This window comes from Nitrospirota bacterium, from assembly GCA_013388455.1.
In the GTDB taxonomy this organism is placed as follows: domain Bacteria; phylum Nitrospirota; class Thermodesulfovibrionia; order Thermodesulfovibrionales; family SM23-35; genus JACAFF01.
Genome location: JACAFF010000030.1, coordinates 1 through 82,675 on the forward strand (window position 1 = coordinate 1; position 82,675 = coordinate 82,675).

The 82,675-nt window shown below is 36.7% G+C and carries 80 protein-coding genes; 33 read left to right on the forward strand and 47 right to left on the reverse strand.

Going from position 1 to position 82,675, the window contains the following annotated elements:
* The 6 genes from HXY53_07125 to HXY53_07150 all read right to left on the reverse strand — a co-directional run.
* A partial coding sequence (locus tag HXY53_07125) for a hypothetical protein (GenBank protein ID NWF76319.1) occupies window positions 1-242 on the reverse strand: 242 nt, incomplete at its 3' end.
* Window positions 236-451 (reverse strand): hypothetical protein, encoded by a 216-nt coding sequence (locus HXY53_07130; GenBank protein ID NWF76320.1) that lies wholly within the window; start codon window positions 449-451, stop codon window positions 236-238. The genes HXY53_07130 and HXY53_07125, both read right to left, overlap by 7 nt.
* Complete coding sequence (locus HXY53_07135; protein ID NWF76321.1) at window positions 448-711, reverse strand: type II toxin-antitoxin system RelE/ParE family toxin; 264 nt, start codon at window positions 709-711, stop codon at window positions 448-450. The genes HXY53_07130 and HXY53_07135 overlap by 4 nt, the downstream gene beginning before the upstream one ends.
* Window positions 712-715: 4 nt before the next feature.
* Complete coding sequence (locus tag HXY53_07140; GenBank protein ID NWF76322.1) at window positions 716-913, reverse strand: hypothetical protein; 198 nt, start codon at window positions 911-913, stop codon at window positions 716-718.
* Window positions 914-1,215: 302 nt separating this feature from the next.
* Entirely contained in the window at window positions 1,216-4,971 is a 3,756-nt protein-coding gene (locus HXY53_07145) for an Eco57I restriction-modification methylase domain-containing protein (GenBank protein ID NWF76323.1), read from the reverse strand.
* Window positions 4,972-5,030: 59 nt separating this feature from the next.
* On the reverse strand, window positions 5,031-5,423 hold the full coding sequence (locus HXY53_07150; protein ID NWF76324.1) for a hypothetical protein: 393 nt from the start codon (window positions 5,421-5,423) through the stop codon (window positions 5,031-5,033).
* Window positions 5,424-5,863: 440 nt separating this feature from the next.
* Between HXY53_07150 and HXY53_07155 the strand changes: the two genes are divergently transcribed.
* From HXY53_07155 to HXY53_07180, 6 genes are all read left to right on the forward strand, one after another.
* Window positions 5,864-6,034, forward strand: coding sequence for a hypothetical protein (locus HXY53_07155; protein ID NWF76325.1), 171 nt, complete (start codon window positions 5,864-5,866; stop codon window positions 6,032-6,034).
* Window positions 6,035-6,055: 21 nt separating this feature from the next.
* Complete coding sequence (locus HXY53_07160) at window positions 6,056-6,382, forward strand: hypothetical protein (GenBank protein ID NWF76326.1); 327 nt, start codon at window positions 6,056-6,058, stop codon at window positions 6,380-6,382.
* A gap of 16 nt (window positions 6,383-6,398) precedes the next feature.
* Window positions 6,399-7,205, forward strand: coding sequence for a glutamate racemase (locus HXY53_07165; protein ID NWF76327.1), 807 nt, complete (start codon window positions 6,399-6,401; stop codon window positions 7,203-7,205).
* Between the two features lie 69 nt (window positions 7,206-7,274).
* Entirely contained in the window at window positions 7,275-8,006 is a 732-nt protein-coding gene (gene rph, locus HXY53_07170; protein NWF76328.1) for a ribonuclease PH, read from the forward strand.
* 102 nt (window positions 8,007-8,108) lie between these two features.
* Window positions 8,109-9,917, forward strand: coding sequence for an ATP-dependent metallopeptidase FtsH/Yme1/Tma family protein (locus HXY53_07175; protein ID NWF76329.1), 1,809 nt, complete (start codon window positions 8,109-8,111; stop codon window positions 9,915-9,917).
* A gap of 153 nt (window positions 9,918-10,070) precedes the next feature.
* Entirely contained in the window at window positions 10,071-11,018 is a 948-nt protein-coding gene (locus tag HXY53_07180) for an FAD-dependent oxidoreductase (protein NWF76330.1), read from the forward strand.
* On the opposite strand, the gene HXY53_07185 is transcribed toward HXY53_07180, so the two are convergent.
* Genes HXY53_07185 through yajC form a run of 6 tightly spaced genes read right to left on the reverse strand, consistent with a single transcriptional unit; the run spans window position 11,019 to window position 18,589 of the window.
* A complete protein-coding gene (locus HXY53_07185; GenBank protein NWF76331.1) occupies window positions 11,019-11,753 on the reverse strand; it encodes a DUF72 domain-containing protein in 735 nt (244 codons plus the stop codon).
* 29 nt (window positions 11,754-11,782) lie between these two features.
* Window positions 11,783-13,915, reverse strand: coding sequence for a bifunctional (p)ppGpp synthetase/guanosine-3',5'-bis(diphosphate) 3'-pyrophosphohydrolase (locus tag HXY53_07190; protein NWF76332.1), 2,133 nt, complete (start codon window positions 13,913-13,915; stop codon window positions 11,783-11,785).
* Window positions 13,916-13,941: 26 nt separating this feature from the next.
* On the reverse strand, window positions 13,942-15,663 hold the full coding sequence (gene recJ, locus HXY53_07195; protein NWF76333.1) for a single-stranded-DNA-specific exonuclease RecJ: 1,722 nt from the start codon (window positions 15,661-15,663) through the stop codon (window positions 13,942-13,944).
* Between the two features lie 38 nt (window positions 15,664-15,701).
* On the reverse strand, window positions 15,702-16,613 hold the full coding sequence (secF, locus tag HXY53_07200; GenBank protein NWF76334.1) for a protein translocase subunit SecF: 912 nt from the start codon (window positions 16,611-16,613) through the stop codon (window positions 15,702-15,704).
* Window positions 16,610-18,232: a protein translocase subunit SecD gene (secD, locus tag HXY53_07205; protein NWF76335.1), complete on the reverse strand. Its 1,623-nt coding sequence runs from the start codon at window positions 18,230-18,232 to the stop codon at window positions 16,610-16,612. Before secD ends, secF begins: the two co-directional genes overlap by 4 nt.
* Before the next feature lie 12 nt (window positions 18,233-18,244).
* Entirely contained in the window at window positions 18,245-18,589 is a 345-nt protein-coding gene (gene yajC, locus HXY53_07210; GenBank protein ID NWF76336.1) for a preprotein translocase subunit YajC, read from the reverse strand.
* Between the two features lie 207 nt (window positions 18,590-18,796).
* Between yajC and HXY53_07215 the strand changes: the two genes are divergently transcribed.
* The 3 genes from HXY53_07215 to HXY53_07225 are packed head-to-tail and all read left to right on the forward strand — an operon-like array spanning window position 18,797 to window position 23,086.
* Window positions 18,797-20,140 (forward strand): hypothetical protein, encoded by a 1,344-nt coding sequence (locus tag HXY53_07215; protein NWF76337.1) that lies wholly within the window; start codon window positions 18,797-18,799, stop codon window positions 20,138-20,140.
* Window positions 20,137-22,110, forward strand: coding sequence for an ATP-dependent helicase (locus HXY53_07220; protein NWF76338.1), 1,974 nt, complete (start codon window positions 20,137-20,139; stop codon window positions 22,108-22,110). Before HXY53_07215 ends, HXY53_07220 begins: the two co-directional genes overlap by 4 nt.
* A complete protein-coding gene (locus HXY53_07225; protein NWF76339.1) occupies window positions 22,097-23,086 on the forward strand; it encodes a hypothetical protein in 990 nt (329 codons plus the stop codon). The genes HXY53_07220 and HXY53_07225 overlap by 14 nt, the downstream gene beginning before the upstream one ends.
* On the opposite strand, the gene HXY53_07230 is transcribed toward HXY53_07225, so the two are convergent.
* From HXY53_07230 to HXY53_07270, 9 genes are all read right to left on the reverse strand, one after another.
* Window positions 23,032-23,937, reverse strand: a complete 906-nt coding sequence (locus tag HXY53_07230) for a phosphatase PAP2 family protein (protein NWF76340.1) — start codon at window positions 23,935-23,937, stop codon at window positions 23,032-23,034. The two genes, HXY53_07225 and HXY53_07230, sit on opposite strands and share 55 nt — an antisense overlap.
* The gene (locus HXY53_07235; protein ID NWF76341.1) at window positions 23,937-24,464 is read right to left on the reverse strand and encodes an NYN domain-containing protein; all 528 of its coding nucleotides are present in this window, start codon (window positions 24,462-24,464) and stop codon (window positions 23,937-23,939) included. The genes HXY53_07230 and HXY53_07235 overlap by 1 nt, the downstream gene beginning before the upstream one ends.
* Window positions 24,443-25,369 (reverse strand): TraB/GumN family protein, encoded by a 927-nt coding sequence (locus tag HXY53_07240; GenBank protein ID NWF76342.1) that lies wholly within the window; start codon window positions 25,367-25,369, stop codon window positions 24,443-24,445. The genes HXY53_07235 and HXY53_07240 overlap by 22 nt, the downstream gene beginning before the upstream one ends.
* A gap of 49 nt (window positions 25,370-25,418) precedes the next feature.
* Window positions 25,419-26,417, reverse strand: coding sequence for a signal peptidase I (locus tag HXY53_07245; protein ID NWF76343.1), 999 nt, complete (start codon window positions 26,415-26,417; stop codon window positions 25,419-25,421).
* Window positions 26,405-27,247: a hypothetical protein gene (locus tag HXY53_07250; GenBank protein ID NWF76344.1), complete on the reverse strand. Its 843-nt coding sequence runs from the start codon at window positions 27,245-27,247 to the stop codon at window positions 26,405-26,407. The genes HXY53_07245 and HXY53_07250 overlap by 13 nt, the downstream gene beginning before the upstream one ends.
* 47 nt (window positions 27,248-27,294) lie before the next feature.
* Complete coding sequence (locus tag HXY53_07255) at window positions 27,295-27,477, reverse strand: hypothetical protein (protein ID NWF76345.1); 183 nt, start codon at window positions 27,475-27,477, stop codon at window positions 27,295-27,297.
* A gap of 17 nt (window positions 27,478-27,494) precedes the next feature.
* Window positions 27,495-28,583: a radical SAM protein gene (locus tag HXY53_07260; GenBank protein NWF76346.1), complete on the reverse strand. Its 1,089-nt coding sequence runs from the start codon at window positions 28,581-28,583 to the stop codon at window positions 27,495-27,497.
* Window positions 28,584-28,585: 2 nt separating this feature from the next.
* On the reverse strand, window positions 28,586-28,894 hold the full coding sequence (locus HXY53_07265; GenBank protein ID NWF76347.1) for a PqqD family protein: 309 nt from the start codon (window positions 28,892-28,894) through the stop codon (window positions 28,586-28,588).
* 62 nt (window positions 28,895-28,956) lie between these two features.
* Window positions 28,957-30,219, reverse strand: a complete 1,263-nt coding sequence (locus HXY53_07270; GenBank protein ID NWF76348.1) for a M48 family metallopeptidase — start codon at window positions 30,217-30,219, stop codon at window positions 28,957-28,959.
* A 105-nt stretch (window positions 30,220-30,324) separates the two neighbouring features.
* Here HXY53_07270 and HXY53_07275 point away from each other — a divergent pair, with 105 nt between their 5' ends.
* Window positions 30,325-31,632, forward strand: a complete 1,308-nt coding sequence (locus HXY53_07275) for a nucleoside transporter (GenBank protein ID NWF76349.1) — start codon at window positions 30,325-30,327, stop codon at window positions 31,630-31,632.
* A 4-nt stretch (window positions 31,633-31,636) separates the two neighbouring features.
* Here the strand turns inward: HXY53_07275 and HXY53_07280 are convergent, their stop codons facing one another.
* On the reverse strand, window positions 31,637-32,419 hold the full coding sequence (locus HXY53_07280) for a hypothetical protein (GenBank protein ID NWF76350.1): 783 nt from the start codon (window positions 32,417-32,419) through the stop codon (window positions 31,637-31,639).
* A 238-nt stretch (window positions 32,420-32,657) separates the two neighbouring features.
* Between HXY53_07280 and HXY53_07285 the strand changes: the two genes are divergently transcribed.
* The 4 genes from HXY53_07285 to hemC are packed head-to-tail and all read left to right on the forward strand — an operon-like array spanning window position 32,658 to window position 35,929.
* The gene (locus HXY53_07285) at window positions 32,658-32,834 is read left to right on the forward strand and encodes a hypothetical protein (protein ID NWF76351.1); all 177 of its coding nucleotides are present in this window, start codon (window positions 32,658-32,660) and stop codon (window positions 32,832-32,834) included.
* Window positions 32,834-33,649, forward strand: coding sequence for a c-type cytochrome biogenesis protein CcsB (gene ccsB / locus HXY53_07290; protein ID NWF76352.1), 816 nt, complete (start codon window positions 32,834-32,836; stop codon window positions 33,647-33,649). The genes HXY53_07285 and ccsB overlap by 1 nt, the downstream gene beginning before the upstream one ends.
* On the forward strand, window positions 33,646-34,923 hold the full coding sequence (locus HXY53_07295; protein ID NWF76353.1) for a glutamyl-tRNA reductase: 1,278 nt from the start codon (window positions 33,646-33,648) through the stop codon (window positions 34,921-34,923). The genes ccsB and HXY53_07295 overlap by 4 nt, the downstream gene beginning before the upstream one ends.
* Window positions 34,910-35,929, forward strand: a complete 1,020-nt coding sequence (gene hemC / locus HXY53_07300; protein ID NWF76354.1) for a hydroxymethylbilane synthase — start codon at window positions 34,910-34,912, stop codon at window positions 35,927-35,929. Before HXY53_07295 ends, hemC begins: the two co-directional genes overlap by 14 nt.
* A 24-nt stretch (window positions 35,930-35,953) precedes the next feature.
* Here the strand turns inward: hemC and HXY53_07305 are convergent, their stop codons facing one another.
* The 5 genes from HXY53_07305 to rpsB all read right to left on the reverse strand — a co-directional run bounded on the left by HXY53_07305 (window position 35,954) and on the right by rpsB (window position 39,366).
* On the reverse strand, window positions 35,954-36,562 hold the full coding sequence (locus HXY53_07305; GenBank protein ID NWF76355.1) for a TraR/DksA family transcriptional regulator: 609 nt from the start codon (window positions 36,560-36,562) through the stop codon (window positions 35,954-35,956).
* 156 nt (window positions 36,563-36,718) lie between these two features.
* Window positions 36,719-37,276 carry a ribosome recycling factor gene (frr, locus tag HXY53_07310; protein NWF76356.1) on the reverse strand — a complete coding sequence of 186 codons (558 nt, stop codon included), beginning with the start codon at window positions 37,274-37,276 and terminating at the stop codon, window positions 36,719-36,721.
* Window positions 37,245-37,997 (reverse strand): UMP kinase, encoded by a 753-nt coding sequence (locus HXY53_07315; protein NWF76357.1) that lies wholly within the window; start codon window positions 37,995-37,997, stop codon window positions 37,245-37,247. The genes frr and HXY53_07315 overlap by 32 nt, the downstream gene beginning before the upstream one ends.
* An 8-nt stretch (window positions 37,998-38,005) precedes the next feature.
* Window positions 38,006-38,608 carry a translation elongation factor Ts gene (gene tsf, locus HXY53_07320; GenBank protein NWF76358.1) on the reverse strand — a complete coding sequence of 201 codons (603 nt, stop codon included), beginning with the start codon at window positions 38,606-38,608 and terminating at the stop codon, window positions 38,006-38,008.
* Complete coding sequence (gene rpsB / locus HXY53_07325; protein ID NWF76359.1) at window positions 38,605-39,366, reverse strand: 30S ribosomal protein S2; 762 nt, start codon at window positions 39,364-39,366, stop codon at window positions 38,605-38,607. Before rpsB ends, tsf begins: the two co-directional genes overlap by 4 nt.
* 304 nt (window positions 39,367-39,670) lie before the next feature.
* Between rpsB and HXY53_07330 the strand changes: the two genes are divergently transcribed.
* The 13 genes from HXY53_07330 (at window position 39,671) to HXY53_07390 (ending at window position 55,336) form a co-directional block, all read left to right on the forward strand.
* Window positions 39,671-40,273, forward strand: a complete 603-nt coding sequence (locus tag HXY53_07330) for an XTP/dITP diphosphatase (GenBank protein ID NWF76360.1) — start codon at window positions 39,671-39,673, stop codon at window positions 40,271-40,273.
* 218 nt (window positions 40,274-40,491) lie between these two features.
* Window positions 40,492-41,139: an adenylate kinase gene (locus HXY53_07335; protein NWF76361.1), complete on the forward strand. Its 648-nt coding sequence runs from the start codon at window positions 40,492-40,494 to the stop codon at window positions 41,137-41,139.
* 35 nt (window positions 41,140-41,174) lie between these two features.
* Entirely contained in the window at window positions 41,175-42,449 is a 1,275-nt protein-coding gene (gene sat / locus HXY53_07340; GenBank protein ID NWF76362.1) for a sulfate adenylyltransferase, read from the forward strand.
* A gap of 11 nt (window positions 42,450-42,460) precedes the next feature.
* The gene (locus HXY53_07345; protein NWF76363.1) at window positions 42,461-42,763 is read left to right on the forward strand and encodes a hypothetical protein; all 303 of its coding nucleotides are present in this window, start codon (window positions 42,461-42,463) and stop codon (window positions 42,761-42,763) included.
* Window positions 42,764-42,849: 86 nt separating this feature from the next.
* Entirely contained in the window at window positions 42,850-43,269 is a 420-nt protein-coding gene (aprB, locus tag HXY53_07350; protein NWF76364.1) for an adenylyl-sulfate reductase subunit beta, read from the forward strand.
* Window positions 43,270-43,289: 20 nt separating this feature from the next.
* The gene (locus HXY53_07355; GenBank protein ID NWF76365.1) at window positions 43,290-45,293 is read left to right on the forward strand and encodes an adenylyl-sulfate reductase subunit alpha; all 2,004 of its coding nucleotides are present in this window, start codon (window positions 43,290-43,292) and stop codon (window positions 45,291-45,293) included.
* 171 nt (window positions 45,294-45,464) lie between these two features.
* Window positions 45,465-46,724, forward strand: coding sequence for a CoB--CoM heterodisulfide reductase iron-sulfur subunit A family protein (locus HXY53_07360; protein ID NWF76366.1), 1,260 nt, complete (start codon window positions 45,465-45,467; stop codon window positions 46,722-46,724).
* A 3-nt stretch (window positions 46,725-46,727) separates the two neighbouring features.
* Window positions 46,728-48,962, forward strand: a complete 2,235-nt coding sequence (locus HXY53_07365) for an FAD-dependent oxidoreductase (GenBank protein ID NWF76367.1) — start codon at window positions 46,728-46,730, stop codon at window positions 48,960-48,962.
* A 20-nt stretch (window positions 48,963-48,982) separates the two neighbouring features.
* Window positions 48,983-50,158 carry a quinone-interacting membrane-bound oxidoreductase complex subunit QmoC gene (qmoC, locus tag HXY53_07370; protein ID NWF76368.1) on the forward strand — a complete coding sequence of 392 codons (1,176 nt, stop codon included), beginning with the start codon at window positions 48,983-48,985 and terminating at the stop codon, window positions 50,156-50,158.
* Between the two features lie 132 nt (window positions 50,159-50,290).
* The gene (locus tag HXY53_07375) at window positions 50,291-52,336 is read left to right on the forward strand and encodes a sodium-translocating pyrophosphatase (protein NWF76369.1); all 2,046 of its coding nucleotides are present in this window, start codon (window positions 50,291-50,293) and stop codon (window positions 52,334-52,336) included.
* A 222-nt stretch (window positions 52,337-52,558) separates the two neighbouring features.
* Window positions 52,559-53,239, forward strand: a complete 681-nt coding sequence (locus HXY53_07380; GenBank protein ID NWF76370.1) for a hypothetical protein — start codon at window positions 52,559-52,561, stop codon at window positions 53,237-53,239.
* Between the two features lie 7 nt (window positions 53,240-53,246).
* On the forward strand, window positions 53,247-54,026 hold the full coding sequence (locus HXY53_07385; protein ID NWF76371.1) for a YkgJ family cysteine cluster protein: 780 nt from the start codon (window positions 53,247-53,249) through the stop codon (window positions 54,024-54,026).
* Window positions 54,027-54,043: 17 nt separating this feature from the next.
* On the forward strand, window positions 54,044-55,336 hold the full coding sequence (locus HXY53_07390) for an IMP cyclohydrolase (protein ID NWF76372.1): 1,293 nt from the start codon (window positions 54,044-54,046) through the stop codon (window positions 55,334-55,336).
* Here the strand turns inward: HXY53_07390 and HXY53_07395 are convergent.
* Window positions 55,333-56,979, reverse strand: coding sequence for a hypothetical protein (locus HXY53_07395; GenBank protein NWF76373.1), 1,647 nt, complete (start codon window positions 56,977-56,979; stop codon window positions 55,333-55,335). The two genes, HXY53_07390 and HXY53_07395, sit on opposite strands and share 4 nt — an antisense overlap.
* Window positions 56,980-56,991: 12 nt before the next feature.
* Complete coding sequence (locus HXY53_07400; protein ID NWF76374.1) at window positions 56,992-57,702, reverse strand: ABC transporter ATP-binding protein; 711 nt, start codon at window positions 57,700-57,702, stop codon at window positions 56,992-56,994.
* A gap of 206 nt (window positions 57,703-57,908) precedes the next feature.
* On the opposite strand from HXY53_07400, the gene HXY53_07405 reads away from it, so the two are divergent.
* On the forward strand, window positions 57,909-58,706 hold the full coding sequence (locus HXY53_07405; protein NWF76375.1) for a nitroreductase family protein: 798 nt from the start codon (window positions 57,909-57,911) through the stop codon (window positions 58,704-58,706).
* 43 nt (window positions 58,707-58,749) lie between these two features.
* Entirely contained in the window at window positions 58,750-59,328 is a 579-nt protein-coding gene (locus tag HXY53_07410) for a response regulator (protein ID NWF76376.1), read from the forward strand.
* Here HXY53_07410 and HXY53_07415 read toward each other — a convergent pair.
* From HXY53_07415 to HXY53_07470, 12 genes are read right to left on the reverse strand one after another with little or no spacing between them, the layout of a single operon-like run.
* Entirely contained in the window at window positions 59,323-59,691 is a 369-nt protein-coding gene (locus HXY53_07415) for a response regulator (GenBank protein ID NWF76377.1), read from the reverse strand. The genes HXY53_07410 and HXY53_07415 overlap by 6 nt on opposite strands.
* A 20-nt stretch (window positions 59,692-59,711) precedes the next feature.
* Window positions 59,712-60,533 carry a GAF domain-containing protein gene (locus HXY53_07420; GenBank protein NWF76378.1) on the reverse strand — a complete coding sequence of 274 codons (822 nt, stop codon included), beginning with the start codon at window positions 60,531-60,533 and terminating at the stop codon, window positions 59,712-59,714.
* A 14-nt stretch (window positions 60,534-60,547) separates the two neighbouring features.
* Complete coding sequence (locus HXY53_07425) at window positions 60,548-61,597, reverse strand: chemotaxis response regulator protein-glutamate methylesterase (GenBank protein ID NWF76379.1); 1,050 nt, start codon at window positions 61,595-61,597, stop codon at window positions 60,548-60,550.
* On the reverse strand, window positions 61,590-62,459 hold the full coding sequence (locus HXY53_07430) for a protein-glutamate O-methyltransferase CheR (protein ID NWF76380.1): 870 nt from the start codon (window positions 62,457-62,459) through the stop codon (window positions 61,590-61,592). The genes HXY53_07425 and HXY53_07430 overlap by 8 nt, the downstream gene beginning before the upstream one ends.
* A gap of 23 nt (window positions 62,460-62,482) precedes the next feature.
* Entirely contained in the window at window positions 62,483-64,468 is a 1,986-nt protein-coding gene (locus tag HXY53_07435; GenBank protein NWF76381.1) for a HEAT repeat domain-containing protein, read from the reverse strand.
* The gene (locus tag HXY53_07440; GenBank protein ID NWF76382.1) at window positions 64,443-64,931 is read right to left on the reverse strand and encodes a purine-binding chemotaxis protein CheW; all 489 of its coding nucleotides are present in this window, start codon (window positions 64,929-64,931) and stop codon (window positions 64,443-64,445) included. The genes HXY53_07435 and HXY53_07440 overlap by 26 nt, the downstream gene beginning before the upstream one ends.
* 32 nt (window positions 64,932-64,963) lie before the next feature.
* Window positions 64,964-67,441 (reverse strand): phosphate/phosphite/phosphonate ABC transporter substrate-binding protein, encoded by a 2,478-nt coding sequence (gene phnD, locus HXY53_07445; GenBank protein ID NWF76383.1) that lies wholly within the window; start codon window positions 67,439-67,441, stop codon window positions 64,964-64,966.
* A gap of 34 nt (window positions 67,442-67,475) precedes the next feature.
* The gene (locus tag HXY53_07450; GenBank protein NWF76384.1) at window positions 67,476-68,153 is read right to left on the reverse strand and encodes a purine-binding chemotaxis protein CheW; all 678 of its coding nucleotides are present in this window, start codon (window positions 68,151-68,153) and stop codon (window positions 67,476-67,478) included.
* Window positions 68,134-68,952, reverse strand: coding sequence for a Flp pilus assembly complex ATPase component TadA (gene tadA, locus HXY53_07455; protein ID NWF76385.1), 819 nt, complete (start codon window positions 68,950-68,952; stop codon window positions 68,134-68,136). Before tadA ends, HXY53_07450 begins: the two co-directional genes overlap by 20 nt.
* Window positions 68,945-70,906 (reverse strand): chemotaxis protein CheA, encoded by a 1,962-nt coding sequence (locus HXY53_07460; protein ID NWF76386.1) that lies wholly within the window; start codon window positions 70,904-70,906, stop codon window positions 68,945-68,947. The genes tadA and HXY53_07460 overlap by 8 nt, the downstream gene beginning before the upstream one ends.
* Window positions 70,893-71,288 (reverse strand): response regulator, encoded by a 396-nt coding sequence (locus HXY53_07465; GenBank protein NWF76387.1) that lies wholly within the window; start codon window positions 71,286-71,288, stop codon window positions 70,893-70,895. Before HXY53_07465 ends, HXY53_07460 begins: the two co-directional genes overlap by 14 nt.
* Window positions 71,289-71,327: 39 nt before the next feature.
* A complete protein-coding gene (locus HXY53_07470) occupies window positions 71,328-72,446 on the reverse strand; it encodes a DUF4388 domain-containing protein (protein NWF76388.1) in 1,119 nt (372 codons plus the stop codon).
* Window positions 72,447-72,733: 287 nt separating this feature from the next.
* On the opposite strand from HXY53_07470, the gene HXY53_07475 reads away from it, so the two are divergent.
* Complete coding sequence (locus tag HXY53_07475; protein ID NWF76389.1) at window positions 72,734-72,949, forward strand: hypothetical protein; 216 nt, start codon at window positions 72,734-72,736, stop codon at window positions 72,947-72,949.
* Between the two features lie 237 nt (window positions 72,950-73,186).
* Window positions 73,187-73,798 carry an imidazole glycerol phosphate synthase subunit HisH gene (hisH, locus tag HXY53_07480; protein NWF76390.1) on the forward strand — a complete coding sequence of 204 codons (612 nt, stop codon included), beginning with the start codon at window positions 73,187-73,189 and terminating at the stop codon, window positions 73,796-73,798.
* A gap of 2 nt (window positions 73,799-73,800) precedes the next feature.
* Here hisH and HXY53_07485 read toward each other — a convergent pair whose 3' ends face one another.
* Genes HXY53_07485 through HXY53_07495 form a run of 3 tightly spaced genes read right to left on the reverse strand, consistent with a single transcriptional unit; the run spans window position 73,801 to window position 77,421 of the window.
* Window positions 73,801-75,831 carry a diguanylate cyclase gene (locus HXY53_07485; GenBank protein ID NWF76391.1) on the reverse strand — a complete coding sequence of 677 codons (2,031 nt, stop codon included), beginning with the start codon at window positions 75,829-75,831 and terminating at the stop codon, window positions 73,801-73,803.
* Entirely contained in the window at window positions 75,785-76,261 is a 477-nt protein-coding gene (gene folK, locus HXY53_07490) for a 2-amino-4-hydroxy-6-hydroxymethyldihydropteridine diphosphokinase (protein NWF76392.1), read from the reverse strand. The genes HXY53_07485 and folK overlap by 47 nt, the downstream gene beginning before the upstream one ends.
* 11 nt (window positions 76,262-76,272) lie before the next feature.
* Complete coding sequence (locus HXY53_07495) at window positions 76,273-77,421, reverse strand: LL-diaminopimelate aminotransferase (GenBank protein NWF76393.1); 1,149 nt, start codon at window positions 77,419-77,421, stop codon at window positions 76,273-76,275.
* Window positions 77,422-77,659: 238 nt separating this feature from the next.
* On the opposite strand from HXY53_07495, the gene HXY53_07500 reads away from it, so the two are divergent.
* The gene (locus tag HXY53_07500) at window positions 77,660-78,727 is read left to right on the forward strand and encodes a cyclic nucleotide-binding domain-containing protein (protein NWF76394.1); all 1,068 of its coding nucleotides are present in this window, start codon (window positions 77,660-77,662) and stop codon (window positions 78,725-78,727) included.
* Between the two features lie 32 nt (window positions 78,728-78,759).
* Here the strand turns inward: HXY53_07500 and HXY53_07505 are convergent, their stop codons facing one another.
* From HXY53_07505 to HXY53_07515, 3 genes are all read right to left on the reverse strand, one after another.
* Complete coding sequence (locus HXY53_07505; protein ID NWF76395.1) at window positions 78,760-79,176, reverse strand: hypothetical protein; 417 nt, start codon at window positions 79,174-79,176, stop codon at window positions 78,760-78,762.
* A 288-nt stretch (window positions 79,177-79,464) separates the two neighbouring features.
* On the reverse strand, window positions 79,465-80,841 hold the full coding sequence (locus tag HXY53_07510; protein NWF76396.1) for a sigma-54-dependent Fis family transcriptional regulator: 1,377 nt from the start codon (window positions 80,839-80,841) through the stop codon (window positions 79,465-79,467).
* A gap of 161 nt (window positions 80,842-81,002) precedes the next feature.
* Window positions 81,003-82,439: a HAMP domain-containing protein gene (locus HXY53_07515; protein NWF76397.1), complete on the reverse strand. Its 1,437-nt coding sequence runs from the start codon at window positions 82,437-82,439 to the stop codon at window positions 81,003-81,005.
* 81 nt (window positions 82,440-82,520) lie between these two features.
* Between HXY53_07515 and HXY53_07520 the strand changes: the two genes are divergently transcribed.
* Window positions 82,521-82,675 (forward strand): IS481 family transposase (locus tag HXY53_07520; GenBank protein NWF76398.1); only part of this gene is annotated, 155 nt, incomplete at its 3' end.

Consider the following 82,675-nt stretch of genomic DNA (forward strand, 5'->3'; position numbering starts at 1 on the left):
ATCAGATCCTGATTCTTTAAGGTTTTAATCTCAGAGTATGGCATGATTGTAGAAAGCTCTAAGAACTGCACCTTGTTGTTTTTGTATCCGAGGGCAAGCATGATTTCACGATACAATGCCTCATCCGGTTCGGCAATTTCTAGGAGATTTGCCATTCTGATTTTCTTGCGTGTAAGACATTTCTCACCCCAAGAATTTAGGTCTACAACTCTAAATTGGTTAACTTCTTGTTGTTTCAGCATAGCCATGGGATTAACCTCCTTGCCTTCACAATGCGGTTCTTGACAGGTTCACATACAGCCCAATAGACTTCGTTTCTTTCGTCTTCTGTCACTGTCAAGCCAAGGATGCCAAAGACAATATCGTCAAGGGCTTTGCGGTCTGGAAACGGATTAGGCTTCTGCTCACGGATGGGATAGTTGGGTTGATGCCGTAAAAGTTTGAGAGTCATATTTTATAGACTTCACTGCGACGCCTAACGGCGTATATAGTAATAATATGGGAAGCATGTTCAATAGAGTAAATAACCCTCCAATCGCCAACTCTGAGTTTATACTTGTCTTTAAACTTTCCTCTAAGTGGGGCTGGATTAATATTTTCTATATTTTGAGAAAGCCAGTCTATTTTGTTTGCGATATTTTGGGCGATGGTTTTATCAAGACGTGATATGTCTTCTTCTGCCTGAGTTGTAAACTCAACTTTATAACTCATGACATCAGATCAATCCGAGCTTCTTTTTTACTTCTTCAAAAGGTATCCTCTCTTTTGACGCAGATGAAGCTTCAAGGTGCTGAACAAAATCCTCTCTTAACTCAAGTCCATAATCAGGATCGAAAAGTTCCCTGAACTTCTCGTCAATTATTTTGCTTATCAATTCCTTAAGCTCATCTATGCTTAAATCAGCCACTTTCATGGCAGCACCTCCTTTAATTTCTGTTAGTTCGTTAAAAAAATTATAACATTTTTCTCTCACACACTCCTTGCCTTCTCAAGGCGGTTCTTGACCAGCTCGCAGACTGCCCAGTAGACCTCGTTCCGCTCGTCTTCTGTCAGACCGAGGATGTCAAAAAAAATTCCCCTCTATATTATTCAAAACATCCTCATCAGAAAATCTTAAGACAGTTATTCCCAATTCATTTAAAAACTATGCGTGTAGCCGTCTATTTCAATTACCAGCATTAACACACCCACAACCCTCTTGATAGAGGGGAGATTTCACACACTCCTTGCCTTCTCAAGCCTGTTCTTCACCAGCTCACATACAGCCCAATACACCTCATTCCTTTCATCTTCTGTCAGGCCGAGGATGTCGAAGACGATGTCGTCAAGGGCTTTGCGGTCAGGTAGAGGATTGGGCTTCTGCTCACGGATGGGAAGGGAGGGATTGATGCCGAGTTCTTCATATATGTTTAATGTTTCTCGCGTAAGCAATTTTTCTGATACTTTTGATAACATTTCTCTCTGCATTGGACTGATAGCAATTGGTGATATAATTGGTATGTTATCAAAATTGTATACCGCAACAAATAAAGCACCTTCACCCAATCCATAGGTACCATATATTTCGATAAACATTGCTATAAAAGTAGTATTTAAAAGCATTGAGATTAGTTCAGCATTGCCTCTTGCAAAAATTCCATACATCACTTTATCGAGTAAAAACCGTTTAGGGTTGAAGAAAAAATCGAATTTATCGTTAAATGTTGAACGAACAATAATTGGTGCGTTATTCTCTCCCAAATCCCACCATCTCTGCCGTCCTCTGCATGTTGGTCTTTTATGAAATCCCTGTTTCTCTCCCCATTCAATATACTTCAGGGCATTTGTGCCTTTTAGTCCCTTTTTGTCTTTATGGCACATAAAGACTTTATACTTTAAATCTTTCGGATTTATGAGAATCGTTTTGCACTCCCTTGGACTTTTTATTACAGGTTTTAGAAATTCTTCTTCAATTTCTCCTTCCCAGCCTGCTTCATTACGAACCTTTAACACCCCCTTTTGTCCCTCCTTAATAAGGGGGGAAGTAAGAGGGGTGAGATAGAAAAACTCGTTCGCTCCTGTTTTTATTCCAAACCTCACCTCTGCAATATCCCCGAGCCTGACAAGTTTTCCTTTGCCTTTTTCAAGGATTGTAAAAAAGATATCTGGTGCACGTAGATATTTTCCGCCCCATTTGTTGCCAGAATATGGAAGATGCATTGGGTCTTTCTCTATAAGCCTTTTTTCTTCTTCCTCATGAATTTCGATCCCTTCTAAAAGAAGTTCCTCCATGTCTTTAGGGGATATTCGATAATCATCAGTTACAGTTCGTTCATTTGTCTGTTCAATTTCGAGAATTGTCTCAGGTTTGACAACCTCTTCAAAAGGCTTCTTAAAGGCAATGAATTTCAGGGGAGATTGCTTTCTTTCAAATCCCCCCTTGCCCTCCTTTTTTAAAGGGGAGATGGGGTGATTAATGACATCATTAGTAGAAGGTCTTTTTATGAGAACTATGACTGTATTAACATCTGCCTCAAATGAACGCTTTGCAATGTTGTCAATAACATACATAGGCTCCATTCTCTTTAAAAGAAACTCCTGTAGCCCTACACCATAGCCAACATCAAGCCATGAGTTAGAATTAATGAAGCAGAAAGTGCCCTTCGGCTTTAAAAGAGCAAGTCCATGGTAGTAGAAATAAACATAAAGGTCGCTTTTTTTATCAATCTTCAAGGTGTCACCCCATAACAGCTTCGCAGAGTTTACAAGCTTGTCTTTATATTCTCTCTTTCTTTCACGCCATTCATCAGCATCAAAATCTTCTTCCCTTTCAAGAGGGAATGCTATCTGCTCCTGTCTTACATAGGGCGGATTCCCGAGCACTATATCAAAACCACCTTTCTCTGCAAAGACCTCTGCAAAATCAATCTCCCAGAGGAAGTAGTCTTTCTTTTTACCTGCACCCATCAAGATTTCTTGAAGCCTCTTCTTTTCCACTTCCAGCTTTTCAATATCTGCCTCTAATTCCTTCGTTTTCTTTCTGCTTGCCTCCTCTCTTTCCTCTTTTGTCTTTAGCAGGCCCATCTGTTCTTTAGGTCTGGATTCCAGTTCATTCTTTCTTGCTTTTACCCTCTTATCAATTTTTTTAATATCATCTGACAGAATGTCCTTTAGCAACGCATGCTCCATTTCCTCAATCTCTTTTTCCCATTCATGCCTTGAGTCATTAAAGTATGCAGTCTTTTTTCCTTTTATTTCTTCAATCCTGTGCCTTAAGGTTTCAGGAATATGCCCATATTCACCTCTGAGAAACAACTGTTTCCCTGCAACTTCTTCCACAAGGCTATCTCCCTGCCTCATTTTAAAGGTGAAACTGGGAAGCAATGCCTTGCTATAAATATCAAAATATTTTTCTTCTGTTTCAATTATCAGAGATAGCCAGAGCCTGAGCTCTCCCACCATAACAGCCCAATCTTTTACATCTACTCCATAAAGGTTTTCAGAAATGATTTGCTTTTTCAATCCAAAGAGATTTATTTCCTCTAATTTCTTCCTTTCAGCCATCTGATATAAATACTTATATAACTCCACAAGGACATTCATCATACCCACAAGGAAAGATGCCGAGCCTACAGCAGGGTCAACAATCCTCACTTTATGGAGGGCTATCATTACTTTTCTTATGTCATCGCTGGAAAAACCTTCATGGATTCCCGCCTTCGCGGGAATGACAGAAGGTGGGGCGGGAATGACAGAGGAAGGGAGGATTGTCTGTGGCTCAAAGACCAGAGGGATAAGTTCTACTTTTGATAAACCAGTTTCTTCTGTAAGATATTCAATGAGAGATAGCTTGCACATAAAATCTATCTCTACTCTTGGAGTGTAGAATATCCCTGCTTTACCTCTTTCCTCTTCTGAGATAAGGGATTCATAAACCTTACCGAGCATTTCGGGGTCAACTGCAACCTCGACTTCTAAAGTGGTGTCTTCTCGAATAGTAAAGTTGAATCTCTCAAGAAAACCCTTTTTTGAATCAAAAGGGTCTAAATCAAAAAGATGTTGAAATATCTCGTCTGGTAACTGAAATCCAATCTTATCAAGCCTGTTTTCTATAAACAACCCACCATTTAAGAAGGGCATTATCACAAAAGACTCTTTTATATCTTTTGGCAGATAAGGATCTTTATGGATGTCTGCATGTTTGTTAGGTCCCTGAAATGCGTTGAAAAACAGTTTGCTGAGCCACTGAGAGTAGAAGTTACTCCCTTTGGTTTTATATCCCTTATATCTTTCCCATAGATTCTTTATATACCTTTTATCCTGGACATAATCCTTCCATTTAAGCCAGCCTTTTTTCTGAACAAAATATAGGAACATAATCCGTGAAAGTAACTGCTGGGCAAAGGAATGCACCTCCTGAGGTGTTGCCTTCTCTTGGTAAGAAAGAATATCTTTTATGCTCTCGAGGGCAAACTTATATGCATTGAAAAATTCCTTTGTGACTCGTTCAACATTGAAAGCATTTTTATGTTTTTCATAGATAATATCTGGAGTTTGTTCATGTGGTGTTATCCTGATGTTTTCAATAACTTCCTGGTCTGTATGGTATATATGTTCTCTATCAACTACCAATGTTTTGAGCTTTAATTTAGGCTTACCCACACCCAAGGCAATACGTTCAGGATTGATAAATACTATTTCTTCCCAGTCCTTGGTAAAAATGAAGAGAGTATTTATCTGAGGGAATCTGCTATTAAATGATTCGATTATATTTCGATAATTTGTGCGGGTTAAGGCAGGAATTTTTGCAAGGTAGATTTGAAACCTCTTTTCATAATCAGAAAGGAGATATAATTCTCCGAGGATTTTCTTAACGCTGTCAGGGAAACCAAAATCAGGAATGTACAGAGGTTCAGCCTTTACTTTGTATCCAAGACCATTCAGGAATGTTATGAGATGACTGACTGAGTCTATATCTTTTAATCCGGTCATGTCCTAAATAGCTGTCCCATTAAAATTATGTAATACCCTATCAAACGGATTATATCATATCAATCTATACTTGACCTTGCAATCGTTTTGCCAAGACCCACATCATCAGCAAGAAGAATCCTATGCTTATAACTGTTAAGAGTCTTATAAACGGCTTCAACCTGATAAGGCTCTAAGTTTGTTCTCGTAAACGAGAGTGAGAGGAGATGGTCATAAGCATAGGCAAGAGACAGATGGGGTGCCTCATAATTGAGATCAAAAAGAATAGGTGGATCAAAATTATTATTCTGGATTTTTTCTATTTTAGTAGGCGGGCAAACAAAATCTTTTGATGGTCCTTCTTCAAAGGCGACTTTAACAATAGTGGAACTGCCCCTATAATCAAGACGTATAATTTCACCTACTTTATCTCCAACTTTGACTTTATCGCATATTTTAAAGAGACTTTCCATATAAGGCTTTTTTATTTTAAAACGAGACTGCTCTATTTTCCAGCAATATATATCAGGTTTGGGGTTAATTAGGAATTATTCAAATTTGTTGTTACCCCATATTTAATCTTCGTTTTAAATAGCCTTTAAGTTCTTTATAATAATTTTCATGCTGACCTATCATAATTAATTCAAAGTCCGATTTAGTCATTCTGTATAAAAGAAGATACTGAAGACTTGATAACTTTTTGACTTTGTTTTCAAAAGTTCTCGATTGAAAGATTCTCATTGTTTATCCGAATATTTTTTTATTATATCCATAATTTCTTTAACTCGATAGGTATCGAAAAATAAATTTTTTCACAACATCTGCATTATTCAATTGGAGGAATTGTATAATGTTTAAAATATTAATTGAAAAGTTAAGACATATATGCGACATTAAGGGATGATGGTTCATTATGCACAGTGTATATCCTTTTGAGATAAAGTCATGGCAGAGTGATAATGGTTCAGAGAATCTTGTGGATAGAACTATACAAGAAGAATTTATTGATAATAATTTAGATGTAATTCATGATAAGATAATTTTCAATCGCATATTTAGGAGAAGAACCTTAATTATTAAATAACAAATATAGGAGAAAATTATTATGAGTAAAATGCCTGCATTCAAATTGATTTTTCTTTGGTTGTTAATAATGGTTTTACTAGGAGCTTACGATACCGCGTCATCTCAATCAACTCAGAATCAGTCGATACTGACTGGGCTCCTGGCGGAGAAGTCTACAATCGATGGTGCAACATTGTTAGAGACACGTTGCTCGCTCTGCCATAGTGCAGACAGGGCTAAGCAAGCCAAAAAAACACGCGAACAGTGGGATAAGACAGTGACTCGTATGATTAGCAAAGGAGCACAGTTAACTGAGGCTGAGAAAACATTGCTGTTAGATTATTTGGCTAAGACTTATGGGCAATAAGGAATATAGGTTGAATATAAAGGAAAAGGCCATAGGGGTTTTCGACTCTGGAATAGGTGGGCTAACGGTTCTAAAAGAGATCATTAATGAATTACCTCATGAAAACACAATTTATCTTGGAGATACAGCAAGAGTTCCTTATGGAATAAGATCACCTGAAACAGTCACAAGATATTCATTCGAAAACACAAAATTTCTCTTCTCAAAGGATGTCAAATTACTTGTGATTGCCTGTAATACTGCCTCGTCTATAAGTCTCGATGCTATTCAAAAAAATACATCCATTCCTGTAATTGGTGTAATTGAGCCAGGGGCAAAAACTGCTGTTAAAACAACAAAAAATAAAAAGATAGGGGTTATAGGAACCGAGGCAACTATCCGAAGTCAGGCATACACTAAGGCCATCAAACATCTCGATAGTACTATAGATGTTTTCAATCTCGCATGTCCGCTTTTTGTCCCTCTGGCAGAGGAGGGATGGACAGAGGGGAAAATTGCTCTTTTGATTGCCCAAAAATACCTTGGTGGCTTAAAAGACAAAGGGATAGATACCCTTGTCCTTGGGTGCACACATTATCCCTTGCTGAAGAATGTCATAGCAGATGTGATGGGTAAGGGTGTAACACTGATAGATTCTGCTATCGAAACATCACATGAGGTACATAATATCCTTGAAAGACTAAATTTAAAAAAAGAACCTCAAAACGCTGCCATAAGAGAGTTTTATGTGACTGATTCACCAGAGAAGTTCTTAAAATTAGGAGAGCAGTTCCTCGGGCAAACTATAGAGCATATTCAGAAAGTTGAAGTTAGTTCCTATTAACCTAAAAATGCATTATTCACGTTAATATAAAAATTACGGTATTACTTTAAAAATAAATATGGAGGTTGCATGAGAGTAGATGGGAGAAAGAATAACGAGATACGGAAAGTAAAGATTACACGAAATTTTATAAGCACAGCAGAAGGTTCAGTGCTTATTTCAATGGGAAATACAAGGGTAATCTGTACAGCTTCTATTGAAGAAAAGGTGCCAATTTTTTTAAAGGATCAGAAGAAAGGATGGATAACAGCCGAGTATTCAATGCTTCCGAGGGCTACAAAAACAAGAACGCTTAGAGAATCTACCTCAGGTAGAATCAGTGGCAGGACTCACGAGATACAGAGACTTATTGGAAGGGCGCTCAGGTCAGTAGTTGATCTTTCATCCATGGGCGAGAGAACCATATGGATAGACTGTGATGTTCTCGAGGCAGATGGTGGGACAAGAACAGCAGCAATAACAGGTTCTTATATCTGCCTGATAGACGCTATACAATATGCTCTCAGGAATGGTCTCATAGACAAATCACCTGTTAAAGATTATCTTGCTGCTGTAAGTGCCGGCATTGTAAAAGGAGAGCCCATCCTCGACCTATGTTATGAAGAAGACTCTATTGCAGAAGTAGATATGAATATAGTAATGACTGGAAGTGGAGAATTTGTTGAGATACAGGGGACTGCTGAAGGCAGGCCATTTTCAAAAAACATGCTCGACAGTTTAATTAAACTTGCCAGAGAAGGAATTCATAACCTTATTGATATTCAAAAACATTTGGTTGAAAAAGACCTTCTTAGTTTCTGAAAAATTCACAATATGCTAAAATAAGTTAAGTGAAATTCCATATGACGCATAATGTCAATGGGGAGGTTATTTTATTCTTTAACTATCATAAGGAGTTATTAATTGAACGCATATAGAAGTTTATTTGTATGGTTATTCATAGGAGTTCTGATAATACTCCTGTTCAATATAATAAGCTATCCGAAAAAAACTCAAGATGAGATGATATTTTCTGAATTCCTGAGCAAACTTGAGGCAGGACAGATTGCAGAAGTAACAATAAAAGGTTCTCTAATTAATGGTCAGATGAAGGATGGTAAGAAATTCAGGACTTTTGCTATAAATGACCCAGATTTTGTAAAAACATTAAGGGCACAAAACGTAAAGATAACTGTCAAACCTGAAGAACAAAACCCCTGGTACTGGAATCTGTTCTTTTCATGGGGTCCGATAATTTTTCTTGTTGTTATATGGATATTTTTCATGCGACAGATGCAGACAGGCGGTAATAAGGCATTATCTTTTGGAAAAGCAAGAGCAAAACTGGTTTCTGAAAAATCAGTTAAGATAACATTTGCTGATGTTGCAGGAATAGAAGAGGCAAAATTAGAGGTTCAGGAGATTATAGATTTTCTAAAAGATCCTAATAAGTTCCAAAAACTTGGTGGAAAGATACCCAAGGGAGTTCTGCTTGTGGGGGCACCAGGCACAGGCAAAACACTTCTTGCAAGGGCAATTGCAGGAGAAGCTGGGGTCCCGTTCTTTTCGATATCAGGTTCTGATTTTGTAGAAATGTTTGTAGGAGTTGGAGCTTCTCGAGTCAGAGACCTTTTTGATCAGGCTAAGAAAAATGCACCCTGTATTATTTTCATTGATGAGATAGATGCTGTTGGACGGCATAGAGGTGCGGGTTTAGGAGGAGGACATGATGAGCGCGAGCAGACACTCAACCAGCTTCTTGTTGAGATGGATGGCTTTGAGTCCAATCAGGGAGTAATTATCATTGCAGCAACAAACAGACCGGATGTGCTCGACCCTGCTCTTCTCAGGCCTGGAAGATTTGACAGACAGGTTGTTGTGCCACAGCCTGATGTTAAGGGAAGGTTTGAGATACTAAAAGTGCACACGAGAAATATACCTATTGATGAAAATGTAAACCTCGAAGAAATAGCAAGAGGCACTCCTGGGTTTTCTGGCGCTGACCTCCAGAATCTTGTTAATGAGGCTGCATTACTTGCTGCAAGGAAGGCAAAGCTGAAAGTGGAGAAGTCTGATTTTGAATCTGCTAAAGATAAGGTTCTTATGGGTGTTGAAAGAAAGAGCATGATCATTAGTGATACAGAAAAGAAAAATACTGCTTATCATGAGGCAGGGCATGCTCTGGTTGCAAAGCTCACTCCAGGAACAGATCCGTTACATAAAGTGAGCATTATTCCAAGAGGCAGGGCTCTTGGGGTAACTCAGCAGCTTCCAATTGATGATAAATACACGTATTCAAAAGATTATCTCCTAAATGCCCTTACTGTGCTTCTTGGAGGTAGAGCTGCTGAGGAGATAGCCTTAAACCATATGACAACAGGTGCAGGGAATGACCTCGAGCGGGCAACTGAATTAGCCAGGAAAATGGTTACCGAATGGGGGATGTCAGAGAAACTTGGACCGCTTACATTCGGCAAAAAAGAAGAGCAGATATTTTTAGGAAGAGAAATTGCAAGACATAAAGATTATAGTGAAAAAACAGCTATTGATATAGATGAAGAGACAAAGAAAATCGTAATTTATGCTTACAAAAGGGCAAAAAACCTTCTTTCTGAAAATAAAGACCTGCTTGATGCTCTGGCACAGGCGCTTCTCGAACAAGAGACAATGGATGCTGCTGAGATAGACGCACTAATCAAAGAAGTTGAATCCAGGAGAACCATAAAGGTTTAAGGATCAAAATTGATACTATAAAATATTAAGATTAATCATTTTAACAACAATTAGAATAATGCGGATGTTGTAAGAAAATTTTAAAGAAATTTCGAGCAATGTCTGCATTATTTGGGGTAGAGGCAAGATTTTGATTAAATAAGGAGGTCTTGGATGCAGGGATCTGATCATATTTACGATGTTGTCATTATTGGTGGAGGTCCAGCAGGACTCACAGCAGGACAATATGCATCAAGGGCTCAATTAAAAACGGTTATACTTGACAAATCACCGACTGCAGGGGCTTTAGCATATTCCAGCAGGATCGAAAATTATCCAGGGCTTACTCACCCGATAGCCGGGAAGGAACTTCTTGATATCATGAGAATACAGGCAATAAATTTTGGTGCTGAATACATAGAGACACAGGTAGTAGGAGTTAACTTTGCAGATGAAATAAAAGAAGTGATTACCATGAATAATGTATATATGTCTAAGACCGTTATTATTGCTACCGGCTCAATGGGGAGAAAGCCAAGCATAGAAGGTGAGGGAGAATTCCTCGGCAGAGGAGTTAGCTATTGTGCTATCTGTGATGCAGCTTTTTACAGAGGATTAAAAGTATGTGTCATTGGTAATTCAGAAGAAGCTGTTAAAGAGGCGAAAGTTCTTACGAGATTTGCGGAAACTGTATATCTTATCTCTCCTTCACAGCAGATACACGGTGAGGATAAATCATTGTCAGAGATACCAAATTTAAAAGTAATGCTGGGTTATACAGTAACCTCGATTGAAGGAAAGGAACTCGTTGAGAGAATAAAAATGTTTGATCCTAACAAAAATGAGGTTGATCTGGAATTGGCAGGTGTGTTTGTTTATCTCCACGGAAACAAACCTATAGTGGATTTTCTATTCGGAGCTATCGAGACCAAAGAGGATGGCTGTATACCAGTAAGTCCCATGATGGAGACCTCGACCCCAGGAGTTTTTGCTGCAGGGGATGTTACCTGTACTGAAATCAGGCAAGTCGTTGTTGCAGCATCACAGGGGTGTCTTGCTGCACTGTCGGCAGAGAAATATATTTCTAAGAGAAAAAGATATAAAATGGACTGGGCAAAATAGCTATCTTTTTTTGTTTAAGAGACTGATGAGTTCCAGAGCATTTTTAGGTGCATAGCCGAATTCATCATTATTAAAATAAATAAAAACATCTTTTTTATTTTTTAATTGTGACCTTATAAATCGAGCATCCTGCTTTAATGCTTCTAAACTATAAGAACCTGAATATGTTCCGTTCATGCCGTGTCTTCTGATATATATAAAATTGGATGATAAAGGTAATTTTTTCAGAAATTCTGGATGATCAGCCATGCAGAAAGCAGCATTTCCTTTATCAAGAATAGAGGCGACTTTTTTGTTTATCCATGTCTTATTTCTGAATTCAAATACGTTTCTTATCTTATATGGCTTTAATATTTCAAGAAATTCTTTTAACCGTTCAAGATCTGCGTTGAAGTTTGGGGGGAGTTGCCATAAAACAGCACCGATTTTTTCCTTTAACAGAGATGCTCTTGAAAAAAAAGCCTCTAAAGGTTCAGCACAATCCTTCAATTTTTTCACATGGGTGATAAATCTGCTGCCCTTGAGTGAAAATATAAATTTTTCTGGAGTTGAAAAATACCATTTAGCAAAGGCTTCACGCTCTGGCAGATGGTAAAAGGTAACATTCAGTTCAACAGTCGATAGATGTTTACTGTAATAATCAAGCCAGTGATTTTTAGAGAGGCCCTCCGGATAAAAAATTCCCCTCCAGTGTTCATACATAAAACCACTACAGCCTATTTTTAGATCAGTCACTTATATATTATAGCATACTATCAGACATACTATCTGCTTACTTTCAAAACTCCTTCGATCTGGACAATCTTTTGAATAAGTGTTAGAAGTTGGTTCTTATCTTTAACATCAAGTATGAAAATAATGTGCGCTTTTTTATCTTCTGTTGAACTTGCTTCGAGATGGCTTATATTTACATCAACAGAAGATATGACTGCACTGAGGTTTGCTAACATACCTGGCTTGTCAACAGTTTCAACAATTAATCGTGCTGATGATGTTGCATTCCCATCAGCTTTCCAATCAACCTCTACCAGTCTCGCATCGTCGAGAGCAAGTCTGTCAAGATTTGCACAGTCTTTTCTGTGAATTGTTACCCCTCTGCCTCTTGTTACAAATCCTATAAGTTTGTCTCCTGCCACAGGGTAACAGCATTTCGCTGTATGATACAGAACATTATCAACACCCTTTATTGTTATGCCTTTTTGTTCCTTTGGAATTTTTGTGACTTTTGTGACAAGAGGCTCCTCTGGAGGTTTTTCGGGTATTAGTTTATTGACAACCTGATGAGCAGATAATTTCCCATAACCAATAAAGGCGTAAAGATCTTCTATCGACTGGATATTGAAAAAATTTAAAATTTTCTGCATCTCTTCAGACTTTACAATAGAAAGGCTGAGATCATGCCTTCTGACTTCATTTTCGAAAAGCTTACTGCCCAACTCTATGCTCTGCTTCCGGTCCTCAGCCTTAATCCATTGTTTTATCTTGCTTTTAGCGCGTTGTGTTACAACAAATTTCAACCAATCTCGACTTGGATTTTGTGTTGGAGAGGTAATAATCTCAACAGTATCACCACTTCTAAGGGTATACTTCAAAGGAACAATTCTGTCATTTACTTTGGCTCCTACGCATCTATTACCAACTTCAGTATGAATACTGTATGCAAAATCTACAGGACTGGAACCTATTGGCATCTCTTTTATTTCTCCCTTTGGAGTGAATACATATATGACCTCAGGTTCAACTTCGCCTTTCACTGCTTCAAGGAAGTCACTTGCATCTACAAGGTCTCTCTGAGCCTGTATAATATCCCTGAGCCAGGATATATATTTATCACTTTTTTCATCAATCCTGCCCTTTTCCTTGTATCTCCAATGAGATGCTATACCATGTTCTGCTACCATATGCATTTCCATTGTCCTTATCTGAAATTCAACTCTTTCACCTTTTGGCCCGAAAACAGTTGTATGAAGAGATTGATACATATTTGATTTAGGGACGCCAATATAGTCTTTAAATCTTCCAGGTATAGGGGTCCATAAAGAATGAATAAGGCCGAGTATTGCATAGCAGTTTGCTTTGGTATCTGTAATGATTCTCAATCCGAGCACGTCGTGAACCTGCTCAAAGGTTATTTCCTGTTTTAGCATTTTTTGATAGATGCCGTAATAATGTTTTATTCTCCATGATACAGTGCCAGGTATCCCTTCTTCCTTAAGCTTTTTTACAATGAGCTCCGAAACCTCTTTCAGATATTGTTCCTGTTCCTCTTTTCTTTTTGCGACCTTTTTAACGAGGTCATTGTAAAGTTCGGGTACCAGATGCTTGAAACTGAGGTCTTCGAATTCTGTCTTCAACCAGCCGATACCAAGTCTATTTGCAAGGGGAGCATATATTTCAAGAGTCTCTGATGCAATCCTCTGTTGCTTATTTTCTGGAAGATGCTTAAGTGTTTGCATATTATGCAATCTATCAGCGAACTTTATCAGTATAACCCTTATATCTTCTGACATTGCGAGGAGCATCTTTCTGAAGTTTTCAGCCTGTTCTTTTTCTCTTGTTGCGAATTCAATCTTGGAAAGTTTCGTTAGTGATTGAACGAGAAAAGCAATCTCTTTTCCGAAAAGATCTTTTATATCTTTCACTGTTGTATCAGTATCTTCGATGGTATCATGAAGGAGACCTGCTGCAATGGTTGCAACATCCATCTTCATATCAGCAAGTATTGAAGCAACTGAAAGAGGATGCTCTATATAAGGTGAACCCTCTATTCGCCTCTGGCTACAGTGAGCTTCACTTGAAAAAAAATATGCGCGCTTTAAAATCTCGATATCTGCGTCAGGATTGTAGGAAGTGACTTTTTTGATAAGGTTGTCAATAGTTATGGGTTTATCTTCCATAACATATTATACAATTTTATATTTAATTACTGGCTTGGTCTGATAGCCTTTAAATGTAATTGAAGGCTCCTGTTTCCCTCCCACTCGTTAATATGAGGTGTGAATACAGCATCAACAATATTGGAACCTGTCAACTGCTCACAGTATGAACCCATATCGAAACCTATTGCATCAAGAGACTGATTTTTCTGTTTAAGTTTCATTTTTAGGTGATTATTCCCGACTATTCTGGGGTATATTATCTCGAGTCTTTTCGAGCCGAGTAATGGCTCAGAATTTCCAGTACCGAATGGCTCGAGCATTGTTAATTCTTTCATTAATTGCGAACTGATATCAGAAAGATTTACATCCGCGTCTATTTCGAGAAGCGGGATAAGGTCTTTTTCTGTAAGGATTTCTTTTGCAATTTTATTAATATGTTCTTCAAAATCTGGAATTTTTTCAGCCTTTATTTCAAGACCAGCAGCTTGTTTGTGTCCACCAAATGCTGTAAGATAATCATTGCATCTGGTGAGAGCTTTGTGAATATCAAAAGAGGGTATGCTCCTTGCTGAACCTCTGGCATAAGAACCTTCAATAGAAAAAAGAATAGCAGGCCGAAAAAAAGCCTCTGTAATTTTTGACGCAACGATTCCTATAACCCCTCTATGCCATCCTTCTGAAGACAGAACGATAACTGGATTTATCCCTTTTTTGTTTAGTAAGTGCATTGCTTCTGTATAAATGGCTTCTTCAATCTGCTGCCTTTCTTTATTAAGCTTTTCGAGCCATAGAGCTATATTCATTGCCTCTTCATCAGAATCAGTCAGAAAAAGCTTTATTGCATCATTCGCATCAGATATTCTTCCGCATGCGTTAATTCTTGGAATCAAGGTGAACAAAAGAAGGCTAGCTTTTAAATCTCTCTTATCAATCCCTGAGACCTGTTTCAGTGCATGTAATCCCGGGGTGCCATTTTCTATAAGCTTTAATCCTTCTTTTACAATGACTCTGTTTTCCCCGGTAAGTGGGACGACATCAGCAATTGTGCCGAGTGCTGCAAGAGCTAAAAAATCATAAATACTGAAAGATGAATTTTTAATATTTGCAAAAGCCTGGGCGAGCTTAAATGCGATGCCTGCACCTGAGAGATTGAAGACGGGAGATTGAGAATTTGAGATTTTGGGATTGATAATAGTTAACGCATCTGGAAGTAAAAAGTCATCATTCGTTATCTTATCATCTTTATTCTGGCTTCTGAATGGTTCATGATGGTCTGTTATAATTACATCGATGCCTTCTTCCCTGCATAAGGATACTGTTTCCACTGAAGTGATTCCGCAATCAACAGTGATTATCAAAGATGCCCCTACTTGATTGGCATATTGTATTGAATATGGTTTAAAGCCGTAGCCATTAATCATCCTATGAGGAATTATGTAATGAGTATTTATACCAAGAGCTTTGAGTAATTTAAGAACAATCGCTGTTGCGGTTATTCCATCAGCATCATAATCACCATGAACAAGGACTGTCTCATTCTGGTCAGCAGCTTTTAAAATCCTGGTAACTGCTGTTTCCATGCCATTGATAGTAAAGGGATCAGAAAGTTGTGCAAGATTGGGATTTAGAAAAGAGATTATCTGCTCCGGAGTTTTTATTGATCTGTTTATTAAGATTTGTGCAAGGACAGGAGATACAGAAGATGACCTCGAGAGATACTTTATATATTCTGGGTTTGTTCTATTTACAAACCATTGCCTGTGCATTTAATCCTTAATCGTAAAACGTGGTTTTACGCTTTAAGCTATTTTTTAGCAAAAGGCCTTTTTCCTCCCCATAGCAGGACAATCGGACTAGAAATGAAAATTGAAGAATATGTCCCTACCATAATACCAATAATAATAGCGAGGGCAAAATCATGTATAACTTCTCCTCCAAAGATGAAAAGGGCAAATGCAGTGAATAAGGTTGTCAGGCTCGTAATAATAGTTCTTGAAAGTACTTCATTAATACTCTGGTTTATAACAACGTTTACAGGGTCCCGATACCTGATTTTTAAATTCTCCCTGATCCTATCAAATACAACAACTGTATCAGTAAGAGAATAACCTGCAATAGCAAGAAGTGCTGAAACAATAACAAGATTTATTTCACGATTTAGGATGAAGAAGAAAGCAAGTACTGCAAATACATCGTGAAGTGTGGCAATCGTAGCTCCAATCCCGAATCTGAACTGAAACCTCCAAGCAATATAAATTAAAAGACCGATGGCTGCAGCCAAGATAGCCCAGAGGGCATCTTTCCTGAGCCTTTTCCCAACTTTAGGCCCTATCTCTGTTGTGGATTCAACAAAAATTTTTTGATCTGAATAACGCTGAGAAAGTATTGAGACTATTTTTTCAGAAGAACTGCCGAGGGTTTTCTCTTCCTTCTTGACTCTTATAAGAATTTTCTTTTCAACTGGCATATCCTGAAGGTCAAAGTCCTTAAGTCCACCTTCTTCAAGTGATTTCCTCACATCGTTTAAAAGAAAGGGTTTTTCAAACTTTATCTGTACAGCAGTGCCACCTGTAAAATCTATTCCCAGATTAGCCCTGCCTCTTGCAATCTGAACAATTGCAACAATTCCTATTAGAAAAATTATTCCAGAAAGTATAAAGGCATAGTATTTTTTGCCCATGAAATCAATATTTGTTTTCTTTATAAGTTCTATCATATGCTCAGAGTCCTAAACTTTACCTTGCTGATTATAATATCAAAAATAGTTTTTGTTCCCACGAGTGCTGTAAAAAGATTTATGGCAACGCCGAGACTTAAAGTAACAGCAAAACCCTTTATAGGGCCTGTGCCAAACTGGAACAATACTGCTGCTGTTATTAATGTAGTTACATGAGAATCGAATATAGTCCAGAATGCCTTATGGTAGCCGGAATCAACTGCAGATGCAGGAGTTTTACCTGCACGTAGTTCCTCTCTCATCCTTTCGAACATCAATACATTTGAGTCAACTGCCATACCAATAGCCAGAATTATACCTGCAATACCTGGAAGAGTAAGGGTGGCATTAAGTGAAGCCATAGCTCCGAGAAGAAGAATTATATTGAGAACTAATGCAAAGTCAGCAATGAGACCGGACAATCTGTAATAAAAGATCATGAAGACTACAACTGCTATTGTGCCAATAATTCCTGCTATTTTGCCTGCATTTATCGAATCTCTTCCGAGTGAAGGACCGACAGTAACATTTTGAAGCATATTCAGAGGAGCAGGAAGAGCTCCAGCCCTCAAGACTATACTGAGGTCTTTAGCTTCATCTATTGTAAAGCTACCTGTTATCTGTGCATTACCTCCAGGAATTCTTTCCTGGATAACTGGAGCAGAGTAAACAGTATTATCAAGAATAATTGCAAGCCTTTTTTTCACATTCGCAGCCGTTATCTCTTCGAAAAGTTTTGCACCTGCATTATTGAATGAAATTGAAACATATGGTTCATTGAACCGCGAGTCAATATTAACTTTAGCATCACTGAGTAAATCCCCTGTTAGGACAGCTTGCTTTTTAAGGAGGATTGGTATCTTCCTTATTTCCCCTGTTTCTCTATTTATCCTTTTCTCAAAAAGTATCTCATCACCTTCAGGAATTTTTCCGGCAAATTGCTGTAAAAATAATTCCTCTTCGCCAGGTATGATTGATTGAGGAAGTTCGGCTGCTATAGGAGATTCGTCGTCAACAATCTTGAATTCGAGTTGGGCAGTTTTACCAATTAGATCAATGGCACGTTTTGGATCTTTGATGCCAGGTAGTTGAATGACAATTTCGTTTTCGCTCTGTCTCATGATAGTTGGTTCTGCTACTCCGAATTGATCAATCCTATTGCGGATTGTCTCAAGAGCCTGATCAGCAGCATTATCCTTTATCCTTTTTACCTCTTTATCTGATATTTTGTAAACAAGGGTTCCCCCTTCCCCGATAAATGTTAGAGCAGGATAGTTCTCTTCAATCGTTTTCCTTATCTCAGGGGTTGACGGATTTATTTTGATTGTTAATCCGCTTACAGTTACATCCGCAGAAAGTTTTTTCTTTGTAAAAAGGTCTTTAAGTCCTGAAGCATATCTTTCAGTAGTTATCTCAACAGCCTTATCGCCCTCAACTTCAAATACAAGATGAAGCCCACCCTGAAGGTCAAGCCCGAGGATAATACCTTTATGTGGCATATTATTCTTCCACCATTCTGGCATGTATTTAAACAAAGGTGTATTAGGAAGGAAAAAGATGAAAGCAAGGATAATAGTTATGATTATGAGTATCAATCGCCACAGAATCTTTTTTTTCATTCATCCTCCACTTCAATCTTCATCTGAAGCTGCCCTTAAGGATGCAACATATGGTTTGCCAATTTTGATCCTGGTGTTTTCAGCAATTTTGATTGTAATGGTGTTTGTTCCAACTGACTCAATAACACCATAAATGCCACCAGATGTGATAATTTTATCTCCCTTTTTGAGATTATCTATCATACTCTTATGTTCCTTTGCCCTTTTCTGCTGGGGTCTTATAAGAAGAAAATAGAAAATGACAAATATGAGAATAAGCGGGATAAGGCTTGCAAAAAGTCCTCCGGTACCCCCCTGTCCACCTCCTTGGGGAGTTGGTCCCATTGCATATGCTATATCAATGAAGTTGAATGACATTTCCTCACCTCCAAAAAATTTTAACTGATAATATACCTTCTTTATGCTTTTTTTATCAATATGAACTCATAGCCCTAAATATGCCAGCAGAATTTAATAAAAATAAATCCTACCTGAGTAAGGATAAAGTTTTTGGCCTGACTCATTATGTCTTAGTAAAATTGATCCCAAAGAACAGTCCAATTTAAGTTAGAATAAAGATTAATTATGGCTAAAATATTCTTTTCAGGTATCGGTGGTAGCGGTATGTCTGCAATAGCCAGTTTTATGGCAGATAAAGATAATATTATCGTTGGTTCTGACCGTTCATTTGACCTTAATCCTGATAATCGTATCTACAAAATTCTAAGAGAAAAGGGAATAACTATTGTTCCGCAGGATGGCTCTGGAATCGATAGGTCTTTTGATTTTGCTGTTTTCAGTACTGCAGTGGAAGATAATCAACCAGAGGCGGTCAAAGCAAAACAACTGAATATTAAAATAAAAACCCGGCCGCAGTATCTTAATGAAATTACGTTGGAGTACAAGACGATTGCAGTTGCAGGCACTAGCGGCAAGTCAACAACAGCAGGATTACTCGCATTTTTGATGAATCGTCTCGGAATGAATCCGAATTTCATCGGAGGAGGTAGAGTAAAACAATTCAAGACATCCGTTAGCTTAGGAAATTATCTATCCGGGAATTCAGATACTTTAGTAATAGAAGCTTGTGAATCAGATGGATCAATTGTTTATTATCACCCCTTGCATTCAATTATCTCCAACCTGAGTCTTGACCATAATTTTGTCGAAAAGACTGCGGTGATGTTCGAGACACTTGGAAGTCAAACAGAGGAGATTTTAGTTATTGGTGGTGATGACGAAAATTTGTGCAGATGCCGATTCGATAAACCTGTAAGGTTTTCGATTGAAACTGACTCAGAATATCAAGCAAAGGGGATAGAATACTATCCATTTAGCACGAACTTTAACTTACACGGTGTTCCTTTTAAAGTTTCCCTGCCAGGCAGATACAACCTGTATAATGCTTTGGCTTGTATATCATTACTTTCAGAGATGGGAGTTTCACTAAGACAAATATCAGAAATACTTTCTGATTTTTCAGGCATCGACCGCCGTTTTGATATTTGTTTGAATGACGAAAGACATATGGTAATAGATGATTATGCACATAATCCCCATAAGATTGCTTGCCTCATGGAGTCTCTGAAAAGGATAAATAAAGATATTTGTTATATCTTTCAGCCTCATGGATATGGACCTACACGATTGATGAAAGAGGAATACATTAAAGTGTTCAAAGAAAACCTTCGCGACAGAGACAAACTAATACTCCTTCCTATTTACTATGCAGGAGGCACATCAATAAAAGATATATCGAGTGAAGACTTATGCATAGAAATAAAGAAAGCAGGAAAATTAGTAGAGGTTATAAATGAAAGAGATTCAATATTCAGGAGATTAAGTGAATGGAATAATTATGTAGTCTTCGGAGCGCGTGATGAAACACTTGCTGATTTTGCGAGGGAAATTGCGATGAGGTTGAAATGAAAAAATATTATCTGCACAGAGAAGTCTCAAATTTCAAGATAAATTACGAAAAAGAGCTTAATCAGGAGCAGTTTTCTGTTGTAATGCACCCTAATAATCCCATGCTTGTACTTGCAGGTGCAGGGACAGGAAAAACAAGAACAGTTACCTATCGAGTTGCACGTCTTATTGAAACAGGCCTCAAGCCTGAACATATTTTACTTCTTACATTTACCAATAAGGCAGCGAAGGAGATGATGCGTAGAGTTGAAAATTTAGGAAGGAATATCCATGGACTCTGGGGAGGCACATTTCATCATATAGGCAATATGATTTTAAGACGGCATTGCAGTTTAATAGGATATAAACAAGGTTTTTCAATCCTTGATAGAGAGGATGCTAAAGACCTTTTTGATATATGCCTTTCAGAAATTGGCAAGATAAAGACTATGATTCCAAAAGGCTCTGTTCTTTGTGAAATATCAAGTCTTATGAGAAACAAAGAAAAAAATCTTGAAGAGATCATTCTTTTCAGATTCCCGCATTTTGCGAATGTTATTGATGAAATACATGAATTAATCGATCTTTATGAAAAAAAGAAGCATTCTCTCAATCTGATGGACTTTGATGACCTTCTAACAAATTGGAAGAGATTATTGCTTGAATACGAGAATATAAAAGAATATTATTCATCAAAATTTGTACATATACTTGTTGATGAATACCAGGATACAAATAAACTTCAGGCAGAGATTGTTGATTTACTGTCTATTACAAACAGGAATATTATGGCAGTGGGAGATGATGCACAGTCAATATATTCATTCAGAGGAGCAGACTTCGAAAATATCCTCAAGTTTTCAGAACGATACCCTGATGTCACTATCTTCAATCTAACAATTAACTATAGATCAACACCGGAAATTCTCGATCTCGCTAATAAGAGTATCAAGCATAATGTAAGACAATTCAGTAAGGAACTCTATTCAGTAAAAAAAGAAGGTAATCTGCCAAATCTTGTTCCTCTGAGGGATGTTTTTCAGCAGGCAGATTTTGTAGCGCAGAAGATAATTGACATGAACGTTGAAGGAATGCCTCTGAATGAGATTGCAGTTCTCTATCGTTCACATTATCAGTCTATGGAACTCCAGATGGAGCTTCAAAGAAGGGGTATACCTTTTGAGGTGAGATCAGGACTGAAATTTTTCGAGCAGGCACATATAAAGGATATCCTTTCATTTCTCAGGGTGGTAGTTAATCCATATGATGAACTGAGCTGGAAAAGGATACTGAAGTTAATCCCCGGGATAGGAAAGATAACTGCAACAAAACTATGGAATTCAATATTTCAATCTGAAGTCCCTCTTGATAAACTCTGTGATATGAGAGAACTTATTCCAAAAAAATCCCTGAACGGATTTTATCTCTTTATAGAGATGTTGAAAAAATTAAAGGGTGATAATAATACACATATGCCCCTCAAGCCATCTGAGGCAATCGATTATATACTCACAAACGGATATGAAGACTATTTGTACAGTCATTATCCTAATGCAGAGGAACGAATTGAAGATATTGAGCAAATGACAAGATTTGCAGTAAAATACCCCTCTCTTGAGACTTTTATAAGTGAAATGAGTCTCCAGAGTGTATCTGGAGGAGAAGTAGAGGAAGGGGATGAAGACAAGGAGTGTGTTATACTCTCTACTGTGCACCAGGCAAAGGGTCTTGAATGGGATACTGTTTTTTTGATTGGACTGAACGATGGAAAGTTCCCGTCAGTAAAATCTCTGAAAACAGAATTTGAAGAAGAAAGAAGACTTTTTTATGTTGCGGTTACCAGGGCAAAAAAGGCTCTATATCTTTGTTATCCATTATCTTCTGAAGAATGTCATGGGCTTGGATTTTTGAGACCTTCACGATTTATTAAAGAATTGCCCGTGGATGTCTATGAAGAACTGATTGTTGAAGACACAAATGAGATATATTGATGCTATTAAGGGTGGTTTCGGAATAATAAACAGGAACTGGCAACTTGTACTGATGCATGTTGTTATGGTTATCCTGAGTAGCATCGGTTTCATTATAATTGTGGGGATACCTCTCGCTATTGCTTTTATTGTATTCGGTATAGATTTTACGGAATTTGCTTCCCTTGAAGATATTCTCAGGGCATTGAAATATCCTTCTGAAATTATTTCAAAATACTTCAGTTTATTCCTCATAGTTGTAATAAGTTTCTTTTTATATCTGCTTACTGTCGCAATACTTGGAATCTTTATCTTTGCTGGATCAATTGGGATAATCTGCCTCTCTCTAACAGATCCTACCATGAAGTTCAGTATGAAATTGTTTTTTGAAAAGGCAAAAGGCATTTTTTTAAGATTACTCGGATTTACAACTTTGATCGGCATAATATTTATAATTACAGCTTTTTCACTCGGTATCTTAGGTGGTGGGATAGCATCACTTGTATCTTTTGCCCAGAGTCAGGATTCAACTCTTGCACTTTTTCTTGGTACATTTTTTTCTCTGATTTTAATAGTTATAGTGATCATTATTATTCTTGGAATTCTCTCAATAACACTTTATGGAATTGCTTCACTTGGTTTTAATGAGACCGGTCCATTTGCTTCTGTCAAAGAGGCTTTTCACTATTTAATCGAAAATCCGAGTGCATTCTGGCTCTATACAATACTTTTTATAGGATATTTTATTGCCAGCTTTTTACTTATACTTCTCAGTTACCCTTTTACAATTCTACCGGTCATCGGGGCCATCCTTTCCTTTCCGTATCAACTTATATCTTATGCTTTCGAAACATATCTGGGGCTTACAATAATTGCAACAATTTTGATTTATTACTATGAAACCAGGATTCAGATAAAGTCATCTCGTGGGATAACTGAAACTCAAGAAGGTGCTGATAACTTTGCCAGTCGTTCTGATTTTGTCCATAGGTCATAAAGAAACTCACCTGGCATTATAGTAATTACAGTCAGGCCAATGCCAGCAAATATATCCACTACATAATGATACCTACAATATACGGTAGAAAATATAAGTAAAGAGACAAAAGGGATTAACAACCAGAATAATCTTCTTGAAAACTTAAAGGCGAGGTATGCAACTAAGAGGGCTATACCTGTATGCCCACTTGGAAAAGCATCTCTTTTTATTCCCTCGAGACGGTTTAATAGATTCTGGATTGGTTCTGCAACAATGAACCCCTCAAGTTCATAGTTCTGAAGATGGTCTATCGTGAATCTAGGGCCGAGTGCAGGGAAAAGAATGTAACCAAGATATGAGAGATAAAAACATAAGAGAATCAAAAACAACGATTTTTCAAATGCTTCTTTTTGTTTATTCTTCAGGAGAACTATCCCCAGGCTTATCGGCATAAAATAATAAGTTGAATATGCTATCTGGAGAATGTCTGTCAGAACAGGATGCATAATATTTTCGAGTATAACAGTTGGGTGTGCATTGAATATAAGATAATCAAGATAAATCAGAAATGGATCAATATCATCAGGATTTACATAATGTACGACCCATTCAAGACTGTCAAAGATTGAAAGGACACAGACGACAGGAAAAATTATGTTATAAAAGAGTTGCGGAAATTTCCATTTGTCTTTTATCTTAATGAGAAAAATCTGGGCAAAGATAAGAGATGAATAGAGGCTGATCAGAAATGGTGCTCTTGGTAAATTTTTATAGTAAATTAGACACAGGATGATAAGGAATAACAGGAATATGATTGTTAGAACATCTGCAGGACGATTTTTTATAAATATATCCGTTAGTCTCCTCATTAAAGCTTGCTTAGTGCCTTGCTGATAGCCCTATCTTTTTTCGAAAGTCTTTTTGGATTACCCTTCCTTGAAATTTCAGGCCAATCTTCTTTATCTTCATCTTCTTCGGGATTAGAAAAAGATTTTCTTTGAAGAATATTCAGAAAATCTTCTGCACGCAGAGGAATAGAACCTGATGACCATGCATGATGCGCGATATCCCTGTCTGATGTTATGACGATCCACTGCCGTCTTTCTGAAGAAATAATTCTTTTTATAACAGAATCAGCAGTGTCTCCAATCCTTGAATAGATAACCTTTATACCACCAATAATGGATTTCATTTCCTGTCCTTGTCCTGTCTTCCATCCATCAAAAACAATTGTAATATCATGCCCTTTTCTCTTCTTGTATTCTATGAGGGAATCTATGAATATTTCCCGCTGTTTTTTTAGGTCTTTATGGAAAATTCCAATTACATTGTAACCATCTATGATTATATGCGAAATGGTATAACCTCCACGATTTATAACTGCAGTAAAGGGTATCCTTTTTCTCTGAGCATCTCGATAATTCCTTTTTTACCTATGAGATGCCCGGCACCAACTACAACAAAATGAATTTCATTGGTTCTTAAAAATTCTTCTATTTTAGATGTGATGTTGCGGTTTCTTTCATAGATTAGTTTTTCATATATAGAAGACATTTTTCTGTCTTGCCACAGGGCTTTTGTAATAATAGTCTCTGTTGTTTTTATATCACCATTTGTCCATGCACTTAACAGCCTATCAGCATCCCTTTCAAGGAAATCTATATCTTTTAATGTATACAACAAGAATGTTTCCTGTTCCTGATCAGTAAAGTTAGACAGAAGATTTATTTGATATTCTATACTTTCCAGTTCTTTTATCTTTTTATTGCCTTTAGCTTTTGAGAGAAAATGGATGTCGATACCTAAAGTTGGGTCGAAACCCAGTTGTATAAGTTTCAGGGAAGTTAATGTCAATGCCAGAAACCATGGTTTCTGTTTATTAACCAATAAGAGAGGAATACCCGAGAGTTCTAACTCCTTTCTGATGAGCTCATAAGTCTCTTTTGATACATGATTTTCAAGTGTTTCATTCCCAGGATAGATAGCAGTTTCAATGACCTTTTGAAAGTCAATCTTAGTTAAATCATTAATATTTGCCTCTACAGCTAATACATCAGATGATTCAAAGGCACGTTCAATTTTTTTGTTTAGAGGGTATGCCTCTTTTTTCATAAAGTGAATGGAACCGAGTATGTAGACAGTATTTGTTTTTGATTGAACTTTCCATAAAAAGGTTTTCTGATTATCTGCAAAGGATTCTTTAATAATGACCGCTGTTGAGAAAAAAAGCAGGATGAAAAATATTGTAATATTTTTTTTAAGATATCTACTAATTATTCCTTTATGAATATTTACAGACAATTCTATTTCTCTTTTATATCAAACAATATTAACTTAATAAAATACATCTCTAATCTTCTATAAAACTTCTTGACATTATAATTCGGTGGCTATGTCCATGATGAGCTTCTTTTTCTAATTGTTCATCTAATGCAGGAATCGAAATCTTTTTGAATCCCATTTTTTTATATAGGTTTATCGCAATATGATTTGTTTTAAAAACAAGAAGATTTACTTTATTTGCATTTACTTCAAACGCTTTATTGATAGCCATATGGAGAAGATTCTTTCCGATCCCTGCACCTCGATAGGGTATTCTTACCTCCATTCCAAAAAGCCACCAATCAGGATAAAGCAGGTTACCTTCATCAAACTTTAAAAGAGCTACAGAACCTACTTTTTTCTGTCCAATATATGCACAAATCTCGTAGTTGTAAATCATACTACTTTTAGATGCCATTTCAGATAAGCTGAAAGATTCTTTTAGCTTATTATCTAACAAAGCCAGGTCATCCACGATAACAAGATAATTAACTTTTTTACCTATCAATATTTGTGCAAGTTTACGGTATAAACTAAAACTCTGAAAGAAACGAAAAATAAGAGATAAAAATTTTTTGAAAGTAAATACAAAATAAAGGCAGGAAGAACCTATTGGATATGTAATAAGCCATATGTGGGCTAAAAATTTGGAACCCCCTTTTTGTAAGTCTACAACATTCGAAGTCCGCCGTTGTTTGATAGCTTTTCCTATGACCTGAGTGGTTGCGATATATTCTGGTGATCCAATTAGAGCATCTCCCCGTACTTTTAAGATTTCTGTATTACCGACTTTGGTTTTCCCGATAACACGATGAACAACAACCCCATCATCGAGAGATTTGTAGAGGATAATGTCTCCTGATTTGAGTTCATTAGTACTGACAGGACCAACGGTAAGAATATCTCCATCATGAATGAATGGATACATGCTCCAGCCATGGGCTTTAAAACTGAAAGAGCCACCCCGTCCTATAATTTCCTCAGTTAATACTCCCAGCTCATCTCTGTCAAGCCCTATTTCACGCATCTTATGAAATCAATAATGCTTTTGTCTGGTATAAAACCTAATTCATAGCATCGTATAGTTTCAACAAGTTTAGCACAGAAATCAAGTGTAAATTGCATTCCATCAGATTCCCAATATGGAAGAAAACAGTGGGTTAAAAGCCTCAATGTAGCTGAAGAACCTTCCATCGGTGAAATATTATTTATCTCTGCGTGATGTAAAAAAAAGATTTTATTTAGTGGCACACCATGAGGCGAAATTCCTTCATATTCTCCATGCCAGGGTGTCCCATATACCCATATACGGCCTTCATTTTGCCGTAAAACAATGCGTTCGTCATTCAAAACAACCGCTTTATCTTCCCACAAACGTGCCATTGTAGTCTTTCCATTTGTTGAACTTCCAGGAAAAAGATATCCATTCCCATTATCATCAATACCACAGGCATGGACAAGAACTCCATAGCCCTGAGACAAAAGAGAAATCATTAATAAATGAAAGATGGGGAAAGCAAGTGGATGTGGTAAGATATCAGGAGATTCCCTCAGAACATAGACATCGCCATTTCGATAGTTAGGTTCAAAAACAGCTAAACAATATTGACGATTATTATTAAAAGGTTCTTTTAATACAAAAACTTTTTTTATATCGCTCTTATAAACATCCCAAAATGTACCTGAATCAAAAACTTTGTTTTCAAGCTTAAGGTTTAAAAATTTATTTGAATAGTGTCCATATACTGTTATGTCTGGTTTATCATCAGATACAAATGGCTCATCAAATGCTTTAATTTTAAATCTATCTGAAGTTACAACTCCAAAAACAAAATCTGCAACTTTTAATCTATACATAAATTTATTAACTTACAAAATTTTCTGAACCAGGAGATTTACCCCAATTATGAGCGCCCTTTTTGATAGCAAGCCTGAAATCCTCTTTTACAGTTCTTTTCACCCGGGCCATTTTCTCCACCCCTCTTGCAAGTTTGTAACACTGCTTCATCTGACACTAATTTAACCTGTTCTATCTGTGGTTTTACATAATTCTTTCGTTCGAAATTAAATTCGGTTTTTCCTGACATAATTTTTTCACCTCCTTTTAAACATTTATCAATCTAAATTTTTCTGCTCTTAAATGGGCGATATGGCATAAATAGTCAACTGGTCTTTCCGGGTCACTATTCTCAATTTGTGCCAACCCTGGACACTGTCCGCACAATGCAATCAAGTTACAATTCCTACACAGAGTATCCTGAGAGAATTTTGTTGAAAGAACATCTGGAATAAAGCTATGCCATGCCTCTTTGAAAGAACCTCTTTGCAGGTCATAGCTTGGGACACGAGACATCATACACACACTCAATTGGCCATAAGGATCGATATGAAAGGTTTGAAGACCCGCTCCACACTGATAAAGATAATCTGAATTAAAAGGTATCCCCAAAAACTTTCTGCAAAATTTTTGCCATTCCTCCATTCTCTTTTCGTCTGCAAAGTCAAGGGCAACTATTTCATTAGGCGGTATGCGGAAATTGGCAGGCTTTTTATCACCATCTATCCTTAAATTTAAAACAGGGTCGAACCTGAAATCGATTCCTAAATCCTCAGCAAATTTTTTAATATCCCATATCTCATGCTTATTAATCGTCATCACCATTGTTTTAAGTTTTAAAGGTAATTTTCGTTCTATAAGCAAATCTATCCCATCCATGCATCGTTTATGTGATCCGCTTATACCCGTAACATTTTCATAGGTCTCTTGTGTTAAACCATATAATGTAATTTCAATAGAATGAGGTGGCCAGTCTGAAAGATAGTCTGCAATATAAGGTGTTAAGAGGGTTCCATTAGTAAATAAAGTAATAAGTACCCCTTTCTTTTTTGCATATGTATAAATATCGAGAAAATCATGACGAATTAAGGGTTCACCACCTGTAATTAATAACCATAAGCAACCTTCATCCACAATCTGGTCTAAAATATTACAAATCTCTTTATAACTTAGTTCTTTATTTTTTGCTTTAATATCACTCGCGGGCAGATTAATATAACAATGAACGCATTTAAGATTACAGCGAGCAGTAATTTCTATGCTCCCATCAACGGGGATTCGTCGATTGGCTATTTTGTCAACAAGCCGATTACTGAATTCAGAGAGACTTCTTATGGGAATTACAGGACATTCCATACTTATAATGCCCTAATAGCACCTATATGTTCTAATTGATTGATAAACTCGATGATATCTTTTTCCGCTACCTCAGGACTTACTTCAAATTCATTTAATATTATATCTATTATTTCTGAAAGGCTTTTTTCTCCATCAACAAGTTCCCATATACGGCTACCAACTTCGTTCATAGTATAAATGCTATCTACTTCATCAGCTCTCTTTTTTATTGGCACTAAAATGAACTCTTCAGCGACCTTTCTGAAAACAACTGAAGAGTCTTTTGTGTAAAGTCTGTCGAGATTCGGGCCTGTATTCAATGTATTCAATATTCCTGCCTTTTTAAAACTTATAAATAGATTATAATTTAAAAGAGAAATTTTGCAAATATTTAACTGCTTAATTTCGGGAAATTCTCGATTTCTTTTATTCTTTGAATTACCGGTGGATGTGAATAGTAAAAAGCTGCATAGAAAGGGTGAGGATGTAGGTTTGAAAGGTTATCTATTGAAAGTTTTATAAGGGCGCTTTTAAAAGCCTCTTTGTCACCTGTGAGCTTGCATGCAAACCTGTCTGCCTCTTTTTCAAAGCGTCTTGAAAAGTAATTGCTGATTGGAAGAAAAGGAAGCGATATAATGTTACCCATGAAACCGAGAAGAAGGACTTTTGTAAAGAAGGTCGCATTTTTAATCTGAAAAATATCTGTGAGAAAGTCAGCACTGAGAATTCTGAATGATAGATAGATAGCTATAAATGCTAATGTCTCTGATGCAACGATCATTTTCAGAACATGTTTTTTCTTCCAGTGACCTGCTTCATGTGCCAGGATAGCAAGAATTTCATCGTGATTCATCTTTTCGAGAAGTGTATCGTAAAGTATTATTCTTTTAACTTTCCCTATACCTGTAAAATATGCATTGGTGTGACGGCTTCTTTTAGAAGCATCCATTTTAAATACGCTGCTGACCCTTATGTTTATTTTTTTCATCAAATCTTTAATTCTGTCTTCAAGCACTTTCTCTTCTATAGGAGAAAATTTGTTGAAAAGTGGCTCTATGACATAAGGGGATATATACATAATGAATAGACTGTAAATGAGGAAAAAAATCCATAACCAGAACCACCAGATAGTCGGGCTTAATTGTATCAGCAGAAATCCTATAAAAAGGAGTATGCCAGTAATAACTGTAGAAAGTAATATGGATTTTAGAAAATCGGCAAACCATAACTTGATCGTCATGGTATTAAATCCGTATTTATTCTCAATTCTGAAAATATTATAGAGACTGAAAGGTATAGTGAGAAGAGTATTAGCATAGCTCAAGAATAGAAAGAAAAAAACACCTGATAAAATAAAACTGAAATTAAATGATGAAATCCAATCGTCATATATATTTAAAAGACCACCGAAAATAAAGATAATTGTAACTGCATTGCCGAAGATTGAAGAAATAAAACTGAATTTTGTTTTTTCAATTTCATATGCACGCATCTTCTGAACATGAGATTCATTTATTTTCCCCTTGAATACATCAGGAATGATTGAACCAAATCTTTTCATATACCCGAGATTTAAAAATTGCAGAGTATATTCAAAAGTTTCCTTCAAGATATAGATTATGAGTATGAGGTAAATATTTTCTATAGCTATCATTTATAATACCTTCTGGAGAATATATCATAATTTTTAAATTCGGGGGAATGCATTCATTGTTATAGAGACAGGAAGATGGGCAACCGAATTTTCTAAAAGGAGTATTTGTTGGCTAACCTTATAAGTTTCGGGGGAATATTTATTCTCCTTTTTGTAGCATGGCTTTTTTCTGCGAATAAGAAGATAATCAATTGGCGGGTTATAATATGGGGCATTATTCTACAACTCGTAATAGCCCTTTTTATCTTTGTTGTTCCGACAGGATCGAAATTATTTCTATTAGTTAATGATGTTGTAGTAAAAATCCTTGATAGCGCAACTGCAGGGACAAAATTTCTATTCGGGAGGCTTGCTCTTCCTCCGGGAACAAAGAATGAAGCAGGAGAAGAATCATTAGGTTTTTTCCTGGCGTTTCAGGCTTTACCTACAATTGTATTCTTCGCAAGTTTTATGGCACTTCTATATCATGTTGGAATTATGCCAAGATTGATAAAGCTTTTTTCGAGAATATTCACAAGACTTTTAAGGATTAGCGGGGCAGAATCACTTAGTGTTTCCAGTAATATATTTGTAGGGGTAGAGGCGAATATGACCATTCTTCCTTATTTAACAACTATGACGCGATCAGAGTTCTGTACTATCCTTGCTGCTGGAATGGCCACGACTGCATCGAATGTCCTTGCACTTTATGTCTTCTTACTTCATGAGCGGTTTCCGACTATAGCAGGGCATCTTGTCTCTGCCTCTTTCCTTTCGGCTATCGGGGCAATCGTTATGTCTAAGCTTATTATGCCAGAGACAGAAAAGCCTGAAACTCTGGGTTTAAAGGTCGAGCCTCATTTTGAAAAAAAATCATCACTGATAGAGGCTGTGATAGAGGGGGCAAATGATGGAGTTAAGATGGTAATCGGTATCATGGCTTTACTTCTTTCTTTTCTCGGATTGGTAGCACTTGCTGATTTTATACTTTCAGCGGTAGGAATGAAATTAAATGCTTTTTTAGGAATAACAATAGACTGGTCATTAAAAGGATTACTCGGATATGTTTTTTATCCTTTTGTACTGATAATAGGTGTTCCTGTAGCAGATGCATTTGAGATAGCAAAATTGATAGGCGAAAGAGCTATCTTGACAGAAGTTAAGGCGTATCAGGACTTAGCATTGATGCTTTCAACTGATACACTGAAAGATCCTCGTTCATCAGTCCTTGCAGCATATGCCCTGAATGGGTTTGCTCATGTCGCCTCGCTTGCTATTTTTATAGGAGGCACTGCTGCATTAGCTCCTTCAAGGGTAAAAGATATTTCCAGTATTGGGTTCAGAGCGCTTGTAGCAGCAACGCTTGCTTCACTTATGACAGCATCAGTAGCAGGAACTTTCTATACACAGAGTTCTATATTATTGGGTAAATGATTTTTCAGCCTTTTAAAATGTTCAATGCCCTGTTATGGAGATTACTATTTCCAGACACAAGAAGGGATGTAGATTTTTTTAGGCTTATTTCTATCGAGTCGATGGGATTGCCTTTTACATCAGAATAAATGCCACCTGCCTCTTTTGCTATTAGCAGCCCTGCTGCAAAATCAAAACTCCTTGAAGGTGATGGAGTTAAAAAAACACTGATTGCCCCGCTTGCAAGGTATGATATGTCGAGAGCTGTTGCACCAAGGCATCTTGTTTTTCTTGATTTCCCAAGTAAAGGCATTATCTGAGGAATGTCCTTTTGAGGGTTCTGTGCTTCGTATGCTATTAAATAAAACTCATCATCTTGCTGAGATACTATCCTCATCCCATTTAAAAAAGCTCCTTTATTCTTCTCTGCCCAGAACTCCTCACCATTTACGAGATTTATCACATATGCAAGTATGGTATTACCTATCGTATCGCCATCTGCTATAGCTATAGAAGTGCAATAAAATGGGATACCAGAGATTGCATTTTTACTGCCATCAATTGGATCTATTAAAACTTTCTTACCTCCACCTCTTAAATATCTTATACCTATCTCTTCAGATACAATAGTAAGAGCCTCACCTGTCTCCTCAAGATATGAAACGATGATGTTCTCAGCAATCTTATCAACGGCATAGGTCTTGTCACCTGATGCCCCAATCCCGATAGGTTTTTTGTTTTTCTGCCTTACTGAAGGTAGTTCTTTTAGAAGATTTTTCCCGATTGACCTCAGTATTTCAAGATTCATTATGACTATTATTTTACTTCAAATGTGTAGTTCTTGTCGTAAAATTCGTCTCGTGAATATATTTCTACTTACAAAGGTGTTGCTGTTCGATCTTTTAACCTTGCTACAGGGTTATCAAATTAGTCCCGTCCCCTCAAGGGATGGGAGATTTAAGGATACCCTGCGGTCTCTGTCTGCAGCAGGAAGGGTTAATTGAGTTTTCAAACGAGTATGGTGTAATATTTTATTTAATAATAAAATGGAAATCAGGAAAAAGATAGAAGAAGAAATAAAAAGTTATGCTGTAAATGGAAGAATCGCTTGCCCTGTTGCACGAAAGATTGCTGAGAAATTATCAGTTTCTTACAGAGAAGTTGGAAGAGTAGCAGACGAGCTTAAGATAAAAATTACGAGTTGTGATCTTGGTTGCTTCTGATGGAGGTAATTTTATTTGAGCTGGCACTGACCTTTTATTTTGCTGCAACTATTATAAGTATTACCGAGCTTTTCAAAAGCTCCAAAATTACCTCAAAGCTGATTATTTTATTAGCCGGAATCGGTTTTATTCTTCACACGATAAATATTATTTATCGTTATGGGATTAGTGGTTATATTCCTATTACCAATCCTCATGAAGCGACATCATTTTTTACCTGGTGTATCGTTGTGCTTTTTTTTATTTTAGAATTCCGTTATAAAGTCGCTCTTTTGTCTTCGTTTATTATGCCTATTGTATTTCTTCTGATGATTTCATCATCTATGATGTCGCGTGAAATAAAACCATTAGCTCCTGTTTTGCAGAGTTATTGGCTCGGAATACATACTTTCTTAGCCTTTCTCGGGAATGCTGCTTTTGCTATGTCTTTTGGAATTGGTTTCATGTATCTTGTTCAGGAACATTATGTCAAATCAAAGAGACTTGGGGGTTTATTCGAGAGACTCCCAAGTCTTCAAACACTCGATGAAATGAATTACCGTTTGATAACATTCGGATTTCCTCTCTTCTCACTTGCAATTATTACCGGTGCTCTATGGGCTGAAACTGCATGGGGAAGATACTGGAACTGGGATCCGCGAGAAGTCTGGTCATTAATCACCTGGTTTATTTATGCAATTGTTCTTCATGCAAGGCTTGTTGCTGGATGGAGAGGGAAAAGGGCTGCTGTGTTATCGATTATTGGATTTATAACTATTCTGATAGCCTTCTTTGGTATTAAATTGCTCAAGAGAGGTCTCCACGTTTTCCTATGAAAGCGCTTGTTATAGGACTGAATCATAAGACTGCTGACGTTAATGTCAGAGAAAAGTTTGCTTTTAGCGGGCCAAAACTTGAACAAGGATTGTTAGCTCTAAAAGAATTGCCCGAGGTGCAGGAGGCTATTATATTATCTACATGTAACAGGGTGGAACTATATGCAAATGTAAAAGATACTCAGAAGGCTTCTGAATCTATAAAGACATTTCTTTCAAGATTCCATAATATTGAGAGGAATGCGCTGGAGAATGCTTTGTATATATATGAAGATATTAATGCCGCCAGACATGTTTTCAGGGTTGCATCAAGTCTTGATTCTATGGTAATTGGCGAACCACAAATACTCGGTCAATTGAAGGATGCATTCGAAATTGCGCTTGAAAAAAAGACCACAGGCATACTACTCAATAAACTAATGAAAAAGGCTATTTCAGTTGCCAAGAGGGTGCGGACAGAAACAAGAATTGCTGAAAATGCTGTATCAATCAGTTTTGCTGCCGTAGAACTTGCGAAGAAGATTTTTACTGATCTCTCAAAGAAGATTTTCATGCTCTTAGGGGCAGGTGAAATGGCTGAGCTTGCAGCAAAGCATCTGATTACGACTGGTGTTAAAGAAGTTCTGGTTTCAAACAGGACTTATGAGCGTGCATGTGATCTTGCAAATGAATTAAAAGGAAGAGCAGTTAAATTTGAAGAATTTATTAATGAAATGCTACGAACAGATATTGTAATCTGTTCGACTGGTGCACCAAATTACATATTAACCAAAAGTCAGATGCAGAAAGTGATGAAGGAAAGAAAGCAGAAGCAGGTATTTATTATTGATATTTCAGTCCCGAGAAATATAGACCCTGAGATAAATAAGATTGATAATGTTTACCTTTATAACATAGATGACCTGCAAGAGGTTGTTGATACAAATCTCTTTGAAAGAAAAAAAGAGGCAGAAAAAGCAGAGAGGATTGTAGATGAAGAAGTAGAGACATTTTTGAAGTGGCAGTTGTCACTTGATTCTGTTCCGACTATCAAAGCTTTACGTGAAAAGGCAGAAGAAATAAAGAAAGAAGAGTTAATCAAACTTTTAAATAAACTCCCTGGGATCGGGGAAAAAGAAAAAGAGGCTATTGAATACATGGCGAATGCAATTGTAAATAAGCTCATTCATCCACCTACTGCTGCTCTAAAAGAAAGTTTGGAGGATAAGGAGCTCCTATCAGCAGTAATAAAGAAACTCTATGGCATTAATGGTGAAATGAGTGAAAAGGAATAAGATACGTATTGGCACACGAGGCAGTAAACTTGCTGTCTGGCAAGCTGAATGGGTTAAAACAAAGTTGAAAAGATTTTATCCAGATCTGGATATTGAGCTCATTAAAATTAAAACAACAGGTGATAAGATTTTAGACGTTCCTCTTGCAAAAGTCGGAGGAAAAGGATTATTTGTCAAAGAGATTGAAGAATCACTTCTGCGAAACAGGGTTGATATCGCTGTGCACAGTATGAAAGATGTGCCTACAGATTTTCCTGATGGGCTTCATCTGCCAGTTATTTGTAAAAGAGAAGACCCCAGGGATGCTTTAATAATAAGTCAGAGATTAAAAATAAAGAGCATAGAATTAAAGCCACAATTCCCCGCATCTCTAATTTTTAGCTTACCCGAAAATGCAAGAATAGGTACAAGTAGTCTCAGGAGATCATGCCAACTTCTCCATATCAGACCTGATTTCAGGATAGAACATTTGAGAGGAAATCTCGATACAAGACTTAGAAAACTGGATGAAGGTCAATATGATGCCATAATATTAGCAGCAGCAGGTGTTGTCAGACTTGGACTCAAACAAAGGATTTCTGAAGTCCTCCCATTTGAGATAAGCCTTCCAGCTATTGGTCAGGGAGCAATAGGGATAGAATGCAGAATTGAGGATGAATTTATTAATAATGTTATTCTGCCTCTTAATCATCAAGAGAGTTCCGCCTGTATAATGGCGGAGAGGGCTTTTTTAAAAAAATTAGAGGGAGGATGTCAAGTGCCCATAGCAGCATTTGCAAGAATCATAACACCACTTAATGATAATTATACAGCGGTAAAAAATGAAAGGGTTGAGTCAAGACTAATTGTTATGGATGGATTCGTCGGTAGTATTACAGGTGACACAATTATCAGAGAAAGTATAAATGGTGTAGTGGAGAATGCTGAAAAATTAGGAATTCAACTTGCAGAAAATATTATTTTGCATGGTGCAAAAAAAATCTTGGATGAAATTTACGGTAGATAAAGAATCTCTGGTGAATACTGATAACTATAGCCCTTCTTTTTTCATTAATTCTTCAAGTAGTTCTCTTTTTTCCTGACATTCTATACAATATATTGATAAAGGGAGAATTTTTAGTCTTTCTTCAGTAATTTCCTCACCACAATCCTCACAGATCCCATAGGTACCTTCCTTGAGTTTCCTTAGAGCTTCATCTATCCGTTGGAGGTTTTCTCTATGAACACTCAATTGTCTCAAGCTAATGTCCTCAGAGAGATCAACAACTGACCAATCACCATCATCAAGTGCTGTATCAATTAATTGTTTTGTTTCCCCTTTGATGTATTTTGATATTTCAGACTTTGCTTCTTTGATTATTTCTTCTCGTTTTTTTATAAGGAATTTTCTGAGTTCAGCGTTTCTATCCTCGTCAGACTTTAAGTGTGTTTTTTGTTCTATGATAGAGTATTTCTTAGGTTTCTTAAGTATTTTCTGTTTTGTTTTTTTTGTCTTTTCAACAGGCTTTTTTGGAACAGGTTTGCGCTTTTTTGTAATTTTTGGTTTTGTTTTTAACTGTTTTTTTAAAGAAGTTTTTTTTGACTGAACATTTTTCTTCATAGGTGTTTTCTTTATTTTTGAAGTCTTTTTATTAGCCATTAATTGTTTGTTCCTTTTTGATTTCCTTAATCTCCAACTCTTCTTTGAATATCTCAATAATGCTACGGACTTTGATACCAGCATCCTGTAAAGCTTTCTGGATATCAGTCAGCTTTGCATCCGTTACCTTTACAATGAAATTACTATTAGTAATTTTTAGACCTCCATAATCTCTTTTTCTTTATTTTCTAAAACTTCATCTGCTTTTGAAATAAAAGAATCAGTAATTTTCTGAATCTCTTCGTGCATTTTTTTAACAATATCTTCACTGATATGTTTTTCTTTTTCGAGTTTCTTCAATTCTTCATTTGCATCTCTTCTTATATTCCTCAACGCAACCTTTGCCTCTTCAGTTTTTTTCCTTACGGTTTTAACAAGTTGTTTTCTTCTCTCCTCAGTGAGTGGTGGAATAGTCATTCTGATAATTTTACCATCATTCATCGGGGTCAGCCCAAGATCAGATTTAAGGATCGCTTTTTCGATATCAGAAATAATCTTTGGATCCCACGGTTGTATTGCAATCTGTCGGCTTTCAGGAATACTTAAACTAGCCAATTGCTGGAGAGGAGTTGGGGTATCATAATAATTCACTACAATTCCGTCAAGGAGTGCAAGTGATGCTCGACCTGTCCTTATAGATGCTAACTCCTTTTTAAAAGCCTCGATAGTCCGAGACATTCTGTCAGTGGTTTTTCTTTTTAATTCCTGTTCCATTGTTTCTCCTTACCAAAGTCCCAATCTTTTTCCCCTCTATGATTTTCCTGATATTGCCCTTGCCTCTCAGGTTAAAAACAATGATAGGAAGATTATTGTCCATACATAAGGAGATAGCGGTCGAGTCCATTATACTAAGACCTTTTTTCAATACTTCAATATAAGTGACAGTGTTATATTTTTTTGCTGAAGAATCTTTTAATGGGTCAGCAGAGTAAACACCGTCAACTTTTGTTGCTTTGAGAATAACCTCTGCACCAATCTCCATTGCTCTTAGAGAAGCAGCAGTATCTGTTGTAAAATATGGATTACCTGTCCCGGCAGCAAAAATTACAGTTCTTCCTTTTTCCAGATGTCTGATAGCCTTACGCCTTATATATGGCTCAGCAAGCTCTTTCATCTCAATAGCTGATTGCACCCTTGTAGGAATCCCATGTTGTTCAAGATAGTTCTGGAGAGCAAGAGCATTTATAACTGTTGCAAGCATCCCCATATAATCTGCGGATGACCTCTCAATACCCTTAACACTGGCCTCTACCCCTCTGAAAATATTGCCTCCACCAATAACTATTGCGATTTCAACTCCTTTAGAAACTGCTGCCTTAATTTCCTTTGCTATAAAGTCGACGGTAACAGGGTCTATTCCATAACTCAGATCTCCCATCATTGCTTCGCCGCTTATTTTCAGGAGAATCCTTTTATATTTCAGGTTATATTTCAGGATGCCTTTTATGTTATTTTTTCTCCGAGTTGGAATCTGGTAAATCTCCTTATAATGATATTTTCACCTAATTTTGCAATTTTTTCGGTGATAATATCTTTAATATTTTTTCTTTGCTCGGGATCTTTAATAAAAATCTGATCCAGAAGACAGTTATCTCTGTAAAATTTCTCGAGCTTGCCTTCCACAATCTTTTCAACAATATGCGAGGGCTTGTCAGTAATCTGAGATCTGTAAATATCTTTTTCACGTTCTAAAACATTTTGTGGAACATCTTGTCTCGTAAGATATAACGGGTTTGCAGCGGTAATATGCATCGCAATGTCTTTTACCAGTTCCTTAAAATCATCAGTACGCGCAACAAAGTCTGTTTCACAATTGACTTCTACAATTGTTCCAATTTTCCCCATATGGATATATGATTCAATAAGACCTTCTGAAGCCGTTCTTCCCGCTTTTTTAAGTGCGGTTGCGAGACCTTTCTGTCTCAATAAGTCTACTGCTTTTTCAAAATCACCCTGGCTTTCTGTGAGAGCTTTTTTGCAATCCATCATCCCGGCACCAGTTTTTTCCCTCAATTCCTTTATCATATTAGGTGTTATATTTGTCATGCTAATTTTTCTGCTTCCTCCTGTTGAATTTTTTGTTCAGCTTCAAGTTTTTCTGCATGTTCAGCCTGCATTTTTGATAGAGCCTCTTTACCCTCAATAACAGCATCTGCTATTTTTGAAGTTATAAGTTTTATAGCTCTTATGGCATCATCATTTCCGGGTATTACATAATCGATTTCGTCAGGGTCACAGTTTGTATCGACTATGGCGACTATTGGTATAGAAAGTTTTTTTGCTTCATGAACAGCAATTCTTTCCTTTTTGGGGTCTACAATAAACAAAGCTCCAGGAAGGCTCGGCATATCTTTTATCCCTGAAAGGTTTTTATCGAGTCGTTCCCTTTCTTTTTCGAATGCAGTCGCCTCTTTTTTAGTATGACGATTCAGTGTCCCATCTTCTTTCATGGTTTCGAGTTTTTTCAGCTTCTCAATACTCTTCTTAATCGTGGAAAAATTCGTTAGCATTCCTCCAAGCCATCTTTGATTAATATAAAATGTTCCGCATCTTTTAGCTTCCTCCTGAATGGCGTCCTGTGATTGTTTCTTTGTTCCTACAAAAAGAATTGGTGCACCTGTCATCGCAACATTTTTTATGAAATTGTAAGCATCTTCAAGCCCTTTTACTGTCTTCTGGAGATCAATAATGTAAATACCATTTCTCTCTCCAAAGATATATTTTTTCATCTTGGGATGCCATCTCTTTACCTGATGTCCAAAATGCACTCCAGCTTCAAGCAATTCTTTCATTGCTGCTACCATTTTTTGTTTTTCCTCCTATCTTTGCCTCTGTTAACTCGCAATTACGCTCTATAAGCGCACAGAGGCACAATATAAATTTCTGAAAGAAATGTAATCTTTCAGGAAAAAAAGGTTAACATAAATATATCTTTTTTGCAAGCAATGTCCTCTGGAGAGAGACTATTATTGAGTTATTAAGCTTTTGTATGATATAAAAAAACCATCTTGCCTTTTTGCATGAGATTGCCACGTCCCGAATGCTTTCGGGAACAGGCTAAAGAGGGAATCAGCGCAGTTACCGCAGGCTTTGGGTTAATTAAAATTTATGGAAATAGTATTAGCAACAAGAAATAAGAAGAAAATCGAGGAGATAAAAAGGATATTATACGATCTTCCAGTTACAATCCTTAGCCTTGAGGATTTTCAGGGTTGCCCAGAAATCCACGAAAACGGTGTCACATTTGAAGAAAATGCGGTTAATAAAGCTGTAGCTATAGCTCAATATGTTCAGAAGCCTGCACTTGCTGATGATTCTGGACTTGAAGTATATGCATTGAATAAAGCACCAGGAGTTCTGTCTGCACGTTATGCAGGAGAAGAGGCGAATGATAGAAAGAATATAGAAAAATTGCTTTATGAAATGCGTTCCTTTGAAGGAGAGAAAAGAAAGGCACGTTTTGTATGTTGTATAGCTATTGTTTTTCCTAATGAAAATATTCATACATTCTATGGATATACTGAAGGAATGATAGGTAAAGAGCCTAAAGGAAATAGGGGCTTTGGGTATGATCCTGTATTTTACCCTGAAGGTTCTGAAAGAACTTTCGCAGAGATGAGCAATGAAGAAAAAGATGCGATCAGTCACAGGGGGAGGGCTCTTGAGGAATTTAGAAAATATATTAAAGAAAAAATTCAAATTATTAAATGACTTAATAATTCAAATTTTAGTAATAAGTAATTCTTATCTTTATATCAAAAATATGAATTTGACTTAAACCCGCATCAATAATATATTTATATGTCTTTCTTTTTTTTATTTAAAGGCTCTACCACTTATTTTTATTTATTATTATAGTAGCAGACGCAATTTTCCTTTTTACTGATTTTTTTAATAAAAATCGAGAAAAAAATGATGGGGGTAAGATTATGAGAATAGTGTTGCTCGGTGCACCAGGTGCTGGGAAGGGGACGCAAGCAAAAATGCTTATCGATAAATATAAGATTCCTCAGATATCGACAGGCGATATTTTAAGAAAAGCAGTGGCTGATGGTACCCCTCTTGGAAAAGAAGCAAAAGCTATCATGGAGAAAGGTGAACTTGTACCAGACAAAATAGTTCTTGGTCTCGTGGAAGAAAGGCTTAAGCAGGATGACTGTAAAAAAGGTTTTATCCTTGACGGGTTTCCAAGAAATACTGCACAGGCAGAGGCTCTTGACAAGCTGTTAAATAACATTAAAATGCCTCTTGATTCTGCATTAAGTGTTGATGTCCCAAAAGAAGATTTAATGAAGAGATTGACTGGTAGAAGGACATGTAAGAGCTGTCAGCAGATGTATAATGTTTACTATTCTCCGCCTAAAAAAGAAGGTGTTTGTGATAAATGTGGTGGTGAGCTTTTTCAAAGGGATGATGATAAAGAAGAGACGATTAGGAAAAGACTTGATGTATATGATGCTCAAACTGCACCACTGATAGATTATTACAAAAAGAAAGGCATTCTTAAATCAGTAACAGGTGTTGGAAATATAGACGAGATTTTCAAAAAGGTTTGCACTGTATTAGAGGGCAAATAAAGATTTTTTATATTAATTAATTAAGGAGGAAAATTATGGAAAACATTGGTCATGGTGGTAAAGAGATTGTTGAGCGCGTAATGCCAAAAGCTGCTGCAATTAAAAGAGTGGAAGAGTTAAAAGCAGCCAAGGCAAAAACTCTCGATGTTCGTCTGCAAATTGCAACAGAAATTATCGACATTGCTTATGGATTCTTCACTCCATTAGAAGGATTTATGACAAAGGCGGATGTTGAAGCTGTCTGTAATAATATGACCCTTGCAGATGGAAAGACTGTCTGGAGTATCCCTATAGTATTTGACATATCTGATGATGAATTAAAGAAAAGTGGAATCAAACAATACGAGGAAGTTCTACTTACCTACACTGGAAATCCATTTGCTATTCTGGATGTGACAGATATATTTACATATGATAAAAAAGAAATAGCCATGAAAGTTTATGGCACCACTGAAGATAAACATCCAGGGGTTAAAAGAACTTACAATTATAAAGAAAAGTTTCTTGGTGGTAAGATAACGCTCCTTAACCCCCCGAAGATAAATGAACCTTATAAGAAATTCTGGTTAACCCCTTTACAGATGAGAGCAAGATTCAAGGAAAAAGGTTGGGTTCGAATTGTTAATCATCAGACAAGGAACGTGCCCCATACAGGACATGAATGGCTTTGTAAAGGTGCATGGTTACAGACATATGGCGAGTTACCGATTGAAAAACCGATTGTCGGAGTTCTGGTAAATGCAATTATTGGAGAAAAGAGACCTGGTGACTACATTGACGAGGCGATAATTCTTACTCATGACAGGCTCAGAACCGCTGGATATTTCGGAGAGCACAACCATATGACATCCTGTACGTTCTGGGATATGAGATATGCTGGACCGAGAGAGGCTGTATTCCATGCATGTCTGAGAACGAATCTTGGTTGTACACATCATATGTATGGAAGAGACCACGCAGGTGTTGGTTCATATTATGGTCCTTATGATGCCCATCATCTACTTGCTTCAGTGCAGGACAAGATAAACATAACTCCCACTTATTCCATGAACTGGCTCTACTGCCCACATTGCGGAGAAATTACCAATGAGGGAATTTGCGACCATAAAAAAGAATGGCAGAAGTTTAGTGGTACAGTTGTCAGAAGTATAATTATTGATGGGGTTAAACCTCCGAGACTGATTTACAGACCTGAAGTTTTTGATGTTATCATGGAGACTGCAGAGAAATATGGATTCGGTTCAGCATTTGTTACTGAGGATTATTTAAAGAGAAGAACCCCTGTATTTACCATAGAACCATTGAAATAGGAGGAAAAGAGATGGCAGAAACATATCCAATTAACATCTGGATTAATGAAGAAAGATTAGCAAAGCTTCAGAAGGCAGGCCTTGATTCACTTACACAGGAAATGCTTGCTGGCTTAAAGGTTTTACGTGTTCCAACCAACGAAAAACAGAGAGATGAAATATTGAAGATTTATCCAATGGCAAAATATGATAGTGCTACAACAAAAACCATAGAGCTGCTTCCAAAAGATGTTAAAGACAAGATTTTCGACATGGTGATTGAAAAGAAAACCGTTGACATGATGGATGACTTTCTTAAATCTGTCAAGAAATAGAAAGGAGGTGGAAGGAGACTTAATATTTGGTGGTTTTTACAACCAAACTCTTAAACCTAATATTTAAATAAGGAGGTGTTAAGTATATGCCAAGTTTTGTAATCACTGAAAAGTGTGACGGTTGCAAAGCACAGGATAAGACTGCATGTCAGTATATCTGTCCTCACGATCTTATGACTCTCGACAGAGAGAAGATGAAAGCTTACAATCAAGAGCCTGAGCAGTGCTGGGAATGTTACAACTGTGTAAAGATCTGCCCGCAACAGGCTATTGAGGTAAGAGGCTATTCTGACTTTGTTCCCCTTGGAGCACAGACAATTCCTTTAAGAGGAACGGACTCCATTATGTGGACAATCAAGTTCAGAAATGGTTTGACCAAGAGATTTAAATTCCCGATAAGGACTACTGCTGAAGGTTCAGTTGATCCATATGCAGGGAAACCAGAGCCTGATTTTTCAACAATTAAACAACCTGGGTTCTTTAATTACAAAGCAAGAACTGAATAAAAAAAGGAGGTGAATATATAATGGAAAAAGAAACTTGTACATTTTCATATTGTAAGAAACCTGAAGTAACAGAAGTAGAATGCGACCTTCTTATCATTGGTGGTGGTATGGCAGGTTGTGGTGCAGCATTCGAAGGATGTGCCTGGGCTAACCCCAAGAAGCTTAAAGTCGTATTGGTTGATAAGGCTGCTACTGATAGAAGCGGTGCTGTAGCAATGGGTCTTTCTGCTATCAATACCTATATAGGTGAGAATAAAGTTGTAGATTATGTCAAATATGTAAGAAATGACCTGATGGGAATAATCAGGGAAGATCTTGTATATGACCTTGGCAGGCATGTTGATGATTCAGTTCACCTTTTTGAAGAATGGGGTCTGCCAATCTGGAAAAAAGGCGATGATGGATTCTCAATAGATGGTCATGAGGCAAAAGAACAGGGCAAACCCATGCTCAAAGATGGAGGAACTCCTGTTAGATCAGGTAAATGGCAGATAATGATCAATGGTGAATCATACAAGGTTGTTGTTGCAGAGGCTGCAAAGAAGGCACTTGAGACCAACAGAGCTGCTACTGGTATGGCGCAGAACCATTTTGAAAGGGTATTCATTGTAAAACCAGTAATGGATGTAAATGGGAAAAATGTAGCTGCAGCAATCGGATTTAGCACAAGAGAGAACAAGATTTATTCCTTTAAAGCAAAAGCAATGGTATGCGCATCTGCTGGAGCAGTCAATTGCTTTAGACCAAGGTCAGTTGGTGAAGGTATGGGAAGAACCTGGTATCCAGTATTTAGCTGTGGTTCTGGTTATGCCTTTGGCATGGAGGCAGGTGCAGAATTAACATTAATGGAGAATAGATTTGTTCCTGGAAGATTTAAGGACGGTTATGGTCCAGTTGGTGCATGGTTCCTGTTCTTTAAGGCAAAAGCAACAGACAGCTATGGCGAAGATTATTGCGCAAATAAAGAATATTTCGATGATGCAGTTGCGAGATATGGCGACTATGCAAAAGGACTGGGCACTGCCATCAGAAACCATCTTATGATGAGAGCTATGAAAGATGGTAAAGGTCCTATTCTCATGAATACCCACACTGCTATGGCTGAGTTCTCTGCAAGAATTAAAGAGCAACTTGGTGAGAAAGCAGGAGCAAAGAAACTGAAACACCTCGAGGCTGAGGCATGGGAAGACTTCCTCGATATGGCAATTGGACAGGCATCACTCTGGGCAGCAAACAATGTTGAACCAGAAAAAGTTCCTTCAGAGATTATGCCTACAGAGCCTTATCTGCTTGGTTCACATGCTGGATGCGCAGGTTTCTGGGTTAGCGGTCCCGGTGATATACCAGGAACTCCTGAACATTACACATGGGGATATAACAGAATGTCTACAGTCCCAGGTCTATTCATGGCTGGAGACGTTGTAGGTGCCTCAGGACATAAATTCTCATCTGGTTCACATGCAGAGGGAAGGCAGGCAGCAAAGGCTGCAATAGCATACATACTCGATAATCCAGATTACAAGCCAACACCTAAAAAATCCCTTGACGAGATAGCGGCTGAACTCTATCTGCCATTTGAGATCTATGAAAAATACAAAACTTATACAACAGCTCCTGAAGTTAATCCTCACTATATTGGTCCAAAGGCACTTCAGGCAAGATTAATGAAGATAGCTGATGAGTATTTTGGTGGTGTAGCAACATGGTATATGACATCAAAGACAATGCTTGAAGAAGGACTAAAGAAGCTTGAACTGCTCAAAGAGGATGCAAGCAGAATGGCGGCAAAAGACCTCCATGAACTTCTCAGATGCTGGGAAAACTTCCACAGAATTCTGGCGGTCGAAGCACATGCAAGACACATCCTCTTTAGAGAGGAGTCCAGATATCCTGGTTACTATTATAGAGGCGACTTCAACAAGATCGACGATGCTAACTGGAAGTGCTTTACAAATTCCAGATACAATGTTGAGACCAATACCTGGGAGTTTAAGAAAGTACCATACGTTCAGATGTTCCAGTAAAATTGACAGAATGGGGGAGGGTACACCCTCCCCCATTTTTTATGATCTCGCAGAGATTTTTATTGACAAGTGTGATATAATACCCCCGTTTAAAAGTAGGTCAAAAAGAGTTGGTTATACAGTAAGTTATAAGCACCTCTTTATGACTTACTGCCTTTAAGGAGGGTTATTATGGCAGAAAATAAAAAAGTTCTTGTTGTTGGAGGCGGTATGAGCGGGTTGACCGCTGCTATCGAGGTTGCAGAAGCGGGATACGAAGCTCATATTGTGGAGAGAAACCCATATCTGGGCGGGAGGGTTGCTCAGATAAATAAGTACTTCTGGAAGCTTTGCCCACCGAACTGCGGACTTGAGATTCAGTTCAAGAGAATAAGAAACAATCCAAAGATCAAATTTTATACTCTTGCAGAGGTAGAGGATATCAAGGGCGAAGAAGGTAACTTTGAGGCTACGATAAAGTTGAACCCTCGATATGTAAATGACAAGTGTGTAGGATGTGATGCTTGTGCTCAAGCCTGCCCTGCATACAGGGATAATGAATTCAACTTTGGAATGAATAAGACAAAAGCAGCATATCTTCCTTCCTCACAGGTATTCCCATTTATGTACATAATTGATGATAAGGCCTGTCCAAAAGACTGTAAGAAGCCATGCCTTGATGCATGCAAATACAATGCAATTGATTTTAACATGAAACCTGAAACAATCAAACTTAATGTTGGAGCAGTCGTTTTAGCAACAGGCTGGAACCCATATGACATGACCAAACTGGATATTTTAGGTGCAGGTAAAATAAAAAATGTTATATCAAATATGATGATGGAACGATTAGCATCACCAGATGGACCTACCAATGGCAAAATTGTTAGACCCTCTGATGGTAAAGAGATAAAAAACATAGCATTCGTTCAATGTGCAGGCTCAAGAGACGAAAACCATCTTCCTTTTTGTTCTTATATATGTTGTCTTGCTACATTAAAACATGCAATGTATATAAGAGAACAATATCCTGAAGCAAAGATTCAGATTTTCTATATAGACATCAGAACTCCCGGGCTATATGAGCACAGGTTCTATGCAAAAATAAAAGATGATCCAAATGTTATATTTACAAAAGGAAAAGTTGCACAAATCACAGAGGATGCTGTAACAAAAGATGTTACGGTTGTTGCAGAGGACATTTATGGAGGTGGAAAAATCAAGGCGACTTTTGATATGGTCGTTTTAGCGACTGGGATGGAACCCTCAACAAAGAGTTCAAAAGTTGGCATAGATGTGCCTTATAATCCTGATGGGCTGGTTGATGATGCGTTACTTAAAAAAGGAGTTTATGCAGTTGGAACACTAAAGAGCCCGGCAGATGTTGCAAGATCGGTTCAGGATGCCACAGGTGCAGCAATAAAGTGCATCCAGAGTATAAAGAGGAGGTAGAGCATGGAGAAAAAATATGGTGTTTATATATGTAAAGGATGCGGTATCGGAGATTCCATTAATATAGAAAAACTTGCAAAAGCAGCAAAACGTGGTCCTATAAAAGAGGAGCAGATTAAGATACACGATATTCTTTGTAGCCCTGAAGCTTTGCAGATGATAAAAAATGACATAAAGAAGGATGGTGTTAACACTATTATTATAGCTGCATGCTCTCCGCGTGTAAAATTCGAAGAGTTCGACTTTCCAGGAACAATAACTGAAAGGGTAAATTTACGTGAATTTGTTGCTTGGATGCAAGAACCAAATACAGAGGAAACCCAGAGCCTCGCAGAAGACTATATTGTTATGGGTATAGTCAAAGCACAGAAAGGTGACCTTCCAGAACCTTCAATACTTGAAAACCTTAGTAATGATATTTTAGTCGTTGGTGGTGGAATAACAGGAATGACAGCAGCCCTCGATGCAGCCAAAGCAGGATATAAAGTTTTTCTGGTAGAAAAAGAACCTCAACTTGGAGGTTTCGCGAACAAACTATACAAAAAAATTCCAACGAGAGATTATAAAGAACCAGTTTTTGTTGATACAGATATTGATAAGATAATAAAAGAAGTTGAAAGTCATCCAAATATTAAAGTTTATAAATCATCAAAAATACAGAAGACTGCCGGACAACCTGGTTTATTTGATGTTACAATTTCTACAAATGGAAGCTCTGAGACAGTAAAAATCGGTGCAATTGTTATGGCTACTGGCTGGGTTCCTTATGATGCAACAAAACTTGATTATCTTGGATATGGAGTTTCCCCAAATGTTGTTACAAATGTTGAGTTTGAGGAAATTGCAAAGAAGGGAAATGGAAAAATCTTAAGACCTTCTGACGGAAAGGAAGCTAAAAAGGTTGCTTTTATTCAATGTGCTGGACAGCGAGATCCTGATCACCTTCCCTATTGTTCCTCCATGTGTTGTGCAACATCTTTGAAACAGGCTCGCTATGTGCGACAGAATAAAGACGCAACAGCAATGATTTTTTATAAAGACATACGGACTCCAGGCAGGCTCGAGGCATTTTATAAAGAGGCACAGAATGACCCTGGAGTTATGCTCACAAAAGGAGATGTTAAAGGTGTTTCAGACGCTGGGAATGGGAATCTTTTTGTTGATATAGAAAATTCTTTACTTGGGGAAAAGGTAAAAGTTGAGGCTGACCTTGTTGTCCTTGCAACTGGTATGGTGCCAACCACACGTGCTCCTCAGGAGTATCTTGATGGTTTAACGCAAATATCTACACAAGGTGATGAAGCTAAAAAGGCTTATTTAGAATCAACACCCAAACCAGAATACATACTTAATCTTGATTACAGGCAAGGGCCAGAAATACCTTCACTGGAAGGTGCTTATGGTTTTGCTGATTCTAATTTTATATGTTTCCAATATGAAACAAGAAGGACAGGAGTATATGCTGCAGGATGTGTGAGACAGCCTATGAATATGACAGAAGCACAGGAAGATGCTGCAGGGGCTGCTTTCAAGGCGATTCAATGTATAGATCATGTAGCAAAAGGTATGGCAGTCCATCCGAGGGCCTGGGATTTGACATTCCCTGACCCACAGCTTATCCGGTGTACTGCTTGTAAGAGATGTACAGAGGAATGTCCTTTTGGAGCAATTGATGAAGACGAAAAAGGTATCCCTTATTATAAAGTGAATAGATGCAGGCGATGCGGAACCTGTATGGGAGCTTGTCCTGAAAGAATAGTATCATTTAAAGACTATAGTGTTGATATAATAGGTTCCATGATAAAATCAGTTGACGTTCCTGAAGAGGAATTCAGGATAATATGTCTTGTTTGTGAGAATGACGCTTATCCTGCTCTTGATACAGCAGCATTGAATCGTAAAAAAATTGATTCATCTGTTCGGTTTATCCCTCTTAGGTGTCTTGGTGGTATGAACCTTGTATGGATTGCTGATGCTTTCTCAAAAGGTATCGACGGATTTCTTCTTTTGGGATGTAAGTTTGGTGAAAATTATCAATGTCATTTTGTTAAAGGGAGTGAGCTTGCGAATTATCGTTTCAGCAAGGTAGGTGAAACTCTGAATAAGTTACAGCTTGAGGCAGACCGTGTCAAACTTTTACAGGTTGCTATTGATGAATATCCAAAGCTTCCAGATTTAATAAATGAATTCGTTGAAAGGGTTAAAGAAATAGGACCTAATCCGTTCAAGGAATTTTAGAATAGGATTGGAGGATATACATGGCACAAGAAACCATTGCATCACCTGACGTAAAATTTGTAGATGAAATAATCAAAGGAGGAGGTGAATCGCTTAAGAAGTGTTACCAATGTGCTACCTGCTCTGTTGTATGCAATTTAACACCTGAAAATAAGCCCTTTCCAAGAAAGGAGATGTTATATGCTCAATGGGGTCTAAAAGATAAACTTCTACCCAACCCTGATATATGGCTCTGTCATCAATGTAGTGATTGCACAGCGTATTGCCCAAGGGGAGCTAAGCCAGGTGAGGTCCTTAATGCAGTAAGAAAATTGTCCATCGAACATTATTCAGTCCCACAATTCCTTGGAAAGGCTGTGGGTAGCAAACAGCATCTTGTTATTCTTCTTGCAATTCCAGTTGTAATTTTTTTGATAATACTTGCCTCTCTTGGACATTTAAACCTTACAAAAATACCTCTGAATGAAAAAGGTCAGATATCGTATCATGAGTTTTTACCTTCTCTATATATTGACAGTGTTTTTGTACCAGTAGCAATCTTTGCTGTTGTTTGTCTTGCTATTGGCATTTCAAGATATTGGAAAGATATGTTACGTGCAGCAGGACCGGTAACTCCTAAAATGAGTATTTCTAATGCTATTGTCTCAACAGTTAATGAAATCTTATCACATAGTCGCTTTGAAAAGTGTAATTTGACAAAAATACGAAAAATATCGCATTTCCTTGTTTTCTATAGTTTTATAGGGCTTGCAATCACAACAGCATGGGCAGTTGTATATCTTTACGGACCCCCTATTATGAAATTATTAGGATTAAAACCATTTAGCTGGATGCTTGGTCCTTCTCCTTATCCGTTGACCAATCCTGTAAAGTGGCTTGCCAATGCAAGTGCCTTAGGTCTTTTGGCAGGTATAAGCCTTGTTATTAGTAACAGGTTAAAAAATCAGGAAAAGGCTGGAAAGGGTGGTTATTATGATTGGCTCTTTATATATATAGTTTTTGCAATTATGGCTACAGGTATATTGTCTGAATTATTTAGATTAGCAAATATCGCGGTGCTTGCATATATAATATATTTTGCTCACCTTGTTGTGGTTTTTTTCCTGTTTGCATATGCTCCTTTTTCAAAAATGGCTCATATGGTATACAGGGCAACAGCAATGGTCTTTGCAAAATATACACAACGGGAACCTTAACCTGTAAAATATGGAAGAATATTTTATAGCGAAGGGGGTGAAAATAAATAGGATTTAGAAAAAATAGCTTATGGCATTAATTACAATAGCCATGATTAGCGTGACAATTAATCCATACTGGAAGGAGGGTATATGAATCAAATAATCTATTTTGCTTTACTTTGCGGTGTAGCAAGCGTTGTTTATGCACTTGCTACAACAGCTTGGGTCATGAAACAGGGCACTGGTAACGAGCGCATGGTTTTTATTTCTAATGCAGTGCGTGAAGGTGCACAGGCATTTTTGAGACGTGAATATACAACTGTTGCAGTCGTCGGTGTTATCATTCTCGGAATCCTATGGGTTACTCTGGGTTTCTGGACAGCAGCTGGATTCTTTCTCGGAGCATTTGGCTCTGCTGCAACTGGATATATTGGGATGATGGTTACAGTTAGATCTAATGTCCGCACAGCACAAGCTGCATTCGGTGGTCTGAATAATGCTCTGAAACTTGCTTTTAAAGGTGGTTCAGTTACCGGACTCATGGTAGTCGGCCTTGGACTTCTCAGCATTGCAGGATTTTATTTAATTGTCAGGTCTGCTGAGGCTGAAGTTGATAAGGCATTTCATGCACTCGTCGGACTTGGTTTTGGTTGTTCATTAATGAGTGTCTTTGCACGTATTGCTGGTGGTATTTACACAAAGGCAGCAGACGTAGGGGCAGATCTTGTTGGTAAAGTTGAAGCAGGAATTCCTGAGGACGACCCGAGAAATCCTGCTGTTATTGCAGACAACGTTGGTGACAATGTCGGTGACTGTGCAGGTATGGCTGCAGACCTATATGAAACCTATGTCGTTACTCTTGTAGCTGCGATGTTGCTTGCAAAAACAGTTTTTGGTCCAGATAGTCCATGGATTTTATTTCCGCTTTTAATTGGTGGGATATCAATCCTAGCATCAATAATTGGGACTTATTTTGTTAGACTTGGCAAAAGTCAGTATATTATGGGAGCTCTATATAAGGGTCTTGCAGCCGCAGGTATACTTGCAGCCATAGCATTCTATTTTGCTTCTCGATGGTTTTTAGGATTAGAAGGTGTTCAACAGACATATACAGCAACAGGAGTGTTTATGACGGCAGTGATCGGATTAGCTCTTACGGCTCTCATTGTTATGATTACTGAATATTTCACCTCAAAGAGTTTCAATCCAGTTAAACATATTGCAGCAGCAAGTCAAACAGGACATGCTACAAATATTATTGCAGGACTTGCTGTAAGCATGAAGTCATCAAGCCCTGTAGTTATTGTCATATGTGGTGCAATAATATGGGCATACTGGCTTGGAGGCGGTTTCTCAGGCAATCCAGGCGGAGGACTTTTTGCGATTGCGCTCTCCGCAGTATCAATGCTTTCTATGACAGGAATTGTTGTTGCAATTGACTCATATGGTCCTATTACAGACAATGCTGGTGGTATTGCAGAGATGGCTGAACTACCAAAGGAAATACGTGCAATTACAGATCCTCTTGATGCAGTTGGAAATACAACAAAGGCAGTTACTAAGGGCTATGCTATTGGTTCAGCGGGTCTTGCAGCACTTGTTCTGTTTGCAGAATATTCAAGATCATTTGGTGAGGCAATATTGTTTGACCTATCAAATCCTAAGGTTCTTGTTGGGCTCTTTATCGGAGGTTTATTGCCATTCCTTTTCGGTTCTTTACTCATGGAGGCTGTTGGTAAGGCAGCTGGTGGTGTTGTTGAGGAGGTTAGAAGACAGTTCAGATCGATACCTGGTATTATGGAAGGGAAGGCAAAACCTGAATACGGCACTTGCGTTGATATTGTTACAAAAGGAGCAATCAGGCAGATGATGATTCCTGCACTGATTCCAGTTGCAGCTCCAATAATCGTTGGTTTTCTAATAGGCAAAGAGGCACTCGGTGGGGTTCTTATTGGAAGTATTGTCACTGGATTATTTATGGCAATTGCAATGACAAGCGGTGGTGGTGCATGGGACAATGCCAAAAAGTATATTGAAGATGGTGCATACGGTGGAAAGAAATCTGATGCTCATAAAGCTGCTGTTACGGGTGATACCGTGGGTGACCCATATAAAGATACAGCCGGTCCTGCTATTAACCCGATGATTAAGGTTGTTAACATTGTTGCCTTACTTATTGTTCCGTTCATAGCATAATTATAGACATGATAGAAGGCCGACCTCCATTTATGGGGATCGGCCTTTTTTGTTATGATAGAAATAGAAGAATACCTGGTTTTAAAGTGGTTTACATTTTTGCTACAACTCTCAGCAAATTCGAGAGAGAAATGATAAGAAACCCCATTATGACACAGTTTCAAAGTCAAGCAATGATAATATTTTAAGGCTCATGGTTTGTTTGAGTGGTAATATAATGTGATGATAACAAATAGTTGTATTCTTTTACCTCTTATAATTGGGTTTCTCGCAGGGATAGGCATTCTTTATTTCATGCTGAAAATGAGTGCTATTAGAGTTAATAGGATCGATGAAAAGACCTTATTGTTCCGTCTCCCTTTTCTGGGGACTGCAGAAGCTGAAGAACCAAAGACATATAATGGAATCTTTGTGAAAAATATTTCAGAAGACCTTGATAAGATAAATTTTTTTCAAAAATTTATGAAATTTGATATCTTGCTACATTACGCAAGAGAATACAATATTAACTATATAGGTTTTGAAGGAGATACCAGTTCTGGATGGAGCAATGGAAAACTTGCTTACAATACTCTGTCGAAAGGACATAACGGCGGGTATAATATTTACCTGAATCCAGATTTAGATAGAAAGGCTGTAAGCGCCCGTATAAGTAAAGATATCGGTACGGAAATATTACCTGATGAGCTTTATACATTTCTCTTTTTACATGAAATTGGACACACCAAAAAGGCAGGTAATGAATGTTATATAACTGCACTGGTAAATCATTCATTATCTGGTGGGAGAAGGGCTGCTCGAAGGAGGCGAGAATTAAAAGAACTTCATTTAAGATCGGAAAAACTCGCTGATGAGTTTGCTATCAAAGAACTTTTGAAGATAAAACAGAAAGGATTAAACTAAAATGCCATTGCCAAGCATGAAGGATGTAGAGCCATCAAAGCTCTCAATGAACTCAGGATTTAAATTTAGATGCCACAAAGGTATTAAGTGTTTTACAAAATGCTGTAGTAAGATCAATATACTTCTTACCCCATACGATATTGTGAGAATGAAAAAGAGACTCGGTATGAGCTCTGAAGAATTTCTCGAAAAATATACAGTTATGGAGATTGATGAGAAATCTACACTTCCTTTGGTAAGATTGAAGATGTTAAATGACGATGAAAAAAAATGTCCATTTGTTACACCAGAAGGGTGTACTATTTATACAGACCGTCCAGCTAACTGTCGCTATTATCCGATTGGTCAGGGAACCCTCAGAAAGGGAACGGATAAGGGACCTGTTAATGAAGAGTTTTATTTTTTTATTAAAGAACCACATTGTTTTGGATACCAGGAAAATACTAAATGGACAATACAGACCTGGAGATCTGACCAGGGAGTTGATATATATGATGAGATGAACAGAGAGTGGAAAGAGATCCAATTAAGGAGAAATCCCTTAATGGAAGCCCTTGATTCTAATAAACAGGCACAGATTTATACTGCATGCTATGATATGGAGCGGTTCAGGAGATTTATTTTTGAGAGCAGGTTCCTTGACATTTTTGAGATTGAACCGACCGAAGTAGAAAATATAAAGACTGACGATATTGCTCTAATGAAACTCGGTTTCAGATATTCAAAATATATTCTCCTGCTTGAAGAAACGATGAAGGTGAGGGAGGATTACAAGAAACAAAAATAACTAAAGAAGGAGGTTTCATGTCTGATATTAAAAAAATGTATCGCACAATAATGTCTGATCATTTTCCTGATGAGATGATTATTCGATTTGGAGAGCAGACTTTAATATATAAAAAAAGAACATGGAAAATATTAGATGAGAAAACAGGAGAACTGATCGAAAAGGGTCTTCGGTATGGTGAAAATCCTGGGCAGGAAGCCGCGCTTTATGAATTAATAAATGGTAATCTTGTCCTTGGAGGATGCCAGTTTATAGAACCGGCTAATGGACTTGTTAGCAGTATTACTGAAGAAGATATGATACAAGCAGGAAAGCATCCTGGAAAAACTAATCTTACTGATCTTGACAATGGATTGAATATCCTCAAATTTCTTATGGACAGACCTGCAGCGGTTATCCTAAAACATAACAATCCATGTGGTGCTGCATATGGAAATTCACTATCTGATGCATATGAGAAAGCAAATATGGCTGATAGAATTGCTGCATTTGGTGGGTGTCTGGTTTTAAACAGAACAATGGATAAAGCAACAGCCGAACTTGTTGCAAGAAATTATCTGGAAGTGGTTGCTGCACCTGATTTTGAAGAAGGAACTGTGAATATTCTCTCGAAGAGGAAAAATCTGAGGATTATACGTATTAGTAAAATTTATGAATTAGCGAAATACAGAACCCTTAGGTATATTGATTTTAAATCGCTAATTGATGGGGGAGTTATTGTCCAGCAATCCCCGTTGAATAAAATTCAGTCAAAGGATGACTTTCTGCCTGCAAAGACAACTTATCAGGGGAAAGAATATATTATCGAAAGAATGCCAACAGAAAAAGAATATTCTGATATGATTTTTGGTTGGAGCGTGGAACAGGGTATAACCTCGAACTCGGTTATTTATGTAAAAGATGGTGTGACTGTAGGTATCGGGACCGGTGAACAGGACAGAGTAGGTGTTGCTGAAATTGCAATTTTTAAAGCATATACAAAATATGCTGATGCATTATGCTATAAACGATATGGAATACCATATAAAGCTTTTGAACTTGATGTGAGAAATGGAAAAAGGAGAAAAGATTTACTCCTTGAGATAGATGAGGAAACGCAGAAGAAAAAAGGCGGTCTGATTGGTTCAATAATGGTCTCAGATGCGTTTTTTCCTTTCAGGGATGGAGTTGATGTTGCGATTAAGGAGGGTATTTCAGGAATTGTTCAGCCAGGTGGCTCTGAAAGGGATTTTGAATCAATTACAGCCTGTAATGAAGCAAATCCAAAGGTTACAATGGTATTTACAGGTCAGAGGGCATTTAAACACTAATATATATCTCCCTCAAGATGCTTTCTCCCCATTCTCATCGGAAGGAAAAAGGTGATGGCGTTAAGTATGAGAATCCCCGCGCCTGAAAAAACAAACAGGACTTTTTCTTTAAGCCCTATGGGTATATCAAATAAAGCAACTCTTTTGTAAATATAAAAAGCCCATGCTTCTATAGAGATTGTAATAAGAACTACAAGAAAAGAAAAAATCATAAAGAGTAACCCACCAAGGCTCATTGATATAGAAGCTACGTTGTCATATTTAAATTTAGGGAGAAGAGCACCCATACCGATGCCGAGGCCGCTAATAGAAATACAGAGTATAATTGTTGTAATTATGGAAATGATCAGTAGATTTTGGTCAGTATTCATCAAGATATTTGAAATGAGGACAATAGTTAACAGGATGACCATTACAGGAATAAGTCCATAAAAAAATTTTGACCAGAGCAGCTTTTTCATAGTTATTGGAGCAGTTTTCAGTACCCAGAATGCCATGCCTTCGAGGCTAATAGAAGAATATAAAAATCGTGCTGCAACTGCAGAAAGAATGAGCCCAGCCATTAGCATATTGATAAGGACCATCAATTCTTTTATGAAAGGGAATATCACGGCGATCGAGGTGATGGGAAGTGTTTTAAAATTATAGAGATAGATGAACATGAGCGCAACGATGATCAGTAACTGTGACCACTGTCCAGTATCTCTTAAAAAGATTTTCACATCTTTCCATATAATTGTGAAACCATATCCTGGATAGAATCTGTTTTTATTTGTCTTTATTTTCCAGTGTCTAGATGGCTGAATTTTCTCAATATTGGATACATATAAATTTTTTCCTATGGCATCTGACAATAGAATAATGAAAGGCCAAATGCTAAGAATAAGCATTAAGTACCTTATATCAGGTTTTTCTTTAATCAATAATGGGAAAACAGATTCTGTTATCCAGTAACTTGGTAACAAGGGTAAGTCAATTCTGATATTAAAGAATAATTGTATAAATCTGTCATAACTTTGAAGGTCAATTTGCCATTGAGATCTAAACCATGTATAGAAAGTTACGAAAAGCAGGAGACCCATGCCAAGTAATGTTAGGCGGATTTTTTTTGCAGAAAAAATCCTTGTGAGAAGATGAGCGATTATTATCCCTATTCCACATGATAAAAATAGAAAAGAAATAAAAGTAATAATGAGAATTATATAAAACATAAGGGTAGCCTGATAATTGATGCCATACGCAATAAAAATCGGGGGTATGAATGATATGACCATCCATGAAGAATTTATAATTGTATCTATTGTTTTTGCTCTCAAGATTGCCTGTGTCCTGATAGGCATTTGAATAAGAAACGGGATATCCTTTGATAGATAAAAAGAAGACAGGGCAGTAATTATATTGCTCAGAATTAAAAAGATGCCGAGACTGAAGAGTATGATTGAGAGAAATTTTTTGGAAAGAATTTCGCCAAAGAAATGAACATTTCGAATAAAACTTATAACTTCATATGAACCTATGTAAAACAATATCCAGAATGCAATGCCAATTAATAGAAAAGGAAGCCTTTTTAGAAAAGCTTTTAAGGTTATAGAATTTTTTAGAGATATAATTTTTGGTATAAGGAGCAAGAGTTCAGTTTTCAATAGAAATTACCTTTACCTTTTTTCAGTCATTTCCAAAAATAATTTTTGCAGGTCACCTTTAGTTTTAAAATTTTCCTTATTTATTATGCTGATTAAAGAGCCATTGCTAATAAGTCCTACTCTATCACATAAGTCTTCAGCAATATGAAGGCTATGAGTTGCAAGAAAAATTGATACACCTTCTGAACGCAATTTATGTATAACTTCCTTAATCATAATAACGCCGAATGGATCAAGACCAACAAAAGGTTCATCAATCAGTAGCACCTTTGGATTGTGTATCAGGGCAGATGAGAAGAGCAATCTCTGCCGCATACCCTGCGAATAGCTTTCTATTATCTCATCTCCAACATCCTTTATGCCGAATATCTCGAGAAGTTTATCAATCTTCTGAGTTGCTGAGAATTTTTCTATTCTGTGAATGGATGCAACAAATGTAAGAAATTCACGTCCTTTTAACTTCTCATATAGAAATGCCTTATCAGGCACATATCCAAGAATTGATTTGACCTGAAGATGCTCTTTTACAATATCAAAGCCATTAATCAATATCCTGCCTTCAGTTGGTTTCAAAAGCCCTGTCATCATCTTAATTGTAGTCGTTTTCCCTGCACCATTTGGTCCGAGCAGTCCAAAAATTTCTCCTTTTTCAGTCCGAAGATTAAGATCTTTTACTGCCCATTTTTTATTAAATACCTTGCTAACATTTTCAATGATTATCATAAGATTTATTCTACATCATTTCCTCAGCCATTTCTTTTGACCGTTTTTAATGGTATTATTTAACTATGGGGTATATGACAAAAGGATTTAATATTCTTAAGAAATGTATCATGTTTTCTGGTGCTATTGCACGTGTCCTGACAGGTATAGGTGCTTCTGCGATTCTTGTTCTCTCAATGAAAAAGAAAAAGGCAAAATAGTATTAAATGGATATCCCATATTCAAGGTGGTATGATGCTATAGCAGTCAGGAGATCACGGCGGCTTTTTGATTCAAAGCCTATCCCCCCAGATTTACTCTTAAGAATTAATGCCATTTGTGAGGAATTCAGACCTTTCGAAGGAGTAAGGGCTGTTTTAATAAACCAATCTGCAGATAAGGTTTTTAAGGGAGCTATCGGTCATTATGGCAAAATAAAAGGTGCAACTGCCATAGTGGCCTTTATTGGAGATAGATCGGATTATCATATGCCGGAAAAAGTAGGATATACAGGTGAGGGCATTATACTTGAGGCTACTTCATTAAGAATCGGCACGTGTTGGGTAGGTGGATTCTTTAGACCTGAGGTAGCGGCCTCTCTTGCTGAAATCAAAGATAATGAAAAGGTTTTTGCTGTAACACCGGTTGGTTTTGCAGCAGAAAAAGTTTCTCTTGAAGAGAAAATAATGACAGGATTCGGAATGACTCACCAGAGGAAACCACTGAGTGAATTAGTAAAAGGACTGGAAGAATCTAAATGGCCTTTTTGGATGAAGAAAGCCCTTGAATCAGCAAAAATTGCTCCTTCAGCAGTTAACCGCCAACCCTGGAGATTCTTTGTTGATAGTAACAGCATTACAATTTCTGTTGATAATATGAAAGATACATATAATATTCCGAAACGTCTTGATTGTGGTATTGCTATGCTTCACATTGAAGTTGCATCCTTCCAATGTGGAGTGAAAGGTGAGTGGGAATTTTTACAGCCTCCACAGGTTGCAAGATTTAAGACCTCAAATCAATAAATTTATATTGACTTAATGGTAAAAGCTTTTTAAAATTTAGCAAATGAGAAACAAAATATTGCTTGTAGAGGACTCAAAAGTCATACAACAGATGTATAAAAATAAACTGATACTGGATCAGTTTATTGTGATCACAGCTGATAATGGAATGGAAGCAATAAAAAAGCTTGCTGAGGATAAGCCCGATATAATTTTACTTGATTTAATGATGCCCATCATGGATGGCTATAAAGTTCTCCAGATTATCAAAACTGATCCAAAACTATCCAACATTCCTGTACTTGTTTTTTCAGCAAAGGGACAGCCTGAAGAGGTTGAGAAAGCTCTAAATCTTGGAGCATCAGGCTACGTTGTTAAAGCTACTACAAAGCCAAATGAAGTAATTGAACAGATAAAAAAGATACTGAGCCATAAACCTAAAGCTCAAGATGTTATTCAATATATTTTAGATATTAAACAAGATGCTTATGACGCTAAGAAACTTGCATTAGACTACAAACTTAACGACTTTATCTGCCAGAAATGCCATTCATCAATGCTTCTTAAATTAATACCTGATTTTTCACACGAAGAAGAGTGGTTTACCGGAAGGTTTTTCTGCCCAAAGTGCCAGAGTTTATGATGTGATGAAACTGCTTACGAGTTTCATTAGATCCTGCGTTTGAATAGGTTTTGTAAGATAAGCATTTGCTCCCATAGCGAGAGCTCTGTTTTTATCTTCCTCTGCGCCCTCAGTTGTGATCATGATTATCGGTATATGTTTATAAGAGGGATTGCTTCTAACAAGGTTTACTAATTTTAGTCCATCCATTATTGGCATGTTAATATCAGCAAGAATAATATCAATCTTTTCGGTTGACAGTTTCTTTAATGCATCAACCCCATCAGAGGCTTCAATAATTCTGGAATCAGGAATTCTTTTTATAGCGAAAGAGATTAGTTGTCTCATTGTTGGTGAATCTTCAACGACAAGAATGTTCGGCATAAGACCTCCTTTTCCCTATCCTATTTTTTGGGTTTTTCCTTCAGCAGGTCGAGAAAACCCTGAATTGTAGAAAGCTTTCTTTCAGACTGAGTATATAATTTTGAGGAAAAAATAGCAGTAGCTGCATGACCGGCAAGCAAGTTGAAAAGTTCATAATCAATATTCGAAAAAGAATTTTTTTGGATAAGAAGTAAATATATTACAATTACACCAATTACATGTTCTTTAATCTTGAGTGGAATACAGACAATAGGTTTTTCCAGGTCTATAGATTTTACATTCGGTATGTTTTCCGAAAAATAACTCTCACCTTCTTTTGCTACTTTGCCTATGATGCCTTCATTGATCTTAACCTTGGGAATTTCTGCGAGTGATATACCTTCTGCTGCAACTGGAATCATCTCATTCGTTTTTTCATCCATGAGCATGATTGCAAATTTTTCAGCACCAATGAGATTTATAATGATTTCAATTACAATCCTTAGAACTTCATTGAAATCCAGAGTTGAGTGTAGCTGATAACTTGCGACATAGAGATTTGCAAGATTGTTATTTTCTGTTTCTACCTCTACATATTTCGATGCAAAATCCTTATTCTCTTCCTCTGTCTTTCTATATCTTTCAAGGAGAGAATTTAATTCCTGTTCGAGCATCTTTATTCTATCTTCATATATCTTTATTCGTTCCTCATTTCCTGTATTCACGAGAGACTCTTCGAGCTGTGCAATCCTGAATCTCAATCGCTCATTTTCTTTTATTAATTCTTTAGTGAATTCTTCGCCTCTCCTGAAAATCTGGAGAAATTCATCTGCTTTTTTCGTGTAAAAAGGTTCTTTTTCCATCAAGCCCTCAAGTGCTAATTTTTTGTAACCAATTTTGTAAGTTCTTCAGGTATTTCCTGCAAAGGTAACACCCTGCTTGCAGCGCCTGATTTAATAACCTCATTGGGCATACCAAAAACAACAGCAGTATCTTCTGATTCTACTATAGTATACCCTCCTTTCTTCTTAATTTCCAGCATACCACCTTTACCGTCATTTCCCATACCTGTCAGGACTATACCCATTGTTTTATTCCCGTAGATATCTGCAAGCGAAGACATCATCATATCAACAGAAGGGACATATTTATCTGTAGTCTTTGACTCCTTCAGAGATGTAACAACTCTGCGCCCCCTTTTTTTGAAGAGCATATGGAATCCGCCAGGACAGATTAGCACCTTCCCTGTTGTTATTTCTTCCCCATCTTTAGCTTCCCTTACTGATAGCTTAGAAATCCCATTCAGCCTCTCAGCAAAAGAGGCTGTAAAACCTTTTGGCATATGCTGACTTATAACAATTCCTGCTGGAAAATCTTCTGGGAGGCGTGAAAGTATTATTTTCAAAGCGGCTGGACCACCTGTAGATGACCCTATACCAATTGCTTCTATTTCACATGATAATTTTTCAGGTGGCGAGATTCCTGAAGTGCGTTCTTCAAGAAGATTAAGATTTTTACTCAATCTATCTATTCGAAAATTTTTTATTCCCTTTACCTTTCTAAGCAAATCTTGTTGTAAATTCTGTAAATTTGCGGATACTATTCTTGATGGTTTTGCTATGAAGTCAGCAGCCCCGAGTTCGAGTGCCTTGAAAACGGTTTTTGAATCAGAGTATGAACTGACAATGATTACCGGAATAGGATGCTTTTTCATCAGCCATCTGAGAAAACTAAAACCATCCATTTCAGGCATTTCGAGGTCGAGTGTTATAATGTCGGGCTTGATTTTAATAGTCTTTGCCATAGCATCTATACCATCAGATGAAACACCTACCACTTCAATGCCTTTATCTGATTCAAGGGTTCTCCTGATTATCTGCCTGCTATATGCAGAGTCATCAACAATGAGAACTCGGGTCTTAGACATCAATATGAACTCCTTTTTTTATAGGTTTCTGATATACCATATCATATTTCAAATGTTTTAGTGTAAATGCGGTTGTTATATTTATCAAAGACTCAGCATGTCCAAGTAGTAAATAGCCCCCTTCTGAGAGTCTTTCGAAAAACATATCTACTACTTTTTTCCTTGAAGGATGATCGAAATAGATTAATACGTTTCTACAGAAAATAACATCCATGATTCCAACTAATTTAACTTTAAAGGGGTCAAGTAGATTTAGATGTGTAAAATTTACGTATTGTTTAATAGAATCAGAAATTTTGAAAAAACTTTCTTCTTCCCTGAAATACTTTTTTATATAATATGGTTCAGTTGTTCGAAAAGAGTTTTTTCTATATGCACCACTCCTTGCAATCTGTAACACCCTTTGATTGATGTCGCTTCCAAATATCTCTAAATCCCAATTATTGAAAAGTCCTTTCTCGAGAACGAGCATTGCAATTGTGTAAGGTTCTTCTCCCGTTGAACAACCGGCTGACCATATCCTGAGTTTTTTTTGACTTTTTTTGTTTTCCTTGATTTCTGGAAGTATCTCTTCACTAAACGCCTTAAGCTGATTTTGTTCCCTGAAAAAATATGTCTCATTCACAGTCAGTATATCAATAATCGCTGAAAGTTCCTCGTCCCGGTTTTTATCGTATAAAAGATATCTGAAATAATCTCTGAAATTCGAAAACTGGTGAATTTTTAGCCTTCTTGAAAGTCTCTTTTCAAGCAGATATTGTGAATTATCATCAAAAAAAATCCCACAATAATCTCGTATAAAATCTCTAATAAGTCTGAAAACATCAACAGATAATGGAAAAACATCTTCTTTTTCAAACATATAACCCTTTCATCCTATCCTGACTATTGACTTTTTGTCTTTTCAAGACTATCCTGAATCATCCTTTTTACTATAGGGTCTTCTTCTGCATCAAGAATTTTTTCTAATTCTTTACGTATATAATCTTTTCCACTCTGCCCAAGTACTTCTACTGCGGCCATTCTTGTAGCCCAGTCATGATCTTTGAGAAAGGGAAATAATTTTTCTTCGATACCTTCAAAAGAGGCAAGAGCCTTTATCGCAGTTCTTTTTATCTCTTTATCCGGAGATTCTATCATCTTCAATAAAGCTAATTTTGCTTCATTCCCTCCTATCTTGCTCAGAGATTCTATTGTTGTTGTTACAACAAATCCATTTTTATCTGATAGAAGTTTGATTAGATTTTGAACAGCTCTTTTATCTGCAAGCATACCGAAAGCTTTTGATACAGCTACTCTAATTGCATCAACTGGATCAGATATAAGAAAAGACAAGGCTTCTAAAATGCCTTCACCGCCAATACTTCCGAGATTTAGAGCAGATGAGATCCTTATCTGAGGGTCCTCATCAGTTAGTGCAAGAATCAGTGATTTTACCGAGTCTTTGGTCTTCAAAAGCGAGAATGCCTCAACACATGCTTTTCTAACACGCACATCACTGTCTTTAAGAGCGAATTCCAGAGCAGGTATTGCTTCTTTAGCATCAATTTTCCCTAAAATTAGAGCAGCATTTTTTCTAAGAGTAGGATTCCTATCACGTAACAAATTAATGTAATCTATAACAGATAGCCATGTCCTGAAACGTGAGAGAGCTTCAACTGCAGCTTCCTGCACATCCTCATAAGGGTCATTAAGAAGTTTTTTAATTGGTTCCATGGCTTTAGGGTCTCCGATTTTTGAAAGTCCTGTGGCAGCAATAGAGCGTATATGTCCATCTTCATTTTTCAGTAATTCTTCTAAGATAGGATAATAAACTGGTGATGCTATGCAACTCGCTATTTCGCACATGATGCGCTTCTGATAAATATTATCTGTTTCGAATAGTTTTAGGAGAGATTCAGGGCTCTCCTTTCCTATAAAGACAAAAGCTCTCTTTACATCATCAACAAAATTTTCCTCCTGGGATATCTCAAGGAGCGCATTATAAGCCCTATTATCCTTCATTAATCCTAAGAGGAGTATAGCGGAAGCCTTTACCTCATATTTGTTAGATTTCGTATGAGGTATTATGTAATCTATTGCATTTTCTCCGATTATTCTTCTGATTTCACCTGTAATAAAATCCTCACTCACGCCTTTGTGATAATATCGCACAATCCCGAGCAGAACTTCTTCTTGAACAGTTTTTACATTGTCTTTTAGATAAGGGATGATGTCCTGAAGTGTGGTATTGTCTGCTATAAGGCTGAGAGATTTTATTGCAGGTGCTCTTAGTGTTTTTTTCTCAAGTGCCTTTCTCAAGGCTGGGATTGCTTTCCTGTCTCCTATTCTTCCTAATGCATCTGTAGCAGGATAAGATGTCCAAATGTCATCACTCTCGATTATTTCTATTAGTGCATTAATAACAGAAGATTCTCTTATCTTCCCGATATGCTCGATGGCGGTTGCACGCACATTTTCATCATCATCCTTCAAAGCGCTTAGCATAAGCGGAATGGATCTGGTATCTTTGAATCCTCCAAGTATATCGATGATAAACTTTCTGACGTCCCTGTTTGGAGTATTGAATGCCTCAATAAGATAAGGTGTTACTTTTTTATTTAGCCTTATAAGTACTTCTATTGCAGAGTTTCTTGCGCCTGCATTATGTTCCTGATAGAGTAATTGTATTAACCCATGAATATAAGATTCAACAGGATAATATTCAAGGAGGATATCGATAGCAGTATTCCTGACTCTCCAACTTGTATCCTCCATAGCCATTAGGAGGAGATTTACATATTCTTCCCCTGACTTTCCCTTAAGAGTCTCAAGTGCTTCCCTTCTTATCTCAATATCGGCATTTTTAAGGAGGTTTCTCAGATCCTGCATTTTCTTCTAAAGACCTTTCAGAATTTTTCAGGAATATTTTCTCTTCCGATGTAAGAAGATCATCAATGTTGAGAAGAATTATAATTCCTTCGTTTTTCTTACCAAGTCCTGATAGATATTTTTTTTTCACTCCCTTAAAAATTGACGGGGGAGTAATTATTTCTTCGGTACCAAAAGAAATTATTTCTTTTATATCATCGACCAGAAGCCCAATCTTTTCGCTGTCATACTTAACAATGATAATGCGTCCTTCTTCTTCAGGAGATTTAACATTAAAGCGTTTTCTTAGATCGAGCAGAGGTATCACCTCACCTCTTACAGTAATTACACCTGAAATAAAATCTGGAAGTTCGGGGATTGTATGGGTCTTTTGCATGTTCAAAATCTCTACAACCCGTATTACTTCAATACCAAAATCCTGCTCACCAATTCTGAAAACAGCAAATTTTTTTAACTTTTCCATGAGCCTCTATGTTTTCTACTCTTGATTCATTTCTAAATAATTCCAAGTCTCTCCATCATGGTTCTAATGGCCACAAATTCCGCATCAGAAGTTACCTGAAAACCGCTGAGCTGGTTATCAATTGAATGTAGTATGGAAGCACTTTCAGTATTTTTATCATTAAGTTCTATAAGTGTGGACTTTAGCTTATCAGTGATTTTTTGCGATAGGTTTTTGTTTACACAAATAACGTTATTTGGTAAGTCGTTAGAAATTTTTATGAATTTCAATTTGTCCTGAAAATAATTTGCGACATGTTCTGTAACTCCCCCGGCATCAAAACTCCCATTAAGTATGGCGTTTATTATTTCTTCATGAGAGCCAAGATAGTCAAAATGAAATAAATCTTTTAAATCAATACCGGCATCTAATAATAAAATCCGTGGAACTATATAACTTGAAAGTGAGTGAGTTTCTCCAAAAGCGAAAGTGCGTCTTTTTAAATCCTCAAGGGTATTGATTTCACTATCCTTTTTAGCAATGATTACAGAACGATAAGAAGACTTTCCGTATAATATTGTTTTTACAACTGCTTGAGTGCCGTATTTCTTGTTTGCATTTACATAAGTAGAAGGAGCAATATAACTGAAGTGTATTTTCCCCTGCCCGATATCTTTAAGCACATTTTCATTATTGAATGCAACTCTCAATTCTATCTTTTTCTGCAATTTTTTCTTTAGAAATTCAGTCAGGGGAGTGAATTTTTTAAAAGCTTGACCTGAAGCTATACCCACAGGTTCGATAACGAAATATAAGACATCGGTATTATTCGGTGAAGATGCTGACCTATTCCAGAATCTGAAATTTTCCATTTCCTTAACAATGAATTCTGTATTTTTTGATAATTCTTTTAATGCTTGATTAATTTCAGAGACTATAACTAAATTGTTTTTAGGTATGTCCTTTATTTTCTCAACAGAATTGAAAATCTGATTAGAGCCCATCCTCTGTTCATGAAGAGCTTTTGCAATATGACGATTCTTCTCAGAGACGAGTTCAATAGATTCAGCTATCTGTTTTATATTAATTAGTTGTTCTCCTGTTGCAGATTTTACAAGATTTGCAACGTCACTCATCTTTTCTGTAGCCTTTGCAATAAGGATTGCTCCCTTGCTTTGTTCCATTGTAGCCCTTGCAACTTCTGATACCATATTTTTTACTCTCTCCATCGCATTTGCTACAAGTTTTGTAGTCTTTGCCTGTTCAGTCATAGAACGTTCAATAAAGAATGACATTTCTGCTGATTGAATTGAGCTATCTACAATCTTTTTTAATGAATCACCCGCATCCCTTGCAACTTTTAGTCCTTCTTCAACAGAAGTAAGGCCGCCTTCCATGGCAAGAATGGCGTCTTTAAGTTCCTGCTGAACCGAACGAATAAGTTCGGATATCTCGCGGGTAGAGAATGATGTCCTTTCAGCAAGGTCTTTTATTTCGTCAGCAACAACGGAGAAGCCTTTACCATGCTCACCTGCCTGTGCTGCAAGAATAGCTGCATTTAATGCAAGTAAAGTTGTTTGATCGGTTATCTCGTCAATAACCGTTAAAATTTTACCAATTTCATCGGATCTACCACCAAGTTTCTTAATAAACATAGCTGTTTTTTCGAAAGATACTTTAATATTCTGAATGCCTTCTATAGTTTTTTCAACAGAAGTAATGCCGAATGTAGCTGTATCATTTTTTACTTTTTCTGATAACATTGCTGATTTTTTTGCACTTTCTTCAACATCTTTTATTGAAGAAGTAATTTCTTCTGTCGCTGTAAGTGTTTCTTCAGAAGCTGAAGCAAGTTCCTCAGCTCTGGTTGCCACTTCCTTGATTGTTGTTGAGAGTTCTTCTATTGATGTTGAGGTAGCATCCACTGTATTAGAAAGTTCCTGTGCACTATTTGAAACCTCACTGATGCTTGATACCATTTCGTCAAGTGATACTGCCTTTTGTTCAGTTGAGATTGCAAGGCTTTCTGTGCTTTGAGAGATTTCTGCAGTAGCTGAATTCATCTGCTCAAGTGAACTTGCTATGTTTAATATTGCTTCAGATTCAAGCTTAGTGTTTTCAGATATTTTTTTAATATCATCTTCTAATTTTTTCCCCACTTCCAATGACTGATGAAAACCATTTTTTATGGTTTTCATCATAGTATCAAGAGAACTAACGGTTTCATTGAGGTTTTTAAGTATTTGGCCGAGTTCATCGTCACCTGCATCAAAAGAAAAATTAGCTTCGGATATCGATTTAACAGCCTTATTGATATGATCTAATGGATTGATAAAAAGTTTTTTTGCGACAGAAAATGAGAAAAAAGTTATGACAGCAATGCCGATGATTAAAATTATTAACGATGCAATAAAATTTTTATCCTTTAATAGAAAAAAGAAGTTGCTGACCAAAATGCCAGAGATTATTAACGCTAAGATAAAAAATATAAAACGTATTTTGTGTTTTTCTACTATATTTTTTGTTTGCATATTTTTTATATAAATCCTTTTTAATTTAAATATGTCATTTTATTGAAGTTACTTCTTCTATATTCAGGATTGAAATAAATTGTGTATCGATCACTGCAACCCCTTCGACATATTTCGATTCTGCCTCAGAGAGATGAGAAGGGGGAGGCAGGAGTTCAGATTTTGGAATGCGCATGACACCTATAACCTTATCAACAATTGCTCCAATAGGTCCCTTTATTCCTTTAAGAATCAGTATCTTTCCCTTTTTTTCATTATCATCATCATGTGTATCTGTTAAAGAAAGTTTCAATTTTAAACTTAGTACAGGGATAATCTTGCCCCTGAGTGAGGTTATACCTAAAACGTATTTTGGCATTCTGGGGACAATTGCTATCCTTTGATATCTGAGAATCTCGTCGAGATGGGTTATTCTGAAAGCAAATTCTTCATTCATAAGGCTAAAAGTAAGAAACTCGATAATTTCATCTTCTATTTTACTTATGGTAGGAATTTCAGGTGCTTGAACATCTGTGGTTTTGATTATTGATTCTTTTTTTTCTTCTATCACTTCATTTTCAGATACAGACATGACTTCTCCGGATGGGGTATTTGTTTCAATGGTATGTTCGTTAGTTATATCCTGCTTGAGTTCAGGCTGTGTATCAGGTTTGCTGTTAGATTTTATTTGCTGATTTTCTTTTAATTTCTTTCTAATTTTCGCGATATCCATTTAAGCCAAGCTCCCTGACTGCATCGTTGATAATATGTTCATCAATTATCCGGAGTTCTTTGCCAAACCCATCAAGAAGTGCAGAGTTAGCAATACTGTTTATTAGTCTCGGTATCCCGCCGGAATAATGATATAATTTTTTAATTGCATCATCTGTGAATATCGGTTCTTCAAGCCCTGAAACCCTCAATCTATGTTCAACATAACTTTTAATTTCATCTGGTGTAAGAGGTTTAAGGTGATAGAAAAGCCCAATTCTCTGTCGTAATGGTAAATATGCCTTATGGTTTAATCTCCGCCTCAGGTCTGTTTGTCCGACAAGTATTAGGCTGAGAAGATTTGTTGTATCGAGCTGAAAATTTGTAAGAAGCCTTATTTCTTCAAATGTATCTTTATTGGGGATTAGTTGTGCTTCATCTATAATTATTACAGGTGTTATGCCTGATTCAAAATCTTTATAAACTCTTTCATAAATTGAGTCAAGAAGACTGTCTTTAAAATTATATGGAATATTTATATCAAAACGTTTCGCAACAGTTCTTAAAAATTGTGTTGATGTAAGACGTGGATTAATGATAAGGATTACCCTGTATTTTTCGCCCAGAGAATCCATTAGTGCTCTTGTAAGTGTTGTTTTTCCACTTCCAATTTCTCCTGTAAGAACAATGAGCTCTTTTTCCTCAACAGCATACTGCATTCGCGCAAGAGCTTCTTCATGATTTTTGCTCAGAAACAGAAATCTGGGGTCAGGGGTTTTATTAAAAGGTTTTTGTTTGAGTCCATAAAATTCTTCATACATATGAAAAACCTTCCTGTTTTTTAAGGGATTTATCTATGATAGATTCAACATCAAGAACCAGTATAACTTCATGTCTCCCAATTTCTGCTGCACCGGCAAAACCACTTATTCCTTTAAAATATTCTCCAAGTGTTTTTATTACAATCTCCTGTTGCTCGAGTATTTCATCAACAAGCAACCCTAACTTTCTTTTTCCAAAACCAATAACAACCGCAAAAGACATATCATTTTTTGTTGTGTCAATATCAAAGACCTTACCGAGACTGATAATTGGTAACATCTCGCCTCTGAGATTGTAAACATCCTTCCATTCAATAGTCTGAATGTCTTTATTTTCTACAGAGATGGTTTCTGATATTGCTGTAAGTGGAATAGCGAATTTAATCTCGCCCACCTTGACCAATAAAGCTTTTATTATTGCAAGTGTAATCGGTAATGTGAGGATAAAAGTTGTTCCCTCATTTTTTTTTGTCTGCACTTCTGTAAAGCCTCCTAATGCTGAGAGCTTTTCTCTAACAACATCCATGCCAACTCCTCTGCCAGAAATCTCGCTAACCTCTTCTTTTGTGCTGAAACCTGGAGTAAATATGAAATTTACGAGTTCTCTCTCATCAATAGATGAATGAGGTTCGAGTAATCCATTTTCAATAGCTTTTTTTCTTACTTTATCTAAATTTATACCTCTTCCGTCATCATTTACTTCTACTACTACATAGTTGCCACGCTGATAAGCCTTCAAAATTATATTGCCATATTCCAGTTTCCCTTTTGATTTTCTTTCTTCGCTCGTTTCTATCCCGTGATCTATTGAATTCCTTACAAGATGCATCAGAGGGTCAACAATTTCTTCAGCCAATGATTTGTCAAGTTCTGTATCTTCCCCGTAAAGAGTTATTTTTACCTCCTTACCCATTTCTCTTGAATATCGCCTGATGACCTGTGCAAGCCGAGAAAAAATCTGACCAATTGGTACCATCCTGATTGCGAGCACGTCATCCTGCAGTTCGAATATCTTTCTCTCAAGTGTCTGGGATATCTTGTGAACATCGCGAATGAAAGAAGAATAGGTGTGTATTTCAGACATCTCAGCCCCAATCCGCTTTACAGCATCTTTTGCGAGGGTTAACTCACCGATGGTGTTCAATATCCTATCAAGCTTGTCGATATCAACCCTTACAGTAGTTGTAGTACTTTTAAGTGATTGTTCTTGTCTCTTTGGTAGCTTCTTAGTAACATGCTTCGGAGCTACAAGTAAGTCGATATTATTGTTAATCTCCTGTCGGAGTTCATTGTTTTCTTTATTGCTTGCGAACATCAGATTAAAACCTATGGAACCATCGGGTACATCTGATGAGACTGGTAATGTGGAGATAAGTTCACCCTTTGATTTTATGGTTTTTATAAGGCTATCAAGAGATGTATCGAAAGTTGAAAGGTCAAAAATTGCTTTGAGAAGATAAATACCTAAGCCATTTTTAATATTTGTTTTTAGCCTGTGCTCTTCATATTCTGACAGAACCTTTAATATTGATTCGTCAATAAGACCCCTGATATCAAATTCGTCCGTGATCTCTTTAGATGATTCCCTGAATGTTTTTACCGCTTCAATATGTTCTGTAAGATCTATTTCTTTATCATCTTTGATCGAGTCAACAGCAGATTTTAATATGTCAAGGTTTTTGAATAGAAAATTCACAACATCTTCATTGACAGTAATTTTACCAAGTCTAATGTCATCCAATAATGACTCGAGGGCATGACTTAGATCTGTTATTCCCTTATTCCCGAAAAGGCTGGAAAGTCCTTTCAGAGTATGGAATGAGCGAAATAATGCATTAATGGTATCAGGGTGTAATGTGGTTTGATAGGTATCTTGTATCTCGAGTATATGCTGTTGACATTCAAATAGTAAATCCTCTGCTTCAGCAATATATTCTTTTTTAGATGCTTTCATGTGCGAATGCTTGTTGAATAATCTCCTGAAGTTCCTGAGCCTTAAATGGCTTTGTAATATAAGCCATTGCCCCTAAAGCAATACCTCTTTTCTTATCTTCTTCACTTCTTTCTGTGCTAATGATTATTAATGGGATATGACTATATCTGGGATTATTTTTAATAAAACTTATAAGTTCAAGGCCGTTGATATCAGGCATGTTAATGTCAGTAATTACAAGATTGAAGTTTTGTGTTGGCAGGAGTTTTAAAGCTTCAAATCCAGAACCAGCTTCTATGATATTAACGTCCCCGATTTCTTCTATTATCGCTTTAATTAGAGCTCTTGTTGTTGTTGAATCTTCAACAATTAAAATAGATTTTCCTGATATTTCTAACTTCATTCTTTTAAATTCTAACAAATTAAGTTAAAAAAAACATTATCATTGAGTCTTCTTTTCTATTTCCTGCAGTCTTCTTTGAAGTAAAGATTTTTCAAGTGCAAGACCTGCCTGGTCTATAAATATTTCAAGCCCCTCTGTTTCGGGCATCTTTTCAGTTTTTGTTCCATTATCACAATATATTAACGCTACTACCTTATTTTCAGTAATTATTGGGAAAAAGGCGATTTCATCAGGCCATATGCCACCGATTTTTTGCATAATTGATTCTGTTATAGGGTCCCTTTCAAGAATTCCTTTATAGGGACGTTTCTCCAATATAATATTTTTAAGAAATGGGCTTTTTTCATAAGATATCGTTATCTTTCTTATATTTTCATCCGGGTTTTCTATATCAATACCAAACTGACCTAATCCTACTATATCTGTATCTCCAACCATAAAAATTATTCCACGCTGAAATATTTCACTTGCAAATCTGAGTATAAGTAGGGTTATCTCAGAGGCAGAATTAGGAAATCTCAGTTCCTGTGTCAGTGCTTTCAGAGAAGAGATATCCTTTCTTTCTATCTGAGACTCAATCTCCCAGTTTTCTTTTGATGCTTTTTCTTCTTCGAGTTCTATTAGATTCTCTGTTGCTCCCATTGTAGCCTGCATAGATTCATCATGTACCCTTGCCCCTTCCATCAAGAGATACTCAGGACTCATGCCCTTTGATATTTCCCATCCAGCGTCGGTGATTTCTATCTTACCTTTCGGATCTGTTTCATCGGGTTCGAATTGGAAATCTCCTTGTTCCCATATAAGCAGGTGGCTGATGACTTTTTCTATTCTCTTTCTTGTGAATTTTTCAAGTGTGGAGGTACTAACAGAACCGAGGTCATATAATATTTCTGGAATAGATTTTTGAGGAAGCTTCTTCTGGACTTCTATTGCTAAATTTAAAATTGTGTCCTTAATTATACTCGCTTTGAGAAGTTCTTCCCCCAAAGAACTTTCGATATTGTCAGTTTCAGCCCTTACGACTAAACCATTTTTGAATACAATGAATGCGTTGCCAAAAGGACCTTTAATAATAAGTATGCCTGTTTTTTTACCGATGCTTAAGATCTGAAATATATCAGAGAGGGCGAGGTCCTCAATCCGTCCTACAAGACTCATATAATTTTGAGCTCCTTCGGGATCATGGTTGATTAATCGAGTATATCAATTAAAATTCTGGCATGTCAACGAAAGGCTATGCATTTTTAGTGAGATGAAAGGTGAATGATAGTTGCTAATATATTAAAATTTTTAATAAATTTATTTTAAATTGACAAATTGTCTTTTTACTGGTTAATTTAAATTATACGGGGGAATTAATTTAGTAGTATTATTAGTGGCTAAGTAGGTATTTTTACAAAGCTCTTTTATGGAAAGAAAAGGTAATATTCAAAGAGAGGATTTATATGCTTATAAGTGTGATTTTCCGTGATGGTAAAAGAGGTCTGATTACGGCCAGTTTGCTTGAAGACCTTTTAATGCAAAAAAAGATAAAAAAGTTTCTTCGTCTGGAAGGATGGGTTAATGTAGGAGTCGACCCTGTAAGAATGCCTGGCAGAAACAATAGTTATACAGGTCTTGAAAGACGGAATTCGTCTTTTCACGTTTACAATATAAAATAATTTTGGCTTACGCTTACCTTTGCCTTTGTGTTTATTTTTGGCCGATTCGTTTTGCATCATTTTTGGACACATCTACTTAATGACTACAATGTGCCGAGAGGGATTCTCAGGCTAAAACCCAAAAGGTATTATTTCCTTAGTCGAAAGGGACTTATTAGATATGTTGCATGACTTATTACGGAAACGGTTTAAAAAGGAAATTAGTCTGTTCTGTATAGTTGTTTATAATATAAATTTATGATAGCAATTATTGACTATGGAATGGGAAATTTAAGGAGCGTAGAGAAAGGCTTTCTCAAGGTCGGTGTTGATGTTGAAGTAGTCACAGAAGCTCGAAAAGTGGATGATGCCAGAGGGATAGTTCTTCCAGGAGTTGGGGCTTTTAGAGACTGTATTCGGAATCTTGAAGAATTATCACTCATTGAATCTATCTTGAGGTCGATACAGAAAGGGAAGCCATATCTAGGCATATGTCTTGGGCTTCAAGTTCTTTTCTCGGAATCAGAAGAGTTCGGCATTTATCACGGATTGAATGTTTTTAGGGGGCGGGTGACGAGGTTTAATTTAAGTCTTAAAGTGCCTCACATGGGCTGGAACAATGTAAAAATTATAAAAAAAACCCCTATTTTTGATGGGATAAGAGATGAGACATTTTTTTATTTTGTGCATTCTTATTATGTAGTTCCCGAAAGCGAAGATATCATAGCTATGACGACTGACTATGGAATAACCTTTGCTTCGATGGTCTGGAAAGATAATATCTTTGCAACACAGTTTCACCCTGAAAAGAGTCAAGAGGCTGGACTAAAGATATTAAAAAATTTTGGAGATTTTGTAAAAACTGCTTGAAGTCAATTTGTCCACAAAACTGTTCTATCCTTCCCATCTAACTTTCCTTTATACAATGCTTTGTCAGCGTTTTTTATCATTTCTTTCCTGTCCTTTCCGTCTGCTGGAAAAGTAGAGATTCCAATAGTAATGGTTATGTGATCTTTTGGAAATGAAGTCCATGTTTTCGGTATTTGTTCCTTGACTGATTTTCTGATTCTTTCAGCAACAAGAAAAGCTTCATTTTTATCAGTTTGAGGCATTATAACTGCAAATTCTTCTCCTCCAAAACGTGATATAACATCAATAACACGCAAACATTCTTTTGCAATATTGGAAATATTCTTGAGTATTTCATCGCCGGCAAGATGTCCTTCTGTATCATTAAACAGTTTAAAGTCATCTATATCAATCATTGCCAATGAAAATTCGAGATTATGACGATTTGAACGTTGGAGTTCTTCGAAAAATCTCTCCTCGAAGTATCGCCTATTAAAAAGTCCAGTGAGCGAGTCGGTGTTTGACAGTTCTTTTAAAAATTCTGCAAGATTGTAGTAGTTTGATCGTTCAAGGGCAATAGATGCATAAGTTGCAAAAGACCTGAGTAATATTAAATCCTCTTCCGAGAAGACTTCACCTGTTATTTTGTCAGAGATATTAAGAACGCCGATAGTCTTGTTCTCGACTTTAAGAGGTATGCTTATAAAAGAGCCGGTTTTGTATTTAGGCCTTTTTCTCGCAAGAATTTGTTTATTTTTTTCAATGTCTTCTACAATAATGGGAACGCCTTCTTTGAATACCCATCCGGCTATGCCTTCTCCAGCCTTTATTCTTATTTCTTTCATGAGGTTTTTATTTATTCCTTTAGCAGCTTTTACCGTAAGATAGGATGTTCCATCTTCTGCCATCATCAGAGACCCTTTTTCTGCTTTTGCAAGGTGCACAGAGGTGTCCAGTATGGTTTCATAGAGCAAATCTGGTTCTTTAACAGGCTTAAGACGTTCAGTTGCAATATTTAGAATGCCCAACTCTCTGGCGCATTTAGTATATATTTCCTGTAACTTAAAAATTCTTAAGATAAAACCTGTGATTTTACACATTTCGGTTATAATTTCAGAATCTTCTCTTGAGAGCGAAGAGTTTAAGATACATAATATTCCAGTCACCTGTCTTTCCGAAATGATAGGAAATAGATGAATGGATGTAACTTTATCATCAAAACCAATACGTAATATATCGATAACTGAATCAGTATAAAGTGGTATCTTTTTTTCGATAACTTCAGCAATAATTCCTGTTATTTGAATTTGTTTGTCCATGAGATAGTTTTTAAGCCGTCCTGTATTGATTTGTATTTTTAATGTATTGTTGTGCCTTGTCATTATAGAGATACTATCAACATTAAACAGAAAAAGTGATGAATCGGCCAGTATATTAAAGATTTCATCTGTCTCTATATCCAGATTTATATCGGATATTAAACTTAGAATAGTTTTAATAGACCTGTATCTTTTCTCATATAAGGAGCTTCTGTAAACATTTCTGATAAAGAGAATTACTATGGATTGGATTTGCCTCGCTATTGCCTGAAATTCAGAAAATTTTAGGAAGATGGGAGTGTTTTCCAGAGGTTTTATTTGTTCTGGGAGTAATCCATATTTTTGGTATTCTGTCATATAGAAATGCTTGAAATCATCAGAAGATAGATATCTCCCTCCTCCAATAATAATGAAAGAAGCATGATTTATACGAACAGGCACAAAGAAATAATATAGCCCTGCTGGGCCTTTGAATATTGAAACATCACCCCTGTAGATAGCAGTCCCAAGATGCTTTTTGATAAATTTGGTATATTCATCACTAAATGTAGTAGATGTTTTTATTAATGAAATAATGGCAGGTTCTTTAGCCGGAGGAATAATAACATTACCTTTATTATCGAAAAAAGTAAGCGATAAGCCAGTCAGATTTGCAATATGGTTCAGTAAAGGAGATATAGTATCTGTATCAAGAGTCTCCATTTTTAATTCCGTGGAGGTTTCTAAATATTTCATCGATCCTTCTTTTTAGCAGAGGATGTATAATATCTGGTGCAATTTCTTTCAACGGTCTCAAGACAAAGTCCCTCTTATGCAAAAAAGGATGAGGGATTCTTAAATTATCCATATTTACAATAAGATTGTCAAATAACAGAATATCGAGATCAATAATACGTGGTCCCCAGTGATAAGAATTTTCCCTGCCCATCTTTTTTTCTATATCTTTCAATAAGTTTAATAATTCAACTGGATTCATTACAGTCTCTATTTCTATCACCATGTTAAGGAATAATGGCTGATTATTAACACCCCATGGCTCAGTTTCATAAATAGATGATCGTTTTATTACTGTAATATGCTCTTTTTCCATTAATTCAATAGCAGCCAGGCAGTTTTTTACTCGATCTCCAAGATTTGAGCCGATACCAATATAAGCTATAGACATATCTATTTCTATTAGAGAATCTTCTGCATCCTGTCAGTAGCTTCCTGAATGCGCGCTGAAGGTGCGGTAAGTGCAAACCTCACAAATCCTTCCCCTGAAGTCCCGAAGCCATTCCCAGGAGTAGCGAGCACCCCTGCTTTGTTTAAAACATGGGTTACAAAACCCATTGAATCAAAAGGAGCTGGAACTCTTGCCCAGATATAGAATGTAGCTAAAGGTTTAGAAAGTTGAATGCCGAGTTTTTTTAAGCCGTTAAATAAAGTATCCCGTCTATTTTTATAAGTTTGCCTGATGGTTGAAAGGATACGATCATCTGTATCAAGAGCAACAATTGCTGCCTCCTGTATTGCCTGAAAAACTCCAGAGTCGAGATTTGTTTTGATTTTTCCAAGACCTTTTAACACTTCTCTGTTCCCAACAGCAAATCCTATTCTCCAACCAGTCATATTATAAGTTTTAGACAGAGAGTGGAATTCAATACCGATTTCTTTTGCGCCTGGAATTTGCATGAAACTTATAGGCCTTTTATCAAAATAAATTTCGGTGTAGGATGCGTCATGACAGACGATGACATTATATTTCATTGCATAATGTATTACTTTCTTAAAAAATTCAGGTGGGGCTATGGCCGAAGTGGGATTATTGGGATAATTAATAAATATAAGTTTTGCCCTTTGCCATATTTTAGGGGGTATTTGTTCTAAGTCTGGTAAAAAATAATTCTCCTCTTTGAGGGGCATGAAATAGCTTTCTCCTCCAGCAAAGAGAGTTCCTGTAGAATATACGGGATAGCCAGGAGACGGCACAAGGACAATATCTCCTGGATTGATAAAAGCTAATGGAATATGACCGATGCCCTCTTTAGATCCAATAAGTGATAGGACTTCTGAATCAGGATCAAGACTGACCCTGAAACGTCTCTTATACCATCTTGAGACCGCTTCTCTGTATGATAGCATGCCTTCATAAGAAGGATAACGATGGTGAGCAGGGTTTTGGACAGCTTTTTTCATGGCATTTACTATATGAGGGGGAGTTGGGAGATCAGGATCTCCGATGCTCAAATCAATAAGGTCAGACCCTTTTTCTATTGCCTTTTGTTTCATTTTGTCTATTGAGGCAAAAAGATAAGGAGGGAGATGCTTTATTCGTGAAGCCATTTCAATAGAAATCTTTTTTTTCAAGATAAGCCTCCTGTTTTTGATATATTATATTATATAATATAGTATTGCTGTTCAAAATATTTTGAAGAAGGCATATGCCTTATTCATTAACTTTAATCGTTTATTTTGGACAGGACAATACTTTAAAATATGTGGTAGTTATTAATAAAGTATAAAACTTTTCAACCGAAAGAGTGTTATTGAAACAATTTTCTTTTTAAAATTATTAAATAAAATGAGTAAGAAATACTGGGAATCTTATTATAATGCTTTAAAAAAACAGGATTGGGAAGAAGCAAAGAATTCTCTTGAGCAGATCAGCAAAACAGAAAAGGACAATGCCCAGGTATTGCTCAAACTCGGGGATGTATATCAGCGTATGAATGATACTGCTCGTGCAATCTCTACATATCATAAATCTGCATGGATACTTAAAAATCAGGGCTTTATTCAGAAATCGCTTGCACTTTATAAGATAATCCTTAGACTTGATTCAGGCAATGACGAAGCATTGAAACTCTCAAAAGAATTAATGTTCGAAATTGATAAGGCAAAATCTCAGAGACCTTCAGCCCCATATTTTGAGCCCCAGCAAGTTATTGGATATAAACTTGAAGAAGAGAAGGGAATGCCCATTGATTTTGAAGATGTAATTGAAGAAGAGGTTAAGCCGGAAGTTGTTTCACCTGAAACTGCTAAGCAAACTACTGAATTTGAAGAGCGAGTGTCATCGAAGATAGAAGATCTGATAGAGAGAACTTCTTACAGTGAAGAAACCATATCCCCTTCAACTGAGTTGCCTGAATCAGTTCAAACTTCAACAGTTGAGCAAAAAGAGAAGATTGATGATAAACAAGGACTGAAAGAGCCTATCACCAAAATCCCATATATCTTTACCTCATTGTCTCCTGATGAAATAATGCAGATTATGAACAGGGTAGAATTACATACGTATTCTCCAGGGCAAATAATTCTGGAAGAAGGCGACTCAGGTGATTCTATCTTTTTCATCAATAGTGGACATGCAAAGGTTGTAGCTCATATGCTCGGCAAAGAGATCGAGCTTGCGATTCTTTCTGCTGGCGATGTTTTTGGTGAAGTTGCATTTTTAACAGGTAGGCCACGAACAGCCTCTGTTATTGCTATGGATAAAATTGAAGTTTTTGAATTGAATAAAGTTATTCTTGATGGGATATTCGAAAAATACCCTGATATTCTTAAAAGACTGGACGACTTCTATCAGTGCCGAGTTCAGGATACACTGAAGAAGGTAAAATCTCAAATAAAGAAAACAGGACACTGATGATTGTTGTGTCCTGTTTTCTTTAAAAAATATTATTTTTTCTCTGTAGACGCTGCAGGTTTGATGGCTATACTCTTTGCTATATTCTTGCCAGCAGACTCAGTATATTTGAGTGTAACTTTATCCCCAACCTTGAGATCAGCAAGAGTCTTTTGAACCTTATCCATAGTAATTTTTGTTTTTTCAGTTACAGTTGAGGTAACCTCTTTGACCTGATCTTTCATCTTTTTCATCACAGTTACAGTCATAGCTTTGGTATCAAGCGCCTTGATTTCACCTGTGATCTGTTTTATCTTTGGTTTCTCAGCAGGTGCAGTTGCTGATTCAGACTGTGTAGTAGTTGAAGTAGATGGAGTAGTGGTTGCTCGCTTCTCTTCTACTGCGTAACAAATTGACACTACAGCAAAGGTAAAGAGGATCACCATAATTATTGCTAATGTCTTCTTCATCAATTTTCACCTCCTTTCTTTATATAATTTTTGGTTGTGTAGCAATATCTTAATTTATAATGAGTCTAACCTATTTTATACATAAATAAGATATAGAAAGGTATATTATTTAGCCCCGATAATACAGATATTGGTCAAAAATTTCTTCAACCATTGGGTTAACCATAGTTTATGAATAATAAATAATCAGTGTTAAAAAAATATTTTTCATGAAATTGATGGAGCAACAAGTATGCCATTAAAAAATTAAGATGAAATAAGAGTTATAACCATTGAAAGCCTCCTTTTTTAAGGAGAAGGTTTCTTTTTTGGGGATTCAAGGCTAAATTTATCCCATCTATACCAGAATGTTTTATAGCTCATTCCGAGAAGTTTTGCAGCTTTTGTAGCAACACCATTTGCCTTTTGCATTGCTTTTTTAAGAAGTTCTTTTTCAAGATCTTCGAAATTTATACCATCATCAGGAAGTTCGAAATCGGACAAATCTCTTGCATGAAAAAATCTTAGCTCACTTTTAATATCTCCAAGTCCTATGTTTCTTGTTTCGCATACAAGAACAGCTCGTTCAATAACAGATTCTAACTGCCTGATATTACCAGGCCAGTGGTAATCATACAATGCCATTAAGGCATTTTCATCAATACCGTTTATTCTTTTGCCGAATTCCTGATTGAACTTTTTTATAAAAAAATTTACTAATTCTGGTATGTCATCCTTTCTCTCTCTGAGAGGAGGGAGTTCTATATTTATAACTTTAAGTCTATAGTAAAGATCCTGCCGAAATTTCTTATCAGCAATCTCCTTTTCAAGGTCTTTATTAGTAGCCGCTATTATACGAACGTCAACCTTGATGCTTTCACGGCTTCCGAGTCTCCTGATTTCTTTTTCTTGAAGTACTCTCAAGAGTTTTGATTGAGTAAGGGCAGGTAAATCTCCAATTTCATCGAGGAATATGGTTCCACCATTTGTCGATTCAAAAAGGCCGATGTTTCTTGAGTTAGCTCCTGTGAAAGCACCTGCCTCATGCCCAAAAAGTTCACTTTCTATTAAATTTTCCGGAATAGCTGCACAATTTAACGCTGTGAAAGGTTTTGACCGCCTTGGGCTATTATAATGTATAGCCCTCGCAGCAAGCTCTTTGCCAGTGCCACTTTCACCGTTTATCAACACAGTAACATTGCTTGATGATACTTTTTTCATTATCTCTAAAGCTTCTTCCATTTTTTTTGACTTCCCTATAATCCCTTCTATCCTGAATTTATCAAATAGAGCATTCTGAAGCTGGATATTTTCTTTTTGCAATTTAGCCTTATCAATTGCCTTTTTTACTGTTAACAGGAGAATATCTTTATGGAGTGGTTTTGTAAGATAGTCAAAAGCCCCTTTTTTCATAGCATCAACAGCAGAAGATATTGTTCCGTATGCTGTCATAATGATAGCTGGCGGCTCAAAAGGCTCTTCTGGCAAGGATTTGATCAATTCAATTCCATCCATACCTTCCATCTTGAGATCAGTAAGAATCACATCAGGCATGATCTTTTTTATAATCTTTAATGCTTCTTCTGCTGAGGATGCAGTATGGGTTTCATATCCTTCGTCATCAAGGATTGTGCCGAGGATATCTCTCTGTAATGGTTCATCATCAACTATTAATATAATTGCCATTAATCTTCAGCACCCATAACTTAAAAATTATTCCAAAATCCATCGATAAAATGTCAGAAGTCTTCTGCAGTGTGTCATTGCTTCCCCTGAATCAAATTCGGGGTCGCAATAACGACCTCTTATCGCTGAATCTGGATTATTAGCAATTTATAAAATAATATTCATATATTATTCTGCCTGACAGGCAAAAGGATAACCACCTTACTTCCTTTTCCTTCAATACTCTGAAAATCAACCCTGCCTTGATGTTCTTCGACTACCCTTTTTGTCATGGCAAGTCCAAGCCCGAGCCCTGTATTTTTTGTTGAAAAAAAAGGATCAAAGAGTTTCTGAATATTTTCTTTTGGAACCCCAATGCCAGTATCTTCTATGGTAATACATACTTCATTATCAGATTTATTTGTGCTTAGTGTAAGGATTCCTCCTTTAGTCATTGACTGAAAAGCATTAATAATAACATTTAATATACAAGTTTTAATCAATTCAGGGTCTAAATATAGTTTCGGTAATTGTCCAAGTTTAAGAAATATTTTGATACCTTCTTTATCAGCCTTTACTCTGACCAGTGCAATTACCTCAGCAATAAGTTTGTTGATATCTACTTCTTGCATATTCATTTTCAAAGGTTTCCCATATTCAAGAAAATCTCTAACGAGTTTATTAAGGCGAAGTATCTCGTTTTTGATACTTGTAATGAGTAAATCAAAAGCCTCACGTGATTCAGCTTCTTTAGGGATATATTTTTTACTAAGATGGTCAATGGAGAGACTTATGAAATTAAGGGGGTTTCTTATTTCATGGGCAATGCCTTTAGCTAACTGTCCAATACCAGATAGATGTTCTACCTCTCTTAATTTTTCTTCTATAGCACGTTTTTCACTCAATTTTTGAGTCATATAATTAAAACTCTGTGTAAGCTCACCAATCTCGTCTTTCCTATTATTTTTAAGATAAATATTCAGATCTCCTGCAGCAACGCTTTTTGCAGCGTTAACGACATTTTTTAATGGTTTGGTATAAAAATAGGATAAAAAGACTGTTAGAATAATACCAAAAACAAAGACAACAGATGTAGCAACCGTCCTTTTTATTGCAGAAGACCTGAGAATCTTAGAGAAGTCCTCAGTCTTGATTGTAAGATGTATATATCCATAATGTTCATTCCCTGCAATAACAGGCAGAATTACATTATATTCTTTCCCTTCTTTTGAGAGAGGTTCTCCGAGTTCTGCCCTGATGATTCTTTCTTTTCTTTTTGGATTTATTTCTTCCCCGATGCTCAGCGGATTCGTACTTGCTACAATTTCATCAGTGTTGCTTATAATAGAAATCTCGCTAATACCTTTTGAATTAAGTTCTTTAAGATAGTTCTTGAGTCTGCTCTCATCTGTATATCCGCTGCTGGTTACTTCCTCAACACCAACCTGTATGGCTTTTGATAGTTCCGCAGTCTGTTTTTCAAGTTCAATTAGTAAAGCTTTTTCTGACTGTGAAAAAAGAAATGTTAAGACTGAGACGAGAATGATGCTCAGAAAGATCATCATAGCGATTAATTTTTTATTTAGAGAAAGATTAAGGAAATAGTCTTTAATAAACATGGCGTATTATTTTATATGCACAATCTATTAGTAAGTCAATTGGCAGTTTAACCCGAAGTCGTAACATTTCAAGAGGAATTCATCGATAATAACCTGGATGTAATTTATGATAAACCGCTATTTAACCAGAGACTTGCTGATTATATGATCTTTTATAATACTCAGAGACCACATAAGTCTTTGGGATTAAAAAGCCCTGTAGAGTATTTGATTGAAAATGGAGAAATGTCGCAAAA

Bases quoted from the DNA above. Each gene is read 5' to 3' on its own strand.
- HXY53_07460 (NWF76386.1), bottom strand. From the start codon at position 70,906: ATGAAAGCATCTAAAAAAGAATATATTGCTGAAGCAGAGGATTTACTA.
- HXY53_07190 (NWF76332.1), bottom strand. From the start codon at position 13,915: ATGGAAGATAAACCCATAACTATTGACAACCTTATCAAAAAAGTCACT.
- HXY53_07160 (NWF76326.1), top strand. From the start codon at position 6,056: ATGAGTAAAATGCCTGCATTCAAATTGATTTTTCTTTGGTTGTTAATA.
- HXY53_07295 (NWF76353.1), top strand. From the start codon at position 33,646: ATGAAAGCGCTTGTTATAGGACTGAATCATAAGACTGCTGACGTTAAT.
- HXY53_07260 (NWF76346.1), bottom strand. From the start codon at position 28,583: ATGGAATGTCCTGTAATTCCCATAAGAAGTCTCTCTGAATTCAGTAAT.
- HXY53_07140 (NWF76322.1), bottom strand. From the start codon at position 913: ATGAAAGTGGCTGATTTAAGCATAGATGAGCTTAAGGAATTGATAAGC.
- HXY53_07255 (NWF76345.1), bottom strand. From the start codon at position 27,477: ATGTCAGGAAAAACCGAATTTAATTTCGAACGAAAGAATTATGTAAAA.
- HXY53_07305 (NWF76355.1), bottom strand. From the start codon at position 36,562: ATGGCTAATAAAAAGACTTCAAAAATAAAGAAAACACCTATGAAGAAA.
- HXY53_07440 (NWF76382.1), bottom strand. From the start codon at position 64,931: ATGGAAAAGTTAAAAAAATTTGCTGTTTTCAGAATTGGTGAGCAGGAT.
- HXY53_07510 (NWF76396.1), bottom strand. From the start codon at position 80,841: ATGGCAATTATATTAATAGTTGATGATGAACCATTACAGAGAGATATC.
- HXY53_07420 (NWF76378.1), bottom strand. From the start codon at position 60,533: ATGGAAAAAGAACCTTTTTACACGAAAAAAGCAGATGAATTTCTCCAG.
- HXY53_07495 (NWF76393.1), bottom strand. From the start codon at position 77,421: ATGGCTTCACGAATAAAGCATCTCCCTCCTTATCTTTTTGCCTCAATA.
- HXY53_07285 (NWF76351.1), top strand. From the start codon at position 32,658: ATGGAAATCAGGAAAAAGATAGAAGAAGAAATAAAAAGTTATGCTGTA.
- HXY53_07345 (NWF76363.1), top strand. From the start codon at position 42,461: ATGGCAGAAACATATCCAATTAACATCTGGATTAATGAAGAAAGATTA.
- tadA (NWF76385.1), bottom strand. From the start codon at position 68,952: ATGTATGAAGAATTTTATGGACTCAAACAAAAACCTTTTAATAAAACC.
- phnD (NWF76383.1), bottom strand. From the start codon at position 67,441: ATGCAAACAAAAAATATAGTAGAAAAACACAAAATACGTTTTATATTT.
- HXY53_07400 (NWF76374.1), bottom strand. From the start codon at position 57,702: ATGATAATCATTGAAAATGTTAGCAAGGTATTTAATAAAAAATGGGCA.
- ccsB (NWF76352.1), top strand. From the start codon at position 32,834: ATGGAGGTAATTTTATTTGAGCTGGCACTGACCTTTTATTTTGCTGCA.
- HXY53_07435 (NWF76381.1), bottom strand. From the start codon at position 64,468: ATGCAGGATCTGAGAAACCTCCTTAAAAATGCCGATATTGAGATAAGA.
- HXY53_07390 (NWF76372.1), top strand. From the start codon at position 54,044: ATGTCTGATATTAAAAAAATGTATCGCACAATAATGTCTGATCATTTT.
- HXY53_07335 (NWF76361.1), top strand. From the start codon at position 40,492: ATGAGAATAGTGTTGCTCGGTGCACCAGGTGCTGGGAAGGGGACGCAA.
- rpsB (NWF76359.1), bottom strand. From the start codon at position 39,366: ATGGTAGCAGCAATGAAAGAATTGCTTGAAGCTGGAGTGCATTTTGGA.
- HXY53_07245 (NWF76343.1), bottom strand. From the start codon at position 26,417: ATGCGTGAAATAGGGCTTGACAGAGATGAGCTGGGAGTATTAACTGAG.
- HXY53_07470 (NWF76388.1), bottom strand. From the start codon at position 72,446: ATGAGTCTTGTAGGACGGATTGAGGACCTCGCCCTCTCTGATATATTT.
- frr (NWF76356.1), bottom strand. From the start codon at position 37,276: ATGGAACAGGAATTAAAAAGAAAAACCACTGACAGAATGTCTCGGACT.
- HXY53_07145 (NWF76323.1), bottom strand. From the start codon at position 4,971: ATGACCGGATTAAAAGATATAGACTCAGTCAGTCATCTCATAACATTC.
- HXY53_07355 (NWF76365.1), top strand. From the start codon at position 43,290: ATGGAAAAAGAAACTTGTACATTTTCATATTGTAAGAAACCTGAAGTA.
- sat (NWF76362.1), top strand. From the start codon at position 41,175: ATGGAAAACATTGGTCATGGTGGTAAAGAGATTGTTGAGCGCGTAATG.
- HXY53_07505 (NWF76395.1), bottom strand. From the start codon at position 79,176: ATGAAGAAGACATTAGCAATAATTATGGTGATCCTCTTTACCTTTGCT.
- HXY53_07500 (NWF76394.1), top strand. From the start codon at position 77,660: ATGAGTAAGAAATACTGGGAATCTTATTATAATGCTTTAAAAAAACAG.
- HXY53_07465 (NWF76387.1), bottom strand. From the start codon at position 71,288: ATGAAGTTAGAAATATCAGGAAAATCTATTTTAATTGTTGAAGATTCA.
- HXY53_07155 (NWF76325.1), top strand. From the start codon at position 5,864: ATGCACAGTGTATATCCTTTTGAGATAAAGTCATGGCAGAGTGATAAT.
- HXY53_07410 (NWF76376.1), top strand. From the start codon at position 58,750: ATGAGAAACAAAATATTGCTTGTAGAGGACTCAAAAGTCATACAACAG.
- HXY53_07180 (NWF76330.1), top strand. From the start codon at position 10,071: ATGCAGGGATCTGATCATATTTACGATGTTGTCATTATTGGTGGAGGT.
- HXY53_07130 (NWF76320.1), bottom strand. From the start codon at position 451: ATGACTCTCAAACTTTTACGGCATCAACCCAACTATCCCATCCGTGAG.
- secD (NWF76335.1), bottom strand. From the start codon at position 18,232: ATGAAAAAAAAGATTCTGTGGCGATTGATACTCATAATCATAACTATT.
- HXY53_07220 (NWF76338.1), top strand. From the start codon at position 20,137: ATGAAAAAATATTATCTGCACAGAGAAGTCTCAAATTTCAAGATAAAT.
- HXY53_07225 (NWF76339.1), top strand. From the start codon at position 22,097: ATGAGATATATTGATGCTATTAAGGGTGGTTTCGGAATAATAAACAGG.
- tsf (NWF76358.1), bottom strand. From the start codon at position 38,608: ATGACAAATATAACACCTAATATGATAAAGGAATTGAGGGAAAAAACT.
- HXY53_07515 (NWF76397.1), bottom strand. From the start codon at position 82,439: ATGTTTATTAAAGACTATTTCCTTAATCTTTCTCTAAATAAAAAATTA.
- folK (NWF76392.1), bottom strand. From the start codon at position 76,261: ATGTCTATAGCTTATATTGGTATCGGCTCAAATCTTGGAGATCGAGTA.
- HXY53_07270 (NWF76348.1), bottom strand. From the start codon at position 30,219: ATGATAGCTATAGAAAATATTTACCTCATACTCATAATCTATATCTTG.
- HXY53_07215 (NWF76337.1), top strand. From the start codon at position 18,797: ATGGCTAAAATATTCTTTTCAGGTATCGGTGGTAGCGGTATGTCTGCA.
- HXY53_07330 (NWF76360.1), top strand. From the start codon at position 39,671: ATGGAAATAGTATTAGCAACAAGAAATAAGAAGAAAATCGAGGAGATA.
- HXY53_07280 (NWF76350.1), bottom strand. From the start codon at position 32,419: ATGAATCTTGAAATACTGAGGTCAATCGGGAAAAATCTTCTAAAAGAA.
- HXY53_07250 (NWF76344.1), bottom strand. From the start codon at position 27,247: ATGTATAGATTAAAAGTTGCAGATTTTGTTTTTGGAGTTGTAACTTCA.
- HXY53_07365 (NWF76367.1), top strand. From the start codon at position 46,728: ATGGAGAAAAAATATGGTGTTTATATATGTAAAGGATGCGGTATCGGA.
- HXY53_07135 (NWF76321.1), bottom strand. From the start codon at position 711: ATGAGTTATAAAGTTGAGTTTACAACTCAGGCAGAAGAAGACATATCA.
- HXY53_07405 (NWF76375.1), top strand. From the start codon at position 57,909: ATGGATATCCCATATTCAAGGTGGTATGATGCTATAGCAGTCAGGAGA.
- HXY53_07425 (NWF76379.1), bottom strand. From the start codon at position 61,597: ATGTCTAAGACCCGAGTTCTCATTGTTGATGACTCTGCATATAGCAGG.
- qmoC (NWF76368.1), top strand. From the start codon at position 48,983: ATGGCACAAGAAACCATTGCATCACCTGACGTAAAATTTGTAGATGAA.
- rph (NWF76328.1), top strand. From the start codon at position 7,275: ATGAGAGTAGATGGGAGAAAGAATAACGAGATACGGAAAGTAAAGATT.
- HXY53_07375 (NWF76369.1), top strand. From the start codon at position 50,291: ATGAATCAAATAATCTATTTTGCTTTACTTTGCGGTGTAGCAAGCGTT.
- yajC (NWF76336.1), bottom strand. From the start codon at position 18,589: ATGTCATTCAACTTCATTGATATAGCATATGCAATGGGACCAACTCCC.
- HXY53_07415 (NWF76377.1), bottom strand. From the start codon at position 59,691: ATGCCGAACATTCTTGTCGTTGAAGATTCACCAACAATGAGACAACTA.
- hisH (NWF76390.1), top strand. From the start codon at position 73,187: ATGATAGCAATTATTGACTATGGAATGGGAAATTTAAGGAGCGTAGAG.
- HXY53_07380 (NWF76370.1), top strand. From the start codon at position 52,559: ATGATAACAAATAGTTGTATTCTTTTACCTCTTATAATTGGGTTTCTC.
- HXY53_07430 (NWF76380.1), bottom strand. From the start codon at position 62,459: ATGTTTGAAAAAGAAGATGTTTTTCCATTATCTGTTGATGTTTTCAGA.
- HXY53_07150 (NWF76324.1), bottom strand. From the start codon at position 5,423: ATGGAAAGTCTCTTTAAAATATGCGATAAAGTCAAAGTTGGAGATAAA.
- HXY53_07450 (NWF76384.1), bottom strand. From the start codon at position 68,153: ATGGATATCGCGAAAATTAGAAAGAAATTAAAAGAAAATCAGCAAATA.
- HXY53_07230 (NWF76340.1), bottom strand. From the start codon at position 23,937: ATGAGGAGACTAACGGATATATTTATAAAAAATCGTCCTGCAGATGTT.
- HXY53_07360 (NWF76366.1), top strand. From the start codon at position 45,465: ATGGCAGAAAATAAAAAAGTTCTTGTTGTTGGAGGCGGTATGAGCGGG.
- HXY53_07475 (NWF76389.1), top strand. From the start codon at position 72,734: ATGCTTATAAGTGTGATTTTCCGTGATGGTAAAAGAGGTCTGATTACG.
- HXY53_07485 (NWF76391.1), bottom strand. From the start codon at position 75,831: ATGAAATATTTAGAAACCTCCACGGAATTAAAAATGGAGACTCTTGAT.
- secF (NWF76334.1), bottom strand. From the start codon at position 16,613: ATGATAGAACTTATAAAGAAAACAAATATTGATTTCATGGGCAAAAAA.
- recJ (NWF76333.1), bottom strand. From the start codon at position 15,663: ATGCACAGGCAATGGTTTGTAAATAGAACAAACCCAGAATATATAAAG.
- aprB (NWF76364.1), top strand. From the start codon at position 42,850: ATGCCAAGTTTTGTAATCACTGAAAAGTGTGACGGTTGCAAAGCACAG.